120 protein-coding genes and 1 tRNA gene (2 of these 121 cut by a window edge) are annotated in these 115,343 nt (G+C 41.0%); 58 read left to right on the plus strand and 63 right to left on the minus strand.

What is annotated here, in order from left to right:
• The 4 genes in view from ACOYVE_RS09170 to purD are tightly spaced (at most 35 nt apart) and all read left to right on the plus strand, a layout consistent with a single transcriptional unit that may run on beyond the window.
• Window positions 1-6 carry the 3' end of an acyl-CoA dehydrogenase family protein gene (locus ACOYVE_RS09170; RefSeq protein WP_014857098.1) on the plus strand. The gene continues 1,164 nt to the left of window position 1, outside the view, so the window shows 6 of its 1,170 coding nt (coding positions 1,165-1,170); its start codon lies off the left edge, out of view; its stop codon occupies window positions 4-6.
• Window positions 7-41: 35 nt separating this feature from the next.
• A complete protein-coding gene (guaB, locus tag ACOYVE_RS09175; RefSeq protein WP_422881637.1) occupies window positions 42-1,520 on the plus strand; it encodes an IMP dehydrogenase in 1,479 nt (492 codons plus the stop codon).
• A gap of 14 nt (window positions 1,521-1,534) precedes the next feature.
• On the plus strand, window positions 1,535-2,818 hold the full coding sequence (locus tag ACOYVE_RS09180) for a glycosyltransferase (RefSeq protein ID WP_014857100.1): 1,284 nt from the start codon (window positions 1,535-1,537) through the stop codon (window positions 2,816-2,818).
• Entirely contained in the window at window positions 2,815-4,101 is a 1,287-nt protein-coding gene (purD, locus tag ACOYVE_RS09185; RefSeq protein WP_014857101.1) for a phosphoribosylamine--glycine ligase, read from the plus strand. The genes ACOYVE_RS09180 and purD overlap by 4 nt, the downstream gene beginning before the upstream one ends.
• Window position 4,102: 1 nt before the next feature.
• Here purD and ACOYVE_RS09190 read toward each other — a convergent pair whose 3' ends face one another.
• Genes ACOYVE_RS09190 through ACOYVE_RS09215 form a run of 6 tightly spaced genes read right to left on the minus strand, consistent with a single transcriptional unit; the run spans window position 4,103 to window position 8,897 of the window.
• Window positions 4,103-4,453: a histidine triad nucleotide-binding protein gene (locus ACOYVE_RS09190; protein ID WP_014857102.1), complete on the minus strand. Its 351-nt coding sequence runs from the start codon at window positions 4,451-4,453 to the stop codon at window positions 4,103-4,105.
• Window positions 4,453-5,808, minus strand: coding sequence for a sigma-54-dependent transcriptional regulator (locus ACOYVE_RS09195; RefSeq protein ID WP_422881639.1), 1,356 nt, complete (start codon window positions 5,806-5,808; stop codon window positions 4,453-4,455). Before ACOYVE_RS09195 ends, ACOYVE_RS09190 begins: the two co-directional genes overlap by 1 nt.
• Before the next feature lie 2 nt (window positions 5,809-5,810).
• The gene (locus ACOYVE_RS09200) at window positions 5,811-6,446 is read right to left on the minus strand and encodes a hypothetical protein (RefSeq protein WP_014857104.1); all 636 of its coding nucleotides are present in this window, start codon (window positions 6,444-6,446) and stop codon (window positions 5,811-5,813) included.
• Window positions 6,443-7,399 (minus strand): methylmalonyl Co-A mutase-associated GTPase MeaB, encoded by a 957-nt coding sequence (meaB, locus tag ACOYVE_RS09205; protein WP_014857105.1) that lies wholly within the window; start codon window positions 7,397-7,399, stop codon window positions 6,443-6,445. The genes ACOYVE_RS09200 and meaB overlap by 4 nt, the downstream gene beginning before the upstream one ends.
• Window positions 7,396-7,980 carry a nicotinate-nucleotide adenylyltransferase gene (nadD, locus tag ACOYVE_RS09210; protein WP_014857106.1) on the minus strand — a complete coding sequence of 195 codons (585 nt, stop codon included), beginning with the start codon at window positions 7,978-7,980 and terminating at the stop codon, window positions 7,396-7,398. Before nadD ends, meaB begins: the two co-directional genes overlap by 4 nt.
• Window positions 7,977-8,897 (minus strand): PrsW family intramembrane metalloprotease, encoded by a 921-nt coding sequence (locus tag ACOYVE_RS09215; protein WP_422881641.1) that lies wholly within the window; start codon window positions 8,895-8,897, stop codon window positions 7,977-7,979. The genes nadD and ACOYVE_RS09215 overlap by 4 nt, the downstream gene beginning before the upstream one ends.
• A gap of 70 nt (window positions 8,898-8,967) precedes the next feature.
• Between ACOYVE_RS09215 and ACOYVE_RS09220 the strand changes: the two genes are divergently transcribed.
• The 13 genes from ACOYVE_RS09220 to ACOYVE_RS09280 all read left to right on the plus strand — a co-directional run bounded on the left by ACOYVE_RS09220 (window position 8,968) and on the right by ACOYVE_RS09280 (window position 20,409).
• Window positions 8,968-9,480 carry a YceD family protein gene (locus tag ACOYVE_RS09220; RefSeq protein WP_014857108.1) on the plus strand — a complete coding sequence of 171 codons (513 nt, stop codon included), beginning with the start codon at window positions 8,968-8,970 and terminating at the stop codon, window positions 9,478-9,480.
• A 14-nt stretch (window positions 9,481-9,494) separates the two neighbouring features.
• Complete coding sequence (rpmF, locus tag ACOYVE_RS09225) at window positions 9,495-9,674, plus strand: 50S ribosomal protein L32 (protein ID WP_014857109.1); 180 nt, start codon at window positions 9,495-9,497, stop codon at window positions 9,672-9,674.
• 17 nt (window positions 9,675-9,691) lie between these two features.
• Window positions 9,692-10,726, plus strand: a complete 1,035-nt coding sequence (gene plsX, locus ACOYVE_RS09230) for a phosphate acyltransferase PlsX (protein ID WP_041356081.1) — start codon at window positions 9,692-9,694, stop codon at window positions 10,724-10,726.
• Window positions 10,710-11,717, plus strand: coding sequence for a beta-ketoacyl-ACP synthase III (locus ACOYVE_RS09235; protein ID WP_041356082.1), 1,008 nt, complete (start codon window positions 10,710-10,712; stop codon window positions 11,715-11,717). Before plsX ends, ACOYVE_RS09235 begins: the two co-directional genes overlap by 17 nt.
• Window positions 11,717-12,631, plus strand: coding sequence for an ACP S-malonyltransferase (fabD, locus tag ACOYVE_RS09240; RefSeq protein ID WP_014857112.1), 915 nt, complete (start codon window positions 11,717-11,719; stop codon window positions 12,629-12,631). The genes ACOYVE_RS09235 and fabD overlap by 1 nt, the downstream gene beginning before the upstream one ends.
• Window positions 12,631-13,248: a DUF3109 family protein gene (locus tag ACOYVE_RS09245; protein WP_014857113.1), complete on the plus strand. Its 618-nt coding sequence runs from the start codon at window positions 12,631-12,633 to the stop codon at window positions 13,246-13,248. Before fabD ends, ACOYVE_RS09245 begins: the two co-directional genes overlap by 1 nt.
• Complete coding sequence (fabG, locus tag ACOYVE_RS09250) at window positions 13,232-13,969, plus strand: 3-oxoacyl-[acyl-carrier-protein] reductase (protein WP_014857114.1); 738 nt, start codon at window positions 13,232-13,234, stop codon at window positions 13,967-13,969. The genes ACOYVE_RS09245 and fabG overlap by 17 nt, the downstream gene beginning before the upstream one ends.
• Before the next feature lie 57 nt (window positions 13,970-14,026).
• Window positions 14,027-14,260 (plus strand): acyl carrier protein, encoded by a 234-nt coding sequence (locus ACOYVE_RS09255; protein ID WP_014857115.1) that lies wholly within the window; start codon window positions 14,027-14,029, stop codon window positions 14,258-14,260.
• 60 nt (window positions 14,261-14,320) lie between these two features.
• Window positions 14,321-15,565, plus strand: coding sequence for a beta-ketoacyl-ACP synthase II (gene fabF / locus ACOYVE_RS09260; protein WP_014857116.1), 1,245 nt, complete (start codon window positions 14,321-14,323; stop codon window positions 15,563-15,565).
• Window positions 15,566-15,567: 2 nt separating this feature from the next.
• Window positions 15,568-16,332 carry a ribonuclease III gene (gene rnc / locus ACOYVE_RS09265; RefSeq protein ID WP_422881644.1) on the plus strand — a complete coding sequence of 255 codons (765 nt, stop codon included), beginning with the start codon at window positions 15,568-15,570 and terminating at the stop codon, window positions 16,330-16,332.
• A gap of 62 nt (window positions 16,333-16,394) precedes the next feature.
• The gene (gene gcvP / locus ACOYVE_RS09270; protein ID WP_422881646.1) at window positions 16,395-19,274 is read left to right on the plus strand and encodes an aminomethyl-transferring glycine dehydrogenase; all 2,880 of its coding nucleotides are present in this window, start codon (window positions 16,395-16,397) and stop codon (window positions 19,272-19,274) included.
• 9 nt (window positions 19,275-19,283) lie between these two features.
• The gene (locus ACOYVE_RS09275) at window positions 19,284-19,688 is read left to right on the plus strand and encodes a CoA-binding protein (RefSeq protein WP_014857119.1); all 405 of its coding nucleotides are present in this window, start codon (window positions 19,284-19,286) and stop codon (window positions 19,686-19,688) included.
• 4 nt (window positions 19,689-19,692) lie between these two features.
• On the plus strand, window positions 19,693-20,409 hold the full coding sequence (locus tag ACOYVE_RS09280; protein ID WP_014857120.1) for an RsmE family RNA methyltransferase: 717 nt from the start codon (window positions 19,693-19,695) through the stop codon (window positions 20,407-20,409).
• Here ACOYVE_RS09280 and ACOYVE_RS09285 read toward each other — a convergent pair.
• The 7 genes from ACOYVE_RS09285 to floA are packed head-to-tail and all read right to left on the minus strand — an operon-like array spanning window position 20,393 to window position 27,005.
• Entirely contained in the window at window positions 20,393-21,208 is an 816-nt protein-coding gene (locus ACOYVE_RS09285; protein WP_014857121.1) for a purine-nucleoside phosphorylase, read from the minus strand. The two genes, ACOYVE_RS09280 and ACOYVE_RS09285, sit on opposite strands and share 17 nt — an antisense overlap.
• Window positions 21,208-22,560 carry a NupC/NupG family nucleoside CNT transporter gene (locus tag ACOYVE_RS09290; RefSeq protein WP_014857122.1) on the minus strand — a complete coding sequence of 451 codons (1,353 nt, stop codon included), beginning with the start codon at window positions 22,558-22,560 and terminating at the stop codon, window positions 21,208-21,210. The genes ACOYVE_RS09285 and ACOYVE_RS09290 overlap by 1 nt, the downstream gene beginning before the upstream one ends.
• A 3-nt stretch (window positions 22,561-22,563) precedes the next feature.
• Window positions 22,564-23,133 carry a thymidine kinase gene (locus tag ACOYVE_RS09295; protein WP_014857123.1) on the minus strand — a complete coding sequence of 190 codons (570 nt, stop codon included), beginning with the start codon at window positions 23,131-23,133 and terminating at the stop codon, window positions 22,564-22,566.
• Between the two features lies 1 nt (window position 23,134).
• Entirely contained in the window at window positions 23,135-23,530 is a 396-nt protein-coding gene (gene cdd, locus ACOYVE_RS09300; protein ID WP_041356637.1) for a cytidine deaminase, read from the minus strand.
• Window positions 23,531-23,587: 57 nt separating this feature from the next.
• Window positions 23,588-25,573, minus strand: coding sequence for an ATP-dependent helicase (locus ACOYVE_RS09305; RefSeq protein ID WP_014857125.1), 1,986 nt, complete (start codon window positions 25,571-25,573; stop codon window positions 23,588-23,590).
• Entirely contained in the window at window positions 25,573-26,001 is a 429-nt protein-coding gene (locus ACOYVE_RS09310) for a hypothetical protein (RefSeq protein WP_014857126.1), read from the minus strand. The genes ACOYVE_RS09305 and ACOYVE_RS09310 overlap by 1 nt, the downstream gene beginning before the upstream one ends.
• Window positions 26,001-27,005, minus strand: a complete 1,005-nt coding sequence (floA, locus tag ACOYVE_RS09315; RefSeq protein WP_014857127.1) for a flotillin-like protein FloA — start codon at window positions 27,003-27,005, stop codon at window positions 26,001-26,003. The genes ACOYVE_RS09310 and floA overlap by 1 nt, the downstream gene beginning before the upstream one ends.
• 197 nt (window positions 27,006-27,202) lie before the next feature.
• Between floA and ACOYVE_RS09320 the strand changes: the two genes are divergently transcribed.
• The 7 genes from ACOYVE_RS09320 to ACOYVE_RS09350 are packed head-to-tail and all read left to right on the plus strand — an operon-like array spanning window position 27,203 to window position 34,999.
• The gene (locus ACOYVE_RS09320; protein WP_422881650.1) at window positions 27,203-29,764 is read left to right on the plus strand and encodes an ATP-dependent Clp protease ATP-binding subunit; all 2,562 of its coding nucleotides are present in this window, start codon (window positions 27,203-27,205) and stop codon (window positions 29,762-29,764) included.
• Window positions 29,757-30,047, plus strand: a complete 291-nt coding sequence (locus ACOYVE_RS09325) for a 4a-hydroxytetrahydrobiopterin dehydratase (RefSeq protein WP_014857129.1) — start codon at window positions 29,757-29,759, stop codon at window positions 30,045-30,047. The genes ACOYVE_RS09320 and ACOYVE_RS09325 overlap by 8 nt, the downstream gene beginning before the upstream one ends.
• Complete coding sequence (pyrE, locus tag ACOYVE_RS09330) at window positions 30,040-30,618, plus strand: orotate phosphoribosyltransferase (protein ID WP_014857130.1); 579 nt, start codon at window positions 30,040-30,042, stop codon at window positions 30,616-30,618. The genes ACOYVE_RS09325 and pyrE overlap by 8 nt, the downstream gene beginning before the upstream one ends.
• A 4-nt stretch (window positions 30,619-30,622) precedes the next feature.
• Window positions 30,623-31,891: a M64 family metallopeptidase gene (locus ACOYVE_RS09335; protein WP_422881652.1), complete on the plus strand. Its 1,269-nt coding sequence runs from the start codon at window positions 30,623-30,625 to the stop codon at window positions 31,889-31,891.
• On the plus strand, window positions 31,891-33,126 hold the full coding sequence (locus ACOYVE_RS09340; RefSeq protein ID WP_014857132.1) for a PP2C family protein-serine/threonine phosphatase: 1,236 nt from the start codon (window positions 31,891-31,893) through the stop codon (window positions 33,124-33,126). The genes ACOYVE_RS09335 and ACOYVE_RS09340 overlap by 1 nt, the downstream gene beginning before the upstream one ends.
• Window positions 33,126-34,439 carry a 4Fe-4S dicluster domain-containing protein gene (locus ACOYVE_RS09345; RefSeq protein WP_422881654.1) on the plus strand — a complete coding sequence of 438 codons (1,314 nt, stop codon included), beginning with the start codon at window positions 33,126-33,128 and terminating at the stop codon, window positions 34,437-34,439. The genes ACOYVE_RS09340 and ACOYVE_RS09345 overlap by 1 nt, the downstream gene beginning before the upstream one ends.
• Before the next feature lie 14 nt (window positions 34,440-34,453).
• The gene (locus ACOYVE_RS09350; protein WP_014857135.1) at window positions 34,454-34,999 is read left to right on the plus strand and encodes a BMC domain-containing protein; all 546 of its coding nucleotides are present in this window, start codon (window positions 34,454-34,456) and stop codon (window positions 34,997-34,999) included.
• Here ACOYVE_RS09350 and ACOYVE_RS09355 read toward each other — a convergent pair whose 3' ends face one another.
• The gene (locus tag ACOYVE_RS09355; RefSeq protein WP_422881656.1) at window positions 35,000-35,350 is read right to left on the minus strand and encodes a cupin domain-containing protein; all 351 of its coding nucleotides are present in this window, start codon (window positions 35,348-35,350) and stop codon (window positions 35,000-35,002) included. It abuts the gene before it with no gap.
• A 69-nt stretch (window positions 35,351-35,419) separates the two neighbouring features.
• On the opposite strand from ACOYVE_RS09355, the gene ACOYVE_RS09360 reads away from it, so the two are divergent.
• On the plus strand, window positions 35,420-36,199 hold the full coding sequence (locus tag ACOYVE_RS09360; RefSeq protein ID WP_014857137.1) for an SDR family NAD(P)-dependent oxidoreductase: 780 nt from the start codon (window positions 35,420-35,422) through the stop codon (window positions 36,197-36,199).
• Here ACOYVE_RS09360 and ACOYVE_RS09365 read toward each other — a convergent pair.
• Entirely contained in the window at window positions 36,196-40,074 is a 3,879-nt protein-coding gene (locus ACOYVE_RS09365) for an AAA family ATPase (RefSeq protein WP_014857138.1), read from the minus strand. The two genes, ACOYVE_RS09360 and ACOYVE_RS09365, sit on opposite strands and share 4 nt — an antisense overlap.
• Window positions 40,075-40,211: 137 nt before the next feature.
• On the opposite strand from ACOYVE_RS09365, the gene ACOYVE_RS09370 reads away from it, so the two are divergent.
• From ACOYVE_RS09370 to ACOYVE_RS09425, 12 genes are all read left to right on the plus strand, one after another.
• Window positions 40,212-40,856: a head GIN domain-containing protein gene (locus ACOYVE_RS09370; protein WP_014857139.1), complete on the plus strand. Its 645-nt coding sequence runs from the start codon at window positions 40,212-40,214 to the stop codon at window positions 40,854-40,856.
• Between the two features lie 359 nt (window positions 40,857-41,215).
• The gene (gene nuoE, locus ACOYVE_RS09375) at window positions 41,216-41,686 is read left to right on the plus strand and encodes an NADH-quinone oxidoreductase subunit NuoE (protein WP_014857140.1); all 471 of its coding nucleotides are present in this window, start codon (window positions 41,216-41,218) and stop codon (window positions 41,684-41,686) included.
• Entirely contained in the window at window positions 41,683-43,668 is a 1,986-nt protein-coding gene (locus tag ACOYVE_RS09380) for an NADH-quinone oxidoreductase subunit NuoF (RefSeq protein ID WP_014857141.1), read from the plus strand. Before nuoE (ACOYVE_RS09375) ends, ACOYVE_RS09380 begins: the two co-directional genes overlap by 4 nt.
• A 12-nt stretch (window positions 43,669-43,680) precedes the next feature.
• The gene (locus tag ACOYVE_RS09385; protein ID WP_041356083.1) at window positions 43,681-45,417 is read left to right on the plus strand and encodes an NADH-dependent [FeFe] hydrogenase, group A6; all 1,737 of its coding nucleotides are present in this window, start codon (window positions 43,681-43,683) and stop codon (window positions 45,415-45,417) included.
• A gap of 4 nt (window positions 45,418-45,421) precedes the next feature.
• On the plus strand, window positions 45,422-47,404 hold the full coding sequence (locus ACOYVE_RS09390; protein WP_422881989.1) for a [Fe-Fe] hydrogenase large subunit C-terminal domain-containing protein: 1,983 nt from the start codon (window positions 45,422-45,424) through the stop codon (window positions 47,402-47,404).
• Between the two features lie 16 nt (window positions 47,405-47,420).
• The gene (locus tag ACOYVE_RS09395; protein WP_014857144.1) at window positions 47,421-47,801 is read left to right on the plus strand and encodes a response regulator; all 381 of its coding nucleotides are present in this window, start codon (window positions 47,421-47,423) and stop codon (window positions 47,799-47,801) included.
• 15 nt (window positions 47,802-47,816) lie between these two features.
• A complete protein-coding gene (locus ACOYVE_RS09400) occupies window positions 47,817-49,295 on the plus strand; it encodes an ATP-binding protein (RefSeq protein WP_422881658.1) in 1,479 nt (492 codons plus the stop codon).
• A gap of 16 nt (window positions 49,296-49,311) precedes the next feature.
• Complete coding sequence (locus ACOYVE_RS09405) at window positions 49,312-49,692, plus strand: response regulator transcription factor (protein WP_014857146.1); 381 nt, start codon at window positions 49,312-49,314, stop codon at window positions 49,690-49,692.
• 1 nt (window position 49,693) lies between these two features.
• On the plus strand, window positions 49,694-50,167 hold the full coding sequence (gene nuoE / locus ACOYVE_RS09410; RefSeq protein ID WP_422881660.1) for an NADH-quinone oxidoreductase subunit NuoE: 474 nt from the start codon (window positions 49,694-49,696) through the stop codon (window positions 50,165-50,167).
• 8 nt (window positions 50,168-50,175) lie between these two features.
• Window positions 50,176-51,375 (plus strand): complex I 51 kDa subunit family protein, encoded by a 1,200-nt coding sequence (locus tag ACOYVE_RS09415; protein WP_422881662.1) that lies wholly within the window; start codon window positions 50,176-50,178, stop codon window positions 51,373-51,375.
• Entirely contained in the window at window positions 51,365-53,281 is a 1,917-nt protein-coding gene (locus ACOYVE_RS09420; RefSeq protein WP_422881664.1) for an NADH-dependent [FeFe] hydrogenase, group A6, read from the plus strand. Before ACOYVE_RS09415 ends, ACOYVE_RS09420 begins: the two co-directional genes overlap by 11 nt.
• A 108-nt stretch (window positions 53,282-53,389) precedes the next feature.
• Window positions 53,390-54,847, plus strand: coding sequence for a sensor histidine kinase (locus tag ACOYVE_RS09425; protein ID WP_014857149.1), 1,458 nt, complete (start codon window positions 53,390-53,392; stop codon window positions 54,845-54,847).
• On the opposite strand, the gene ispE is transcribed toward ACOYVE_RS09425, so the two are convergent.
• Genes ispE through ACOYVE_RS09450 form a run of 5 tightly spaced genes read right to left on the minus strand, consistent with a single transcriptional unit; the run spans window position 54,792 to window position 59,698 of the window.
• The gene (gene ispE, locus ACOYVE_RS09430) at window positions 54,792-55,628 is read right to left on the minus strand and encodes a 4-(cytidine 5'-diphospho)-2-C-methyl-D-erythritol kinase (protein WP_422881666.1); all 837 of its coding nucleotides are present in this window, start codon (window positions 55,626-55,628) and stop codon (window positions 54,792-54,794) included. The genes ACOYVE_RS09425 and ispE overlap by 56 nt on opposite strands.
• Window positions 55,609-56,493: a homocysteine S-methyltransferase family protein gene (locus ACOYVE_RS09435; RefSeq protein WP_014857151.1), complete on the minus strand. Its 885-nt coding sequence runs from the start codon at window positions 56,491-56,493 to the stop codon at window positions 55,609-55,611. Before ACOYVE_RS09435 ends, ispE begins: the two co-directional genes overlap by 20 nt.
• Window positions 56,490-57,611, minus strand: a complete 1,122-nt coding sequence (locus tag ACOYVE_RS09440; protein ID WP_014857152.1) for a glycosyltransferase family 9 protein — start codon at window positions 57,609-57,611, stop codon at window positions 56,490-56,492. The genes ACOYVE_RS09435 and ACOYVE_RS09440 overlap by 4 nt, the downstream gene beginning before the upstream one ends.
• Window positions 57,595-58,668: a glycosyltransferase family 9 protein gene (locus ACOYVE_RS09445; protein WP_014857153.1), complete on the minus strand. Its 1,074-nt coding sequence runs from the start codon at window positions 58,666-58,668 to the stop codon at window positions 57,595-57,597. Before ACOYVE_RS09445 ends, ACOYVE_RS09440 begins: the two co-directional genes overlap by 17 nt.
• Window position 58,669: 1 nt before the next feature.
• Complete coding sequence (locus tag ACOYVE_RS09450; protein ID WP_014857154.1) at window positions 58,670-59,698, minus strand: glycosyltransferase family 9 protein; 1,029 nt, start codon at window positions 59,696-59,698, stop codon at window positions 58,670-58,672.
• Between the two features lie 145 nt (window positions 59,699-59,843).
• On the opposite strand from ACOYVE_RS09450, the gene ACOYVE_RS09455 reads away from it, so the two are divergent.
• Together ACOYVE_RS09455 and ACOYVE_RS09460 are read left to right on the plus strand one after the other, a co-directional pair.
• Window positions 59,844-60,968, plus strand: a complete 1,125-nt coding sequence (locus tag ACOYVE_RS09455; RefSeq protein ID WP_014857155.1) for an endo-1,4-beta-xylanase — start codon at window positions 59,844-59,846, stop codon at window positions 60,966-60,968.
• A 10-nt stretch (window positions 60,969-60,978) separates the two neighbouring features.
• On the plus strand, window positions 60,979-63,141 hold the full coding sequence (locus ACOYVE_RS09460) for an alpha-glucuronidase family glycosyl hydrolase (RefSeq protein ID WP_014857156.1): 2,163 nt from the start codon (window positions 60,979-60,981) through the stop codon (window positions 63,139-63,141).
• On the opposite strand, the gene ACOYVE_RS09465 is transcribed toward ACOYVE_RS09460, so the two are convergent.
• Window positions 63,138-64,715 carry an NFACT RNA binding domain-containing protein gene (locus ACOYVE_RS09465; RefSeq protein WP_422881669.1) on the minus strand — a complete coding sequence of 526 codons (1,578 nt, stop codon included), beginning with the start codon at window positions 64,713-64,715 and terminating at the stop codon, window positions 63,138-63,140. The genes ACOYVE_RS09460 and ACOYVE_RS09465 overlap by 4 nt on opposite strands.
• 4 nt (window positions 64,716-64,719) lie before the next feature.
• Window positions 64,720-65,970, minus strand: coding sequence for a putative sugar nucleotidyl transferase (locus ACOYVE_RS09470; protein ID WP_422881670.1), 1,251 nt, complete (start codon window positions 65,968-65,970; stop codon window positions 64,720-64,722).
• Between the two features lie 123 nt (window positions 65,971-66,093).
• On the opposite strand from ACOYVE_RS09470, the gene ACOYVE_RS09475 reads away from it, so the two are divergent.
• From ACOYVE_RS09475 to ACOYVE_RS09515, 9 genes are all read left to right on the plus strand, one after another.
• On the plus strand, window positions 66,094-66,807 hold the full coding sequence (locus tag ACOYVE_RS09475) for a PASTA domain-containing protein (RefSeq protein ID WP_014857160.1): 714 nt from the start codon (window positions 66,094-66,096) through the stop codon (window positions 66,805-66,807).
• 9 nt (window positions 66,808-66,816) lie between these two features.
• Entirely contained in the window at window positions 66,817-67,485 is a 669-nt protein-coding gene (gene rpe, locus ACOYVE_RS09480) for a ribulose-phosphate 3-epimerase (RefSeq protein ID WP_014857161.1), read from the plus strand.
• A 12-nt stretch (window positions 67,486-67,497) separates the two neighbouring features.
• Entirely contained in the window at window positions 67,498-68,685 is a 1,188-nt protein-coding gene (gene folP, locus ACOYVE_RS09485; protein WP_422881672.1) for a dihydropteroate synthase, read from the plus strand.
• Window positions 68,678-69,496: a diadenylate cyclase CdaA gene (cdaA, locus tag ACOYVE_RS09490; RefSeq protein WP_014857163.1), complete on the plus strand. Its 819-nt coding sequence runs from the start codon at window positions 68,678-68,680 to the stop codon at window positions 69,494-69,496. Before folP ends, cdaA begins: the two co-directional genes overlap by 8 nt.
• A 70-nt stretch (window positions 69,497-69,566) precedes the next feature.
• Entirely contained in the window at window positions 69,567-70,244 is a 678-nt protein-coding gene (locus ACOYVE_RS09495) for a metal-dependent hydrolase (protein WP_014857164.1), read from the plus strand.
• A 1-nt stretch (window position 70,245) separates the two neighbouring features.
• Window positions 70,246-71,034, plus strand: a complete 789-nt coding sequence (locus tag ACOYVE_RS09500) for a ParA family protein (protein WP_422881674.1) — start codon at window positions 70,246-70,248, stop codon at window positions 71,032-71,034.
• Between the two features lie 6 nt (window positions 71,035-71,040).
• Window positions 71,041-71,982 carry a ParB/RepB/Spo0J family partition protein gene (locus ACOYVE_RS09505; RefSeq protein WP_422881676.1) on the plus strand — a complete coding sequence of 314 codons (942 nt, stop codon included), beginning with the start codon at window positions 71,041-71,043 and terminating at the stop codon, window positions 71,980-71,982.
• On the plus strand, window positions 71,954-72,460 hold the full coding sequence (locus ACOYVE_RS09510) for a DUF5683 domain-containing protein (RefSeq protein ID WP_422881678.1): 507 nt from the start codon (window positions 71,954-71,956) through the stop codon (window positions 72,458-72,460). The genes ACOYVE_RS09505 and ACOYVE_RS09510 overlap by 29 nt, the downstream gene beginning before the upstream one ends.
• Before the next feature lies 1 nt (window position 72,461).
• Window positions 72,462-73,175, plus strand: a complete 714-nt coding sequence (locus tag ACOYVE_RS09515) for a YIP1 family protein (RefSeq protein WP_422881679.1) — start codon at window positions 72,462-72,464, stop codon at window positions 73,173-73,175.
• On the opposite strand, the gene ACOYVE_RS09520 is transcribed toward ACOYVE_RS09515, so the two are convergent.
• Window positions 73,123-74,061 carry a Ppx/GppA phosphatase family protein gene (locus ACOYVE_RS09520; RefSeq protein WP_014857168.1) on the minus strand — a complete coding sequence of 313 codons (939 nt, stop codon included), beginning with the start codon at window positions 74,059-74,061 and terminating at the stop codon, window positions 73,123-73,125. The two genes, ACOYVE_RS09515 and ACOYVE_RS09520, sit on opposite strands and share 53 nt — an antisense overlap.
• Before the next feature lie 54 nt (window positions 74,062-74,115).
• On the opposite strand from ACOYVE_RS09520, the gene ACOYVE_RS09525 reads away from it, so the two are divergent.
• The 5 genes from ACOYVE_RS09525 to ACOYVE_RS09545 all read left to right on the plus strand — a co-directional run bounded on the left by ACOYVE_RS09525 (window position 74,116) and on the right by ACOYVE_RS09545 (window position 75,817).
• Window positions 74,116-74,613 carry a hypothetical protein gene (locus tag ACOYVE_RS09525; protein WP_014857169.1) on the plus strand — a complete coding sequence of 166 codons (498 nt, stop codon included), beginning with the start codon at window positions 74,116-74,118 and terminating at the stop codon, window positions 74,611-74,613.
• Window positions 74,610-74,882, plus strand: a complete 273-nt coding sequence (locus ACOYVE_RS09530) for a hypothetical protein (protein ID WP_014857170.1) — start codon at window positions 74,610-74,612, stop codon at window positions 74,880-74,882. The genes ACOYVE_RS09525 and ACOYVE_RS09530 overlap by 4 nt, the downstream gene beginning before the upstream one ends.
• Window positions 74,879-75,304 (plus strand): type II 3-dehydroquinate dehydratase, encoded by a 426-nt coding sequence (locus ACOYVE_RS09535; protein ID WP_014857171.1) that lies wholly within the window; start codon window positions 74,879-74,881, stop codon window positions 75,302-75,304. The genes ACOYVE_RS09530 and ACOYVE_RS09535 overlap by 4 nt, the downstream gene beginning before the upstream one ends.
• Before the next feature lie 64 nt (window positions 75,305-75,368).
• Window positions 75,369-75,743: a MerR family transcriptional regulator gene (locus ACOYVE_RS09540; RefSeq protein WP_014857172.1), complete on the plus strand. Its 375-nt coding sequence runs from the start codon at window positions 75,369-75,371 to the stop codon at window positions 75,741-75,743.
• Window positions 75,744-75,817 (plus strand) — tRNA-Pro (locus tag ACOYVE_RS09545). It abuts the gene before it with no gap.
• 38 nt (window positions 75,818-75,855) lie between these two features.
• Here ACOYVE_RS09545 and ACOYVE_RS09550 read toward each other — a convergent pair.
• Window positions 75,856-76,287 carry a phosphohydrolase gene (locus ACOYVE_RS09550; protein ID WP_014857173.1) on the minus strand — a complete coding sequence of 144 codons (432 nt, stop codon included), beginning with the start codon at window positions 76,285-76,287 and terminating at the stop codon, window positions 75,856-75,858.
• A 3-nt stretch (window positions 76,288-76,290) separates the two neighbouring features.
• Window positions 76,291-77,193 carry a hypothetical protein gene (locus ACOYVE_RS09555; RefSeq protein WP_422881682.1) on the minus strand — a complete coding sequence of 301 codons (903 nt, stop codon included), beginning with the start codon at window positions 77,191-77,193 and terminating at the stop codon, window positions 76,291-76,293.
• 259 nt (window positions 77,194-77,452) lie between these two features.
• Between ACOYVE_RS09555 and purF the strand changes: the two genes are divergently transcribed.
• Genes purF through ACOYVE_RS09575 form a run of 4 tightly spaced genes read left to right on the plus strand, consistent with a single transcriptional unit; the run spans window position 77,453 to window position 81,391 of the window.
• Window positions 77,453-78,958: an amidophosphoribosyltransferase gene (purF, locus tag ACOYVE_RS09560; RefSeq protein WP_014857175.1), complete on the plus strand. Its 1,506-nt coding sequence runs from the start codon at window positions 77,453-77,455 to the stop codon at window positions 78,956-78,958.
• Window positions 78,959-78,978: 20 nt separating this feature from the next.
• The gene (locus ACOYVE_RS09565) at window positions 78,979-79,560 is read left to right on the plus strand and encodes a CDP-alcohol phosphatidyltransferase family protein (protein ID WP_422881684.1); all 582 of its coding nucleotides are present in this window, start codon (window positions 78,979-78,981) and stop codon (window positions 79,558-79,560) included.
• Complete coding sequence (gene ftsY, locus ACOYVE_RS09570; protein ID WP_014857177.1) at window positions 79,547-80,476, plus strand: signal recognition particle-docking protein FtsY; 930 nt, start codon at window positions 79,547-79,549, stop codon at window positions 80,474-80,476. Before ACOYVE_RS09565 ends, ftsY begins: the two co-directional genes overlap by 14 nt.
• Window positions 80,477-81,391: a diacylglycerol/lipid kinase family protein gene (locus ACOYVE_RS09575; protein WP_014857178.1), complete on the plus strand. Its 915-nt coding sequence runs from the start codon at window positions 80,477-80,479 to the stop codon at window positions 81,389-81,391. It begins immediately after the preceding gene.
• Between the two features lie 235 nt (window positions 81,392-81,626).
• Here ACOYVE_RS09575 and ACOYVE_RS09580 read toward each other — a convergent pair whose 3' ends face one another.
• From ACOYVE_RS09580 to ACOYVE_RS09765, 38 genes are all read right to left on the minus strand, one after another.
• On the minus strand, window positions 81,627-82,478 hold the full coding sequence (locus ACOYVE_RS09580) for a 3-hydroxyacyl-CoA dehydrogenase family protein (protein ID WP_014857196.1): 852 nt from the start codon (window positions 82,476-82,478) through the stop codon (window positions 81,627-81,629).
• Window positions 82,479-82,494: 16 nt separating this feature from the next.
• Complete coding sequence (locus ACOYVE_RS09585) at window positions 82,495-83,319, minus strand: PSP1 domain-containing protein (protein ID WP_014857197.1); 825 nt, start codon at window positions 83,317-83,319, stop codon at window positions 82,495-82,497.
• Window positions 83,316-84,446, minus strand: a complete 1,131-nt coding sequence (locus tag ACOYVE_RS09590) for an ATP-binding protein (protein WP_081489523.1) — start codon at window positions 84,444-84,446, stop codon at window positions 83,316-83,318. The genes ACOYVE_RS09585 and ACOYVE_RS09590 overlap by 4 nt, the downstream gene beginning before the upstream one ends.
• Entirely contained in the window at window positions 84,427-84,657 is a 231-nt protein-coding gene (locus tag ACOYVE_RS09595; protein WP_014857199.1) for a DUF2795 domain-containing protein, read from the minus strand. The genes ACOYVE_RS09590 and ACOYVE_RS09595 overlap by 20 nt, the downstream gene beginning before the upstream one ends.
• Before the next feature lie 13 nt (window positions 84,658-84,670).
• Window positions 84,671-85,585 (minus strand): M23 family metallopeptidase, encoded by a 915-nt coding sequence (locus tag ACOYVE_RS09600; RefSeq protein ID WP_422881687.1) that lies wholly within the window; start codon window positions 85,583-85,585, stop codon window positions 84,671-84,673.
• A 59-nt stretch (window positions 85,586-85,644) separates the two neighbouring features.
• Complete coding sequence (gene hprK / locus ACOYVE_RS09605) at window positions 85,645-86,655, minus strand: HPr(Ser) kinase/phosphatase (protein ID WP_014857201.1); 1,011 nt, start codon at window positions 86,653-86,655, stop codon at window positions 85,645-85,647.
• 2 nt (window positions 86,656-86,657) lie between these two features.
• Window positions 86,658-86,957, minus strand: coding sequence for a ribosome hibernation-promoting factor, HPF/YfiA family (hpf, locus tag ACOYVE_RS09610; RefSeq protein ID WP_014857202.1), 300 nt, complete (start codon window positions 86,955-86,957; stop codon window positions 86,658-86,660).
• Entirely contained in the window at window positions 86,954-87,862 is a 909-nt protein-coding gene (locus tag ACOYVE_RS09615) for a tyrosine-type recombinase/integrase (RefSeq protein WP_014857203.1), read from the minus strand. The genes hpf and ACOYVE_RS09615 overlap by 4 nt, the downstream gene beginning before the upstream one ends.
• A gap of 11 nt (window positions 87,863-87,873) precedes the next feature.
• Window positions 87,874-90,084 carry a type I DNA topoisomerase gene (gene topA, locus ACOYVE_RS09620; protein ID WP_422881689.1) on the minus strand — a complete coding sequence of 737 codons (2,211 nt, stop codon included), beginning with the start codon at window positions 90,082-90,084 and terminating at the stop codon, window positions 87,874-87,876.
• An 11-nt stretch (window positions 90,085-90,095) separates the two neighbouring features.
• A complete protein-coding gene (locus ACOYVE_RS09625; protein ID WP_422881690.1) occupies window positions 90,096-90,575 on the minus strand; it encodes a DUF494 family protein in 480 nt (159 codons plus the stop codon).
• Window positions 90,568-91,005, minus strand: a complete 438-nt coding sequence (gene ybeY, locus ACOYVE_RS09630) for an rRNA maturation RNase YbeY (RefSeq protein WP_422881692.1) — start codon at window positions 91,003-91,005, stop codon at window positions 90,568-90,570. The genes ACOYVE_RS09625 and ybeY overlap by 8 nt, the downstream gene beginning before the upstream one ends.
• A 2-nt stretch (window positions 91,006-91,007) precedes the next feature.
• A complete protein-coding gene (locus tag ACOYVE_RS09635) occupies window positions 91,008-91,547 on the minus strand; it encodes a gamma carbonic anhydrase family protein (protein WP_422881694.1) in 540 nt (179 codons plus the stop codon).
• Window positions 91,537-93,132, minus strand: coding sequence for a S41 family peptidase (locus ACOYVE_RS09640; RefSeq protein WP_422881696.1), 1,596 nt, complete (start codon window positions 93,130-93,132; stop codon window positions 91,537-91,539). The genes ACOYVE_RS09635 and ACOYVE_RS09640 overlap by 11 nt, the downstream gene beginning before the upstream one ends.
• A gap of 2 nt (window positions 93,133-93,134) precedes the next feature.
• Window positions 93,135-94,604, minus strand: a complete 1,470-nt coding sequence (lysS, locus tag ACOYVE_RS09645) for a lysine--tRNA ligase (protein WP_081489545.1) — start codon at window positions 94,602-94,604, stop codon at window positions 93,135-93,137.
• Window positions 94,605-94,655: 51 nt separating this feature from the next.
• Entirely contained in the window at window positions 94,656-96,125 is a 1,470-nt protein-coding gene (gene dacB / locus ACOYVE_RS09650; protein WP_422881697.1) for a D-alanyl-D-alanine carboxypeptidase/D-alanyl-D-alanine endopeptidase, read from the minus strand.
• Window positions 96,115-96,828: a pseudouridine synthase gene (locus ACOYVE_RS09655; RefSeq protein ID WP_226990956.1), complete on the minus strand. Its 714-nt coding sequence runs from the start codon at window positions 96,826-96,828 to the stop codon at window positions 96,115-96,117. Before ACOYVE_RS09655 ends, dacB begins: the two co-directional genes overlap by 11 nt.
• A complete protein-coding gene (gene scpB, locus ACOYVE_RS09660) occupies window positions 96,809-97,465 on the minus strand; it encodes an SMC-Scp complex subunit ScpB (protein ID WP_014857212.1) in 657 nt (218 codons plus the stop codon). The genes ACOYVE_RS09655 and scpB overlap by 20 nt, the downstream gene beginning before the upstream one ends.
• Window positions 97,458-98,177, minus strand: a complete 720-nt coding sequence (locus tag ACOYVE_RS09665) for a segregation and condensation protein A (RefSeq protein ID WP_014857213.1) — start codon at window positions 98,175-98,177, stop codon at window positions 97,458-97,460. The genes scpB and ACOYVE_RS09665 overlap by 8 nt, the downstream gene beginning before the upstream one ends.
• Complete coding sequence (trpS, locus tag ACOYVE_RS09670; RefSeq protein WP_422881699.1) at window positions 98,177-99,157, minus strand: tryptophan--tRNA ligase; 981 nt, start codon at window positions 99,155-99,157, stop codon at window positions 98,177-98,179. Before trpS ends, ACOYVE_RS09665 begins: the two co-directional genes overlap by 1 nt.
• A 65-nt stretch (window positions 99,158-99,222) precedes the next feature.
• Window positions 99,223-99,495 carry an HNH endonuclease gene (locus ACOYVE_RS09675; protein ID WP_014857215.1) on the minus strand — a complete coding sequence of 91 codons (273 nt, stop codon included), beginning with the start codon at window positions 99,493-99,495 and terminating at the stop codon, window positions 99,223-99,225.
• Between the two features lie 349 nt (window positions 99,496-99,844).
• On the minus strand, window positions 99,845-100,933 hold the full coding sequence (gene mnmA / locus ACOYVE_RS09680) for a tRNA 2-thiouridine(34) synthase MnmA (protein ID WP_422881701.1): 1,089 nt from the start codon (window positions 100,931-100,933) through the stop codon (window positions 99,845-99,847).
• Window positions 100,934-100,995: 62 nt separating this feature from the next.
• Window positions 100,996-101,373, minus strand: a complete 378-nt coding sequence (gene acpS, locus ACOYVE_RS09685) for a holo-ACP synthase (RefSeq protein WP_014857217.1) — start codon at window positions 101,371-101,373, stop codon at window positions 100,996-100,998.
• A gap of 15 nt (window positions 101,374-101,388) precedes the next feature.
• Window positions 101,389-102,303, minus strand: coding sequence for an MlaD family protein (locus ACOYVE_RS09690; RefSeq protein WP_422881704.1), 915 nt, complete (start codon window positions 102,301-102,303; stop codon window positions 101,389-101,391).
• The gene (locus tag ACOYVE_RS09695; RefSeq protein ID WP_014857219.1) at window positions 102,275-102,646 is read right to left on the minus strand and encodes a hypothetical protein; all 372 of its coding nucleotides are present in this window, start codon (window positions 102,644-102,646) and stop codon (window positions 102,275-102,277) included. Before ACOYVE_RS09695 ends, ACOYVE_RS09690 begins: the two co-directional genes overlap by 29 nt.
• The gene (locus ACOYVE_RS09700; protein WP_422881706.1) at window positions 102,643-103,929 is read right to left on the minus strand and encodes a hemolysin family protein; all 1,287 of its coding nucleotides are present in this window, start codon (window positions 103,927-103,929) and stop codon (window positions 102,643-102,645) included. The genes ACOYVE_RS09695 and ACOYVE_RS09700 overlap by 4 nt, the downstream gene beginning before the upstream one ends.
• A gap of 35 nt (window positions 103,930-103,964) precedes the next feature.
• Complete coding sequence (locus tag ACOYVE_RS09705; protein WP_014857221.1) at window positions 103,965-104,381, minus strand: single-stranded DNA-binding protein; 417 nt, start codon at window positions 104,379-104,381, stop codon at window positions 103,965-103,967.
• 77 nt (window positions 104,382-104,458) lie between these two features.
• Window positions 104,459-104,899 carry an SPOR domain-containing protein gene (locus ACOYVE_RS09710; RefSeq protein ID WP_422881708.1) on the minus strand — a complete coding sequence of 147 codons (441 nt, stop codon included), beginning with the start codon at window positions 104,897-104,899 and terminating at the stop codon, window positions 104,459-104,461.
• Between the two features lie 41 nt (window positions 104,900-104,940).
• Window positions 104,941-106,197, minus strand: coding sequence for an OmpP1/FadL family transporter (locus ACOYVE_RS09715; protein ID WP_422881709.1), 1,257 nt, complete (start codon window positions 106,195-106,197; stop codon window positions 104,941-104,943).
• 64 nt (window positions 106,198-106,261) lie between these two features.
• Window positions 106,262-106,765: an acetyl-CoA carboxylase biotin carboxyl carrier protein subunit gene (locus ACOYVE_RS09720; protein WP_014857224.1), complete on the minus strand. Its 504-nt coding sequence runs from the start codon at window positions 106,763-106,765 to the stop codon at window positions 106,262-106,264.
• Window positions 106,758-108,212, minus strand: coding sequence for an acetyl-CoA carboxylase biotin carboxylase subunit (locus ACOYVE_RS09725; RefSeq protein ID WP_422881710.1), 1,455 nt, complete (start codon window positions 108,210-108,212; stop codon window positions 106,758-106,760). Before ACOYVE_RS09725 ends, ACOYVE_RS09720 begins: the two co-directional genes overlap by 8 nt.
• 59 nt (window positions 108,213-108,271) lie before the next feature.
• The gene (locus tag ACOYVE_RS09730; protein WP_422881711.1) at window positions 108,272-110,620 is read right to left on the minus strand and encodes an endonuclease MutS2; all 2,349 of its coding nucleotides are present in this window, start codon (window positions 110,618-110,620) and stop codon (window positions 108,272-108,274) included.
• Between the two features lies 1 nt (window position 110,621).
• Window positions 110,622-111,149, minus strand: a complete 528-nt coding sequence (locus ACOYVE_RS09735) for a CvpA family protein (RefSeq protein WP_422881713.1) — start codon at window positions 111,147-111,149, stop codon at window positions 110,622-110,624.
• A gap of 15 nt (window positions 111,150-111,164) precedes the next feature.
• Window positions 111,165-111,614, minus strand: a complete 450-nt coding sequence (locus ACOYVE_RS09740; protein WP_014857228.1) for a GatB/YqeY domain-containing protein — start codon at window positions 111,612-111,614, stop codon at window positions 111,165-111,167.
• Window positions 111,615-111,693: 79 nt separating this feature from the next.
• The gene (locus ACOYVE_RS09745) at window positions 111,694-112,107 is read right to left on the minus strand and encodes an ExbD/TolR family protein (RefSeq protein ID WP_014857229.1); all 414 of its coding nucleotides are present in this window, start codon (window positions 112,105-112,107) and stop codon (window positions 111,694-111,696) included.
• Between the two features lie 13 nt (window positions 112,108-112,120).
• A complete protein-coding gene (locus ACOYVE_RS09750; protein WP_014857230.1) occupies window positions 112,121-112,666 on the minus strand; it encodes an ExbD/TolR family protein in 546 nt (181 codons plus the stop codon).
• 18 nt (window positions 112,667-112,684) lie between these two features.
• Complete coding sequence (locus tag ACOYVE_RS09755) at window positions 112,685-113,377, minus strand: MotA/TolQ/ExbB proton channel family protein (RefSeq protein ID WP_014857231.1); 693 nt, start codon at window positions 113,375-113,377, stop codon at window positions 112,685-112,687.
• A gap of 133 nt (window positions 113,378-113,510) precedes the next feature.
• Complete coding sequence (locus ACOYVE_RS09760) at window positions 113,511-114,200, minus strand: SDR family NAD(P)-dependent oxidoreductase (RefSeq protein WP_014857232.1); 690 nt, start codon at window positions 114,198-114,200, stop codon at window positions 113,511-113,513.
• Complete coding sequence (locus tag ACOYVE_RS09765) at window positions 114,200-115,225, minus strand: endonuclease/exonuclease/phosphatase family protein (protein WP_014857233.1); 1,026 nt, start codon at window positions 115,223-115,225, stop codon at window positions 114,200-114,202. Before ACOYVE_RS09765 ends, ACOYVE_RS09760 begins: the two co-directional genes overlap by 1 nt.
• Window positions 115,226-115,280: 55 nt before the next feature.
• On the opposite strand from ACOYVE_RS09765, the gene polA reads away from it, so the two are divergent.
• A protein-coding gene (gene polA / locus ACOYVE_RS09770) for a DNA polymerase I (protein WP_422881716.1) crosses the window boundary here: on the plus strand, window positions 115,281-115,343 show its 5' portion. Its footprint extends 2,721 nt past the window's final position; the window shows 63 of its 2,784 coding nt (coding positions 1-63); its start codon is at window positions 115,281-115,283; the stop codon falls past the right edge of the window.

The following is a 115,343-nucleotide window of genomic DNA, read 5'->3' on the forward strand; positions in this document are numbered from 1 at the left end:
ACTTAAATTTGTGAATTAAAAAAAGAGAAATTGGGGTTTTCATGAAGAACAGTAAAATTGAATTCGAAGGTTTGACGTTCGACGATTTATTGCTAATACCCGCTAAGTCTTCGGTATTGCCGAGAGAAACCGATATAACGACTTACCTCACACGTGAAATACAGTTGAATATACCATTTATTTCGGCTGCAATGGATACGGTTACAGAATCGGAAATGGCAATTGCAATGGCAGCTCAGGGAGGCATCGGCATTATTCATAAAAATATGTCGATCGAAAGACAGGCTGAAGAAGTTGACAAAGTTAAACGTTCGGAAAGCGGGATGATTGTCAATCCGATAACACTTACTCCTGACCATACGATTTATCAGGCTGAAGAAATTATGTCGAAGTACAGAATATCCGGCATTCCGATTGTTGACGACAAAGGAAGATTGATCGGAATTCTTACAAACCGCGATTTGAGATTCGAACCGAATCGCAGTTTGCTCGTAAGTCAATTAATGACAAAAGAAAATTTAATTACCGCGCCGATAGGCACTACGCTCGAAGAAGCCGAAAAGATTTTACATCGTCATCGAATTGAAAAATTGCCCGTAGTCGATAAGAAGGGAATATTGAAAGGATTGATTACTTACAAAGATATTATGAAAAAGAAAAAATTCCCGAATGCGTGCAAAGACGATCTGGGCAGGTTAAGAGTGGGAGCCGCTGTCGGAGTTACAAAAGATACTATCGAGCGCGTAGAAGCGCTTGTCAAAGCCCATGCCGACGTGATTGTCGTTGATACGGCTCACGGTCACTCTGCCGGAGTATTGAAAACAGTTAAGGAAATCAGAAAGAAATTTAAAGATATACAATTGATAGCCGGCAATATCGTTACAAAAGAAGCTGCGCTCGAACTGGTTGAATGCGGAGTGGACGCGGTTAAAGTCGGAATCGGCGCCGGTTCAATTTGTACTACCAGAGTCGTTGCCGGTGTCGGAGTGCCTCAGATAAGTTCAATACTCGAAGTTGCAAGCGCTCTTTCGAAAAAGAAAGTGCCTATAATTGCCGACGGCGGTATTAAACAAACCGGCGATGTGCCGAAAGCCATTGCTGCGGGAGCCGATACGGTTATGATGGGCGGCATGCTGGCTGGATGCGATGAAGCTCCCGGCGAAAAAGTCCTCTTTGAAGGCAGAAGTTTCAAGGTATACAGAGGAATGGGTTCTCTCGGAGCTATGAAACAGGGCAGCGGCGATCGCTATTTCCAGGATATGGAAGAAGATATCAAAAAATTGGTGCCCGAAGGCATAGAAGGCAGAGTCCCTTACAAAGGCTCGTTGGCAGATACAATTTATCAGTTTGTAGGCGGCTTGCGCGCCGCTATGGGATACTGCGGAGTAAAAAACATCCACGAATTAAAAAATAAAACCAAATTCGTTAAAATCTCTTCAGCAGGACTGCGAGAAAGCCATCCACATGATGTGGTAATTACTGAAGAAGCTCCCAATTATCAAATTTCTAAAAAATATTAAACCTGTTATCCGATATGTTTAAAGTTCTGGTTCTGGCATACTATTATCCGCCGATGGGTTTGAGCGGGGTACAAAGAGTACAAAAATTTACTAAGTATTTGCCCCATTTTAACTGGGAACCCACAATTATTACAACCGGTAAAGTGGCGTATTACGCTCACGACTTAAGTCTGCTCGACGAAGTCAAAGACCTTCGAATAATAAGAACCGAATCGCTTGATCTTAATTCTATTATCGGGAAAAAATACGGCACAGTAAATGTTCCGAAAGAATTCATTAGAAAAATCTTTTCGAATTTTTCCAAAACATTTTTCATACCGGACAATAAGAAATCGTGGGCTGTGCGCGCTTACCAAAAAGCGCGCGAGTTGCTGCAAAACGAACATTTCGACGTCATCTTTGTAAGCATTCCCCCTTATTCGTCGTTCGTATATGCCGCTAAACTAAAAAAAGAATTCAATATACCGTTGATTGTAGATTACAGAGACCTGTGGCTCGACAATCATTTTGCTTATTATCCTACGCCGTATCACAGAAGTCAACATAAAAAACTTGAATACGGCAGTCTTCACGCTGCGGACAGGGTGGTTGCTGTTAACAGAAGAATAAAAGAATATCTGATTCAGACCTATCCTTTCCTTACCTTCGAAGAAGTCGTAATTATTCCTCACGGTTACGACCAGGAAGATTTTAACGTTGAAGTGGAAGAAGACCTGTTGAGTAAAGAAAAACTGCGCTTTACATATTCCGGACTTTTCTACGAATCGATTACGCCGGTCTATTTTCTGAAAGCGTTTAAAAAGCTGACAGTCGAACGGCCAGATATAGCGTCGAATATCGAACTGGAATTTATCGGACTTCTCCGCGACGAATATAAAAAATTGATTGTGGATTTAGGACTCAACGAGTCGGTTAAAATCCACGGGTACATCGAACATAAAGATACGGTAAAAAGACTTAAAGCGACGAACATACTTTGGATGACGATCGGAAATACAAAAAACGCCGAGACAATATCCACAAGTAAACTTTTCGAATATTTCGGCGCGCGCAAACCGATTCTCGGCTGCGTTCCCGATGGCGCGGCAAAAACTGCATTGATTGAATACGGAGCTTCTTATATTACTTCTCCGGACAATATCGATGAAATTAAAAATGCATTTGTGCAAATTTATTCCGATTACTCGGAGAACAAACTGCCTGTTCCGACTGAAGAATTTGTCGCCAAACACGACAGAAAATTATTAACCGAACAATTAACCAAGCTGTTTCAATTTAGTTTGAGGGAACCGATATGAAAGTTGCAGTAATCGGGGCGGGGGGAAGAGAACATGCTCTTGCTCTAAAAATCTCCCGGAGCCCTTTATTAGAAGAACTTTTTATTATCCCCGGCAATCCGGGCACGAAAAAGTTAGGTTCGAACATTCAATTAAATCCCGATAATAACGACGAAATCGTAGAGTTTTGCCTGGCTCAAAAAATTGAGCTGGCAGTAGTCGGTCCTGAGAAACCGCTAACAAACGGTTTGGCAGACGCCCTCAGAAGTAAAGGAATTAAAGTGTTCGGTCCGGATAAAAATGCCGCCAGGATTGAAGGCGAAAAATCTTTTGCAAAAAAATTAATGCAAGATTTCAATATTCCTACCGCTGATTTTAAAGTATTCGCAAAAGATCAATATCGGGATGCTTTGGAGTATCTGGAAAATTCAACCTTCCCCGCCGTAATCAAAGCGGACGGTATTGCCGCAGGCAAAGGAGTTGTTATAGCAGATAATTTCGAAGAAGCAAAAGCGGCAGTCGACGATTGCTTTCTTAATTCTGCGTTTGGCTCCGCTGGCGATAAAGTTGTAATTGAAGAATTTATGACGGGACAGGAAGCCTCGGTTTTTGCAATAACCGACGGGAAGGATTACGTAGTGCTACCGGCAGCGCAGGATCACAAGAGAATTGGCGAAGGCGACACCGGCAAAAACACGGGCGGCATGGGAGCTTACGCTCCGACTCCCTTTGTAGATGACGACATGATGAAAAAAATCGAGGATGAGATAATAAAGCCTACGATTGATGCAATGCGAGAAACGGGCAATGAATATATAGGTTGTCTTTATTGCGGTTTGATGTTAACTCCTGACGGACCTAAAGTAGTTGAATACAATTGCCGTTTCGGCGATCCGGAGACCCAAGCCGTGCTCCCGCTTTTGCAAGGTGATTTTCTTAAATTGCTTTACACAGCTGCTTCGGGCGCTATCGACAAATCTGCGGTTTCGTACACCGGTGGCTCTTCGGTTTGTGTGGTAGCCGCATCAAAAGGTTATCCCGGACCTTATGAAAAAGGGAAGGAAATAAGAGGACTTGACATTGAAGACCCGCAAATTATAGTTTATCATGCAGGCACCATAGAAAAGGAAGGACGAATCTATACAAACGGAGGTAGAGTGTTAAATATTACGTCCGTTATTAACGAAAACAGCTTAATCAAAGCTAAGCAAAAAGCATACGAAGGATTAACTAAAATATTTTTTGACGGTATTTATTATCGAAAAGATATTGCTGATAAAGCTTTGAAAAACCGGGTTGACTGAATCAACCCGGAGGCCAGTTAAGCTTTCTTCCTCCCAAAAGGTGCATGTGCAAATGGTATACTTCCTGTCCCGCATCCCGACCGGAATTGATTACCAGCCGGTATCCGCTTTCTGAAACTCCCAAATCTTTTGCGATTTTATTGGCGGCTTCGAACATATCTGCCAATAATTGACCGTGCTCCGCGGGATTGATGTCTTTTGCGGTTTCGATATCGGTAATTTTGGGAATTATCAGAACGTGGACAGGAGCCTGAGGATTAATGTCCCGGAATGCCAATACCGTGTCGCCTTCGTAGACGATATCGGCGGGTATCTCTTTACGGATAATTTTCGAGAAAATTGTTTCTCCCATTACTGCTCCTTTTCTATACCGTATTTTTTTATTTTATTGTAAAGATGGCTTCTCTGAATGCCAAGCAATTCTGCGGTTTTGCTAATATTCCAATCGTTGGCTTTTAATTGTTTTTCGATAAATATTTTTTCCGATTTTTCCTTGAATTCCTGAAATGAATTTACTGACGAGAAAAGTTCGTCTGTCTTTATCTGTGTATCGGGCAGATGCGGCAGCAAATCGTTTTTCTTAATTTTATCGTGCGGTATCATAATTACGGCTCTTTCCACAAAGTTTCTCAACTCTCTCACATTGCCTTTCCACGGTAAATTTTTCAAATATTCAACTGCGTCTGCATCCCATTCTTTTGGATTGAATTTATTCTTTCGGCAGAAGAAATCGGAAAAATGTCGAATCAGCAAAGGTATATCTTCCTTTCTTTCCCGCAAAGGAGGAATATGTATCGGTATGACGTTCAAACGGTGGTATAAATCTTCCCTGAAATTTCCTTTTTCAATCTCTTCGATCAAATTTTTATTGGTAGCCGAAATGATTCTCACGTCGACTTCAATTTTGCCGCTGCCGCCTACTTTTTCAATTTTGCCTTCTTCGATTGCACGAAGAACCTTTGCCTGCGCCTGCAGGCTCATATCGCCGACTTCGTCGAGGAACAGATTGCTGCCGTGGGCAAGTTCGAACTTACCGATACGGTCTTTGATAGCGCCGGTAAAAGCTCCTTTTTCATGCCCGAACAATTCCGATTCGATTAATTCCTGTGGAATCGCAGCGCAATTGACTTCGATCAATTCTTTGTCGGATCGGTTGCTCTTTTTATGAATTTCCTGGGCAATTAATTCCTTGCCGGTGCCGTTTTCGCCCGTTATAAGAATTCGAGCATCCGTTTTAGCGACTCGTTCCACAGTTTCGAGAATCGATTCAATGGCTCTGCTGTTGCCGATGATTTTATTTTCGTATTCTACAACGGCTTTCAGTTTCTTATTTTCTCTGCGTAATTTATACTGAAGGAAAGCGTTTCGGACGGATATTAACAATTTATCGCGGTCTATCGGTTTTTCAATGAAATCGAAGGCGCCAAGTTTTGTCGCTTTTACCGCATTGCCGAGATTAGCATGCGCCGAAATAATAATTATCTCGGGTACGTTTTCTTTATCGCCGATTCTATTCAGAATATCAAAACCGCTTAATCCGGGCATTTGTATGTCGAGCAATAATACGCTGTAGTTTCCGTATTCGACCTTTTTTAATCCTGTTTCGGGTTCCGTAGTGTAATCTACTTCATAGTCTTCGTATTCGAGAATCATTTTAATCGATTCGCAAATTTCCTTTTCGTCGTCGATAATAAGCACGCTTTTCATATTTAGAACCTCATAAAAAGGAAATGATAAAAATTCAGGAAATCCGAAGGCATTAAACTTTTATTGCTTCTTAGATTATAACCGTAGAGTTTTCCGAGTCCGTTTACAAGAATATCTTTAAAACTGTAATCGCCTTCGACAAAGAGTTCCTGCTCTATGTTTTCCACAAAAATACCGATAAAATCGGATAAATTGAAACGCCCGAAATTATACGCTATAAAAGCGTTGCCGAAAAAATGCGAAAGTTTGTCTTTATCTCCAAATTCCGATTCCGGCGAGTCGTAAAACAGCTCCGACGGAAGACTTGCCGTGCGCTCATTAAATATCGAATCCGAAGGAGAGGGCAGGGGAATGATTAATCGCGAACCAAAAAGAAATCGCACATTGATTTTGTTGAACGGCAAACACGCTAACGTAAGCGCCAGCATAGTCTCGGAAACATCCCCGTCGTAAAAGTTCAGAACTCTACTGTAAAGCGAATCCACAAGTTGAACATCGTTTAATTTATGTCCGCAGCTCTTAAGCGAAATAATTGTTTCCGAAGCGTAGCCGATTCCTTCGTAGATTGACTGAGCTTTTAAAGCATGGCAGAAAAAAAATACGGATATGATTGAAAGCCCGGAAAAAATTTTTTTCATTTCCCGAGCAATTTCTGTTTATATTTATTTAACAACAATTCCGATGCTTCCACGTAAGAGAGTTTCCCTTCAAGAGTCAATTCCGCCAGTTCGTGAATAAGGCTCGTTTCGATAATTCCGGAAATTTCTTCGTTAATCAGATAATTAAGATTTTCGAGTATGCGTTCTTTCAGTTTGTTCATTCTGTTCGATTCGAGCAGGTTCGACTCAATAAGCGATTTACGATGTTTTTCGATTTCCACAGCCAATTCTTCAATTCCCTTATTTTCGGACGCTACTGTTTTAATAACTTCCGGCACAACTTCTTTTCTGTTATAGAGATGAAGAATAGTTGTTAGGGCAGTATAAGTTGCGTCCACGCCTTGCCTGTCGCTTTTGTTGATAACAAATATATCTGCAATTTCCATCAAACCGGCTTTCATCGCTTGAATCGAATCGCCCGATTCAGGAACCAGAACGACCACAGTTGTATCTGCAGCTTTTGCGATATCGAGTTCCGACTGTCCTACGCCGACAGTTTCGAAAATAATAATGTCATATTGCGCGGCATCGAGCAGATCGGCGGCTTCTACGGCTTTTTTGCTCAATCCTCCCAGACTTCCTCGCGTAGCCATGCTTCTGATAAAAACTCCCGGATCAGAACCGATATCCGACATTCTGATTCTGTCGCCCAAAAGCGCGCCCCCTGAAAACGGACTCGTCGGGTCGACTGCAATAATTCCGACCGTTTTGTTGAGACGCCTGTAGTAGCGCGTCAGTTGATTAGTCAATGTCGATTTTCCGGCTCCGGGCGGCCCGGTAATTCCGATTCGATACGCATTTCCCGTGAATTTATGCAGCGATTTCAATAATTGATTTGCCGAACCGTTTGAAGATTCGATAAGCGTTATTGCGCGGGAAACCGTTTTTTTATCCTGCTCTCTAACTTTTTTTATAAAGTTTTCGTCTGTCATGACTCTCTGTATAAATTGATTTTTCGGATGTATTCTTCCACTTTCGGAGGCACCATAAAAGATACCGGCAGATTGTTCTTAATTCTCTCTCTCAATTCCGACGATGAAATTTCGATTGTCGGCGTATCTAAAATAATTGCATTTTCGAAATACTTGTTTTTCGTACCGGTTTCTTTATCGATTACCCTCTTCATTACCACAAGTTTTGCAAGTTCTACAATCTTGTCCGGATTGTGCCATTTATCGAACACAACCAGATTGTCGTATCCGATAATCAGTTCAATATTGGCGTAAGTTTTTCTAAGTTCTACTATCGTGTCGTAAGTGTATGATATGTTTCCTTTTCTGATTTCATAATCGGTCAAATCGAAATAGGGAATATCTTCAATTGCGAGTCTGAGCATGTTAAGACGGTGAATCGGATTGGAAGAATTTTTATCCGTCTTATGAGGAGAAATATGGCACGGGACAAATATTATCTTATCCAATTTTCTTTTTTCGAGTACGTACTGTGTAGTAATCAAATGACCGATGTGAATCGGGTCGAATGTACCTCCGAATATTCCCACTTTTAGACTCATATTTTCCCGATTATATTTTTAATTATCGACCTTTTCCGCTCGATTTCGGATGCGTAGAAATCTTTTAGATTGCCTCTGCTAATTTTATACTGATGCTTATTAAAAGCCAAACCGATCGCCGTCTTGATGTATAATTTTCTTATGCTTTCGTCAATCCAGCCCCTTTTGAATCTTTTGTTGGAGACAAGTATTAATTTATGTTCATTGGGAATATCTTCTTCAAAAAGTTCCTTTTGAAGAATCAGTTGTTCTTTTGCCAGCGAATACCTGAAAAACATCACAAAAAATATTGTCAAAGCAATTATAAAAATCAAACCGAAATAAAAAGTTTCCATAAAACTGACGGAAAAATTCCATGCGCCGTGAAAAAGAACCGCTGTAAAATAACCTCCGAATATCAGATAAATCTTTGAAACGCCTTCGGAAAATTTTGCCATTCCTAACATTGCGCCCACAACCGACGTCGATATCATGTGCATTATAATTGTAAACGAAGAGCGTATAACGACCAGAACGACCCAGTATTTAACGAGACCCTCGTAAGTAATAAAGTAAATAAAATTTTCGGTCATCCCGAACCCGAGTCCTATGGCTCCGCCGTAGACGAGCCCGTCAGTAATATTATCGAATTTCATCGATCTGAAAGAAAAGAGCAAAAAAAGACCTTTGGCAAATTCTTCCGCTACCGGCGCTGAAACCACGGCTTCTAATAAGTCCGGAAATATACTGTTGCCGAAAGCAGTCGTTATAAAATAACTGCCGGCAGCTCCCACAATTACCGCTCCCACTGCCCCCCATATAAAATGGAAAAAAATAAATGAAACGGGCTCCGGTTCGTTTTTATCCGTCTTCCAGATAAAGTAAAGATAGAGCGAAGCCGGCAAGAGTGAAGCTATTAATGAAATAATTATCAGCATTTGAACGGTCTCAAATATTTAACTATTCTTGATTATAAGGATATCACATACTATATTTTGAGGTAATTTTTTGCTCTTTGTTAAAATGATTATAAAATATACAAATTTTTCAGACGGTATCCATCAGATTAAATTCGACGAACCGGTTAAAAATATCGGTTTGGACGAGAGTTTCTACGGCAATGTAGTAGTCAATTGCAGGATGGATAAATCGGCGCATCAGATAATAATCGATTTCGATGTGGACGCAAGCGCCAGATTGACGTGCGACAGATGCAATTCAGAATACGAAACGAGTTTGCACAATCATTTTCAGTTGAGTTATCTCTTTTCAAAAGAGAACTCGCGCCTGGAAGAATATAATGTTTTTTATTTGTCGCCGGACGAAGACAAAATCGACATAACGAAAGACGTGTTCGATTACGTCGAATTGGCGATACCTCTGAAAAAATTATGCAAAGAAGAATGCAAAGGTCTCTGTCCTCATTGCGGTCAGAATCTGAACGAAGGCAGTTGCAATTGCGATATAAAAGTTGATAATGATATTTGGGAACCACTGAAAAAATTGAAATTCAATAACTAAACAAAGGTCGAACGATGCCTAATCCGAAACGTAAAATGTCAAAAAGCAGGAGAGATAAGCGCAGAACTCATTACAAAGCTTCGGCTCCTTCCTTAAGTCGCTGCTCTCAATGCGGTGAATTGAAATTAAGTCACCGCGCTTGTCCTAATTGCGGATACTATGCTGGCAAGTCAGTATTTGTACCGGAATCATAAAAATAATCATTGTTTAAATGAATTCTAATATTTCCGACATCAAATGTAGAATTGCAATTGATGCTATGGGGGGAGATTATGCCCCCCTTAATAATATCCTGGGCGCTCTCGATGCAATTAAAGAAGACAATTCGATCGATATCACTTTGATTGGCAACCGCGAGGAAATTCTAAAGACTCTCGCAAAAGAAAAAATCGAGCTTGACGAAAATCTTATTCATCACGCCTCTCAAACAATCGAAATGGACGACTCGCCGGTTTCTGCCATCAAATCGAAACCGGACTCTTCGATTGTTGTGGGCGCAAAATTAATTAAAGAAAAGAAAATAGACGCTTTTGTAAGCCCCGGGAATACAGGAGCTGTAATGGCTGCTTCGACGCTTATTATGGGCAGAATTAAAGGAGTTAGCCGGCCGACAATCGGAGCTACATTCCCGACATCCGAAGGAAAATTTTGTCTTGTATTCGACGCCGGGGCAAGCGTCGACAGCAAACCGCAGCACCTTTTCGAATACGCGGTTTTGGGAACTATCTTTGCCAAAGAAATTTACGGAATAAAAAATCCTTCCGTAGGACTGCTCAGTGTCGGCGAAGAAGAAACTAAGGGCAACGAACTTGTTTTCTCGACTTATCAGCTTCTTAAAAATTCTAATCTCAATTTCATCGGTAATGTAGAAGGAAGAGATATCCTTAACGGCAAAGCAGATATTGTAGTTTGCGACGGCTTTGTCGGAAACATATTGCTTAAATTCGGCGAAAGCGTACTTACATTCCTGAGAACAAAAATAAAAGATTATGCGAACGAGGGGCTCCTTAATAAAATTAAGGCGCTAGTTACTAAAGGCGTACTGAAAAAGTCGCTTGCGGATATGGACTATCAGAAGTACGGAGGCGTACCCCTCCTCGGAGTGAACGGTATCAGTATAATAGGACACGGCTCAAGTACCCCTTTGGCAATCAAAAACATGATTTTAAGAGCCAGAGAGATGCATCAAAAAAATCTTATTCAAAAATTCGAGGAAGCAATTAAAGAATATGGCAACTCCATATAAACCAATTAATGCTGCAATCACGGCTGTAGGGATGTACGTCCCGGATAAAGTCTTTGACAATAAATATTTCGAATCGATTGTTGAAACTTCCGACGAGTGGATTATAACGCGGACGGGCATAAAAGAAAGAAGAATTTTGGAAAACGGAGCAACGAGCGACTTGGCAGTAGGCGCTATTCAGGACTTGATTAAAAACTCGGATTTGAAACCCGAAGAAATTGATGTAATAATTATTGCTACCGTTACGCCCGATATGTTTTTTCCGTCGACGGCTTGTTTGGTTCAGGATAAAATAGGCGCAAAAAACGCCTGGGGATTCGATCTTTCGGCTGCATGTTCAGGATTTTTATTTGCTTTGCAAACCGGCGCCGCATTGATAGAATCCGGCAGATACAAAAAAGTGCTGGTCGTCGGAGCCGATAAAATGAGCTCTATTACGGATTATACGGACCGCAATACCTGCATCCTTTTCGGCGACGCAGCTTCGGCGGTTTTGCTCGAACCGACCGAAGATTTATCGTATGGCATTAAAGATTCTATCCTGCATTGCGACGGTTCCGGGAAAGACAGTCTTTACATGAAAGCCGGCGGAAGTCTTATGCCCGCATCTCACGAAACCGTCGACAAAAAACTCCATTATATTTATCAGGACGGTAAAGCTGTATTCAAAGTAGCCGTAAAAGGAATGGCGGACGTCTCTTATGAAATAATGGAAAAAAACAATCTAAAACCCGAAGACGTCGCTTACCTTGTTCCTCATCAGGCTAATTTACGCATCATTTCCGCTACTGCCGAACGGATGGGAATTTCACAGGATAAAGTAATGATTAATATTGATAAATACGGAAATACAACAGCCGCCACAATACCTCTTTGTTTGACTGAATATTATCGCGACGGTAAATTGAAGAAGGGCGATAATCTTATCCTTTCGGCTTTCGGCGCCGGATTTACATGGGGAGCTATTTACTTAACCTGGAGTATGGATTGATGGGTAAAAAAGCCTTTATATTTCCGGGACAGGGTTCTCAGTACGTCGGGATGGCAAAAGATTTATTTGAGAACTCCGTCGAAGCCAAAGAAATGATTTTAACCGCCGAAGAAGCCACGGGTTTGCCGTTAAGAAATCTGATGTTTAACGGACCCGAGGAATCATTAAAACAAACGGATGTTACGCAACCGGCAATCTATCTTCATAGCGTTGTTCTAAGCAGTTTGATAAGAACGCTGGAACCCGATTTTGTGGCGGGACATTCTCTCGGGGAATATTCTGCTTTGACTGCGGCAGGAGCCGTTCAATTTTACGAGGCGGTCAAACTCGTTCATGCGCGCGGTAAAGCAATGCTGAAAGCCGGCATTGAAAAGCCGGGCACAATGGCTGCGGTAGTCGGATTGAAGCCTGAAAAATTAATAGAAATTTGCAATCTTGCCAGCAGTGATGGCATTGTACAATGCGCCAATTTTAATTCGCCCGGACAGATTGTAATCTCCGGTTCGGTAACCGGCGTCAGAAAAGCTATGGAAATTGCCAAACAAGAAGGCGCTAAGTTAGTGAAAGAACTGGTGGTAAGCGGAGCGTTTCATTCGCCTTTAATGGAAAATGCAAGAGACGAATTGAAAGAAACGCTCGATTCGACGCCGTTTTACGACGCTAAAAAACCGGTCTACACAAACGTTACGGCTAAACCCGTACAAAACAAGGATGAAATAAAAGAGCTGTTGTTGGCTCAGCTTACAAGCCCCGTGCGCTGGGAAGAATCGATAAAGAATATGATTGATGACGGCGCCGATGAATTTTATGAAATCGGTCCAGGCAAAGTTTTGCAGGGATTGGTTAAGAGAATTAATCCGGATGTCCGTATATTCGGTATCGAAAAATATTCAGATTTGGATAGGTATCTCTGATGGCCGAAGAAAAAAAGTTCGAAAAGAAAATTAAGGGTCTTTATGTCGATCCGCTTATCTTTACCCACAAATTTGTAAAAGGGTGCGACGCCTGTATCTGTACCGGAGAGTGTTGTTATTACGGAGTATATACTGATAAGTACGAAGCCGACAAAATCCTGGCTATGAAAGATAAAGTCATTGCAGCTATGGACGATTCCCAGATTAAAGATCCGGATAAATGGTTCGAACCTCCGGAAGAAGATGAAGACTTCGAATCCGGCATAGCGGTTGGCACTCAGGTCTATAACGGAAAATGCGTCTTCCTCGATAAAATCGGGTACTGTACGTTACAAAAAATGGCAATGCAGGAAGGAATATACAAGTGGGAATATAAACCTTTCTACTGCATAATTTTCCCTTTGGTGGTCTACGAAGGCGCGCTTACTATCGACGACGACCACTTAAATCGTCTGCATTATTGCAATAAACCCGAGAATCAGCCATCTACGGTTTTCGAAACCTGCAAAGATGAAATTATCCATATTCTCGGCGAAGACGGCTATAAAGAACTAGCGGAATACAGAGAGGAATATTTCAAAAAATTGAATGAGGGGAAAATTGAAGTTAAAGGATAAAAGGGCAATAGTTACCGGAGGCACACGGGGCATCGGCAGAGCTATTGTTAAAGAATTGGTAAACGAAGGTTGCTCGGTGGTATTTACATATCACAGTTCGGAAGAAGCGGCTCGTCAACTCGAAACCGAGCTCGGCAATCAAAATGTATTCGGTATTAAAGCCGACGCCGCTTCGTTTGAAGACGCGGAAAAGACGGTTAAATTTGCAATCGAAAAATTGGGAGGCGTCGATATACTCGTCAACAACGCCGGGATAACGAAAGACAATTTGCTCTTGCGGATGTCGCCTGATGATTTCAACTCGGTTGTAGATACAAATTTGAAAAGCGTTTTCAACTATACGAAAGCCGCTCTAAAGAGCATGATTTCTCAACGATACGGTAAAATTGTAAACATCAGTTCCGTCGTGGGATTGACCGGAAATGCGGGACAGGCAAATTATGCCGCTTCGAAAGCGGGCATAATCGGTTTTTCAAAATCAAACGCAAAAGAACTCGCTTCCAGAAATATTAATGTGAACGTAGTGGCTCCGGGATTTATCGAAACCGATATGACAAATAAATTGACCGACCAGCAAAAAGAAGCTATATTAGCGAATGTTCCTATAAAAAGATTGGGTAAACCCGAAGACGTTGCTAAAGCCGTGGCGTTTTTATGCAGCAGCGATTCGGATTATATAACCGGACAGGTTATAACCGTCGACGGCGGTATGGTAATGTAATATAAAATGTTTCTAATTAATAATTAATTATTCAATAACATTTAAGGAGTAAAATAAATGGACATTGAAGCAAAAGTAAAAGAAATAATCATGGACAAGCTCGGCGTTGAAGAATCTCAAATTACACCCGAGGCATCCTTCACAAACGACCTTGGCGCTGATTCATTGGATATCGTAGAATTGGTTATGGGTTTCGAATCGGCTTTCGATATTTCGATTCCAGACGAAGACGCCGAAAAAATTGCTACAGTCGGCGATGCAATCAAGTATCTCAAAGAAAAAGTAAGTTAATAATAGAGAGGCTGTTCGACCGAACAGCCTCGTTTTTCTTTTATTAAAAACGGGAATATTATGCAGAAAAGAAGAGTCGTTATAACCGGAATGGGGGCGGTAACGCCGATTGGAAATAATATTAAAGATTTCTGGGAAGGTTTAATTTCCGGAAAAAACGGAGCGGGCAAAATTACTAAATTCGACGTATCCGAATTTACGACTCAATTTGCCTGCGAACTGAAAAATTTCGATCCTGCCGATTATATCGATAAAAAAGAACTCCGCAGAATGGATTCATATACTCATTATGCGCTCGCTTCGGCAGCCATGGCTTTGGAAGATTCCGCAATAGACCTCTCCAAGATTAACAAAGAAATGGCGGGCGTGGTGTTCGGAAGCGGCATCGGAGGCATTTGGACTTTTGAAGAACAACATTCTGCATTTGTCAATGGGGGACCCAAAAGAGTAAGTCCGTTCTTTGTTCCCATGATGATTCCCGATATTGCAGCCGGTCACATTTCAATCAAATACGGGTTGAAAGGACCGAACTATGCGACTGTATCCGCATGCGCAACTTCTTCTCATGCAATAGCAGATGCATTTATTCTTATTCAAAGAGGCTCTGCCGATCTGATATTTACAGGCGGATCAGAAGCGCCGATTACTCCGATGTCGATTGCGGGATTTAATTCGGCGCGAGCTCTCTCTACGTGGAACGACCGTTATATGGAGGCTTCCAGACCGTTCGACAAAGACCGCAACGGTTTTGTAATGGGAGAAGGAGGCGGCGTTATTGTACTCGAAGAGCTCGAACACGCGTTGGCAAGAGGCGCCAAAATTTATGCGGAAATTGTCGGCGTCGGATTAACCGGCGACGCTTATCACATTACGGCTCCCGCTCCTAATGGCGAAGGAGCTGCCCGCGCCATGAAAGAAGCCCTTCGCGACGCAGATGTAAAACCCGAAGAAGTCGATTATATCAACGCTCACGGCACTTCGACAGAATTGAACGATATCAACGAGACAAAAGCTATTAAATCGGTCTTTGGCGATCATGCTTACAAATTGAACGTCAGCTCCACTAAATCGATGACGGGGCATTTGCTCGGCGCCGCAGGAGCCGTTGAAGCAATCGCCACAATATTAGCAATAAAAAACAGCTCTATTCCGCCGACAATTAACCTTGAAGAACCCGATCCCGAGTGCGATTTGAATTATACGCCGAAGAAGCCCGTAAACAGAGAAATTAAATATGCGATCAGCAACACTTTCGGATTCGGAGGTCATAACGCCAGTCTGTTGTTTAAAAAGTTCGAAGGATAATCTTGTTTGGAAGGTTTATCAAAAATATTTTTTCCCGCAAGGAACGAAAATATATTAAAGATTATCTGTTCGACATCGAACTGCTTGAAAGCATTTTGGGCTTCAAAGTAAAAAACGCAGAATACTACATTAAAGCTCTAACCCACAGATCGTATCTCGAGCTTTTTCCGGAACTCGAAAAATCCAACGAACGACTCGAATTCCTCGGCGACGCTGTCCTCAATATGGTTGTGGCCGAATATTTGTTTCGTACATATTCCACTCAGGAAGAAGGCTTTCTTACCAAGGTACGCTCCACAATTGTAAACAGAGCCAATTTGTTCGCATGCGCGGAATACCTCGGAATTGTCAGGCTTTTACTCTATAACCAAAAATATATCGACCAGACCGCGGAAGGAATGAAAACAATTTTATCCGACGCTATCGAAGCTCTGATAGGCGCCATTTATCTGGACAGGGGATTAAAATACGCGAAACAGTTTATTTTAAGAGCCGTAATTTTACCGTCTAAAGAACACGGGAATATATTGAAAGACCAAAATTATAAAGGACAATTGCTCGAACTTACCCATTCGAAGAAAATCAGCTCGCCCAGATACGTCGTTGTTAGCGAAACAGGACCGCAGCACGACAAGGAATTTGTTGTGGATGTTTTTGTGAATAACGAAAAACTCGGCAGCGGTAAAGGGAAGAACAAAAAAACCGCAGAACAAAACGCCGCGAAGGACGCCCTCTCGAAAATTAATGACGCCCCCTCTTCATCTTAATACTTTTAACTATATTAGCTATGCTAAATAATTTATAATTTCCATTAAAGAGAGTAATAAATATGGAGACCCCATTATTTAACGACAAATTTGTCAATCGCCATGTCGGACCCGACGAAAGCGATATTAAACAAATGTGCGACACAATCGCCGTTTCTTCGCTCGATGAACTTGTTGAAAAAGCTCTGCCTGAATCAATACGCAGCGAAAAAAAGCTCGAGCTGGACGAACCGTTGAGCGAATACCACATGATCGAAAGACTCACGGAAATTGCAAACGAAAACAAACTTTTCAAGAATTATATCGGACTCGGTTATTATCCCGTCATTTTGCCGGGAGTAATTCGGAGAAACATTCTGGAAAATCCCGATTGGTACACTCCTTACACTCCGTATCAGGCAGAAATATCGCAGGGAAGGCTGGAAGCCTTGCTCAATTTCCAGACTATGATAATCGACATGACAGGGTTGCCGATTGCAAACGCTTCGTTACTCGACGAAGCGACAGCGGCGGCCGAAGCGATGGCAATGCTATTTAATTTTCAGAAAAACGGAAAGAAAAACGCCAATAAATTTTTCGTATCGAATGACGTTTTTCCTCAAACAATTGAAGTGCTGAAAACGAGAAGCGAACCTATCGGTATTGAACTCGTGATAGATGAGCCCGGGAATGCCCGGTTTGACGAATCGTATTTCGGGCTTATTGTTCAATATCCCGCTTCCTCCGGAAAAATTATCGATTATTCGGAATTATTCAAAAAAGCAGACGAGTTCGGAATTCTCAAAGCTGTGGCTGCTGATTTAATGAGTTTAGCTCTTCTGACTCCTCCGGGAGAATTCGGCGCCGACGTAGCAGTTGGCGCAACGCAGCGCTTCGGCGTGCCGATGGGATTCGGCGGTCCGCATGCGGCTTATTTTGCGACCAAAGAGGAATATAAAAGATTCGTACCGGGCAGAATCATCGGAGTTTCGATCGACCGCCACGGAAACAGAGCCCTGAGAATGGCGCTTCAAACCAGGGAACAGCATATCAAACGAGAGCATGCGACTAGTAATATTTGCACTTCTCAGGCATTGCTCGCTGTAATGGCTTCAATGTACGCAGTCTATCACGGTCCCGAAGGAATTAAAAATATTGCCGAGCGGATTCATTATTTGACATCGTTGTTGAATAGTCATCTTAAAAATATGGGGCTGAATCAACTTAACGATTTTTATTTCGATACGCTGCTAATTAAATTCAAAAATCCTTCGGAAGTAGAGTCCGTTCGTAAACTGGCGCTCGAAAGAAAGATTAATTTCCGCTATACTGATACCGACAAGATAAGCATTTCAATTTCGCAAGCTACTACATTTGAAGATATTGCTGAAATCGTGGAAATCTTCGATAAAGCGCTCGGACTCTCATATTCGACGAAAGTCGACAAAATCGAATTCGATTACTATGCTATCCCTGATAAATTAAAAAGAAGAAGTCCGTATTTGACTCACCCGGTATTTAATAAATATCATTCCGAAACCGAATTGATGAGGTATATCAAGAGTTTAACGGTCAAAGATTTTTCATTGACGACTTCGATGATTTCTCTCGGATCGTGCACAATGAAATTGAACGCCGCCACGGAGATGTTCGGAATTAGCTGGGAAGAGTTTACGGAAATTCATCCTTTCGCGCCTTCCGATCAGGCGGAAGGTTATTTCAGAATAATAAAAGAATTGGGCGACGATTTGATGAAAATAACAGGATTTAAAGGAATTTCTTTCCAGCCGAATTCGGGCGCACAGGGAGAATATACAGGACTGATGGTTATACGCGCTTATCATAAAAGCAGAGGAGAAGGCAACAGAAATATTGTTCTGATACCATCTTCTGCGCATGGTACTAATCCTGCAAGCGCCGTTATGGCGGGCAACAAAGTAGTGGTTGTCAAATGCGATGAAAACGGCAATATCGATTTGAACGATCTCAAATCCAAAGCCGAAGAGCATAAAGATAATTTATCGGCATTAATGGTTACTTATCCGTCCACTCACGGAGTTTTTGAAGAAGATATCGTGGAAATTTGCAAAATCATTCACGACAACGGCGGACAGGTTTATATGGACGGAGCAAATTTAAATGCGCTCGTCGGGTTGGCATACCCGGCGGAAATAGGCGCAGACGTATGTCATATAAATCTCCACAAAACATTTGCAATTCCGCACGGAGGCGGAGGTCCGGGAATGGGTCCGATTGCCGTCGCCGAACACTTAAAACCGTTTTTGCCGGGACACCCGCTTGTGAAAACCGGCGGCGAAAATGCAATATCGGCGGTTTCCGCCGCTCCTTTCGGAAGTCCGCTCATTTTAATTATTTCTTATGCTTACATTAAAATGATGGGCGGCGAAGGCTTGACTCACGCTACAAAAGCGGCAATTCTGAATGCGAATTATCTCAAAGAAAAACTGAAAAGTTATTTCCCGGTTCTCTATTCCGGCAAAAGAGGATTTGTAGCGCACGAGCTGATATTCGATACGAGAAAGTTCAAACAGACGGCAAAAATTGACGTGGACGATATTGCCAAACGATTAATGGATTACGGATTCCATGCTCCGACCGTATCATTCCCCGTTCCGGGAACATTGATGGTCGAACCGACGGAAAGCGAATCGAAATACGAGCTTGACAGATTTTGCGACGCCATGATTTCAATCTATAATGAAATTAAAGAAATCGAAGAAGGCAAATTCGACGCCGAAGACAATGTATTGAAAAACGCGCCGCATACTCCGTTTGAATTGTCTGCTGACGAATGGAACCATTCGTATACGCGTACAAAAGCGGCTTTCCCGGTGGACTATCTTAAAATCTACAAACCGTGGGTTTCGGTAGGCAGAATAAACAACGCTTACGGCGACAGAAATCTCATTTGCAGTTGTCCGCCCGTATCTCAATACGAATAACGGAAGTATATGTATAACAACAACGAATGTGAATTGCTGAAAAATTCAAAGCGGATTGCGGTGGTAGGCTTATCACGCAATCCGTTTAAAACAAGCAGAATGATTGCCGATTATTTGATCCGCAACGGCTACGAAATAGCGGGCGTCAATCCGAATTTGAACGACGACTTCGATATACCGGTCTTTAAATCTCTGACCGATATCCCTTTCGATATCGATATTGTTAATATTTTCAGAAGGTCTGAAGATATTCCGGAACTGATTCCCGACATACTTGAAATTAAACCTCGCGGAGTCTGGCTGCAGCTTGGAATACGCAACGACGACGCTGTCGCTCCGTTAATCAAAAACGGTATTACGGTTATACAGGACGAATGCATTAAGATTGTTCACTCGATGTGCTTCGGAGGATAGATAATTGAGCGATTCTTTTCTTTCAGAAATAGAGCTTTATTATTCGGATGCGATTGAAGGAACAAAAACGATTGTCTTGAGTCGGGAAGAATCGCATCATTTGACCAAAGTTATGCGTCACAATACCGGAGACGAAATTTACGTCACCGACGGCAAAGGGAATATCTACCGGACAGTCATATTCGATATTTCAAAAAGAGAAGTCAAAACGGAAATCAAACAAATCTATTCTTATCCGGACAAATTTAAAAATATAACCTTTTGTTTGCCGCGGCTCAAAAATGCAGAACGGTTCGAAGCGGCTCTGGAAAAATCGATCGAGCTGGGTATAACGAATTTCATCGTTTTCGAATCGAAGAGAACCGTTGCCAGGGGCGAAAAACTTAACAGATGGAATAAAATTGCGCTGGCTGCGATGAAACAATCCCTGAGAAGCTGGAAACCCGTCGTCGGTTATGCTGAGAATTTGCATGAAATTTCTTTTAACGGTGAGATAATAATTTTCGAACAAAAGGGTAATGACACACTGACGGAATATTTGAACAATAATTACGATAGCAATAAAAATTATTTTTTCATATTTGGTCCGGAAGGGGGATTTGAAAGTTCTGAAATTGAAGCTTTCGAAAACGCTAGTCTGCTGAAACTTACAGAAAACAGATTGAGAAGCGAGACAGCCGTCATCGCCGCCGCCGCGCTTCTGGCTACATTAATTCGATAGATTTCTTTACAAGGCGTTCGAATTTATCTTTTACAAGCTCTGCTGTGTCTATTACTTCCTGATGCGACAATTTATTCTGCGAAATGCCCGCCGCCATATTGGTAATACATGAAATCGAAGAAGTTTCCATTCCCATTAAATGCGCGTAATAAGCTTCGTGGACTGTGGACATTCCGACTGCGTCGCAATTCATTCGGGCAGCCATTTCGATTTCCGCAGGAGTTTCGTATGAAGGACCTTTGTTGAACCAATAGACTCCTTCTTTGAGGGGTATCATTTCTTCGGAAGCCGCTCTTTTGATTACGTCGTTCAGATATTCCGAAGGGAAGCTGCGGTTTCTGCTTTCGATATTTCCCGCTCCCATAACTTCGGCCATCTCTTTTTTGATATTAAAAGAAATGAAAGAGGAAGTAAGCATTAAATCTCCGGGTATAAAATATTTATTGACTCCGCCCGCCGCGTTTGTAAGAATGATTTTTTCTACGCCCATTTGAGATGCAATATGAACAGGCAGCAGGCAATCTGAAAGTCTGTAACCTTCATAGAAATGAAGTCTACCCTGAACGAGTAATATTTTTTTATTGTTGTATTCGACGAAATGAAGATAACCTTTATGACCTTCCACAGTCGATTTCGGATAACCGGGAATTTCGTTTGTCGGAATAGTAAATTTATTAACGAAGTTATCCGCAAAGCCGCCCAAGCCGCTGCCGAGTACAATGCAAATCTCAGGTTTAAAGGGAATTATTCCGCCGATATTTTCAATTATATTTTTGTATTTGTCTTTTAAGTTTATCATCAGATTAATATTCCCGCAAGAGTGGCGGTAAGTAGATTCGCCAGAGTTCCTCCAATAACGGCTTTAAGGCCCAGTTCTGCCAGGTCGCTCCTTCTGGAAGGAGCCAAAGGTGAAATTCCTCCGATTTGGATGGCAATTGAACTGAAATTTGCAAAGCCGCATAAAGCGTAAGTTGCCATGAACATGGCTTTTTCATTTGTGAAAATATTCGATTCTATTAGAGCGCTCATATCGAGATACGCTACAAATTCATTTAGCACAACTTTAGTCCCGATCAAACTTCCGAAATGATATGCGCTTTCCCACGGAACGCCGATGCCGTAAGCTAAAAATTGCAGTACTGAACCGAACAGGAATTGCATACTTAATTTTGCGTCGAATTTATCTTGCAGGAAAGAATTGATTCCCGAAAAATCGCCCAGCCAGCCGAGAAAATAATTAATCATTGCTATCAAAGCGATAAAAGCGATTAACATGGCTGCAACGTTCAATGCTAAAGTCATTCCTTCGGACGCGCCTGCCGCGGCTGCTTCGATCACGTTCGAAGCGGATTTTTCGACTTTTACTTTTACTTTGCCCTTCGTTTCGGGCTCTCCGGTTTCCGGGAAAATTATTTTGGAAATCAATAACGCCGCCGGAGCGGCCATAACGCTGGCGCCCAATAAATGAGTGGCAAAAATCAATTGGGCTTCTTCGAGAGGGATATTGTGCGTTTTTGAAAAAGCCACGCCCAATATTTGAATATAAGCCGCCATAACCCCGCCGGCGATGGTAGCCATTCCGCCCACCATTATAGTCAAAAGTTCACTTTTGGTCATTCCTTTCAGATAAGGTTTAATCATAAGAGGCGCTTCTGTTTGACCGACGAAAATATTGGCGGTGCATGAGAGCGATTCGGCTCCGCTTGTTCCCATTACTTTAGCCATTATCCATGCCATCCCTTCGACGATCTTTTGCATTATTCCCAAGTAATAAAGCACCGACATCAAACTGGCGAAGAATATAATGGTCGGTAAAACCTGGAAAGCAAAAAAGACTCCCATGCTTTCTTCGTTTCCGGGACCAAGACCGAGACTACCGAATACGAATTTTGCCCCTTCAGTAGTAAAATTAAGAATAAGAACGAAAAAGCTGCTGATAAATCTGAAAAATTCCTTAGGCCATCCGAGCGGCGAAAAATATGATCCGAGAATATCTCCCTTCAGAATTATAATTGCAAAAGCAATCTGGATTAACAAACCTGAAATTACGAGTCGCCAATTGACCTGCTTTTTATTATTCGACATTAAATACGCAATGCCGATTAATAAAAGTATTCCCAAGATTCCTCTGAATAACGAAATAAATTCCATAAATCAATCCGGTATATAATGACATTTACGGCATCGCGCTTCGTAGCTGTCCGATGCTCCCACTAAAACTCTTTCGTGCGAAACTATTTTTCTTTGAGTCCTGTCGGCAATGTTTCCGCAGACGACGCAAATTGCCAGTGTTTTTGTAATGAATTCTGCTGTCGCCAGCAATTGGGGAATCGGTTCGAACGGTTCGCCTCTATAATCCTGGTCGAGTCCGGCCACAATCACCCGCTTGCCCTCGTCGGCAAGTTTATTGCAGACGTCGACCAATTTTAAATCGAAAAATTGAGCTTCGTCGATGCCGATTACCTGAGCGTCGCCGGCAAGTTCCAAAATGTCTTCCGCCTTGTCTATTAATATCGACGGCAGCGACTGCTCGTTATGTGAAACAATTTCTGTTTCGGAATATCTTGTGTCGATTTTCGGTTTGAAAATTTTAACTTTTTGTTTGGCAATAATCGCTCTTTTTAGTCTGCGAATCAATTCTTCTGTTTTGCCGCTGAACATACATCCCGCAATAACTTCAATCCAGCCGGCGCCCAACGGGTAAAAATGCGTAACAGGTTCCATATTATTCCAGATTTTCCTTATCGAATGAAAAAGGGAGTAATTCTTCGAGAGTCATTTCCTTTATTTCGCCTTTTTTATTGTTCATAATGACCGACAAATCTTTTCCGCATAATTCGGAAAGCACCTGTCGGCAGGCGCCGCAGGGGGGAGTAAAGTCTTCGGAATCGCTTACAATTGCAATCGCATCGAATTCTTTTTCGCCTTCTAGTACTGCTCTGAATGCGGCTGTTCTTTCGGCGCAGATTGTCAATCCGTAAGATGAATTTTCGATATTGGCTCCCAGATAAATTTTACCGCTTTTTGTTATCAACGCGGCGCCAACATGAAAATTTGAATAGGGAGCATAAGCTTTTCTCGCCGCTTCCACTGCTTTGGAGATTAATTGTTCTTTGTCCAATTTTCTTACCATTTTTATTCGAAAGATAATTCAAACTTCTTAACTAAGCTAATAAAATTATCCGTCTTCGAGCAGCCATTGAGTGGCGAGCTCTTCGCTTACTCCGTCGATGAACCTGGAAGGCTTGGCAAAAGTAATTCCCTGGAATCTGTCGAAGATATTCATCGGATAACATACGAACAAGTTTTGTTTTGCGCGCGTCGATGCGACATACATAAGTCGCCGTTCTTCTTCCAAAGATTCGACTTTGTCGAACGATTGCGTTGACGGAAAGAATCCGTCGGCGGCATGAATTATAAAGACCGTATGCCATTCCAGCCCTTTGGCTGAATGGATGGTCGATAATGTAAGAAATTCATTTTCTTTATCCGTGGCTTCGATATCGACAACCGAATCCTGAGGCGGTTCGAGAGCCATGTCCGTCAAAAAGCTTTCCAGGCTTCTGTAGTTCTCTGCAATATTAATAAATATATCGAGATCTTTCTTCCGCTTATTCCAGTCGTCGTATTTTTCTATAAATAAATGATGATAGTATTTCATCGCAATTTCAGCCTTGTCTGCCGGGAGCGTATTCTTAGTATGAATTTCGTGTAACACATTGAAAAGATTATAAATTCTGTCGTTGTAACTATTGCTCAAAGTTTTATCGGGGGAACTTTTAATAGTCAGAATACCTTTTGCCAATTTATCCATTATTGCCCGCGCCTTTTTGGGACCGATGCCTTCATGGAGTAAAAGCACGCGATACCAGCTTACGAAATCGAGCGGATTAGAAGCGATTCTAAGAAAAGCCAGAAGGTCTTTTACATGCGCCGCTTCAATGAATTTCATTCCGCCGAATTTAACGTACGGAATATTGGCTTTGTTCAGCTCTATCTCCAAATCGAAAGAGTGATACGAAGAACGGAATAAAACCGCCATCTCGTCGAGCGGAACATCTTCTTCCCTCAACTCGAGTATCTTTTCCACAATAAAACGCGATTGCATGTTTTCGTTTGCGGCGCAGATTATACCGGGCAACTCACCGCCTGTTTTTCTGCTGTAGAGGTGTTTCGGATATTTTTCGATTGCATGTTCTATTATGTAATTCGAGAAGTCGAGTATTTCCTGCGTGCTGCGATAATTTTCTTCGAGCGTAATAATTTTTACGTCTTTGAACAGTTTGGGAAATTCCATTATATTTTTGAATGTGGCTCCGCGGAACGAATAGATCGATTGAGAATCGTCGCCCACTACCATTATATTTTCGTTTATCTGACCGAGCCCTTTAATTATTTCCGCCTGGAGATGATTGGTGTCCTGATATTCGTCAACCATTACGAATTTTATCGTATTCAGAAACGATTTGGCGGCGGGGCTGAAATCGAGCAAAAAGTTTTTAAGATAAATCAATAAGTCGTCGTAATCGAGCAAATTATTCTGTCTTTTATAAGAATCGTAAACTTTTTTAATGTCGTTGAATTTGTCGGCATATTCGAGAAAGTGGGGATATTCTTCTTCGATCAATTTCTCAATAGTCTTGCCCGTATTAACCGAAAGGCTAAGAATTTTATAAATAGTCTGTTTGTTAGGAAATCTTTTTTTGTCTTTTGTCGGATTGAGTTCGCTTCTTATTAAATTTATTACGTCTTCGCTGTCGCTTTGGTCGAGTATTGTAAATCCGCCGTCCAGGTTAACAGCCTTGGCATATTTCCGAAGAGTAATATTTGCGAAAGAATGGAAAGTGCCTCCGTTAACTTTCGAACAGCGGTTGTCGAGCAGCATAGCGGCTCTGTCGAGCATTTCTTTTGCGGCTTTGCGCGTAAATGTAAGCAATAATATAGACGAAGGATTGTAGCCCAATTCTGTCAGGCGAGCCACGCGGTATACCAGCGTGCGGGTTTTTCCGCTTCCCGCTCCCGCGATGACGAGATAATTTCCTTCGACTGCGGAAACAGCTTCGTATTGCGAAGGATTTAATTCATCTCTGTAATTAATGCTGAACCGGGATTCGTCGACAATTTCCTGTTTATTAATCCTTTTTAATACGTACTTTTTAGCCATTATCTTCGGAATGCTTTCGGTTTATTCAGTATTTCGGATATAAGATAAAGCTCCCTCAAAGTTTGAGGATTTTTCATCTTCATTCGAATTGAATCCGCCTTTGTTCGAACTTTTTTCTTTTGATATGCTTCGTTAACTTTTTTAACCGGAGATTTGAATTCCGTTTCTATTTTGGTCTGCGCCGTTTTTACAGATTCTTTGTAATTGTCGAATTCTTTTTCGGGATTCCACGAAATAGTATTCTCGTTTTGCGTTTGTTGAGGTGTTTTTATGCCGAATAGATCCTCAAGCAAATCGGGGGAAGACTCGGGAGAAGAGTTTTCTTCTCCCTCGTCGGAACTTTCCGATTTTTTTCTGGCGGCAAAAATCGAGCTTACTACCGAATAGATAAGAAAAAGCATTATCAATATTTCAAACAAACTGTCCATTACTCTTGATCTTTGTTTTTATTTTTATCTTTATCTTCTTCGGGTTTTGCAATCGAGGCTCTCATTTCAGTATCGGCCTGAATGTTTTTTATGTTATAATAATCGATAACGCCGAGGTTGCCTTTTCTGAATGCTTCCGCAATGGCTCTCGGTATTTCCGCTTCGGCTTCGACTACTTTGGCGCGCATACGAGCTACTTCCGCAGTCATTTCCTGTTCCAGAGCGACTGCAGCGGCGCGTCTTTCTTCGGCTTTAGCCCGGGCAACTTTCAAATCGGCTTCCGCCTGGTCGGTCTGTAATATGGCTCCGATATTGATGCCCACATCTACGTCCGCAATATCGATTGAAAGAATTTCGAACGCCGTGCCCGCGTCGAGACCTTTTGAGAGAACCACTTTCGAAATGCTGTCCGGATTTTCGAGCACTTCTTTGTGAGAATTGCTGGAACCGATCGTGGAAACTATCCCTTCGCCTACACGAGCAAGAATAGTCGCTTCGCCCGCGCCTCCAACAAGTCTTTCGAGATTGGTTCTGACGGTAATTCTTGCCACAGCTTTCAATTGAATTCCGTCTTTTGCGACCGCCGCGACGAGCGGAGTTTCGATTACTTTAGGATTTACCGACATTTTAACTGCTTCGAGAACATCCCTGCCCGCCAAATCGATAGCAGCAGCCTTTTCGAATCCGAGGTCGAGATTTGCTTTGTTTGCCGAAATCAAGGCATTGACTACTTTAGTAACGTTTCCGCCGGCGAGATAATGAGCCTCCAGAAGAGAAATATCGAGTTCAATTCCGGCTTTCGTTGCCGAGATAAGATTCCTGATGATTACTTGAGGCGAAACTTTTCTCAGGCGCATTCCGATTAAATCCCTGAATATCTTTACTTTTACGCCCGAAAAGTATGCCGTAATATAGAGCCCGATCGGCACGAAATAGAAAAATACCATCAGGAAAAGAACTATCGCAATAATAATAATGATCGATACCCCCGTTAAAGCTTCCATTTTAACTCCATTTTTTTATAAACCCTTTACAAAATATAAATTCATTCCGATTATTACAATTTAGCGGAGCCAAAATCAACACGAAAAAAGATAAATTTGTATTACCTTGCTAACTGAATTTGCAATATTTATATTTAAGAAACCATTTGAGCCGATTTACTGTTTAAGACTGAAAGAAAAAGAGAGGAATTATAATTATGGAAGGAAATTTTTCAGAAAGGGTACAGGAAGTCATTCGATTAAGTCGAGAAGAAGCTCTCAGACTGGGTCATGATTATATAGGTACGGAACACCTTCTTCTGGGTATTATCCGGGAAGGACAGGGAGTTGCCGTCAAGATATTGAGAAATCTTGGCGTCGACCTGGTTAAATTGAAAAAAGCCATTGAAGACACCGTCAGAACGTCGGGCGGAACTCTTACCATCGGCAATATACCGCTTACCAAACAAGCCGAAAAAGTGCTCAAGATTACCCAGATTGAATCGAAGATTTACAAATCCGATGTAATAGGAACCGAACATATACTTCTTTCGCTCCTGAGAGACGAAGACAATATCGCTACTCAGATATTGCACCAGTTCAATGTTAATTACGACAATGTAAGAGCCGAATTGAACAATATTCTTTCGAGCAAAGAAAGCCAGAAAACATCCGCTCCGTTTGCTCAACCTTTTACGGCAAAGAAAGTCGAGAAGACAAAAACGCCCGTGCTTGACAATTTCGGCAGGGACTTAACAAAACTTGCAATAGAAGACAAATTGGACCCTGTCATAGGAAGAGAAAAAGAGATTGAACGCGTTGCCCAGGTTTTGAGCCGAAGGAAAAAGAACAATCCCGTTTTGATAGGGGAACCAGGAGTAGGAAAGACCGCAATAGCGGAAGGTTTGGCGCTCCGTATTGTTCAAAGGAAAGTGCCCCGCATATTGCAGGACAAACGCGTCGTTACGCTAGATCTGGCGGGCTTGGTTGCGGGCACTAAATACCGCGGTCAATTCGAAGAAAGAATGAAAGCATTGATGAACGAGCTCGAGAAAGCAGACGACGTGATATTATTTATCGACGAACTTCATACAATCGTAGGCGCCGGCGGCGCATCCGGTTCTCTCGACGCTTCGAACATGTTCAAACCGGCATTGGCGCGCGGCGATATACAATGCATAGGAGCCACAACTTTAGACGAGTACAGAAAGTATATCGAAACCGACGGCGCGCTCGACAGAAGATTTCAGAAAGTGATGGTCGACCCGCCTTCTCCCGAAGAAACAATCGAAATCCTCGAGAACATTAAATTCAAGTACGAAGAACATCACCACGTACGATATTCGAGGGAAGCCATCGAAGCGGCTGTACGATTGAGCGAACGATACATTACGGACAGACATCTGCCCGATAAAGCTATCGACGTTATCGACGAAGCCGGTTCGAGAGTTCATATGGGTAATTTTACCGTATCGGAAGAAATACTGCGTCTCGAAGAAGAAATTGAAAAAGTGAAATTACAGAAAATACAGGTCGTCAAACAGCAGGACTACGAAGAAGCTGCCCGATTGCGCGATAAAGAACGTCAATTGCAATCGGACCTAGAAATTGCAAAACGCGAATGGGAAGCTAAAACCCAGGATATGGTCTACGACGTTACGGAAGAAGATATTGCCACTGTCGTTTCGATGATGACCGGAATTCCTACTACGAGAGTCGTTCAGGCCGAAAGCGAAAAACTTCTTAAAATGGAAGAAGCTCTCAAACAAAGAATCGTCGGACAGGACGAAGCTGTTACAAAACTTGCCAAAGCAATTCGAAGAACGCGAGCCGGTCTTAAAAGCGCTAACAGACCGATAGGTACCTTTATTTTCCTCGGACCGACCGGAGTCGGTAAGACTGAATTAGCCAAAGAACTTGCCCGTTATTTATTCGATACAGAAGACGCGCTTATACGTATCGATATGAGCGAGTATATGGAGAAATTTTCGGTATCCAGACTGGTCGGAGCTCCTCCGGGATATGTCGGCTACGAAGAAGGCGGTCAATTGACAGAACGCGTCAGAAGAAAACCGTACTCGGTTGTGCTTTTCGACGAAATTGAAAAAGCGCATCCCGACGTATTCAATATCCTCCTGCAGGTTCTCGACGACGGGGTCTTAACAGACAGTCTCGGCAGAAGAGTCGACTTTAAGAATACGATTATTATTATGACGTCGAATGTAGGTACGAAAGACATCAAAGTAACCGGCGGATTCGGTTTCGGCGACGTCACGGAAGCCGACGCATACACTACGTTGAAAAACACAGTCGAAGACGCAATGAAAAAGCTCTTCAATCCTGAATTCCTTAACAGGATCGATGAAACCATCGTCTTCAGAAGTCTCGACAAGGAAGACATCAAACAGATTATCAATATCGAAATGAAAGACCTGGTTAAGAATCTTCAGGAAAATAAGATGACTATCGAATTGCACAAATCTGCCATTGAATTTCTGTCCGATAAAGGTTTTGACCCTAAATACGGCGCAAGGCCTTTGAAACGCGCGATTCAAAAATATATCGAAGATCCGCTGGCTGAGGAATTACTGTTAGGTCAGTTCAAAGAAGGCGATAAAATAATCGTAAAACATAAAAAGAATACTGAAGAGCTTTATTTCGTTCCGGATAAAAAATCGCAGGAAGAAAATGAAGAAGTACAGAACAAATCCGACGACGAAGTAAAAAATACGGATAAAGAAGAAGAAAACAGCGAAGAAAAGAACACTATTAATGAATAAACTCGACGAGAAATCGATATCCGAAAGACTGCCCTCATTAAAAGGGTGGTCTTTCGACAATAATAAATTGATACGCAATTTCAAACTCGATTCTTTCTCGGACGCGGTTGCGTTTGTCGTCAAGATCGCCATCGAATCCGAAAAAATCGATCATCATCCCGACATCAGATTATTCGGATGGAATAATGTGGAAGTAACTCTACAGACTCACAACGTTAACGGTATTACCGAAAATGACTTTAAACTCGCTAATTCAATAAACATTTTATACTCTAATGGATAAACAACAAATTCTCGATATTTTTTTGAAAACAGAAGCCTTACTCGAAGGTCATTTCTTATTGACCTCCGGCAGACACAGCAACCAATATTTTCAATGCGCTCTGGTGCTTCAGTATCCGGAATACAATTCATTGATTTCCGGGATGATTGCAGAACATTTTAAAAACCATGAAATTGATATCGTTATATCGCCCGCAATCGGAGGAATTGTTGTCGGGCAGGAAGTAGCGCGTCAGTTAAACAAGAAATCGATATTCGCCGAACGAGAGGATAAAACCCTAACTCTAAGAAGAGGTTTCAACATCGAAGCTGGTAAAAAATACCTTGTGTGCGAAGACGTGGTAACTACGGGCGGTTCGGTATTCGAAGTAATGGATATAGTAAGAAAAGGCGGCGGTATTGTTGCGGGAGTCGGTTTTATAGTCGACAGGAGCAACAATAAGGTCGATTTCGGCGTGCCGCAGTTCAGTACATTGCAACTGGAGGTTAAATCTTTTCTTCCTGAAGAATGCCCTCTTTGCAAAGAAAATAAGATACCTCTCGTAAAACCCGGTTCCAGAAAAATCAAATAAAAACATGAAAAATATTTTCTTTTTTGTTTTTCTATTCTATGTGTCGCTCTATTCTCAATCGGAATTCAATAAATATTTTCTCGATAAGACTCTCCGTATCGATTTTTATCAAACCGGAGATAAAGATACAGAGATTATTTCATTAAACCGATTGATCGAAGAACCGTATTGGGGCGGTTCGAAAGTGAATTTAATCGATACGTTTTATTACGGTAATTATTTCCTGAAAGTTTATAATATTTCCGACAATAAACTTATTTATTCGAGGGGATTCTCGACACTGTTTCAAGAATGGCAAACTACGGACGAAGCCGATACCGTAGTTAAAACATTCGCCTGCTCGGTAACATTTCCGTATCCCAAATCGAAAGTAAGAATCGAAATCGACAAAAGAGACCGGCAAGGAATATTCATTAATAAATTTTCTTATGTAATCGATACGAGCAATTATTTTATAGTTAAGGAACGACCGAAAAAATACGATACTTTCAAAGTTCATTACAGCGGAGATCATCATAAAAAGCTCGATATAGTTTTTCTGCCTGAAGGTTACACAGTCGATGAAATGGAAAAATTTCGGAGCGATTGCAACCGATTCGCGGAATACCTTTTTGAATTTTCCCCTTTCGATGAACTGAAAGAAAGAATCAATATCTGGGGAATAGAAGCCCCTTCCGGCGAAACGGGCGCCGATATTCCGGCAGAAAATATCTGGAAGAATACGCTTTTAAAATCCAGACTCTACACTTTTGACAGCGAACGTTATTTGATGACCGAAGATTATTATACAGTCAGAGACGTAGCGTCTAATGCTCCTTACGATCAGATTTTTATTATAGTAAATACTGCCAAATACGGCGGGGGAGCAATTTATAATTTTTATAATGTAACCGCTTCGGACAATCGACTATCCAAATTGATTTTCGTTCATGAATTCGGTCACGGGCTGGCGGGACTTGCGGACGAATATGCCGACACGTCTACATACAATGAATTTTATAATCTCGAAACTGAACCGTGGGAACCGAATATAACGACGTTAGTCGATTTCGATTCAAAATGGAAATCATTAATAGATGAAAATACGCCCGTGCCAACGCCGGAAGACTCGACATACGCTGACAAAATCGGAGTATTCGAAGGCGGGGGATACGTTTTGAAAGGCGTTTATAGACCAACGGTTAACAGCTTGATGAGATCGTTCAGTTCTCACGAATTTAACGAAGTGTGTCGAGAAACGATAATTAAAATAATAAATTTCTATTCCGAATAATGGATCAAAAAAAACTTATAAAAACGTTTGACACTATTGCGTCGGGCAATTTCAAAACCGACGCCGAACTGTTGAAGTATGTGCTCGAACAGATAGTGAGTAAAGAACAATTCAACTTAAACGGCGGGAGACTCTGGAAGCTCGATACTTCGGCTGCCGCTTATAAATTGGTCTTTCAGACGGGCAATCTTACCAAGATTCCGGAAAATTACATGTTGTCGATTTCAGAGAATCCGATACTCGAAAAGATTTCGAAGGAACGCACGATCTTAGCGGATGAAACCGACACTACATTGCTGGCGAAAGGAATATTCAGGTATTCGGCGTCGGGAGTGGGCAAGAAAGTAAATGTGAACGGTAAGAAATATTACGAATATCTTCTGGCTGTCAACAGCGACCAGATAGGGGAAGAATTACGAGATACTTTAAATGCGGTAGCCACCGTATTGACTTCAAAATTGCGCGAGAGATACCTGACTGCCATAAGAAAAAATCTGATTAAGGATATCGACAAAGCAAAGGAACTGCAAAAAAGCATACTTCCCGATCATCAATACAATTTTCATTTCTATGAAATATTCGGAGTTACAATCCCCGCCGAAATAGTGGCGGGCGACTTTTACGATTATCTGAAGATCGGCGAAGACGAGGAAAGGCTCGGTATAGTTGTGGGCGATGCCGCTTCGAAAGGACTTGCCGCCGCTGCGGAAGCGATGTATATTTCTGGAGCGGTCAGAATGGCGTCCACTTTTCAGGTAAAAATATCGCCGATGATGTTCAGACTTAATCAGCTTGTCAATAAAATTTTCAGCGACGATAAATTCGTTTCCCTTTTTTATTGCGAATTGTCTATCGACAAAAAAGGACTGTGCCTCTATTCAAATGCGGGACATAATCCGCCGTTGTTTTATAAAAAGAGCGCAAATTCATTTTTCACGTTGGATTCGACTGGACCGCTACTGGGTCCGGCTCCCAATTCCAAATATGAAACCGACAGCATTAATTTCGATAAAAATGATATATTGGTTATCTATACAGACGGAGTTACCGAATCGGCTAACAACAAGTACGAGTTTTACGGCGAGTCGAGACTTTCAGATATTATCAAAAAGAATGCTAATTTAACGTCAAGAGATATTGCTTACGCAATACTCGACGACGTTACTAAATTTTCCACGGGAGAAAGTAAATATCAAGACGATAAAACAATCGTAGTAATTAAAAGGAACGACTGATGGATTTGGTTGAAAAAATTTTTAACGCAGGAATTGTAGGAGCGGGCGGCGGAGGATTCCCGTCGCACATCAAAGCGAAATCGAAAGTCGAGTTTTTATTGGCTAACGGCGCCGAGTGCGAACCGTTAATTCATAAGGATTACGAATTGATGGTTAACTTTCCCGAAAAAATCATTGACGGCATCGAGCATCTTTTGAAACAGACAAACGCAAAAAAAACATTCGTAGGCATTAAAGAAAAAAATAAAAAAGCCATCGACTCGATTGCCGACGCAATTAAAAATCCTTCGATTAACCTTACGCTATTGGGAGATTTTTATCCGTCGGGAGATGAATACGAGCTCGTTTATGCCGCAACAAATAGATTAATCCCTCCGCACGGATTGCCTCTGGATGTCGGTTGCCTTGTCAATAATGTTGAGACTTTGTACAACATTTCAAATGCCACAGAAGAAATTCCCGTCACGAAGAAATTTTTATCCGTAACCGGCGCCGTAAAAAATCCGAAATCTTTTTTCGTCCCCGTAGGAACAAGTTTCAGAGAGCTGATTGAACTTGCAGGTGGAACTGCGTTGCAGGATTACGGTATTTTTGTAAGCGGAATTTTGATGGGACGCTTGACTTTCGATATCGACGAACCTGTTACGAAAACGACAGCTGGTATTATAGTTCTTCCTATCAATCATTATCTGATAGACCGGATGAAACGCCCAATTCATGACATGAACAGAATCGGTAAATCCGCCTGCGATCAATGCAGTTATTGTACGGAATTTTGCCCGAGATATCTTTTAGGCTACGATGTTCAGCCGCACAAAGTTATGCGCTCTCTGGCATTTACAAAAACCGGCGAAAGAGTTTGGAACCAATATGCCGACTTATGCTGTTCGTGCGGGCTCTGTTCACTTTATGCATGTCCCGAAGATCTTTATCCGAGAGAAGCTTGTAATCAAGGCAAAGATTATTTACGAAAAAACGGAATACGATACGAACAGCCGAAAGAAGTAAAAGTTCATCCCATGAAAGAGGGAAGAAGAGCGCCTTTGAAAATGCTTATGAAAAAATTACAATTGACCGATTACGACAAAGCTACGCCTTTTGAAGAAATCGATTATCAGCCGAGAAGCGTCAAGTTGTTGCTTAAACAGCATGCGGGGCAGCCCGCCAAACCGGTCGTAGTATTGAATCAAAGAGTACGCAAAGACGAGCTTGTCGCAGACGTCGAACCCGACAAGGTAGGCGCTAAAATTCACGCTTCGATAGACGGGGTAATAAAAGAAATTACCGATAATTATATTATAATTGAAAATTAATTTCCGGGGCTATTATGAACTCATTGGGATTAGTCGAAATGACGAGCATTGCAGCGGGAATGCAAGCTGCAGACATTATGTTAAAAACTTCGAATGTCGAATTGATTCTTTCGCGAACAATCTGTTCGGGAAAATATATGGTGCTCATCGGAGGCGAAGTAGCAGAAGTCGAAACCGCCGTAGATAACGCCGTCAATCAATTGTCTTTCGGCGTCATCGATACATTTGTAATACCGAACGTTCACAAAGATATTTTCCCTGCGCTGGCGGGACATTCGAGCGTAGAAATGCTGGAAGCTCTCGGAATAATTGAATCGTTTTCGGTAGCCTCTTTGATTGAAGGCGCTGATGCGGCGGTTAAAGCGGCGAGCGTTAAATTAATTGAAATTCGACTTGCAATGGCGCTCGGAGGAAAAGCTTTTTGCACGCTGACCGGCGATGTTGCTGCGGTACAAAGCGCCGTAGACGCGGGAGCAAAAGTAATTGCCGACAGAGGTTTGCTCGTCAATAAAGTGGTGATTCCCAAACCCCGCAAAGAATTGCTTAGCGAAATGATCTGATTATTCGTATTGCTTAGGCACCACACAAATGAAAACAAAATTCGTATTGTCCGAAATATTTTTATACTGGTGGTATTCATTGGGCATCACAAGTGCAAAGTCGCCTTCTTTTAACGGGCGCTCGTTTCCGTCTTTGTCGACGATTATCCCGTATCCTTCAATTACGTAATTAAGTTGCTCGTAATTATGGCTATGATATGGAGTATACCCGTTTGGTTCGAGAGTAAAAACACGCATCGAATATGCGGGCGTACCGTCCTCGGCCGATATCGGAATCTGTTTGTTAGCTTTGTATGCCCCGGAGATATCGACCGCGCGACTTTCTACTTCTTTAATATTAACTATTTTCATAATATCTCCTAAATTTCAAATTAATTATATAATTTAAATATAAAAATATCAAACAAAATTAGCGTTTTTATGAATCTGGCGGATAAATACGGCAAATGGGCAATTGTTACCGGAGCGTCTTCCGGTATTGGAAAAGAATTCGCTCTTTACCTTGCAAATGAAAAGATGAATTTGATATTGATATCGCGCAGAAGCAAAGATGAACTGGCAAAACAATTAATAGAAAAATTCGGTATCGAAGTAATAACGCTCGACATCGATTTGAGCAAACCTGAAAATATGTCTGTTGTTCAAAAGGAAATTGAGAACAGGGATATCGGCATATTAATAAATAACGCCGGATTCGGCAAGGCCGGCGACTTTACGAATCACGATATTCGCACTTATACGGAAATGATTAATCTCAATTGTTTAGCGCCGGTTTACCTGACTGATATTGCGCTCGAAATAATGTTGAATAAGAAAAGAGGAGCCGTAATATTCTTAGGAAGTCTTGTGGCATATCAACCGACGCCGTATATGTCGGTCTACTCGGCAACAAAATCGTTCGATTTGACGTTAGGGCTGGCTCTCTACGGCGAATATAAAAAGAAAGGGATCGACATTCTCGTTGTAAATCCGGGGCCTACAAAGACCGAATTTCATAAAGTTGCGGGTTCCGACGGCGGTTTCTTTCAAAGAGAAGCCGCCGACGTCGTGAAAACGGCGATGAAATCGCTGGGGAAAAAGCCTGCGGTTCTGGATGGAATTATAAATAAAATATTGGTATGCGCCGGCAGATTTATACCGGTTAAATTATCTCTGGCAATTACCGAAAAAATTGCCCGCTCGATTTATGTAAAAAATTAGAATTTTATTTTTTGCACGTCTTCGAGTCTAATGGTCTTAAGATCTTCGTCCGAAGGATTAATTAAAGATGCAATCCTGTTCTCCTGATTACTGATTGCAGTATATAGAATATTTCGGGCGGTCATTGCATTTCTGAAATTAACGTCTCTCTTTTCATATAGCTCGTTGAAAATTTCAAGCAACATTTGAAGAGCTCCTTCGTCGAGCAGATATCCGTGTTTGTCGGCAATGTAATAAGCAACCGCAAGAAGTTGTCGGGGCGTATAATCTTCGAAATAAAGCGCCTGCGAAAAGTACGCCGATAAATCGGGGTTTTTCTCAATTACGGATGTGGCTGCCTCAAAATTATCGGCCAATATTACAACGAACTTGTTTTTATGGCGAGTTATTCCGTTGAGAATCGCGTCGAAAGCTTCTTTCCCGAAATCTTCGGTAAACAGCGTTGAGAAATTATCGATCATTAATATTCCGCCGAGAGAATCTTTAATTAATTCTTCAGCGCGCAATTGAGTCGAATCCTGAAAATTCCTGACAAGGTCGGCTCTTTCCACTTTAACCAGATGACCTTTCGACAATATGCCAAGTTCGCGCAATATATTGCCGAACAATTTTGCCACTGTTGTTTTTCCGGTTCCGTCGTTGCCAATAAAGATTGTATTCAGGTTCTTTTCAATTACATGCAAACCCTTTTCCCGTTTCAACTGAGCAATCTTTGAACCGCTTATTAATTTCAGTATTCCTTCTTTTACGTTTTCCAAACCTACAAGCGAATTCAGTTCGTCCATATATTCTTGAAGTTTGAGGGGATCGCCTTTTACTCTGTATTCTCTTGCATTGTATATTATTCCCGTAACTTCATTTATATCTTCCAGAATTATCGTATTCATTACATCTTCTGTCCGGTCTTTCGGATCGATGTCGGCTATTCTAAGTAAGAGTTTTTTCTTCAGCCTTTCTAGCAGATTCCGAACAATACGGGCGTTGCCGAACTTTCTATCGCGATGTTTATATAAGTCCCTGAAATAACTCAAAAGAGCTTCTTCGGCATCGGGAGCAAGTTTTTTATTATCGCTCGAAAGCGCGCGTTTGATGATTTCCATCATTTCATCGGGCGTATAGTCTTCGAAGACTATCGATTTTGTAAATCTCGATTCGAGTCCGGGATTGCTGTAAACAAATTGTTTCATCTCTTCAGTATAGCCGGCTGCGATTACGATAAATTTTCCTCTGTCGTCTTCCATTCTTTTTAAAAGGATATCGATTGCTTCTCTGCCGAAATCCGAATTGCTTCCGCCGGACTTTGTCAATGCATAAGCTTCGTCGATAAATAGCGTTCCGCCGATAGCTTTGTCGATTACCGCTTTGGTCTTTTCTGCGGTTTGACCGACATAACCCGCAACCAGGCCCTGTCTGTCGGTTTCGACCAAATGACCTTTGCTCAAAATTCCGAGAGCTGAAAATATTTTGCTGAATAAACGCGCAACCGTAGTTTTACCTGTGCCCGGATTTCCCAAAAACAAGTAGTGGTCGGAGAATTTTTCGGTTAAATTTTCGCCCTCTTCGGCAAAGAAACGCGCAAGTTTGACAAGTTCGTTTATTTCTTTCTTGACGCCTGCAAGACCCACCAGATTGTCCAATTCGTCGAGAGCCTCCGACAAAAGCTCTTCGTTGATCGGTGTTTTGTAAGATTTTCCCTTCTCGGGTTTAAATACATTTTGAATATCGCTTACGGTTATGGTGGTTAACTTTTCTTTGCTTCTTTCGGAATCAGGCAGCGATAAGATTCGCTTGCTTAAGTTCAGTTTCGATTCGTCCAATATTTTTTTGATTAGACGCGCATTGCCGAAGGATTTATCCCGGTTTCTGTAGAGGTTAATAAGTTCTTTATTAAGAAATTCTTCGGCTTCCTTGTCCAGTCTGTAATCTTCCGACTTTGCTGACATTTTGAAAATTTCGACAAGTTCGTCCGGAGTATAATCTTCAAAAACAAAAGTATGTGTAAATCTCGATTTAAGTCCCGGATTCGATTCGAGGAAATTATTCATTTCTTCTGGATAGCCAGCGGCAATTACTACAAATTCTCCTTTTTTGTCTTCCATCCTTTTAAGCAGAATATCGACGGCTTCCTGCCCGAAATCCTGAGCGCTACCGCTTTTTTTAATAAGCGTATAAGCTTCGTCGATAAAAAGAACGCCGCCTAACGCATCCTGAATAACTTTTTCTGTTTTTTGAGCTGTTTCTCCTATATATTGGCCTACCAAAGCGGCTCTGTCGACTTCCACTACATGACCGGAGGGAAGTATGCCCATGGCTCTCAGAATGTTCCCGATTAAACGCGCTATTGTAGTTTTACCAGTGCCTGGATTACCAAGAAAAACAGCATTTATTGCAATATTTTCTTCCGATTTTAATCCGTATTTTTTCCGTTCTTTTATGAATTCGAGATATGTAATAAAATCGCGAACGGTTTGCTTAATGTTTTTGAGTCCGATAAACGAATCGAGCTCTTCAAGAAGTTCTTCCAAAGATTTATCATCCGGAGGTTTGACGATATTTTCGCGTTCTTTGGTTTTTATTATTTTTCGTTTTTCTTCATGTTTTTCTTCTTTCTCTTTTATGTAAAAATCGTTTATTCCGAAATATTTTTCTCCGACCTTAAATTCATTTACATAAAGTTCGAGTTTACCCTGACCTTTCTTCCAGAAACCCGGTAAATCCGAGCCGATATTTTGAGTGAATATTACGGAATCCCATTCTTTCGGAACGTTCAGTTTGAAATTGGTTATGCCTGCTTCCATGTCGTCTATGTAAGCGACAATTTTGCAGTTATATTCGCCGTCTTTTATGTTGAATTCTGGATTGTCAAAAATTACTTCTACGCTAATCCAATTGCATCTTTTGTCGATTTGTTTATAGTATTCGCGTACTTTTGTTTTCGATTCCCGTTCCGGGTCGAAAATCTTTATAGAAATTAATTTTATGAAGTCGTTGGGGTAGAGGAGAGAGTTTGTTTTGAAAGCCGAAGTCTTTTCGCTCGTTTTCGACAAATCGGGCAGAGCGATTTTATTTTCGTTTGTAAGCTTGAGCGACGGTTCTTCTTCGTAATCTTCCGTTTCCATGAATTTTATCAGTGCGTTATAAATAAAGTTGAATTTCTTGTTTTTGGCAAACTTGTCTTTTAGTTTATCCGCTTTGCGAAAAGCGGGCAGATACTGAAACAGATAATACATCGATTCAATATTTATCAATTCAGCTTCGTCGCGGTAATATTCCGAATGCTGAAGTAACTTTTCCGAAACGAGCAGTGCGAACCAGTATTCTTTTTTATTAATAGCGTCGGATGCAAGTCCGAGAATTTTCTCGGAATCCTTTTTCCCGATTTTTTTATCGATATCCGAAATAAGTACGGCTTGCTCGAGCAGGGTTTTCAAATAGCTCAACTTTGCGTTGTCATCAGCGCGCAGGAAGGGGGATCTGTTCAAAAGATCAAGCGCTTCCTTGTATTTTTTCAACCCCGCCAACGATCTTATTTTCGTAGACAGCGTCCATTTCAATAAATTAAGTTCATTGTCAATCGACTTATTAATATCGGCGAGAGCTCCTTCATAAATACACATACGAGAAAGGAGATAAGCCCTGTGGAATCGGATACGGGAAGAATCGCTGTCGAGTTCAACGGCTAAATTTGCGTAATCGAGGGCTTTTGTCGGATTGCCGTTTTCGAGATAAGCCCATGCTAGCGATATAATTGCTTCCGGATCGTTCGGACGGAGCGAATATAATTTTTCGGCTGCAGTAAGGGCTAAACGGTATCTGCCATTCCACAAATGTTCGTATATTTCGGATTGAAGATTATTTAAATCTTCGTTCATCATAGGGCAGCACGATAAATTGATTTTTTGTTAAATAAAATATAAAAAGTTAAGAGGATTTACTATAATTTGATAAATTTTTTGTTGCGGGGAACAATTCATGATTAAATGCGTCTTAACTGGCAACAAACGGAGGTATCATGAAAACTAAAGTTACAGTCTTATTTTTGATTGCAATAATTGTTGCGGGATGCGGAGTATGGGGAGTGAGAGGCAGCGGAAATTTAAGAACCGAAACCAGGGAAATAAGAAACTTCAATAAAATTGAAGTGGGCGGCGCTTACGACATTAAAATAAAATGCGGCGAAAAAGAATCGATCGAAATTACCGCCGAAGAAAATCTTTTGCCGCTTATAGAAACGAAAGTTAAGCACAACAGACTAATAATAGACACCCGCAGAAGTATTTCTCCCCGAAAGGAGATAAAGATTGTAGTAACCGTGCCTGAATTAAATTACATCGAATGCTCCGGAGCGAACAATATGCGCGTTTACAATATCGAAACCGAAGACCTCGACGTCGAATTGAGCGGAGCGGGCAATATTGTAATGGATGGAAATGTTAAGACATTGCATGCCGAAATATCGGGAGCGGGCAATATCGACGCTAAATCTCTTAAAGCCGAGAACGTTTATATATCGGTCAGCGGAGCCGCAAGCGCCAGCGTATATGCGTCAAAATATTTAAATGCTTCTGTTTCCGGCGTCGGTTCCATCGATTATTACGGCGACCCCGAAAAAACAAAGACCAATGTTTCCGGTATCGGCTCCATAAGCAGAAAATAATTCTAATAAATGCATAAATCTGCCGGATCTACCCTTAAGTTAGATAAAAGGATATTCTCTGAATTTTTTAATCAGACTTTACTTATCCGAAATTCTCTCCAATCTGGATCAGGAGGACTAAAACCTTTTCGAAGCCCTCATTACCGCCTCGTAACAACTTCTTAAATAGCATAATACGACCCAATATACTTTATAATATTAGAATTCGTTTTTTTACTTTTCTCACTGTTAGGAAAGATTTAAGTAAAAAACGGATATAAGCCTCATTTTTTACGTAATAAATAAGTCATTGCTGTCCTTATTTTTTGGCATATTATCTGTATATAATTAATAACCTAAATAAATAAGAGAAGAATGATATGGATGGCAATATTTTTCAGCAATATCCTAAAAACGACCGTAGTAATTTAATAGCCATGCTTCAGGATATCCAGGAAGTTCACGGTTATTTACCCGAAAAAGAAATACGTAAAGTTGCCGACCATCTCGGAATGTCGTTGAGCGGCGTCTACGGCGTAGCCACGTTTTACAATCAATTCCGTCTGACTCCGCTGGGAAAGAATATTATCAGAGTATGCCGGGGCACGGCATGCCACGTAAAAAATTCCGCCAATATTTTAATGGCTCTCGAAAACGAATTGGGAATTTGCGCAGGTCAAACTACGCGCGATAAATTATTTACTCTCGAAACTGTCGCATGCATTGGAGCCTGCAGTATTGCGCCCGTAATTAATATAAACGACGATTATTACGGACGCGTTACGGTAAAGGAAATTCCCAAAATACTCAATAAATACAAAAAACAAGAACAAGCAGTGAGCGCAGAATGAAAAGTTTTATAGAAAAATGTTGCGACCAGTGCTGGCATTCTCCCAGTACTCCCTGCGAGCTTTTCGTAGCTTGCTCTGTCGAAGGACCTCTTTGTCATAACGACGATAAATGTAAAGAAAAATACAAAAATCTCAACGAAGCGCTTCGTTACGTGTCGACGGATATCCCTGTGATATTTATCGGCATGGGCACTTGCGGTTTGGCATCCGGCGCGGATAAAGTTAAATCCGCAATCGAAGAAGAGCTGGTCAATCAAAATATTAATGCCCTGATCGTACCGACCGGCTGCGTCGGTTATTGCGCAAGGGAACCTATAGTCGACATTAAATTGCCCGGAGAAGACAGGATTTCTTACTGTGAAATTCAACCTAAAGACGTAAAGGATCTGATAAAAACAACGATAATCGACAAAAAAGTTTATAAGAAAAAATTACTCGGTTCCTACGGCGAAACAAAAGACGGAATTCCGAATATCGACGAAATCCCTTTTTTCAAAAGACAGCATAAAGTAGTTCTAAAAAATTGCGGCGTAATTAATCCGAATTCGATAGACGAATATATTGCCGCGGGAGGATTCAAAGCTTTGGATAAAGCGCTCAGAATCCTCACTCCCGAAAAAGTTATCGAAGAGATAAAAGCAAGCGGTTTGAGAGGAAGGGGCGGCGGAGGTTTTCCGACCGGCATTAAATGGGAACTGGCTCATAAAAAGAAATCGGATACAAAATACATAATTTGCAACGCAGACGAGGGAGACCCCGGCGCTTTTATGGATCGTTCCGTGCTGGAAAGCGACCCCTACCGACTAATCGAAGGCATGATTATAGGAGCGTATGCAATCGGCGCTTCGTACGGATATATCTACTGTCGAGCCGAATATCCGCTTGCAATCGAAAGGCTTGAAGACGCTATTCTCAAATGCAGAGAATACGGTCTGCTCGGGAAAAATATTCTCGACAGCGATTTCGACTTCGACCTCAAAATTAAAAAAGGAGCGGGCGCTTTCGTATGCGGCGAAGAAACCGCTCTGATAGCTTCCATCGAAGGGAAAAGAGGAATGCCGCGGCCCAGACCTCCGTATCCCGCCGACAGCGGTCTGTGGGGCAAACCTACCGTCATCAACAATGTGGAAACTTTTGCAAATGTGCCTTCAGTCATAAATATGGGTTCGGCATGGTTCGCTTCCACCGGAACAAAGACAAGCAAAGGAACAAAAGTATTTGCATTGAGCGGAAAAGTTGTAAACAGCGGTTTGGTAGAAGTTCCGATGGGCATTACTCTGCGCGAAGTGGTTTTCGATATCGGCGGAGGTATTCCCGACGATAAAAAGTTCAAAGCCGTTCAAATTGGCGGACCTTCCGGCGGCTGTTTGCCCGACTCTGTCCTCGACACGGAAGTCGATTACGAATCTTTGAAGGAAGTAGGAGCTATGATGGGTTCTGGCGGATTCGTAGTAATGGACGAAGACACATGTATGGTCGACGTCGCAAAATTCTTCCTTACATTCATTCAAAACGAATCGTGCGGCAAATGCGTCCCGTGCCGGGAAGGCACGAAAAGAATGCTCGAAATTATTGAGAGAATTCCCGTCCGGTACGGATCCAACGGAGACAAGACAGAACAACTTCAACGGTTCAAAGGAATCATACATCTTCAGAGACTAGCCAAGGTAATTCAGGATACATCGCTTTGCGGATTAGGACAAAGCGCTCCGAATCCGGTTTTGTCCGGTCTAAGATATTTCAGAGATGAATACGAAGAACATTTATTCGAAAGAAAATGCGGCGCCAAAGTTTGCAAGGAAATTCTAACATACGAAATCGACCCGGACGTTTGTAACGGTTGCGGCGTTTGTTTGCGTAAATGCTCCGCAGAAGCAATAATCGGCGAAAAGAAACAACCGCATCAGATTATTCAGGTAAAATGTACAAAATGCGGGATGTGTTTCGAATCGTGCCGTTTCGACGCTATTAAAGTTAATTAATTTCTAACGGAGATTAATATGATAGAATTAACAATCAACGATATAAAAGTAAAAGCCGAAGAAGGCATGACAATACTCGAAGCTGCCAAATCCGTCGGCATTCACATCCCGACTTTATGCCACATGAAAGATCTGTTTCCTACAGGCGCCTGCAGAATCTGCGTCGTGGAAGTTGACGGGATGAGAAATCTTACTCCAAGCTGTGCATATCCCGTAACCGAAGGAATGAAAGTTCAAACGAATTCACCCAGAGTAAGAGTCGCACGTAAGACTATTGTGGAATTGCTGATAGAAAATCATCCTCAGGATTGTTTGATTTGCGTCAGAAACAAAAATTGCGAGCTCCAGGATTTATCCGAAAGATATAACGTAAGAGAACACCGCTACGTAGGCGAAAAGAAGAATCACGCAATCGACATATCCAGTCCGTCGATGGAAAGAGACCCCGCAAAGTGTATTTTGTGCGGAAGATGCGTCAGGACATGTAACGAAATTCAAAAAATTGGAGCGATTGATTTTACGAACCGCGGTTTTAAGAGTAATGTTACTACTCCTTTCAACAAAGGACTCAATATTAGCGACTGTATTTTGTGCGGACAATGTATTCTGGTTTGTCCGACAGCAGCCTTACGTGAAAGGAGTCACGCCAAAGAAGTTGTCAATGCGCTTAACGACAAAAAGAAATTCACGGTTGTTCAGGTGGCTCCCGCAGTCAGAGCAACTTTGGGCGAGGAATATAATCTCCCGATCGGAACCAATGTTACCGGCAAAATAATAACCGGATTGAGAAGACTCGGTTTCGATAAAGTATTCGACACGAACTTCGGCGCCGATTTGACTATTCTAGAAGAAGCCACGGAACTTATAAATCGCCTCGGCAACGGCGGAGTAACTCCGATGTTCACAAGTTGCTGCCCCGGATGGATTAAATTTGCCGAACAAAATTATCCGCATTTGCTGGAGCATCTATCCACTTGTAAATCGCCTCATGAAATGGAAGGCGCTATTATCAAATCTTATTACGCTAAAAAGATGGGACTGAATCCGGAAGATATTTTCGTAGTTTCGATAATGCCGTGTACGGTCAAGAAATTCGAAGCGAGCCGGCCTGAACTTTCGGAAGATAAAATGCCCGACGTGGATGCCGTTCTGACCACCAGGGAATTAGTCAGACTCTTCAAAGTAGCGGGCATTGATTTTAACGATTTACCTGACGACGAGTTTGATAATCCTTTGGGAGAATCGACCGGAGCTGCGGCAATCTTCGGTACAAGCGGCGGCGTTATGGAGGCTGCACTGAGAACGGCATATTTCAAACTTTCGGGCAAAGAACTCGAGAACGTGGATTTGACGAACGTGCGCGGCTTCGACGGAGTTAAGGAATTTTCGGTCGATATTAACGGCTCTACCGTCAATGTAGCGGTCGTAAACGGCATCGGCAACGTACGCGGAATTCTCGAGCAAATCGAAAGAGGCGAATCCAAATATCATTTCATCGAAGTGATGGCCTGCCCCGGCGGATGCATAAACGGCGGCGGTCAGCCGATTCATCAAAAACCCGAAAAGGTTCAAAAACGCGCGCGAGCTCTCTATGAAATCGACGCTAAAATGAAAAACAGAAAATCGCATGAAAATGAATCCCTCAAGAAACTCTATAATGAATTTCTGGGGGAACCGAACGGTCATCTGTCGCACGAACTGCTGCATACAACTTACGTTAACAGAAAAAATATATTAGAAGAATTATGATTTGATGGGAATTGTATCGACCATAGGACAACGATGCAAAAGATGTTATTCCTGCATCAGGGAATGTCCCGCCCGCGCAATACGGGTATTAAACGGACAGGCGGTTGTTATTGAAGAAAGATGCATCGTATGCGGGCATTGCGTTAAAGTATGCTCTCAAAACGCCAAACAGGTGCTCGACGACATGGGAATAGTTTTGAATGAATTACTCCCTTCGTACGACACGTATGCAATAGTGGCTCCGTCCTTCCCGGCTTCGTTTGCCGGGGTCGAAAAGCAATTCATTACGGCGCTCAAAAAACTCGGATTCAAACACGTAAGCGAAGCGGCTTTCGGAGCAGACCTGATTAGCGATAAATATAAATCTTATATAGAAAATAATTCCGGCAAAACGATTATCAGTTCGCCGTGTCCGGCAATTTACAACTGGATTACTAAGTATTTTATAGAGATATCCGATAACCTTGCCACGGTTGTTTCTCCGATGATAGCGATGGGAAGATTCCTTAAGAAAAATTACGGCGACGATATTAAAGTTGTCTTTATCGGTCCGTGCATCGCAAAGAAAAGCGAATACCTCGACGCCGAAGTTAACGATGCAATCGACGCCGTTCTTACTTTCAAAGAAATCAAACAAATATTCGAACAAAAAGAGATTGACCTTAATTCACTCGAATTTTCGTCCTTCGATCCTCCTCACGCTTATATGGGAAAAGCTTATCCGCTGACGGGCGGACTTTTGAAGACCACCGATACTCACGGCGATATTCTGGAAAAGGAAATAATTGTCGTAGAAGGGAAAGATAAAGTCGAAGAAATTCTCAGCGAAATCGCCGACAAAAAGATTAAATCGAAGTTTGTCGATATTCTGTTTTGTGAAGGCTGTATAAACGGCCCTGCCGTCGATTCCGAGTTGAATTATTATTCACGCCGTGAAAAAGTAATTTCTTTTATAGAAACCGACATCAATTCCTTCGATAAAAAAGTATGGCAAAGCACGTTGTACAACAATCGGGATATTAACCTTTCGAGAAGTTTTACCGTTAGGAATCAACGGAGACCGACTCCGCCCGAAGAAACAATTCGAGCCATACTGGCCAAGTCGAATAAATTTACGAAATCCGACGAGCTCAATTGCGGAGCCTGCGGATATCCGACGTGCAGGGAATACGCGATTGCAATTGCTAAAGGTCTGGCTGAAGAAGATATGTGCCTGCCGTATTTGATCGACAAATTGGAGCAGGCGAATAAAGAAATAAGAGAAACACAGGAACAACTTGCCAACGCCGAAAAACTTGCCTCTATAGGACAATTAGCCGCGGGCGTCGCTCACGAATTGAACAACCCTCTCGGTTCAATTTTAATTTATGCTTCCATGCTGAAGAAAAAAATCGAAAGAATCGGCGGCGAGAAGCAGAGCATTGAAGACTTAAAACTCATTATCGAGGAGACGGAAAGATGCAAGAATATCGTTTCTAATCTTTTGAATTTTGCGCGTCAAGGACGTCTTTGCCTTGAAGAAATCGAAATCAAGTCGATAATCGAATCCGTTTTCAAGCTGATTAAAATACGTCCCGAGTTTGGCAACATTGACTTGAGAATAGAGGATATGACTAACGGCGTTAAAATTCAGGGAGATAGAGATCAGCTAAAACAGGCTTTTATGAATATTATTATTAACGCCTGCGAGGCAATGGAAAATTCAAAGGAAAAAACGCTTACAGTAGTTATAAACGCCACGGAAAATAAAATTAAAATAATTATTCGAGATACGGGATGCGGAATTAAGCCGGAGTATCTAAATAAAATTTTTACGCCTTTCTTTACAACGAAAAAAATGGGAAAAGGAACGGGGCTTGGTCTGGCTATTACCTACGGAATTATAAAAATGCACCGCGGAGATATTACGGTCAAAAGCAAGCCGAACGAAGGCGCGGAATTCGAAATTATTTTGCCAATCAAACAAAATTATATGATATTGAACTAAAAAGGATGGTGTTAAAATGGACGTTAAAAAAATTCTGTTGGTCGATGACGATATCGATTTACTCGAACAGAACAAAGTATTATTGGAATCCAAAGGATATAAAGTAGTAACGGCCGAAAGCGGAGCCGAAGGCTGGGAAGCCTTTCAAAAAGAAAATCCCGACGCTGCAATTATCGACTTAATAATGGAAGAGATGGATTCGGGTTTTATACTGTGTCACCGGATCAAAAAAAGCAATCCAAACGTGCCGGTTTTTATTGTTACTTCGGCGCCTTATACAACGGGTTTTAAATTCAGCGCCTCGACAAACGAGGAGAAAGAATGGCTTAAATGCGACGGGATTTTGAATAAACCGATTGTAATTGAAGAATTGGCTGCAAAACTAAAAAATATGTGATATATAAATTCTTTAATGGATGAAAAATCCAAAATATTAATAGTCGACGACGAAAACGGACTACGATTAGGAACGGAACGCCTTCTTAAAGAAGAAGGCTATCATGTGGAATCCGCATCGAACGGAGAAGAAGGAATACGACTCGGCAAATCCAAAGAATTCGACATTGCTATAATCGATCTTAAAATGCCCGACGTGGACGGATTGACTGTTCTAAAAGAAATTAAATCCGTCCACCCTAATACGGTATGTTTTATAGCCACTGCGTTTGCCAGTTACGACACAGCTATTGAATCCACACGACTTGGCGCATTCGGTTACATACCAAAGCCGTTCACTCCCGAAGAGCTTATTTATCAAATCGAACAGGGGGTCAATCAACGCAAACTAATTCTGGAATCGGAGAGGCTGAAAAAAGAGCGCGAAGAAAATCTGCTCGAGCTGGCAAACGAAAAATCGCGCCTAAATGCGATAATAAAATCAATAAACGACGGCATTCTTGTAATTAATAAAAATGCGGAACTCGTTTATTATAACTATGCAGCTCTCAAGTTTCTCGACCTTACCGAAATTGAAATCGGCAGTAAAATATTAAATATACTGCCGGAAAAAGTAGTTAAGACAATAAATAAACTATTCAATTCGGGAACATTCCATGTTAAAAGTTATTCCCACCAGATAGAACTCAAGCCAAACAATGAACTTATTGTGGAGTTTTCTACAACGCCAATTCCGAATTCGGACGGCAGTATAGCGGGCGTTGTACTGATTATCAGCAATATTACCGAGTACAAAAAAATCGAATTGTTGAAATCACAATTCGTGTCGATGGTTGCTCACGAGTTGAAAGCGCCTCTTGCCGCTGTTCAGGGATACTTGAACATATTAATTGATAAATCGATACAACTACCGCCTGAAAAACAGGAAGAATATATAAAGCGTTCCATAACTCGTCTCAAAGGGTTAACCGACCTTGTCAACGATCTTCTCGATATTTCCAGAATCGAATTGAACACGAAACAACGCGAAATCGAGCGCATCGATATCCGCGAGATAATCGAAAACTCAATTCAGTTTTTCGAACTCGACATTAAGAAAAAGAACATTTCGATAGAAACGCATTTCGATGAAAATCTTCCCGCAATAGACGCCGATTATAACGAAATCTCGCGGGTTGTGACGAACCTGCTGAGCAATGCAATCAAATACAATCGAACAAACGGCAAAATATTCATAGATCTCTACAAATCCCACAATTATCTTGTATTAAAAATCGGCGATACCGGTATCGGATTGAAACCGGAAGAGAAAACAAAACTCTTCAATGAATTTTACAGAGCCAAAAACGAAATGACGCGCGATATAAGCGGCACCGGTTTGGGATTGAGTATCGTCAAAAAAATTGTCGACTCTTATCACGGTAAAATTGAAGTGGAGTCCGAATTCGGTAAAGGGACTACATTTATTATCAATTTACCAATAAACATAAAATAACACACAGGAGTGACATATGGCTCTAATTGCAATCATCGATGATGATCCGGACATCCTCGACAGCAGCTCTATTGTGCTCAAATCGAAAGGGCATAACATCGTAACCGCCAACAATCCGCGCGACGGTTATAAAATCGTCGCAGAACAAAAACCCGATTTAATTATTCTCGACGTTATGATGGATGAGCCGGACGACGGATTCTATCTGGCTCAAAAATTCCGAAAAGAAGGTATTACTACTCCGATATTAATGTATTCTTCCGTCTCGAAAGCCACAGGTATGGAATACGACAAAAGCGAAATGGTGCCCGTAGACGACTTTGTGGAAAAACCGATTTCACCCGAAGAGTTAATTAACAAAGTCAATAATCTGTTGAAAGCAAAGGAGGTGAAATAATATGCTGGTATTAGAAAAAAACGCAATGACCGAGGAAATCGAACAACTGGTCGAAAAATACGGCCGTTCCAGGTCCTCTTTGCTTCCGATACTTCAGGATATTCAAAGGAAGCATAAATATATTCCCGACTTTGCTCAGCAGGAAGTAGCGCGCTTACTCGATATTCATCCGGTCGAAGTCTACAGTGTGATTACTTTCTATTCTTTTCTCAGCACTACTCCCAAAGGGAAATATATCGTAAGGCTTTGCCGGACAATCGCATGCGACATGCAAGGCAAAGAATCGGTAGCAAAAGCAATCGAAAGAGAACTCGGCATTAAATTCGGTCAAACTACAAAGGACAATAAATTTACTCTCGAATATGCAAATTGCGTCGGTATGTGCGATCAAGGCCCGGCTATGATTGTAAATGAAAGAGTATATACGAAATTGACGCCCGAAAAAGCCGTCCAAATTCTAAACGAATTGAAGTGAGGTGCGCTATGGAGAAAAATGAAAGAAAAGGAATCGTACTCTTTTCCGAATATAAAAGGGGAGAGGCAATTAAAAAAGCTCTCGAAAAATCGCGCGAAGATATTCTATTCGAACTGAGAGAATCGAAATTGAAAGGCAGGGGAGGAGCGGGTTTCCCGACGGCAACTAAATGGAATATGGTCGCCGCAGCCAAGTCGGATAAAAAATATATTATCTGTAATGCGGACGAAGGCGAACCCGGAACTTTCAAAGACAGGGTTCTATTGATAGAATATCCCGAACTCGTTTTCGACGGTATGGTAATAGCGGGTTATACAATCGGCGCCTCGGAGGGCATTGTTTACCTGCGCGGGGAATACGAATATATGCTTAAATCTTTGCTCGATTATCTGGAGGCTATGCGAAAAGACAATTTGCTCGGCAAAAATATTCTTGGCAAAGACGGCTTCGATTTCGATATTACAATTCGTCTGGGTTCGGGAGCTTATGTATGCGGCGAAGAAACCGCATTGATAGAATCGCTCGAAGGCAATCGCGGCGAAGCCAGGAACCGTCCGCCTTATCCGGTTAATACCGGTTACATGGGCAAACCGACGGTCGTAAATAATGTCGAAACTCTTGCGTCGGTTCCACACATAGTCCTCAAAGGTGGCGAATGGTTCAAGAAATACGGAACGGACAAATCGACGGGTTCCAAACTCTTTTCGGTTTCCGGCGACTGCGAGCGCCCCGGAGTTTATGAACTTCAATGGGGCACGACCATAAACGAGCTGCTCGAAATTGTGGGCGCAAGGGATGCAAAAGCCGTTCAGGTAGGAGGAGCTTCGGGCATATGCATACCGAAATCGCAATTCGACCGCAGCCTCGCTTATGAAGACGCCGCTACCGGCGGGTCGATTATGATATTCGGCGAAAACAGAAATATGCTGCGCGTATTGAAAAACTTTATGGAGTTTTTCGTCGAAGAATCGTGCGGTCAGTGCACGCCCTGCCGTATCGGAAATACCAAATTGTTGGAAGGTATCGAAATGATAGAAAAAGGCGAATATACCTTTGGGTATATCAATCAATTAAAAGAATTGGGACAAACGATGAAAGTGGCTTCTAAATGCGGTCTCGGTCAGTCGAGTCCGAACGCATTTATTTCCATATTGGAAAACTTCAAAGAAGAAATCTTTAACGGAAACGGAGGTCGAAATGGAAAATAAAGGAGATTTAAGAGCGCCCGTCAGTCAGGTTCCTCACAACGTGCCGATTCCCGAAGACACTTCAGGTATAGGCGGCACGGTTACAGTTGAAATAAACGAAAAGAAAATTTCCGTTCCGTTAGGCACCACGATTCTCGATGCATGCAAAAAAGTCGGCATATCGATTCCCACGCTTTGCCACCACGAAGATTTATGCATAGCAGGCGTTTGCCGTATATGCGTTGTGGAAGTGGAAGGGATGCGCACATTGCAGGCTTCTTGCTCTTTCCCGATAACTTCGCCCTTAAAAATCAAAACATCTTCGCCAATGGTGCGCAAAGCGCGTCGACATATCATTGACTTACTTTTGAGCGAACACTACGGCGAATGCTATTCGTGTATCCGCAACGGCAATTGCGAATTACAGAATTTAGCCAGGGAATACGGAGTCGATACGTATAATTTCGGACATATAGACAAGCCTCGTTACGATATCGACAATTCATCTTACTCGGTCGTAAGGGATATGAGCAAATGTATACTGTGCAAACGATGCGTGCGTACTTGTATCGATTTGCAGGAAGTTGGAGTCCTGGAAGCTATTGACAGAGGCGATAAAACTCATATCGGAACATTCCTCGAAAAGCCTCTGGCAGACGTAATTTGTATCAATTGCGGACAGTGTATTAACAGATGTCCCACCGCGGCGTTGCGCGCAAACGATCCGTCGGACGCAATCTGGCAAGCCATCGACGACCCGACAAAACACGTCGTCATTCAGACGGCGCCTTCTCCGCGTGCGGCAATCGGCGAGGAATTCGGACTTCCCGCCGGCACGTCTATGACAAGGGAATTAAATACTGCTTTACGACGTATCGGTTTCGATAAAGTATTCGATACCAACTTCACCGCAGACCTGACCATCATTGAAGAAGGCACAGAACTTATTCTCAGGCTTTACAATGCATTGGTAAAAAAAGAAAAAACAGCGCTTCCTCAATTTACGTCCTGTTCTCCCGGCTGGGTAAAATTCATCGAACATTATTATCCGGAATATCTCGATAACCTGAGTTCGGCCAAATCGCCTCAGCAAATGTTCGGGGCTTTGATCAAAACGTTTTACGCGCAGCAGGCGGGGATCGACCCGGCAAACATTGTATCGGTGGCTTTGATGCCATGTTCGGCAAAGAAGTTCGAATGCAATCGGCCGGAAATGAATTCAAGCGGATATAAAGACGTCGACTACGGTCTGACGACTCGTGAAATGGCTCGAATGATTAAAGAAGCCGGAATAAACTTGCCCGAAATGCCAAAGAGCGATTTCGATTCGCCATTCGGCGAAGCTTCGGGCGCAGGTCTGATTTTCGGCGCTACCGGCGGCGTAATGGAAGCGGCTTTAAGATCCGTGGTAGAATTCGTTACGGGAAACAAAACCGAAGATATTTTCGAAAGAGCCAACATTATTCCTCTGCGCGGATTCGAAGGCATTAAGTATATGGAAATTCCGATCGGCGACAAAGTGGGAGAAGTGCCGGCATTAATAAAACATTTAATACCGGATTGGAACTGGCTGAAAGGGGCTACATTAAAAGTTGCGGTGGCTCACGGAACTGCAAATGCGAAGAAAATAATGGAAGATATAAAAGCCGGCGGTAAGTTCTCCGAATGTCATTTTATCGAATTCATGGCTTGCCCCGGAGGCTGCCTCGGCGGCGGCGGTCAACCGATTCCGACAACCCCGGAAATCCGCAAGAAAAGAGCCGAAGCAATTTATGCTGAAGACGAATCACTCGAGATCAGAAAATCGCACGAAAATCCGAATGTAATCAGGATTTACAAAGAATTTCTGACCGAAGGACCGTGCGGACATTTATCGCACAAACTTTTGCATACTCATTACGTTAAACGCGGAAGATATATTGCCTGATTTAAGATGCCCGTCCTTAAAAACGGACGGGCTTTTTATTTCTTTTGATTTAATTATTAATTCAATATTTTACAAAAGACTTTGACGTCACCTTTATATTAAAATAAAATGAAAGCTCTTATACCGGAATGGGCTAGAAATTACGGAGAATTCTGGAGAGCTATACGCATCAGGAATCTGTGGTTTATCAGGCTCCGTTATTTTGCCGTAATATCGCTACTGCTGTTTTTGACGGCGGGGGAATTTCTGCTGAATTTTCAGTTCAGTAATCTTCAGAAAATCTCCATATCTATAATTACGCTTTCAATCTTTTCTTACAATATTATCCTCTATAAGCTCCGTAAATACACTACTTGCGACATATCGAGTTTCAATAGCCTCCATCTTTCTTTGATACAGATGATTCTTGACCTTACCGCTCTTATGATACTTGTTTATTATACCGGAATAATCGAATCGCCTTTATATATCTTTTTCATATTTCATATGATTATCGGAAGTCTTATACTTCCGGCATACGTCGTATATATTATTGCTTGCCTAATTTGTCTCGTTTTGTCGGCTTTAACCTTAATGCAAAATTTCGGCATTGTAGAGACCCATCTTATAAGCGGATTATACGACGCCAGAATTCCTCACACAATGGCTTATGATATTCTGAGTTTAATAACTTTCACTGCAATGATTTTTATTAGCGTCTATCTCGCAAATAATATCGTAAGACAGCTCTATAAACGAGAACAGCAATTGCGCGAGACCTTGCAACGTCTCGACGAAGCCGAAAAAGCAAAGCAAAGATATACTATCGGTATCATTCACGAAGTCAAGACTCCGGTAACGGCAATCAAATCAATTATCGATTTAATTCTGAACAATTATCTCGGCGACATAAATCCTGAAATAAGAGAAAAACTAAAAAGAGCGCAAATAAGAACGGGCGAGACTTTACAACTACTCAACAATATTTTGCGGTTATCCCGCTTAAAACTGCTCGATATCCGCTCAACGGAAGAAATCGACATTTTGGAATTGATTACCGGCTTGACAAATAAGATGGAAGAAACAATCAAAGCCAAATCGATCGATTTCAGAATCAAAGATTTAAGAAAAGAAAAGAAAATAATTAAATCGGACATTACTCTATTAGAGCTGGCGTTCTCCAATTTGATTGCAAATTCTGTCAAGTACGTAAATGAAGGAGGCGTCATTGAAATACTGCTCGATGAAAGCGAAAACAAATTACTGATCGAAATATGCGACAACGGGATCGGTATACCTAAGGAAGACCTGCCGAATATTTTCAAACAATTTTACAGAGCTTCAAATGTCAAAAGGAGCGAACACGAGGGAAGCGGGCTGGGACTCGCATTGGTAAAAGAAATTATTGAACGACTCGGGGGAACAATTTCCGCGGAAAGCCCTTCAAGATTGGCAGGCGAAATGCCCGGTACGTGCTTCAAAGTTTCGCTCGATTATAACTTCCAACCGAAGTCTTACGATATTTTTCAGGTCAGTCCGGACAATTACTTAAATGATAAAAGTAATCTGGAGGAATATCTCGAATAACTTTCATGGCGTCGTTTTGATTTTTAAAAATTCCATATACAGTCGATCCGCTGCCCGACATCTGGGCGAACAAACTGCCGCTCTTATGGAATTTTTCTTTCAGCGCTTTAATTTCCGGATATTTATCGAACACATAATTTTCAAAATCATTTACCAATTCGTTCATCTTTTCGTAATTCGGCTTTCCTCCGTTTATAACATTTCGATAATCGAGCTCAAAATTGTACGGTATGATATTTTCGAAAGCTTCTTTTGTCGAGATATGGATGCCGGGATTAACAATTAATATCGGATTCTCAATCTCGAAGTCAATATGCCGTAAAACTTCGCCTCTCGAATAGCCAATGGCGGGTTTTGCTTTTATAAAAAACGGAACATCCGAACCCAGTTTCAAAGCGAGTTCAAGCAGTTCATTATAACTAAGACCGAGTTGAAACATTTCATTCAGAGAAATTAAAACAGCCGCGGCGTCAGAGCTGCCGCCGCCGAGTCCGGCTCCCATCGGTATTTTTTTCTTTAATACAATCTTGGCTCCGATCTTTTTTCTCGAGTAATCGGCGAGCAATTCAGCGGCTCTTACTATTAAATTATCCTCTGAATTCAGCTCTTCTTTATCTGCATAAAATTCGAACTCATTGCGTCGTTCGATAATAATTTCATCATAGAGATCGTAAACGGGATAAAAGAGCGTATGCAGATTGTGATAACCGTCGCTTCTTTTAGAAAGAATTCTCAAACCGATATTTATTTTTGCTGGAGCTTTAATTTCGATATACTTCATCAATATATTCCTTGATTGCTTTTGTGTGAGCCGGAGTTGATCCGCAGCAGGAGCCCGCGTATAACGGCTTCTTCTCGAGCAGAGGTTTGATTAAATCTATATAATGGTCAGGATTAATTGCGCAGGATATCGACTTGTCCGTAAAATCGCCGCCGCCGCAATTCAAATAAAATCCCCACTCTTTAACCGATAAATCCTGTTTGATCTTATTTAGAAAATATTCAGGTTTGATACAATTAAATCCGACGGCAATCGGATTAAACGCAGCAGCAATTCCAACCGCCTCCCAAAGGCTTTCGCCGCTAAGCAAATTCATTTTCCCGTCAAAGAACAGATTTATTACATACGGCAGTTTTTGACTGTTACAAAAACCGCAAATAATTTCAATTTCGTCGAGATGGCTTTGAGTTTCGTTCCAGATTACATCGACGCCGCTTTCCCATAACAGTTCGATATGTTTTTTGTGATTATATTCCAATTCGTTTTTCGACAATGTACGCTCTTTTTGGTAGCAGTCTTCGGCGGGAGCGTTCGATCCCGCTATTATTATATTTCTTTCTTCACGAGCTTCAATTGCCAGGTTTACGCTTTTCTTAACAAATTCTTCAATGGAAAGCGAATGCCCCGACATCTCCACTGCAGCGGGATTAGTCCTGAATGTATTTGTCGTAATTATATCCGCTCCGGCGTCGATATAATCCCTGTGTATTTTTTGTACGATATCGGGGTTCCTCAAATTTGCTAATGAAGACCATAAATATTTGTCGTTTGCCGCTCCGTACTGCTGCAACAAGCTTCCCACTGCGCCGTCGAGAATTAAAATTTTTCTTTCTTGTCGTAATTCGAATAAATCGATGCGTTTCATTTTTTTCCGTCGAAGTATGCCACTGTTTCTTTTACAATCCTTTCGAGGTCAATCATTTGGATACATTCGAGATTATAGGGACATTCTTTTTTCCAGCAGGGAGCGCAAAACAGTCCTTCCGGATAAAGTTTAACGCCTCTGTCGTAGAGGTCGATTTCCGTCCAGCAGCTCAATCCGAACCATGCAATAACATATTTTTTGAGCGCAATAGCCAGATGCATTCCGAACGAATCCCCGGTGATTATAACCTGAGGAATGCTTTCGTAACAGGCTCCGCGACGTAAGCCTTCCGATGTAGGAGTATTGATAATCTTTCCTTTGAAATACTCTGCGATTGTATTATTTCGTTCCGTATCCTCAGGTCCTCCCAGAAGCATAATCTTAAATCTGTTGAAGGACAAAAATTTCTCGATCAATACGATATGTTGTTCAATTGTCATTTTCTTATTCGGGAAGAGGAGCGAACAGCCTGTATTAAAACCGATCACCTCGTCGTCCGGGTCAATGCCTACTTCCTTTTTATAATTATCGATGAACTTTAGTTCTTCGTCGTTAAAATTAAAGACATATTCGTCGCGCTGATAATCGAGGTCGAAAGTTTCGGCCAGATATTCCTGTCCGGTTCTCTGATTGATTTTGAATTTGAGATTGTCGTCCAGACCGAGCGTATAATTATATTCGGCGCCTTTGTTCAGCGGAATTATTTGACCGTTTTTGTTGACGCCGAACCCGAGTTTTTCTTTAGCATTAAGCTGCATGGCCAGCGCTCCGGAACGCATCGACTTATCGACGTTCATGATCACGTCGAATTCCATTTCTTTGAGTATTAAAATACTTTCGAAGTCAAACGGGAATACGCGATCGATATACGGGTTGTTGTCGAGTATCCTGAATGCGTTTTTCAATGTAATCCAATAAATAGTTGAAACAGGATACTTTCTTTTAATTGCCGGCAATTGAGCGGTTGTCATCAAAACGTCGCCCATAGCGTCGAGATTAATTATCAATATTTTTTTGCCGAATTTCCGTTCTTCCTTGCAACCGTCTTCAAGGCAATTATGATAAGGGAAACACGGTTTGTATCCGGTAAAGTTTTTGCAATCAGGTATTTTTTTCATGGTAAATTCTCTCAAAAAAAGGTTTTAATTTGTTTACGACTGTTTCGTAATCGACCGAACTTAAATCAGGATTTTCCGTAATAACGACTTCGTATTCGGATTTATACGGATACCAAATAATATCATCCGTTTTGTACTTAACATAAAGACCGAAAAGGGGAATCTCAAACGCCGAAGCAATATGCACAATCGACGTATCGGGGGTTATCAAAAAATCGAGCGAACCGACCATAGCCGCGAATACGTCGAATTTGTCGTCCTGAAAAATAAGGATTTTGCCTTTAGATATTTCTTCGGCTTTCTTCATATCTTTTTTATCGGTAAGAAGAATAACCTTCGTGTCGAAAGTATTACTCAAAAAATCGATTAGTTTTCCGTACCGTTCAACGCCCCAGAACCTTGCGTCGCTGCCGGCTGAAATGTTAATTCCCGTGAGGAATTTTTTTTTGAGCCCGTGCTTACTAATGAAATTCTCGACAAGAGCAACTGAATTCGCATCCGGTTTATAGACAATATTAACTTCGTCTTTGCCATAATCAATTCCGAGCGAGTCGGCAAAAGCGAGATTACGATCGACGATATGATGTATTTTGGAATCGGGTCTCGGTACGCGCGCGTTAAACAGTTTATTATTTTTTTTATCGAAACCCATTTTGCATTTTGCCGATGAAAAAGCGATTAGCATGCTTACCGTAAACGATACGTCGTCGTGCAGGTCAATCAAAAGGTCGGGATTAATATCCGAAATAGCGCGGATAATTTTTGCAAGATTGTTTTGTTTTTTATCGTAGACTATCAAATTATCCGTCAGTCCGTTTTGACGGAAAATGAAATGATTCGATTTCGAGCAGACAACCGTAATATTACAATCACAATGTTTCTTTAGGAGACGGATAAAAGGCGTGGAAGTAAGCGCGTCGCCGATTCTGTTCAATCTGATTATTACGACATTCGAGTTGCCGTTCAAATTCGGCGCGGTTCTTGTTTTTTCTTTACGCTTAAGAAGCAAAAAAAGATTAAGAAGAAATTTTCTCAGCAAAATTTCAATCTTCTTCAAGTTAAATCCGTATGCTGTTTTTGTTAAGCAGGATGTCAATTTTGGTCAGGAACAGATTCTCCGGAATATCTCTGAAGCATTCCTGATTTTTCGGACATTCGAGCAGATTACACATTATGCAATCCAGATCGTTTAGAATCAGATATTCGTGCCTGTCCCCAAACGGTCCCTGATGCAAAGGATTGGTAGGACCGTGCAGAGAAAGCGCCGGAGTATCGATTGCAGTTGAAATATGCATCGGTCCGCTGTCGTTAGCCACAATAAAAGCGCATCTGCTCATTAGCGCAGCCATCTGTTCTATTGTAGTAGGAGGAGCCAGATACGCATCGTCTCCTACGGTTTCTTTAATCCTTATTGCGTCTTCGTATTCCGAAGGTCCCCATAAAATCAAAAGCGGTATGTCATATTTTTTGTTGAGCGCTTTGGCGAGTTCGGCTAATTTTTCGGGGGGACATCTTTTCGACTGCCACCCTCCGGTAGGGGATATTCCTGCAAATATTTTTCCATTGAGATTATTCCGTTCCAGAAATTCTTCCGCAAATCGTTCGTCTTCTTTTCCGAAATAGAAATGAAGTCTGGGATTGTCGTCTGCAGGTATTCCGACCGATTTAAGAACTTCGAGATGAAGTTCTGCCGCATGGTATTTACCGCGCTCCTGCGGTCCGTATAGATTGTACGCGTATTTCCTTCCTCTATACGGAAATCCGATTCTGTATTTTGCGCCGCTTAAAAATGTGATTTGAGCGGTAGACGGATTCGAATAGAAATCGAATACGATATCGTATTTCCTTTTGCGTATTTCAGCTATTAATCCGAGTTTATTAATAATGCCTGACTTGGGATAAGTTAAAACGGAATTTACCTGCGAAAGCCCTTTCAGCCAGGCAGCGGAAGGCTTATCCGTCAGATAATCGATTTTTGCTTCCGGAAAAAAATTCAATAGGTTATCGAGTACTACAGTAGAAAGGACAACGTCTCCGATACCTCGCAGTTTAATAATAAGTATTTTTTTAATCGATTGATCCGTCAATTTAGATACCGTATTAAATTATTTCAAAAATAGGAAAAAAAGCTCACACGGGAAAACCGTATTCGAATTACCTTTTTTTAAAAATATTTTGAAAAAATTTCTTAATCTTGACGTAACAAATTTACAAAAATAATGTGGGGGACTAATGAAGTTATTGACAGCTTCAATTCTATTTTCTTTATTATTCACAGCATTTCCCGCCGAATTGAATTCCCAGACGCTTAAAGACGCATTCAAAGATTATTTCCTGATCGGATGCGCTATCAGCGATTTCCAGGCGGCAGGGAAAGAGCCGAAAGCTTTGGAAATTGCGGCCGAACAGTTTAATACAATAACGCCGGAAAATATGCTCAAGTGGGAAAGAGTTCATCCCGAGCCCGATAGATTTGATTTTGAACTTCCCGACAGATTGGTGGAGTTCGGTCAAAAAAACGGGATGTTCATTGTCGGACACACGCTCGTCTGGCACAACCAAACTCCGGATTGGGTTTTTAAGGACGACAATGGAAACTACCTCAATAGAGAACAACTGCTTGCAAGATTGAAAGAACATATATATACGGTAGTCGGCAGATACAAAGGAAAAATTAAAGGATGGGACGTTGTAAACGAAGCCGTCGACGAAGACGGTTCTTTGCGCAAAACCAAATGGCTCGAAATTATAGGAGAAGATTATATCGAAAAAGCTTTTGAATTTGCGCGCGAAGCCGACCCCGACGCGGAGCTCTATTATAACGACTTCAATACCTGGCATAAAGCCAAAAGAGAAGGCATAATGAGGTTAATCAAAAATTTGCTCGACAAGGGGATAAAGATTGACGGCATCGGTCTCCAGGGGCATTGGGGATTGGATTATCCGGCATTGGACGAACTCGACGAAAGCCTGAAAGAATATTCTTCGACCGGTTTGAAAATAATGATTACCGAACTCGACATCAACATTCTTCCGACGCCAAACAACTATACTGGAGCCGAAATTACTACAAATTTTGAATTACAAAAAAAATACAATCCCTATCCCGACGGACTTCCGGATTCAATGCAAACGGTATTAGCCGAAAGATATGCGGAATTATTCGGAAAATTCCTCAAATATCGCGATTCGATCTCCCGTGTAACATTCTGGGGAATTCACGACGGGCATTCATGGCTTAACAACTGGCCAATCAGGGGAAGAACTTCCTATCCTCTTTTATTCGACAGGGAACTTAAACCCAAACCGGCTTTTAATGCAGTAATCAAAACCGTTAACGAAATTAAATGCAATTGAGGAATTACAGATGAAATACTTGTTTTCTATTCTCGTCTTTATGGCGGCAATCAACATTACAAATGCGGAAGACGGATACAAACTCTGGCTCAGATACGACAAAATCGATAATCCAGTTTTAATCGAAAAATACAGGCAGTTAATTAAAGGATATTCGTTTAAAGGCAATTCGCCTTCAATTAAAGTTGCGGAAAAAGAATTGAATCTCGCATTGAATAAATTATTGGATTGCGAAATACAAACTCTCGATAATTTGCGCTCAAACGTAATATTAGCGGGAGCGCATAAAAATATTACGTTGAATTTGCCGGAAGAAATAAGCAATAAATTAAAGACCATCGGCGACGAAGGATATATAATTAAAACCTTTGAAACGGAAGGGAAACGAATAACATTAATTACAGCCAACGCCGATATTGGCGTACTCTACGGCACATTTCATTTTATTCGTCTTCTTCAAATGCAAAGCGATATCGACAATCTGAATATTGTCGAATCGCCATTAATAAAACTAAGACTCTTAAATCATTGGGATAATCTGGACAGAACGGTAGAAAGGGGTTATGCCGGATTTTCGATTTGGAACTGGCATCTTCTGCCGGATTACATCGATCCGCGTTATAAAGACTATGCCAGAGCAAACGCTTCGATTGGCGTTAACGGGACGGTACTTACAAATGTGAATGCCAATTCTCTGGTATTAACAAAACAATATTTGAAAAAAGCCGCGGCTCTTGCCGATGTCTTCAGACCTTACGGGATTAAAGTATATTTAACGGCGCGGTTCAGCGCTCCGATTGAAATAGGAAAATTATCGACCGCCGACCCGTTAAATCCCGAGGTTCGCAAATGGTGGAAAGAAAAAGCAAAAGAGATTTACGAATTGATACCCGATTTCGGAGGATTTCTCGTAAAAGCCAATTCCGAAGGGCAGCCCGGTCCGCAGAATTACGGCAGGAGCCATTCCGACGGAGCCAATATGTTAGCGGAAGCCGTTGAACATTACGGCGGCGTTGTTATGTGGCGAGCGTTTGTTTATGACAATAACGTGCCCGAAGATCGCGCCAAGCAGGCTTACAACGAATTCAAACCTTTAGACGGAAAATTCAAGGACAACGTATTGATCCAGGTCAAAAACGGACCGATCGATTTTCAGCCTCGCGAACCTTTTCATCCGCTCTTCGGCGCAATGCCCGAAACTCCTCTTATGATGGAATTTCAAATTACTCAGGAGTATTTGGGGCAGGGAACGCATCTGGTCTATCTGGCTCCTCTTTTCAAGGAATGCATCGAGTCAGATACTTACGCCAAAGGCGCAGGCTCGACCGTTGCAAAAGTTATCGACGGCTCTTTGGACAATCATGCTTTAACCGGAATTGCGGGAGTATCGAATATCGGCAACGATCGGAACTGGACAGGTCATCTCTTCGGACAGTCGAACTGGTACGCTTTCGGAAGACTCGCATGGAATCATAATTTAACTTCGGAACAAATTGCGGAAGAATGGATACGTCTTACATTCGGAAATAAAAACGAGATTGTCGAAATAATTAAAAATATAATGATGCCTTCTCGGGAAAATACGGTTAATTATATGACGCCGCTCGGACTTCATCATATTATGGGATGGGACCACCATTACGGACCGGCTCCGTGGATAAAAGATAAACCTCGCGCAGAATGGACGTCGGTCTATTATCACCGCGCCGACAGCAACGGTATCGGTTTCGACAGAACCGTAAACGGAAGCAACGCTGTAAGTCAATATCATTCGCCGGTTTCGGAAATATTCAATTCCCTCGAAAAATGTCCTGAAAAATATCTGCTCTGGTTCCACCACGTCCCGTGGGATTACAAGATGAAGTCCGGGAAAACATTATGGGAGGAATTGTGCAATCATTATTATGCCGGCGTCGATTCCGTAAGGTCGATGAGTAAAAAATGGAAGCAGCTTGAAGGCAAGATCGACAGCGAACTTTTCGATCACGTAAGCATGTTGATGAAAATTCAGGAAGACGAAGCTGTCTGGTGGCGTAACGCGTGTGTTTTATATTTTCAAACTTTCTCTAAGCTTCCGATACCGGAAGGATTCGAAAAACCGGATAAGACGCTTGAATATTATCAAAGTCTTGAATTCCCGTACGCACCGGGAATCCGTCCCAAATGGCATTAATCTACAACTTCGCATCCGGGAGGTATTTCAGGTTTTACCAGAAGTACCTCTTCTTTTAATAAAGCCACTTTGCCGGGCTCCATCCCTTTTTTCTTTACCACATACTTCTTAAAAGTGTAACTGACGGGCGCCAAGCCTGCTGTTTTGGCTTTGCTGTAGAATGCCGCAATCGAAGCGGCTTTTTTCAATACCGATTTCGGGACAACTTCTTTCGGATTGTCCGTACGTAAAACTACATGCGAACCCGATACCGAGCGGGCGTGGAACCAGTAATCGTTTTGCTTTGCAAAACGGAGCGTGAGTTCGTCGTTGTTTTTGCTATCCTTGCCTACGTATACGTTATATTTACCGTCGATAATAAAATGTCTGAAATTCGGTCGCGATTTATCCTGCATTTCCATCTTCTTTTTAATCCCGAGTTGTTTCTCGATAGTTTGCAATTCTTCCAATGTAAGTTCCTTATTGAGCTTTTCGTCCAATTCTTTAAGAATGTCGTATTTATTCTTCAGTTCGTTGTAGAGCTCGATCGATTTCTCGTATTCTATTTTTTCCGACTTGGCTTTTTCGAAATATCTGTCGATGTTTTTTTGAGGAGATAATTTCGGGTCGAGTTTTATTGTTACGTTGTTGCCTTCCATATCCTTTGCTTCAATTTTATCGAGTCCTTTTTTTAGCGCGGAAATATTCATAAGAAGCAGATTGCCGTAATTGGCATATTCCTTTTCTCTTGAGCCTTTTTCTATTCTGGATTTAAGATTATTAAGTTTGGCGGACATTCTTTCCAATTCGCCGGCGACATGCTTTTTTAAGGTTGCCGTCAACACTTTCTCTTTCGACAACGAATAATAATTCGACAGATAGGCATTCATAGCCTCCTGGTAAGAATCGTATTTTCCGATTATTTCCGCAACTTCGCCCGTATACGGTTGAAATATCAACGACGCGCCCGACTTGTCCTTGGCGACGATTATTTCATTAAACAGAATATCCGTAATCAACGATTTTAATTCCACGCCGTTTTCCAAAAACTCCGTTTTCATTTTCCTGTCGATGAATTTATAACGACTCGTTAATTCTTCATTGTTCATGTTTTGAAGGTTGCTCAAAATATGATCGTAAGAAGAAACAAATACGCACTTATCTATTTCTTCGGTTATATTTTTCAGTTTGTCGTCGTCGGTTTTCTTGAAAGGGAAGAAATTGTTTTCCGGATCTTGAAGAATAATGTTAGTATTTGCTCCTCTGATTAAAAAATAAAAATTAAAGTTGTCGCACGAGAATCTTATAATCCGGTCGTTATCGGCAATTTCCACTTTGTTAATTTTCGAAGGCAAAAACTCATCGAAGAAATTTCTGTAATTTTTTTTTGCCTTCGAATGGTTATTTCGGAGCAGCAGATACGGCATTTGCGGATTTGTTGAAATGATTAGATGTCTGTTGTCGTAATTGTAATCCGGTATGGAAATAAACAGCTTATCTTTTTCCTGAGTATAAATTTCTCTTGCCGGATGATCTATTATCAACTCGCGGAGTTCGATTACGGCTCTTAACAGGTATAAATAGTTTTTGAACATGGCGTCAATATTTACGTTCTATTTCGGAAAGTTCGAAAACCTTTCTCAATAACTTCTCGTCGCTTTCGGTAAATTCGACATTGCGGCGCGCTGTTACAATACGCGCAAGCTCAATCGATTTATCGATGTCGAAGACAGACATCTCGTCGATACAGCCCCACGTAAAAGAAGGTATGAATTTCGGCGGAAATCCGTTCCCGAAAACATTACACATTACGCCGCAAATTGTGCCCGTATTGAATTTGGTTCCGATTGCGCTTTTCGAATGGTCTCCCATTATTAAACCGAGAAAGCGAAGTCCGGTATCTATTTTTTTATTGTTCAGGTTTACGGTAATACCGCCGTAATTATTTTTCAGGTCGCTGTTATTGGTTCCGGCACCCAAGTTAACCCAGCTTCCCAGATACGAATGCCCGAGGAAGCCCCCGTGCTGTTTATTCGAATAAGATTGAATAATCGAGTCTTCCACTTCGCCGCCAACTTTGGAATATTTACCGATCGACGCGCCGTGATAGATAGTACTGTTGGCTTTGATTATTGAATTTCTTCCGATAAATGCCGGTCCTTTAATCATGCTGTTCGACATTATATGAACGTTTTCGTCGATATAAACCGGACCGTCGGATGCGTCAATAAAAACAAACGGCTCTATTTTAACGTCTTTGCCGATGTGAATCGATTTCTTGTGCTGCAGTTCCACTTTCTTGAATTTCGGGTGTACTGCGGTTTTAATCTTCCCGGAATATTTAAGAAGCGTTTTGAAATCGGTTTCTATCTCTTTTCCGTTGTAATTTATAAGTTCCCACGGATATTGAATAAGCTCGGTTTCGATTTCTTTTTCGTTAAACTTGAAATTGTCGAATTGCGGTAGAAAATCCGAATCATAAATTTTTTTAAGATTATCCGCATCGATAATGCCGGCTATGAAATTCTTACCGGAAACCAGAGCTTCGCCCGTCTGCAGTTTACTTATTTCCGACCTGAGCTTTCTGTTCATTAAAACCCGTCCGTTAATCATCAGCGCTTCTCCGGCTTCGGGCAGAAGGTTAATGCGGTAATTCTTCTTTTTTTCTCTGTAATTTTCCTCCAGGTATTTTCGGCAGGTAAGATAAATTTCACTCCCTGCAAATGAATACTCAATTTTTGAGAGTAAACTGAAAATACCCGTCCTAAGCTCGTATACGGGTCTGAGATAAGAAAGTGGTAATAAATCCCGAAAACCAGTATCTTCAAATATTAAAATTATCTTTTTCATAGTTAATCCTTAGTTTAAAGAAAACTTATGAATTTTTGCCTTTATCCTCAAAAAGAGGAAACAAAATCAATCCAAAGTTTATTATTTTTGTTTCTAAAATAGATAAATCATATGAAAAATTGGATGAAAAGTTTTTTGATTAAATCGTTGCTGGTAATACTGGGATTTGTGGTATTGTTTTTTGCGGTCGACAAAATTATAATGCCTTATGTAGTAAGCGCCGACGAATATAAAGTTCCCGACGTTGTGGGACTACATAAAAACGTGGCAGTCGAAATTCTTAAAAAGAGCAATCTGGAACCGATAATTAATCGTTCCAGATACGACGAAAGATATCCGAAAGACCACGTGATTTTTCAAAATCCAAAGCCCAATACTATAGTCAAAGAAGGAAGGAAAATATATCTGACGGTAAGCGGAGGACTTCAAAAAGTGCAAATGCCGTTTTTAATCAACAAGTCGGTGCGCGACGCGCGAATCACTCTGGAAAGAATGGGTCTGCAGATAGATACTCTTATCGAAGTTGAATCCGAACTGCCCGTCGGAACAATTGCCGAGCAGGAATATACCGAAGGGACATTTATACCCGTCGGTACGAAAGTCAAACTGAAAGTGAGTATCGGTCCCCAAATAGGAAAAGTACGCGTGCCGAGACTGATAGGCAAATCCCTGACGGAAGCCGAAGCAATATTAAAACGTAATTCGCTGAGAGTCGGTCTGAAAACATACATCCATTCTTCTAATTATTTACCGAATACGGTGGTCGACCAGCAGCCTTCGGAAAACAGTCTCATCAGTGTGGGAGACAGCGTTAACGTAGTTCTGATTCAAAACTGAGAGAAGATAATGAACGCTAAAAAGAAATTACTGGCGCCGTCGATTTTATCGGCTGATTTTACAAATTTGTCCCAACAAATTCGTTATGTGGAATTGGCCAATGCCGATATAATCCATTGCGATATAATGGACGGTCATTTCGTCCCGAATTTTACGTTCGGACCTATGGTGGTCGAGGCGGTTAATCGTATAACGAATTTACCTCTCGACGTCCATTTAATGATTAAAAATCCGGATAATTTGATAGATAAATTCATAGATGCCGGCGCCGATTTTATTACTGTCCACCAGGAAGAAGTCGTCCATCTGCACAGAACAATCGAATATATTAAAAGCAAAGGAGCAAAAGCGGGAGTCGCGCTCAATCCATCCACTCCCGTCGACACTCTTCAGGAAGTTCTGGAATATCTCGATATGGTTCTTATAATGTCCGTAAATCCCGGATTCGGAGGACAGAAATTTATTGAAAGGTCAATCGATAAAATCGCCGCTCTCGACCGAATAAGAAACGAGAAAAATTACGACTTCTTAATCGAAGTCGACGGCGGCATATATAACGGCAATATCGAAAGAATTTCAAAAGCCGGATGCAATGTATTTGTGGCCGGTTCGACTATCTTCTGCAGCGACAATATTACTGCCGCTGCGGTCGAATTGAAAAATCTGATTAATAAGTAGCGGAGCTTTCTGTTGATCATTCAACTTATCGACATTTTCTATCCGTATATATTCAAGAGGTACGGAACTAAATATAATATTTACCGCGACCTCTATGAAAAAGATCTGCTGGCGATAGAATTTCGCACTGTGGAAAAGAAATTAGCCGGCCGTATAAAAAAAATTATACTGGCTAACAAGGAAATTTGCTATCTCGCGGAAAATTCGAACCCTGCCGGAGAATATTGCGACTTGCTTTCTATCGGCTCGCTTACATTTTTCAAAGAACTTGCCAAAGAAATTATTGCAATCGGAAACGAAGACACCGGATTGCGACTTTCAAGATTGTTGCACAATTTGACGAACTATGATAAATACAAGATAGAGATCGGCAATAAAGAGTTTAATATGTCGCGAGCGTACGTTGTAGGAATCTTAAACGTAACGCCGGATTCTTTTTCGGACGGGGGAAAATTTTATGAAAAGAACAAAGCGATTGAACACGCTCTTGGATTGATTGAAGACGGAGCCGATATTATTGATGTCGGAGGCGAATCTTCCAGACCCGGCGCCGATCCCGTTCCGGCAGACGAAGAAATGAACCGCGTACTGCCGGTAATCGAAGAGATAATAAAATCCGATCCGGAAATATTAATCTCCGTCGATACGACAAAATCCAAAGTTGCCGAAGAAGCGTTGAAAGCCGGAGCCAAAATTATAAACGATATCAGTTCGTTTGCTTTCGACCCTGAAATGCCGGCTATTATAAAAAAGTACGACGCCGCTGCAATACTGATGCACATGAAAGGAACTCCCAAATCGATGCAGAATAATCCCGAATACAAAGACGTGGTTAACGATATTTACGATTATTTCACGGAAACATGCAATAACGCTGAAAAATTCGGCTTAAAGAAACTAATTATCGATCCCGGCATCGGATTCGGGAAAAAAGTGCATCATAATTATGAATTGTTGAACAGACTCGACGAATTCAAAGGAATCGGATATCCGATTTTAATCGGATTATCCAGAAAATCGTTTTTGGGAAAATCGCTCGATTTGCCTGTCGAATTAAGAGATGCTCCCACATTGGCAGCAGAAACGCTTGCCGTTAGCAAAGGAGCGCGATTTATCAGAACGCATAATGTTCGAAACGGTAAGTACGCCGCCCTTGTCAACAATTTTGTAGAAAATCCGGAATTATCGATAAATGATTGAGTTATTTAAAATAGGTTTTATTACCGTAACGTTAGTTGATATAATCGACATAGCTCTGGTGTCGTTTATATTTTATAAACTTTATTCCGCCATCAGGGGAACCATAGCGGCGCAAATTTTCTATGGACTGCTTATTGTATTATTTCTTTCATTTATAGCTCAGGCGGCAAACTTCAAAGCCCTTGGCTGGATACTCAAATTGATTTCGGACATTTGGGTTATAGCATTCATCATATTATTTCAGCCGGAAATACGGCGTATATTAGTAATGCTCGGCAGAAGTCCGCTTCTGAAAATATTCATCAAAACCGACGAAAGCAACGTAGCCGAAATAATAGCCGAAAGCGCTTTTGAGCTGGCGCAGCATCAACACGGCGCTTTAATGGTAATCGTAAGAACCGTCGGTATAAAAAGCGTGGTCGAAACCGGCGAAATAATCAACGCAAAAGTTTCGAAAAATTTAATTCGTTCGATCTTTTTTCCGCGCTCGCCGTTGCACGACGGAGCGGTAGTTATTCATAACGACTTAATCGAAGCGGCAAGGTGTACGCTCCCGCTGTCCAACGTAACGAGTTTGGACGGCAATCCGTTAGGAATGAGGCACCGCGCAGGTCTTGGAATTTCGGAACAAGCCGACGTAATTTGCGTTATTGTATCGGAGGAAACAGCAAGCATTTCGATTGCCGACAACGGCAAGCTGATAAGAGGCATATCGCGGGAAGAATTGCGCAATTACCTTTTGAACAATTTACGAGCCGGGAAAGAACGAAAAATCACATCGCTTTGGAAAATTTTACGCAGAAAAAAATAACCTGTATGATTTTGTCAGAAACACGCAATTCGTTATTATTAGAAGTCAAAATTAATACGGGGAGGGGAAGATGAAATTAAGATATTTTTCTCATTCGGCGTTTCAGATAACTACAAACGGCGGCATTAAGATTCTGATCGACCCTTTTTTAACGGGCAACCCGACGGCTCCCGTTAAAGCCGAAGAGGTGACTGCGGATTATATCATCCTTACTCACGGTCACGGAGACCATCTGGGCGATTCTTTTACCATTGCAAAAAAGTGCGATTCAACATTTATTTGTGTCAACGAATTGGCTAACTATTGCGCTAAGGAAGGATTCAAGGCTCATAATATGCATATTGGCGGAAGCTACAACTTCGATTTCGGAAGAGTAAAATTTACAATTGCCCATCACGGTTCGATGACGCCCGACAATTATTACGCAGGCGAACCGTCGGGGGTTGTCCTTTCTATCGACGGTAAGAATTTGTATCACACGGGCGACACAGGACTTTTTTACGATATGAAGTTAATCGGCGAAATGACTCCCCTCGATTATATGCTCGTCCCGATTGGCGATAATTTTACAATGGGAATTACCGACGCTGTAAAAGCAGTTGAACTTGCAAATCCCAAAGTGGCGATTCCGATGCATTACAATACTTTTCCGGTAATCGAAGCCGACCCGTACGAATTCAAATCGAAGGTGGAGGCGCTCGGTAAAAAATCGATAGTGCTTAATTACGGAGAAGAAATAGAACTTTAACATGGCAAAAAAAATAGTCATAGCAAATCAAAAAGGCGGAGTGGGAAAAACCACCACTGCCATTAACCTCTCCGCCTCGGTAGCTGCCGCCGAATTCAGAACGCTTTTGATCGATATCGACCCGCAGGCAAATTCCACCTCCGGTATCGGTATCGATAAATACGACAAGACAGTTTATAATGTTTTGGTCGGTTTGAATTCGGCCAATGAATCGATTATAAATTCTTATATGCCTTTCCTCGATATATTGCCGTCGAATATTAATCTGGTCGGAGCCGAAGTCGAACTGGTATCCCTGGAAAACAGGGAGCACCTTCTTAAAAACGCGCTTCAGGAAGTAGAAGAAAAATACGACTTTATTTTTATCGATTGTCCTCCGTCGCTCGGTCTGTTGACTTTGAATGCGCTCGTCGCAGCAGACTCCGTATTAATTCCCGTGCAATGCGAGTATTTTGCCCTCGAAGGCTTGGGACAGTTGCTCAATACTATCAACATAGTCAAAAAAAGTTTCAATCCGGAATTATCAATCGAAGGCGTATTGCTTACAATGTTCGACAAGCGCTTACGACTGAGCCAACAGGTTGTCGAAGAAGTCAAAAAATATTTCGGGGAAAAGGTATACGAAACGGTAATAAACAGAAACGTAAAGCTTTCGGAAGCTCCCAGTTATGCAAAACCAGTTATTTTGTACGACGCCACGTCGGTGGGAGCGCAGAATTATATGTCGTTGGCTTATGAATTGCTCGAAAGAAATAATTTAAAACTCAACGCCGTTAAGGAAAAGGAGTAGGAGATTATGAAGTCAGCTTTAGGAAGGGGATTGGATGCGCTGATTAATCCCCAGCTAAAAGAGAAATTGGACGCTCCGGTAGCCGTCTCAGGCAAAGACATACCCAAAGACGACGGCAAATCGTACGATATACTCGCCAAAATTTCCGTCAATCAAATTTATCCTAATCCGTACCAGCCGAGGACTCACTTTGAACCTCAAGCGCTCGAAGAATTGAAATTATCGATACTCCAGAACGGTCTTATTCAGCCCGTTACCGTACGCAGAATCGACAAAGATAAATACGAACTTATTTCAGGCGAAAGAAGACTGAGAGCGTGCAAAGATATCGGATTGAAAGAGATTCCCGCATATATTATTAAAGTAGACACAAAAGAAGCAATGCTTGCGCTCTCTTTGATCGAGAACATTCAAAGAGAGAAATTAAATCCGATTGAAGTCGCCGTCGCATATAAACGTCTGAGAGACGAATGCAATCTGTCGCATGAAGAAATTGCTGAAAGAGTCGGTAAAGACCGCACTACCATTACAAACTTTATCCGGCTCCTTAAATTGCCCGAACCCATTCAACAGAGCTTGATCGAAAATAAGATATCAAACGGTCACGCAAGGGCTTTGATCAATCTGTCTAATCCGAAACTTCAACTTCAAATTCACGACAAAATATTAAAACAGAATCTTTCCGTACGTAAAGTTGAAGAACTGGTAAGAAAATTAAACGACCTGAAAAACAATAAAGACAAAAAGGAAAAATTCGCTTCCTCGATAACAACGGAATCGGCTTCGCAAAGAAATATTGAAGAACGTTTGCAGCGAATACTCGGCACTAAAGTGCATTGCAACGTAAAGAAGAACGGAGCAGGCCAAATTGTAATCGAATTCTATTCAAATGACGAATTGGAAAGATTATTTGAACTCTTTGAAATTATCAACAGCAATTACAATTAGCGTTATAATCCTATTAGTAACTTTTAATAATTCCTCATTCGGACAAACATCCGAACCGGATTCGGATGCAAGAACCGATACCACTCAATTTATAATGCATAAATCGCCGATGGGAGCTGTTTTAAGGAGCGCATTAATACCAGGATGGGGACAAATTTATAACGAATCGTACTGGAAAGCCCCGATAATTTGGGGGGCGCTCGGCGTACTGGGCTATTTCTGGGTCGATAACAACGACCAGTACAAACATTTCAGGGACCTGTACGTCCAAAGTATCGACGAAAATAATCCAAATGGAAATTTGCGATATTATGACCAGCGGGAATTTTACAGAGACCAGCGAGATTTGACCGCGGTTTTTATCGGTCTTTCTTATCTGATCAACATTCTCGACGCTTACGTGGACGCGCACTTATACGATTTCGACGTTTCCGCCGGGACAAACAACATGACTTTATCATTAAGAATAAGTTTTTAATATGAAGAACAGCGTCAGATGCAATAATTGTTCTACAGAAAATCCGTTCTATCTACTTACTTGTGAAAATTGCAAGGCATTCCTTCGAACTAAAGTGCCCAATATCGATTTCTGGCACACTACGTCAAAGTTATTCGAATCTCCGGTAAAAGCGGCGGAACTTTTAATTCATGCCGACCATAAAAACTTTTTATTGACTGTAATAATTCTGGCCGCATTAAAAATTTCATTGACGGCGGGAATTCTTTCAAATGTTTTTTCGGGAGGAGAGGGCAGCCTTCAAAATATATTCGTCGCTTTAAGCTCGTTGCCGATTTCATTTATATTATTAATGTTGGCATGGTCGGTTCTAATGACGCTAATCCTGAAAATTACGGGCGTCAAAAGCCGTTTCAAAGACAATCTCGCTATCTATTCCTACTCGTTTATACCTATTATCTTCACATTAATTATACTTACGCCGGTCGAATACGCCTTGTTCGGTCAATATTGGTTTTCCTTCAATCCTACCCCGTTTGCAATCAAATATATTCCGTCTATTGTTCTTTCGATTATTGAAGGGATATTTATAGTTTGGAGTATGTTTCTGGCTATATGCGCCACTTATGCGCAGTCGCGAAGTCTCTTTTTTTCGATTCTAATCGGCGCTCTGTTTCTAATCGTTACGGTTGGGATTCCCGTATATTTAGCTTATGTATTAAATAATCCAGTATAAGACCGTACCTCAATCCGCGGCTGTTAACGTGCAGTTCCCGGATTTCCGTCAATTCCATAAAAACTTTTAATATACCGGCTCCTGCGGTTATTAAATCCTCGCGCCCTTCGACTACCTGTCCGAAATTCACAAGAATTTCTTTACTCGTCATATTCTTAAGTCGATCATATAACCGACTGATATCATTGAAGTTGAGTAGAGTATTGTCAACCACATTTTCATCGTACAATTTAATATTCATTTTAATGCAGGCGAGGGTGGTGGGAGTGCCGGCAATTGCAATTGTATACTCGCCCAATTCGGAGACCGATTTCAATTCGCGGAATTTTTCCGCAGTTTCTTTTTCCATTGCCGACAATTCGGAATCGAGCGGAGGATTATGCTTCAGATATTTTTCAGTCAAGTATACGACCCCTAAAGGGAAACTCTTCCGGTATAAAATTTCCGTCTTATTTCCGGAAATTATTTCCGTGCTTCCGCCTCCGATATCGATCAACGATTTTGATTTTCCGTCTTCGAACGGGTAGGCCGAACCGACGAACGAAAGCCTGGCTTCTTCTTCACCGCTAATAATATTCAACTTCCAGCCGTATCTTTCATTTATCTCTTTGGCAATATGTTTGCCGTTTGAGGCTATTCTGAAAGCATTTGTCGCCGCCGCAAGAACCGTTTTACAATTATATTCCTCAATAATTTTTTGATATTCGTCCAGCGTCTTATATAATCTCTCGATATTTTCATCGGGAAACGGTTCGCCTTTTTTCAGATTTTTCGAGATGCGCGGAGCCCGGTAAAAATTTTTTATTGTCTTGATTTCCGAATCCGTAACTTTCGCTATCAAAAGCAAGACGGTATTGGAGCCCAGGTCGATAGAAGCAATAGTCATTTTTTTTTCATATTTTTTAATCCGAAAAATAGACAAATTTTTCGGATAAATTTGATGAAAGCAAAAATTTTCCCGTTGTTGGCGGCTCTGTTCTATCTTTCGTGGATGTGCGGAATTCTTTCCGACTTACTTATTTCATTTCAGCTATTTGAACCGAAAGGACTTGTCTTAAAAGAAATTTTTGCTCAAACGGATTTAACCGCGGGTTTACTTTTATTTGCTCCCGCAATTACATTGAAATTAATCAGTTATCCGTTGTTGCTTATATCAATTGTGTTCTATTTAATCTTTATTAAGCCGCAACTTAAGAAAGAAGGCTGGCTACTAATCATTTTATTATTGATAATAATAACAGCTCCGTTCAATATTTATTTATTGTTCAAAGACTATCGACTGTTGATGGAAATAATCAATTTGAGGCCCGCGGCTGAAACTATTGCCCTTATTAGAGAACGGTTTATTGTACTCGACGGTTTTCCTTTAATAAATCTGTTCGTCTATCTTGGGATGTTGTTCATCGCAATTATTAAACCTTTACAAAAGACAACATGAAAATCAAAGAAAAAGAATTCGAGAATATTTTACAGGATCTCAAACAGATAGCACTACAGATGGGAGCAAAAGTGCGTTTCGAAAGGGGAGACTTTAAAGGGGGATATTGCATAATGAAAGAAGACAAAATCATTGTCATCAATAAATTATCCCCGCTACAAAAAAAAGTGCTCATACTTTCAAACGCTTTAAAAGAATTGGGAGTTGACGAAGTTTATCTCACACCCAGAATGAGAGAAATAATAGAACAATTGAGCGACAACACATGAAAATACTTGTAATTAACGGACCTAACCTTAATCTCTTAAAGCTTCGCAACCCGGATTTCTACGGCAATAACGATCTGAAGTCAATTGAAGATACGCTACGCCGTAGATTTCCCGATATCGAATTCGTATTTTTTCAGTCGCCGGACGAATCGAATATAGTCAAGAGAATTAACGAACCGGCAGGATTCGACGGAATTCTGATTAATCCGGGCGGGTATTCGCACACTAGCGTTGCCATACGAGACGCTCTTGAAATTTGTCCTTTACCCAAAGTGGAAGTCCATTTATCGAATATTCAGAGCAGGGACAGTTTCAGAAAAGTTTCGTTAACCGCTTCAGTTTGCGACGGTTATATAAGCGGATTTAAGACTCTCAGTTATATTTTAGGCGTTCATGCGCTGATAGATTTAATCGGCAAGTAAATTTAATCTTGCTAATTTAATGTATTTACGTTATTTTACTTCAAGTAAGTAAAAAGGTAAATGCATGAAAGATTTCGGTCTGAAAAAGTTATATTATTCTATAAGCGAAGTCAGTAAAATCACCGGTTTGGAGCAATATATTCTGAGATACTGGGAAACCGAATTCGAGCAGCTTAAACCGAGCAAGAACAGAGCGGGCAACCGAATCTATACTAACAAAGACATCAAATTAATTTTAGAAATTAAAAAATTACTCCGGGAAGAAAAATATACTATCGAAGGCGCAAAAAAGATATTGTCGGGATTGAATAAATCCCCGGAAAAGGATAACTTTGCAGTTCAAAACGATATGACTCCGGAAAAGAACGGTAAGCGCGAACTAAAAGAAGACCTGGAAGAGATTAAAAAGTTTTTGATTGAATTGAAAGAAAAACTCTGACGGAACGTAGCGCAGCCCGGTAGCGCACTTGAATGGGGTTCAAGGGGTCGCGGGTTCGAATCCCGCCGTTCCGACTTAAAAAGCCCTGTAATTAAATTACAGGGCTTTTCATTTATAATGAGAATAATTTTCTGTATGCTCTATGATATTTTTTAATGCGTTCGATATCTGTTTCTTTTAATTCTGATAATCTTTTTATATCAAGATTGTCCGTCAGATCGTTAATTTTTACCTTTGCCGCCAATTTGTTTTTACAAACTCTTTCGATAAACTCGTCATACGATTCGCCTTCTTTTTTTGTCAATGCTGTCAAAGCGTCGACAATGTAAGAGGGGAAACCTTTCGATTTCAAATCGAGCTCCGTCCAATCTGTGTCTTCCAAAAGGTCGTGCAAGACGCCGCAAATCTTCTCATCGAGAGTAGTTCCCATATTCATTACTCTGAAAAGGTGACCGAAATACGGAGCGCCGTTTTTATCGGTCTGGTTTCGATGCGCTTCCTGCGCAATCAGCATAGCTTCGTATAATAATTTTTCTTTTTCCATTTTTTATCCAGAATTATTTATGATAGAATAAAATTGGTACATGTTATAGTCGATATCTTTTTTGAGTTTTATCGAATCGGCAAGTTTGGAAATTTCTTGATCGTGGTTAAGTCCGTTTAAAAAATCGCGCAAATTCTTTGCAGCCGTCTCTTTTTTGATACCCGACCTCAAGAAATTTTTAATTAATGTCACAAATTTTATAAATCTGTCGTCGTATAATTTCATCACTTCATAAATAACTTCTTCGTAGAAAATCAGCCGGAGTATCTTTTCAAACTTATGACGTTCAATTATATCTTCGGCTGCCGATGCAATTAACTTAAGCGCGTTTGTAAGGGCTGTATCCTTGGATAATTTATAATCGAGAAATTTCTTTAGATCGTCCGTTCTAAAATCATAATAGAGGCTACCCGCTATCATGACTCCGTAAGGGGAAAGTTTCCAGGTATGGAAAAAATATTGAGAGTCGGAACGGAGCATTCCGAATTTTCTCAATTCGTTCGAGGCGAATCTCGTATTTGTGATAAATCGCTGCGCTCCGGTTTTGGTTTTTGCATAGTCGCCCGGTCGTAAAAAATCTTTTAATTCTTCCATAAAAGACGAACTTATTTCCAGGGCGCTACGGTCGTTGTTGTAATTTTTGAATAAATACATCAGCAGGGGAATGATGAGATGATATTTCGAAAACGCATTCGAATAGCTGAATTCTTTCTCGTATTTCTTAAGTTGATCGTCTTCAAAATTTTCGTGCTTCGAGTCAATAATCCCGAGCCTGGCTTTTAAATACCACGATTGATATTCGAGCAATCGGAGTAAACGATTAATATTTCTCAAAAGACTTTCGTCCTTTGAATTTTCATAATTGAGTACGAGTTTATTTATTGAGTCAATGATTTCATTATTCACATTTGCTCCGTCGTTATGATGATAATTCAAAGCGCTATCGATATACAAATATATTAATTAATCGGATTATATATTATCAATTTTTAAAACTAATTTTTATTTATCGACAACAAATCAGATATTTTTGGAAAAAATTATATGGTCGTTATTACGTTACGCAAAATGGAGTTTTTGAAATCGCTTACCTTGTTTACCTTTATTATGTGAAATGTATATCTTATATTTTGTATCATAATTTTTTCAAGAAGATAAAAATAAAATGTCAGATAGATATTTCGAGTTAACAGCCTCACACGACAAGCCTCAATGTCATTGCGGCGTTTTCGGTATATACGGCTGTAAAGATGCGGCGCTTAAAACTTATTACGGGCTTCATGCTTTGCAGCACAGGGGCCAGGAAGGCGCGGGGATTGTTACCGCATCGTTGAATCAAAAAGGACAGAAAGTTTTCAGGTATCATAAAAATTTCGGGCTCGTCTCCGAGGTTTTTAACGATCAGAATTTATTTGAAAATATTTTGACAGGCGCCTGCGCTATCGGACATAATCGATATTCGACTACCGGTTCGGCCGATTCCAAAAAAAACATACAACCGTTTGTTGTAAATTACCGTTCAGGAAATCTTGCCGTAGCGCATAACGGCAATCTTACAAATGCAAAAGAACTGCGGAAAAAATTAGTAGCCGACGGAGCCATTTTCCAGACGACGAGCGACACCGAAGTAATCCTTCATCTGATTGCAAGGAGCAAATTTGACGATCAAATAGACCAAATAAGAGACGCGCTGCGACAGATTAAGGGAGCATACTGCTTGGTTATTATGACCGACGATAAATTAATCGCAGCCCGCGATCCGAACGGATTCAGACCGCTTGTCGTAGGCAAAAAAGAAAATGCGTTTATTGTGGCTTCAGAAACCTGCGCGCTCGACATCAATTCGGCGGAATACATTCGAGATGTGGAACCGAATGAAATTTTGGTTATTGACGATGAAACGCTGGAACAAGGCACATTTAAATCTTATTCGATATTCCAGGAAGAGAATTCCAAAAAGCATTGCGTATTCGAATATATCTATTTTTCACGACCGGACAGCAAAATTTTCGGCACGAATGTCGACAAAATAAGACGAAAACTGGGTAAAATTCTGGCAGAAAAACATCCGGTTACAGATCCCGACGGGGAGAAGGTAATAGTAATCAGCGTGCCGGACAGTTCTAATACTGCCGCAATCGGATATCAAAGTCAACTGGCAAAAATGGGTATCCCGTCGAGACTCGAAATCGGACTTATCAGGAGCCATTACATCGGGCGTACATTTATTCTGCCGGGTCAAAAAGCTAGGGAAATCGGAGTGAAAATCAAATTCAATACAGTAAAAGGCGTGCTCGAAAACAGGACAATCGTTCTCGTGGACGATTCAATTGTGCGCGGTACGACTTCGAAGCAATTGGTGCGCTTGCTCCGGGAAGCCAATCCAAAAGCCATTCATCTGAGAATTTCCTCTCCGCCAATTGTAAGTCCTTGCTATTACGGAATGGATTTCCCTTCTCAAACGGAGTTGATAGCTTACAAGTACAACAGCAACATCGAAGAAATACGAAAATACCTCGAAGTCGATACGCTGGAATATATGACCGTCGAGGAAATGCTCGAATCGATGGTCGACCATTCGCCGTCCGAATTTTGTACGGCTTGTTTCTCAGGCGAATACCCGATACCGGTAGAAATCGGTATAAGCAAAGAAGAATATGACATTCAATAATAATAAGATATAACTATTAGATGAGAAACAGCATAAATAATAAATTAAACGTTTTTACTCTTCCTAATTTGCTAAGCTTTATACGCTTGTTGACAGCCGTTCCACTATACATATTTTTATCGGATTTGGAAACAGGAGCAAATCGATATTACGTACTGATTTTTATATTTATCGGTTTCCTAACGGACATGTTGGACGGTTATATAGCCCGTAAGTACGACAAAATAAGCGAATTCGGAAAAATAATCGATCCTCTGGCCGACAAGGTGGCAATTTTGGTAATAATTTTACAGTTATACCGACACGACTATATCGTGCCGCTCTATTTTTGGACGGTTATTTTACGCGACCTTTTGATTTTTACCGGCGGAATTATCGTTTCACAAATTATTAAAAAAGTGCTCCCGTCCAATCTTTTGGGTAAAATCACCGCTTTTTCAATAGGACTTTATCTGCTCCTGGTTATAATCGGACTTGAAATTACGCTGCTTTATAAAATAGTCTTTTATATAAGTCTTTTGCTCTGTTATCTTTCGCTAATCGGATATGCCGTAAGAGCATACGAATCAATAAAATGGTACAAGAGAAATGAAGCTGTTTAAAAATATAAATTTCGGTAAACTGAAAGAAGGCTTATCTAAAACAAGGGATAACCTTGTAAATAAAATATCGGAGACTATCAGCGGAAAGGCAAAAGTCGACGAGGAAACCCTAGAAGAACTCGAAGAAGTACTTATTACGAGCGATATCGGTTCTCAAATTGCCGAAGAAATAATAGAGAAAGCCAGGGCGCTTTTCAAAAAGGAATCCGACAGATCCGTCGATAATTTCAAGAAAATTATTAAAGAGGAACTCGAAGCAGTCTTATCCCAGGCAAAAACAAACGGAGAAATAGATTTATCACAAAAACCCTACGTAATTGTTATAATTGGAGTTAATGGATCCGGCAAGACAACTTCAGTAGGTAAATTGGCTTATAATTTCAAAAGATCCGGTCTGAAAGTAAAAATCGGTTCAGCCGACACATTCAGAGCCGCCGCCAATGACCAACTCGAAATTTGGGCTAATAAAGCGGGCGTGGATATAATCAGCACGAATACAAAAGAACCTTCCGCCGTAGCTTTCGATACTATTAAAGCGGCGCAAAAAGACGGTACGGACATTGTAATAATCGACACGGCAGGCAGACTGCATACTCAGAAAAATTTGATGGACGAACTTAACAAAATTCACCGTGTAATTAATAATCTTTTGCCTTATGCTCCCAATGAAATTTTAATGGTACTCGACGGCACAGCCGGTCAAAACGCCGTTCGTCAGGTGGAAGAATTTGAAAAATATACAAAGCCTACCGGCATTATTATTACAAAACTTGACGGCACGGCAAAAGGCGGAGTAATTTTCAGAATCATATCGGAGAAAAAAATTCCGGTTAAGTATATCGGAGTAGGCGAGGGCATCGAAGATTTACAGGATTTTTCACCTAAGGAATTTATCGAAGCCATGTTCGGAAATTAAATGGACAAAGAACATCAATATTTGTTTGTCATTAATCCCGCCGCCGGGAAAGGCAAAGCCCTCAATTCTCTGGATAAGATTAAGGATTACCTTTACCGTAAAAAGGTAGAACACCACATCGAAATATCCGAATTTCCCGGACACATAATTAATCTGGTCGAGAAATTATCCGATAACTTCACTCATCTGATATCGGTAGGCGGAGACGGAACACTAAATGAAGTAATAAACGGCATTAATCCCGATTCAAATCTTTCTCTCGGCGTGCTCCCGCTGGGCACGGGAAACGATTTTGCCAGAAATTTGAGACTCGATAAAAATATCGACCGGAATTTGAATTTGATTTTCAATTCCACTACGGTACGAAATTTTGACATCGGCTCTGTTAAGATTAAAGAGAACGGTCGAGAAATCAATTTTCGTTTCATCAACAGCCTGGGAATTGGCTTCGACGCTCTTGTGGCAAAATTAAATCAAAGGTCAAAACGGTTAAACGGTATTATTTCTTACATTTATGCGGTTTTGGGTGGTTTAATGAAATACCGCCCCCTTGATGTGGTAGTAAATGCCGATACGGTTAAAATCGAAGGGAAAAAATTACTGATTACCGTCGGCAACGGACTTACTTCCGGAGGCGGTTTTTATTTGACTCCGAATGCCAAGATTGACGATAATCTGCTGGATATTTGCGTCATCGATCATATGTCGAAACTTAAAATTCTCCGTAAATTACCTTTGGCCGTAATGAACAAACTCGAATCTGCAAAAGAGGCAAATTTTTTCAATTCCGAAAAGATAGAAATTAAACTCAACACTCCTTATTATGTACATGCGGATGGAGAGATTATATCAGAGCGGGCATCCGAGATTACCGTAACAATATTAAAAAACAAATTAAAAATAATTTCAAACTGAGATGCTAATAAAGAAACCTAAACATAAGGATTTCGAATATTTACCGCGGTTTTACAAGCCTGAAGAAGACCGCGAGGAACGTTTAAGAAAACGGCTCGGTTTCAACAGAAAAAGAAAATTCAAAAAAAAGGGCAGAAGTCCGTTAATCTGGCTGGTTTTATTGATACTGGTAATTTATCTATATTACAGATTCAGTAATTTATAAATCTTAGTTTACATAATATACATTATGTGCTTATTTGTATTTGTAAAATCCTTCGCCTGATTTGCGTCCTAATTTGCCGGCTGAAACCATCTTTTTTAATAACGGACAAGGTCTATATTTCGAATCGTTATAACCTTCATATAAAACTTCCATTATTGAAAGACATACGTCCAAACCGATAAAATCTGCTAGTTCAAGCGGTCCCATCGGATGATTCATGCCTAATTTCATTATCGAATCGATACTTTCCGCAGCAGCCACTCCTTCATAAAACGCAAAAATAGCTTCGTTAATCATTGGTATAAGTACGCGATTGCTAATAAAACCCGGATAATCATTGACTTCTACCGGAATCTTGCCGAGCTTTTTAGCCAGATCAATTACTTTACCGGTTGTCTCGTCCGAAGTTTCGTATCCTCTTACAACCTCAACTAGTTTCATAACCGGTACCGGATTCATAAAATGCATTCCGATAAAATTAGCGGCGCGCTCTTTAGGGGCCAGCGCAGTTATCGAAATTGAAGACGTATTGGAAGCTATTATTGCTTCTTGTTTCAGAATTTTAGTTAACTGATTGTAAATATTCGTCTTAACTTCATATTTTTCAACCACTGCTTCAACTACAATATCCGTATCCGGACTGATCTTATCCAAAGTATCGATAATTTCAATTCGTTTCAACGCTTCATTTTTACCATTTTCATCGATTATATTTTTTTTAATCTGTCTGTCCATATTTTTCGAAATAATGTCGAGAGCTTTTTCCAGTATGGCTTTGTCAATATCGCATAATTGGACTTTGTATCCGTTTAATGACAGCACATGGGCTATTCCGGAACCCATAGTTCCGGCTCCGACAACGGCGGTAATTTTAAAAGGCATATTTATCTCCAGTAAGTTATTCTACTTCGTAAGAGAGGCAGCATTTGAGCTTGCCGCAAGGACCGCTCAATTTTCCCAGACTAGACATTAAGTTTTGTTCAGTGGCAAGTTGTGTTGTAATTTTTCTAAAATTATTCAAAAACGAGGAGCAGCAGAATTCCCTGCCGCATGTTCCGATTCCCCCGATTTCTCTGGCTTCGTCCCTAACTCCGATTTGACGCAGTTCAATGCGGGTTTTAAATTCAGCGGCAAGCGTTTTTGCCAGTTCTCTGAAATCGACTCTTCCGTCTGCGGTATAGAAAAAATAAAGTTTTTTTCTGTCGAACTGGTAATGAATTTTTACGAGCTTCATTTCGAGCTTGTGATGCGCAACGGCATTTTTGAAAAATCCGATAGCCCTTTCCTCGTCCTTCAAATTGCGATTCAATTTCTGGGCGTCTTCGGAATTCATTTTACGGATTATTACCGGCAATTCCTCGCCGAAGAGTCCCATCGAGCTCCTTTTTATACGAACTATTTCTCCGATCGATTTGACCTGAGCAATCTCGAGCTCGTCGTTTTGTTTAACAATAACAAAATCATACGGAAACAGTTCCAGTCCGTTTTCAACCACACAATACTCGCAATTGAGCAGTCCGTCGCATTCTATTTCCACAATATTGCGTTTGTCGAGCGGAGCTCTGGAATAAAATTCCGGCTTACAATTAAAACAACCGTGGTGCGAACAGGCGTGAAATTTGTCTATAACTATTGATTGGTATGATCGAGTCTTTCCGTTGGATGGAATAAATTTATCCGTAGACTTAATTTCCGTATTGTCAGAACGATTTATATAAATCAATTTAAATTCCTCATCGACAATGAAGCCAATTCAAATATAAGGCTAAGAGTTATCACATTCAAGTTCAAATTTCCGGACAATCCTTTTTCGTATTCGGTCAAATTTTCAAAGACTTTTTCGACCTGGGCGTCGGGAAATTTTTCATTAAATTTAATCAGGGTATCCCTAAATTCCTCGAAATAATAATCGTCGTACGAAAAACGATTGCGAATCAGATCGTTCAGCCAGACTTTTATAAGCGCAATCGCCAGCGCCAGTTCTTCGCCTTTTTTGGAGCCGGCTAATTTATTTATATGTTCGGATGCGGTATGAAACTTACGCGCAATTGAATAACGCAATATCGATATAACGGTTTCAAGCAGAAATTCGATATCGTATTCAATCAGTTTGAGCGCTTTCTGCACCGATCCGCCTGAAAAATGAGCGGCTCTGCGAGCGCTATCGTCTTCTATACCGAATTTACTTTTTAATATATCGACTACGCTTTTTTCACTCAAAGGTTGAAATTTTATTTGCCAGCATCTGGACTGAATAGTCGGCAACAGTAGATCGATCTTACTCGTTACGAGAATAAAAACAAGTCCTTCGGGTGGTTCTTCAAGGCTTTTCAAGAGCGCATTTTGAGCTTGATCGTTCATTAAATGGGCATCCAGAATAAAAACAAATCGATACGGAATATCGTGATAATCCACGCATATAAATTTTTTGATGTCGCGGATACTATTAATTTTTATAGTATTTGCGCCGTCTATATTTAATTTATGATAAGGATTCTCGATCAGTTTTTCTATTTCCTTCTGCAGGTTTTCAACTTGATTTTGTGTGAGTTTAGCGGTAGGAGAATCGTCGGGTGTTTCCCCCTTTCCTCTCGGAAGAGGCGTTATCAACTTTATATAGGGTTCTCTCAGTTTTTGAATTTTTTCGATGTGATGGATATCGGGAGAATACTCTTTGTAAATTGCTTCGGCAAAATTAAGAACCGTATTGAATTTACCGACGCCTTCGGAGCCATAAAAAATCAAGGCGTGTGGTACACGCCTTGACTTAATAAATCTGTTCAATATTTCAACGGCTCTGGTTTGTCCGCAGACATTCTCCCACATGTTATCAGGATTTGTATTCTTCATCGTCGTTGTAAAAGAAGTCTTCGTCTGTCGGGTAATCAGGCCATATATCTTCAATCGATTCGTATGGCTCCTCGGTATCTTCGAGTTCCTGCAGATTCTCAATCACTTCCAAAGGAGCGCCAATACGTTCGGCATAGTCAATCAGTTCTTCTTTCGTAGCGGGCCACGGAGCATCGTCGAGATACGATGCCAATTCGATGGTCCAAATCATATAACTGTCTCCTCTATTTTTTTACAAATTCAAATAAATCAACATCTTCATAAATAAAATTCAAAGGATTCAAAGGAATATCATTATGCCTTACTTCATAATGTAAATGGGGACCGGTTGACAATCCGGAATTCCCCGAAAGAGCAATAAGATCGCCTCTTTTTACTTTTTGTCCTTTTCTCACTTTTGTCTGCTTTAAGTGGGCATAAACTGTCTTGTATCCGAAGCCATGGTCGATTTCGAGCGTAAGTCCGTAGCTGCCTCTTCTGCCAGCAAAAGTAACTATACCGTCTCCGGGCGCATAAACTTTTGTGCCGACATCAGTAATAATATCGACGCCGTTATGCATTCTTCGAACTTTTAATATCGGATGCAATCTTAATCCGAAATCGTCTGCAATTGTTCCCTCGCACGGTTTAATTGCAGGCATCGAGGCAAACAATACTTCGTTTTCCTTTAATTTTCTTACGATTTCATTGTAATTCTTACGCTCGGAAACGACATCGTTTTCAACTTTATTGATCAAATTATCGATATTTTTAACGAAATTTGAAATTGTAACGGGATTATTGGTCGTCAAAGGCGTAAATACGGCCCCTCCCGTTCCGAATTGACTGCTGTCGACGTCCAGGTTAGCCGTAAGCCTCAAGGAATAACTTAAATCCTTTAGCTCTTTTACCCTCTTATCGAGTTCCACATATTTCTCCGTCATCGTTTCGAGTCTCGACCGTAACAATGCGTTGTCTTTTTTCAACTTTCTTATTTCAGAATCGGGGTTTATATACTCGTTAACGACCAGGTAAGTTCCAAAAATAAAGAAAGAAATGACGACCGAAACGAAGGTCACAAGAAACAGGAACTTTTTGTAGAAGTTTTCGACTTCTACAAATTTGAGCTTAGATTTTGAAAAGTAGTAAAATTTTTTCATAACATTTAATTTGTGTGGCGAAAATAATAAAACCTCAGTCGGGTGTCAAGAAGAAAAGACTATTCGAAATCGTGTTCGAAATAGTCGACCGTCCGGTCGTAATCTTCGCCTTTTTTACGAATTTGATCCTCTATTCTTTTTTGTAAAATTTTTGCCGCGTCGTATCCGTAATGTTTCAGCAAATAATTGATGGCGATAATTTCCGAAATTACGGTAATATTTTTTCCTGGAATAATCGGAAGTTTGATGTACGGTATCTCAACTTCGAGGATTTTAATAAACGTATCTTCGAGTCCCGTCCGCGTGTAATTGACTTTATCGTTCCAGATTTCGAGCTCGACTACCACTTCGAGTCGTTTCTGATATCGTATTGCTCGCACGCCAAACATACTTCGGATATCGATAATGCCGATGCCTCTTAATTCCATAAAATGTTTAACCAGGTCGGTTCCGGAAGCCATCAGAATTCCTTCGCCCTTTTTGGTCAGAATTACGACGTCGTCAGCGACCAATCTGTGTCCCCTTTCGACAAGGTCGAGCGCTACTTCGCTTTTGCCTATGCCCGATTTGCCGGTAAATAAGATACCGACGCCGTAGACGTCTACCAGCGAACCGTGCACCGTAATTCGCGGCGCAAATTGATCGTCGAGAAAATCTCCGAGTAAATAAATCAATTTAGTGGTTGTATAATCCGAACCGAAAATCGGTATGTTAAATTTATTTGCAAGTTCTATCATCTCCGGCGAAGGCAGATTGCTGTTCGTAATAATGATGCAAGGAATTTCGAATTTAAAAATACGATTCAAAGAATCAATCCGTTCTTCTTTAGACAAACTGTGAAGATAACTCATTTCCGTATTGCCGAACACCTGGATCCTGCTGTAAGCAAACAAATCGAGAAATCCGGCAAGCGGCAAACCCGGACGATGAAGGTTTTGATCTTTGATTTTTCTGTCGAAACCGACCCGGTCGTTTAGCAATCTTAACTTGAATTTTTCTTTTGTCTTATTGAAAAAGAAATCGACTGTAATAAACTCTTTTCTTGAGATATTTCTATCGTCAAGCTTCATTATTATTTCCTTGCAATCCTTTGTGTTTTGACTTTTTTGAGCTGTCTGATCAATTTTTCGACGGCGGCGGAAACCGATTTTTCGAAGTCGTCGCTCGAATGCGAAACCGATAATGTTTTTCCCGGTATTTGAGCAATTATTTCGGCGGTTTTTATGCTGTCCTCAAGTTTTGTGTAGCTCAATATGACGTCGACGTCCAGAATATCGTCGTAAAATTTTTCAGCCGACTTGATTTCCTCTTTGATGAAATTCTTCAAGGAATCTTTTGCTCTGAATTTACGGGATGTAATTTTGATATTCATAACGACTCCTTTTTTGATTTTGGATGAGCTTGTTTGTAAATTTTTTTGATTCTTTCGATACTGACGTGCGTATAGATCTGCGTAGTGGAAAGATTCTCGTGGCCCAGGAATTCTTTAACTGCCAGAAGATCGGCGTCGTTGTCGAGCATATGAGTCGCCGAACTGTGTCTCAATATATGCGGGCTCTTACGTTTTAATTCGTAGCCGCTTAAAAGCTTTTTTACAAGTCGATAAACATAAAATCTGTCCACCGGTTTGCCTTTCAGTTTAATCAAAAAGTCGTCGTGGCTTTTTGATTCCAGAAATGCAATATATTCCTTCAAAATTTTATGCGTTTTGGAACCGACCGGCGCATACCTTGTCTTCGAACCTTTGCCCCATACTTTTATAACTCTGTTATCGAGGTCGATATCCTTCAATTTTAGAGCAGTAAGTTCGGAAACGCGAAGGGCGCACCCGTACAAAAGCTCAACAATAATTTTATTGGCGCGTTTAATTTCGTCGTCTTCTTCCGACGAATCGATCTTTGCAAGAATCTCCTCGTAATAAGAAGCGCTTATAGTTTCGGGCAGTTTTCTTTTGACTTTCGGATTCGGAATTTTTTTTATCGGATTCGTTTTTATAAAATTATTCTTGAAAGCAAATTGAAATAGTTTTCGCAATGAAGACAATTTACGGGCGACGGACGTTTTGCTAAGTCCGGCTTCGTTCAGGTTTACGAGGTAATTGCGCAGATGGCGTTCGGAAATTTGATCGATAGAGGAAATTCCGATTTCCTCGCAAAATCCGGCAAATTGATTCAGATCTATCGAGTAAGCGTCGATGGTATTTTGAGAAACCCGATTGACACCCGACATTTCAGACAACAGCCTGCCGATTATATTTTTTATATTTCCGTTGGGCATAAATTTTTGTGTTAGTCGTTGTCGACTTCTTCCGCTTTCGGAAGTTTCCACGTAGCGTATTCACAGTCGGGATATCTGCTGCAACTGTAAAAAATTCTTCCGCGTTTAGTCCTTTTGGGAGTCAATTCGCCTTCGCCGCATTCCGGGCATTTAATGCCGGTTGTAATCTGTTCGGTATAATCGCAATCGGGATAGTTTTCGCATCCGATAAATCTGCCGTATCTGCTTTCACGATAAATCGTTTGCCCTTCGCATTTAGGGCATTTATTGCCGGTATATTCGGGTTCGTTTTTTGTATTGCTGATCTCTTTGAGAGATTTGATGTTTTTACATTCGGGATAATTAGTGCATGCGAGAAATTTTCCGTATCTGCCAATCTTCAGCTCCATGTCGGAGCCGCATTTGTCGCATTTAATTTTTTCGAGCGTCGATTCGACCTTTGCGAGAGTTTCTGAAAACGGCTGATAGAAATCTTTGAGCACCTGGACGTAATCATTTTCGCCTTCTGCTATCGAGTCGAGTTCGTCTTCCATTTTTGCCGTAAAGCCCACATCAAATATATTCGGAAAATTCTTCACTAAAATTTCATTTACTTTTTTCCCCAGCTCAGTCGGAACCAATTTACGGTCGACGCTTTCGACGTATTTTCTGTCGAGAATAGTGCTTACTATCAGAGCGTAAGTGCTCGGACGTCCGATACCTTTGCTTTCCAATTCTTTGATCAAACTGCTTTCGGTATAACGAGCGGGCGGCTTAGTAAAATGCTGATTCGGGTTAATTTCTTTCAACGCCAAAATTTGATTTTTCTTGAGTCCCGCCGGAATTTTAGCATTTTTCATATCGTCGTCATTATTGTTTTCATCATTTCCGTTTGAATCGTCGTACACTTTAAGAAAGCCGTCGAACAACAGAGCAGAACCAGTGGCTTTAAAAACAAACTTGCCTCCCCTGACGGAAACGGTAGTATTTTCGAGTAATGCCGGTTCCATTTGCGAGGCGATAAAACGGTTCCAGATCAACTCGTAGAGTTTGAACTGTGCGGCGTCCAGGTAAGGTTTTACGTATTCGGGGGTATGCTTCAGAGACGTGGGACGAATAGCTTCGTGAGCGTCCTGAACGTTCTTCTTTTTTGACTGGTAAATTCTGGGCGCCTCGGGCAGATACTTATCGCCGTACTGGTTTTTGATATGCAGACGGGCGTCCTCTAAAATTTCGTCGCTCAGACGCGTAGAGTCTGTTCTCATATATGTAATCAAACCCGTCAATCCTTCGTCTCCGATGGCAACGCCTTCGTAAAGTTGCTGAGCCAGCATCATAGTGCGGCGTGGCCGGAAGCCGAGCCGTCTGGAGGCTTCTACCTGCAGTGTGCTTGTGATAAATGGAGGAGCGGGATTTCTTTTCGTCTGGCGTTTGTTAATTTCGGAAATCTCAAAATCTTCGACGTTCTTGATTTCCGATAATATTTTATTAGCTATCTCTTCGGAGTTAATGGCAAAATTTTCTTTAAGAAATTCTTCCCAGTCTTTATCCGTCATTTCGGGTTTGGGTTGAATTTTCAACTGATTGCCTTCGATTTCAAAGAGTTTAGCCGAAAATTCTTCGCCGCTGTCTGTTTTGAAAATGGCTACAATCGACCAATACTCGGTCGGAATAAACCTTTCAATTTCCTCTTCCCGTTCGCAAATCAAACGAAGAGCAACCGATTGAACTCTGCCGGCGGAAAGCGAACTGCCGTATTGATCGATAACGGCTTTCCAGAGAAACGGGCTTACCTGATAGCCGATAATCCGATCCATTACACGACGGGCTCTTTGCGAACTAACCAATTTATCGTCAATCCGCAGAGGATTTTCGAGCGCTTTGTTAACGGCATTTTTTGTTATTTCATTAAACAATACGCGTCGCACTTTTGCTCTGTCCTTTTCATTAAGAATATCGAGCACATCCTGCGCAATGGCTTCGCCTTCACGATCGGGGTCGGTGGCAATATAGATATTTTTCGACTTCGACGCCAGATTCTTGATTCTTTTAATAATATCGCTCTTACCGCGTATTGTTACCATTTTAGTTTTGAACTGATCATCCACATCGATGCCCAATTTACTCTTGGGCAAATTTTTTATATGACCTACCGTGGCTTCTACAATATATTTTCTGCCTACGTATTTATTTATTGTCTTGGCTTTAGACGGGGACTCAACAAGAATTAGATCTTTGCTCATAATTTTTCACCTTAATTGACGGAATCGGAAGTGTAAAGCAGAATTCGGCTGCCGGGCGGAATGTCGGATTCGAAATCGACCAGAGACAGCAGTACAATCCAGTTCAATTCGTTTCGACTTACCTTATTTTCCGGAAACATCGAAATCTGTTCGAGTATATCCTCGAGCGTCGTAGGATTGATTAACCCCACATTGATTAAATGCATCAGATAATTATAATTTTCCACGCCCAGTACGTCCTTTTCTTCTTCGGTCAGAAAACGGAAGCTCTTTCTGGATTTATGTATACCTGCTTTTTCTTCCAGCATTTGGAAGCTGTTTTGAAGAATGATTTTGTCATAAATCAGACTAAAGGCTATACTGAGAGTCTGTTTGTCATACTTTTTCTTTTGAGAAAAATATTTATTCAATTCTTCGAGCGATTTCCCTTTACCCAGACCGTCCAGAATTTTTGAAATTATTTCAATTACTTTGGGTTTCATGTTATCCATTGAACAAATTTCCTAAAAGTTTTGCCTTTTTAACATAAAAATCTTCTTTAAGTTTCATATCTCTCCGCAGTTTCTCTGTAACGTCGTCAAATCCAATTAAATGCAAAATTCCGTGCACAACCAGTCTTTTTAATTCATCATCGAAATTAACTTCGTATTTTTTAGCATTTTCTTCGGCAACATTATAACAAATAAAAATTTCTCCGTCAATAATAGTATTATTTTCCGAATAATTTAATGAAATAACGTCTGTAGCATAGTTATGGTTCAAATATTTTTTATTTAATTCGATGATTGACGGTATATCGACGATATTTATTTCAAGATTGATTATTTTGAGTTTATTTTCGTCTTTAAGCAATTTAACAATTTTATGGATTACTTTTTTCGAAATTTTAAACGACGAATAAACATGTACATATCTGATCAATTTTACACCCGATCGTTATTTTTTAGTGATTCTGCGGAAATCCGGGCATATTCGGCGTAGTTGAGAGCTGATTGGCGAATCGTCTCGATTTCTTCGTCAGTCAGATCTCTTATAATTTTAGCGGGCACGCCCGCGACAAGTTTACCCGAAGGAACGACAAAGCCTTGTGTTACCAGGGAGCCTGCTGCCACCATCGAATCGGGCTCTAGAGTTGCTCCGTCGAGCAGAATTGCGCCCATGCCTACAAAAGAATTTTTCTTGAGTATTGCTCCGTGCAGAACCGCTGCGTGCCCCACTGTAACGTTGTTTTCGATTATCAGTGGAAATTTCCTGTTTGTAACGTGCAGCACGGAGCCGTCCTGGATATTCGTATTTTTACCGATCTTAACGTAATTGACGTCCCCTCTTATCACAACGTTGTACCAAACGGAGGAGCCTTCCAGAATTTCGACATCGCCGATAATTTTTGCTCCCGGAGCAATAAAAACATCCGGCGCTATCGAAGGATATTTATCTTTGTAAGGAAAGAGTTTAGTTTCCATAAAATCCCGGTAATTTTTCCGCTTCTTCAAAATACGGTAAAGCGTTTTGAAATTGTCTGTCGATACTCAAAAGCACGGAATACCATCCTTTTTCTTTATAGAGATCGCGCGCTACAAACGCTTTTAAGATGGTCGCAACAAATTTCCGGTCGCTTTGAAATTCGGTTGAAGAAAATTTAATATTATTATTTTTAGCAAACCGCTGAAACTCATTTATTTCGTTCGAATTAAATTCGAAATTTTTCAAAAATTCATTCATATCCCCGGAATAAGTCTTTCTAAGCTTTTCTCCGTTTTCGTCGAGGAATTTTCTCGCAAAACGATAATAAATATTATTTTTTCGTAATTCAACCAGAAAGTCGGAGCTCTTTTCGGCATCGATAATAATATCGGGAGTTATTCCCCCGCCTCCGAAAACTTTACGTCCGTGTTTTGTATGATAAATAACAGCCGAGCTGTCCTCGTAGCTATGGTTGATGTTGACGGAATCGGTTTCTTCACGGTCGTGAATTTCGCGATAATATTCGTCTTTGTTTTTATAGTTTCTTTGAATTTCCCTACCGGAAGGAGTATAGTATTTGGAGACAGTAATACGCAGCGCCGAATTATCGGGCAAAACGAATTGCCTCTGAACCAGTCCTTTACCGAAGGTCGTTTCGCCTATAATTAATCCTCGATCCCAATCCTGAACGGCGCCTGCCACTATTTCGCTGGCAGAGGCGGATCCGCGGTTAACCAGAATTATAAGCGGTAATTTTTCGAACGGATAATCACGACGAGCCCGGAATTCCTCGTCGAATTCGGAATATCTTCCTTTGGTATAAACAATCATCTTTGTGCTGTCAATAAATAAGTCGGCAATATTGAAAGCCTGCGTTAACAGTCCGCCCGGATTATTTCTCAAATCGAGGACAAGTTTTTCCATTCCTTCTTCGCTGAGCCGATTGAGAGCTTCTATTACTTCACGAGCGGACGTTTCCGAAAAACGAGTTAAATTAATATATCCGATATTCCCTTCGTATAATAAAGAAACGTCGACCGAATTCAAATTAATCCTGTCTCTGACAATCGTAAAATCGATATTGGAATTAATCGACGGTCTGAATATAGTAACATTAACAGATGTTCCTTTTTTACCTCTCAATAATTTAATTACATCGTCATTCGTAAGACCCGTTGCGTCGTTTCCTTCCACTTTAATAATCCGGTCGCCCGATAGAATTCCGACCGATTCGCTCGGGCCTCCGGTAATCGGAGAGACTACTACAATTGTATCTTTAAGAATTTGAAATTCGATGCCGATACCTTCGAAATTGCCTCTCATCTCTTCTTCTTCGAATGAGAATTCTTCCGGATTTATATAAACCGAATGAGGATCGAGATCCTTAAGCATGCCTTCGATAGCGTTATCGACCAATTTTTTTTCATCGAGAGAATCGACATAGAAAAAATTCGTATATCTATAAGCCTTTTCGAATTTATCAAGTTGAGCGTCTTTTAACGGGAACAACAAGCCGTCGAGTTTAACGCCCAGAAAAAATCCGAGAAGGATCGAAATGACTACAGCGGGTATTACTTTCTTCATTATTATTTTTCCGGTTTCATTTGCGGAAATAAAATAACGTCTCGGATCGACGGTTGATTTGTCAGCAGCATAACCAGCCGGTCAATGCCGACGCCCAATCCTGCGGTCGGAGGCATACCGTATTCGAGCGCTCTTATAAAGTCTTCATCGATCTGATGAGCTTCCTCGTCGCCTTCCTCGCGCATTTTAGCTTGCTCTTCGAAACGTTTTCTCTGATCAATCGGGTCGTTCAATTCGCTGAATGCATTGCAAATTTCCCTGCCGAGCACGAAACCTTCGAATCGTTCCACCAGTCCTTCTTTCGACCTGTGTTTTTTGGCAAGCGGCGAAAGTTCGAGCGGATAGTCGATAACAAACGTAGGCTGAATCAACGACGCTTGAATCGTAATTTCGAACAATTCGTCAATCAGTTTTCCTTTCGATTCGCCACCTTTCGGTTCTACGCCCCGCTCTTTAAGCGCTTTTACCAACTCGTCGTAAGAAGCTTTCAATACGTCGATGCCCGTGACTTCGAGCAATTTATCCACCATCGAAACTCTTTTCCAGGGAGGATTGAAATTTATTTCCTTACCTTCGATTACAAATTGAGTTGTACCAAACACTTTATTGCATAATTCCACAACCATTTTTTCAACAAAGTCCATCATCCACTCGTAGTCTTTATAAGCCACATAAAGTTCGAGCATAGTAAATTCGGGATTGTGCGTTTTATCCATTCCTTCGTTTCTGAAATCTTTCGATATTTCATAAACTCCGTCGAAGCCTCCGACAATTAGCCGCTTCAAGTAGAGTTCGTCGGCTATTCTCAAATATAAATCGATATCGAGGGCATTGTGATGAGTAATAAAAGGACGGGCAGCGGCGCCTCCGTACAACGGCTGCAGTATCGGGGTTTCTACTTCGATCAAGCCGTTTTCGTCGAGGTATTTTCTAATTTGCGTTATTATTTGAGCTCGCTTGATAAAGACGTCTTTAACTTCGGGATTTACAATCAGGTCGACGTATCTTTGTCTGTATCTTAATTCTTTATCCGCGAATTGGTCGTAAACGATTTTATTGCCGTTCTCGTCGATAACCTCCTTGGCAATAGGAATGGGTCTTAACGATTTTGAAAGCAGTTGATACGATTTTGCATGGACGGAAATTTCTCCGGTTTTGGTTTTGAATACAAATCCTGCCACTCCAATTATATCGCCGATATCGAGCAACTTAAAGACGTCGTACATTTCGCCCAGTTCGTCTTTCTTCAGATAAATCTGGATTCTTCCTCTGCTATCCTGAATATGTGCAAAAGTAGCTTTTCCCATTCGTCTCAAAGCCATTATACGCCCTGCAACTTTAACGTCTTTGCCTTCGTACTTTTCATAATTTTGCTTTATATCGCTCGAATAGCTGTCGACATCATAACTGTAGGCATAAGGTAGAATACCTCTTTTAATCAATTCGTCGAGTTCTTCCCTTCTTCTTTTCATCAATGAATTATATTCCGCTTCGAAATTATAGTTTTCCACTTTTCCTCCGTATTAATTTCTTACAAAATTGACTAATTTATTGCAGGCATTGTCAATTATATAGTTTACTAGGTTGGACGATGATAAATAATTATTTATAATAACTGAAAACGCGAGAGTTTCGCCGGAAACAGTTTTAACATAGCCTGCAAGAGCCGACACGGCGGGACTGTATCCGGGCTTTGCTCTTAGATTATTCTTTGCATAAGTTTTTTTCATCCTATTGGCAAGCGTACCGTCGAATCCGGCTATCGGCAAAGAATTATAAAAATAGTCCGACATTTCCGACTTGTAAAGATAAGTCAGCAGATTAACTGTCTGGCGCGGCGTTACGAGATTATATCTCGACAGACCCGAACCGTCCACAAGATACAGATTGTCAACGTTGACGCCGATTTCATTAAAAAGTTTTCTGCAGGCTTCCAGACCGTTTTCAGCCGAACCGTATCCGTAAACTTCGAGTCCGATAGTTTTCAGAATTTGTTCGGAATAAAAATTATTGCTGTTTTTGTTGGTTTCGTTAATTATTCTGTACAAAGGGACCGAACGATGAACCAGCAAAGGAGTCATATCGTCTTTTACAATAAACTTGTCCGTCTCGTCGTAATCGAGAATTTTTCCTTCAGTAAGAATGCCGCTTGCGTTCAAAGTTTCATTAAATACCGTCATGAAGTAATCGGCGGCTCCGGAAACGGAAATATTCTTTACAACCGGTTCGGATTTATAATTAATAGCTCCCGAAATGTATATTACGTTCGAACCTCTCTCGCGCGTTACTTCAATTTGAGTTTCGTCGACGGTAGTAACCGCTTTATTTACAATGGTAACATAATTTGTTTTCGGAGCGATAGTATATTTTGCCGGGAATTTTAACTCAGCCGGGCTGATTGTAATTTCAATTGAATTATCGTTAAAGCTGAGAGCGCCGGACGGAGCTGCGAACCAAAAACTTTCGTTATCCCACGCCCATCCATTTCCCAAAGGAATGTCGTCGAATGCATGATCGTCGTAATAAAGATTTCCTTCTATTTTTCTGACGCCTTTATTAATAAGCTGATTAGCCCACTCTTCGAAAATAACGGTAGGGTCGCCGTTATAAAATCGATTGGAAATCGACGGGTCGCCGGATCCCGCGACAATCAAATCCCCCTTCAAAACTCCGTTATTAATTTCACCGTCGGTATAAATCGTGGTTTCGTATCGATATTCGGGACCTAAAATAAAAAGCGCCGCCGCGGTCGTAAAAAGTTTGACCAGAGACGCCGGCACGAACAATTTATCGGGATTTTTTTTGTAAATAGTTTCTCCGGTTTTCAACGATCTTATAAAAACTCCCACGAATGCATTATTCAATGCGGAATCGTTAAACGAATCGTCGAGTTGCTCTCTCAACTCGTTGATTGAATATTGCTCTTTCAGCGTGTCGTTTTGAGCGGATACAACGCACGAGAGAAGCAATATCAGAATAAATTTATTTATCATAGAGTTTATAAACTTTTTCGATTTCTTTATCTGTAATTTCTCTGTAATAACCGTAAGGAAGTTTTTCGAGTGTAAAAATTCCGAAACTGACCCTTTCGAGAGATTTAACAAAATAGCCGAGTTGTCCGAACATACGTTTCACAAAATGATTTCTGCCCTCGACAGTAGTAACTTCTACCATTTTTTTGTTATTGGAATTAACGTATTTTATTTCTTCGAATTTGCTTTTCCTGCCGTCGAGATAAATTCCCTTCGACAATTTGTCGGCGTGTTCCTGAATAAGAGGTTTATCGAGGGTAGCGCGATAAACGCGCGGAATTTTTTTGCTCGGATGCGTCATTAAATTCGAAAAGTTCCCGTCGTTTGTCAGTATGAGCACTCCGGTAGTATTATAATCGAGTCGCCCTACCGGAAATATTTTATGTTTGGTTTTGATCAGGTCGGTTACTTTTTTCCTGTTCTTTTCGTCGCTTGTGGTAGTAATGTATCCTTTCGGTTTATTCAGGAGGTAATAGACTTTTTTTTCGGGTTTAAGTTTTTCTCCGTCCAGATATACTACGTCAACAGCCGGATCGACATAAAAGCTGAAATCCGTAACTATATTGCCGTTAACGGAGACTCTTCCCGTTTTAATATACTCTTCCGAATTTCTTCTTGAAGAGATTCCGCATTCCGAAAGGAATTTATTCAATCGTATCTTCATCGTCCGCGCCTTCGTTGTTAGTTTCTTTTTCAAGTTCCTCTTCGACTTCGTTCATCATAATTCTTCGTTTTTGCTCCTGAAAATCCTCGTCTTTCATAATCTCCTCGATTTCGCGAGGCTTAGGCAAATCGGAAATATTATTCAATCCGAAGTATTTTAAAAATTCGTCGGTTGTGCCGTAAAGAAGCGGTCTCCCGACCGTCTCGGCTCTGCCTTTAATCGTAATCAGATTTTTTTCTAAAAGAGTATTCAAAGTATAGTCGGAATTGACGCCGCGAATGGCTTCGAGTTCCGGTTTTGTAATCGGTTGTTTGTATGCGATAATAGCCAGAGTTTCGAGCGCAGCCTGACTGAGTCGTCGTTTGCTCTTTTCGGTTGAAAGAAATCCAACATATTTAGCATGATCTGGTTTGGTCGCATAAATAAATCCGTTTGCGATTCTGAGTATTTTAAATGCGTGTCCGTTCTGGTCGTATTTTTCATTCAACATATTAACTGCTTCGTCGATTTCCTGAACGGTGATTTCGATATCCGCTCCGTCAATTTCCTTGATTGCATTGACAATTTCTTTTGCTGGCAACGGCTCGTCCGAAGCAAAGATCAGAGCTTCGATAACGGAATAATAGATATTATCCATCAGATAGTCCGTAGATTATAAAATCATTAAAATTAGGAGATTCCTCGATGCCGATTTTACCCGATTTAACCATCTCCAGGACGGCGATAAACGTAACGACAATTTTAATTTTATTAGCCATCTCTTTCATCAATTCTTTGAATTCGATTCTCTTTTTCGATTTAACCTTTTCGCTGATATAATCCATCTGTTCTTCAATAGTAACATTCCATTTTTTTATTTGATGAACCGGCTCTTCTTTTTTCGATTCGATTACTTTTTTGAAAGCTTTAATAAGATCGTAAAGAGAAATATTCTTCAAAAGGATATCGAGGTTCGCCGTTTTTTCTTTTTCGTCGTATTCGAAATTGCTGCGGAAATTATAACTTCGCATATTCGATTCCATATAGCTGAACTCCTCGGTCATCTCTTTGTATCTTTTATACTCGAGCAATGCTTTGACGAGGTCGGCTCTCGGATCGATTTCCTCTCCTTTTTCGTCGACTTCTTTCGGGAGGAGCATTTTGACTTTAATTTGCATCAGGGTCGCCGCCATCAGAATAAAATCTCCGGCAATCTCGAGGTCGAGTTGCTGGAGCATTTTAAGATAATCCATAAAGTCTTTGGTAATTTTCGATATCGGAATATCGTAAATATTGAGCTCGTCCCTTTTTATAAAAAAGAGCAGAAGGTCAAGCGGGCCTTCGAATTGTGTAAGTTTTATTTTATACATTATCCGAATTTCATACTTGTATGAACTTCGTCCATTGTCTGCCGCGCAACGACTTTCGCTTTTTCCTCTCCTTCGCGCAGTATGTCTTTAACCAAGTCAATATTCCGCTCGTAATGTTTTCGTTTTTCAATTATCGGCTCGAGGAATTCATTGATCTTAGCAGCGCATCTCGACTTGCATTCAACGCACCCGAGAGCGCCGCTGCGGCAATCTGCATCGATGTTTTCAATTTCGCCGGAATTAAATTTTTTGTGATACGTAAACACCAGACAAACTTCAGGTCGTCCGGGATCGTTTTTCCTGACTTTCATAGTATCCGTAACCGCCTTTTTTAATTTCGCCGTAACGGCATCCGGCTCGTCGGAGAGCAGGATTGTATTGCCCATCGATTTCGACATTTTAGCATTGCCGTCCAAACCGGGCAAACGCGCAAAACTTGTAAGAAGCGGTTCCGGTTCGGGAAAGACTTCGCCGTACTGATTGTTGAATCGCCTTGCAATTTCGCGCGTAATTTCGATATGCGGAACCTGGTCTTCTCCAACTGGCACCGCTTCCCCTTTGTACAATAAAATGTCCGCCGCCTGCAAAACCGGGTAACCCAAATGACCGTATATTACATTTTCAATATTCAAATCGCGAACCTGCTCTTTTAAAGTCGGATTTCTTTCCAAACGCGCCTTTGTAATAAGCATCGAAAATATCAGAAATAATTCCGCATGTTCTTTAATCTGCGACTGACGAAAAAACGGACTCTTCTCAGGGTCGAGTCCGGCCGCCAGCCAATCTATAACCATTTCGATTGTATTGTCGTAAATATGTTCGGTCGATAAATCGGTAGTCAATACGTGATAGTCGGCAATCAGGTGATAACTGTCGTATTGATTTTGGAGATTAATCCAGTTTTCGAGCGCGCCTACGTAGTGTCCGAGATGCAGTTTACCCGTAGGACGCATACCGCTTAGAATTCTCTTTTTAGCCATAATTCCGATAGAATAAATTATTGAATACAGATTACAAAAATATAGAAAAAAAAGGAAATTTACTCTCAATCGAAGAGGAAAGGTTTCCAGGTTGTGTCAATTCTGCCGGCTGCGGATTTGATAAAAAGTATATGATTCGGAGTAAAAGGTTTTATTCTAAGTTTCATACCCGCTTCGTCGGGAGTTCTATCGCCTTTTTTATTATTGCACGGCAAACAAGCCGCCACCAGGTTTTCCCAAGTATCGGCGCCGCCTCTCGATTTGGGAATAATATGGTCAACCGTTAAAGGCAGATCTCCCCTGCCGCAATATGCGCATCGATGACCGTCGCGTTTCAAAATATTTTTCCGCGTCAGTATAATTTTCTTGTAGGGTATTCTTATATAGTCCTTCAGTTTAATAACGCTGGGCCAGGGATAAGCCTTACTAACGGTTCTTATTTGCCTGCCGCTGTTATTTGCAACGAGTTCCGCTTTGCCGAGAAGCAGTAGTACAATTGCCTTTTTGACGTTACAAATGGTAAGGGGTTCATAACTTTGATTCAGTAAAAGAACCCTTGCGTTGAGCGCCCCGTTTGAACCGAACTTACGTTCGAAGATGACCTCCTTAGCACTAAATTAACCAATCGGTTATATTTTGGCGTATAATATGCAAAATTTCGTTTAATAATGAAAGATATTTATCCGGTCACTTTTCTATAATACCTCCGGCAAGCAGATACCCCTTTTCGTCATAAAGGACGAGAGATTGCCCCGGCGTAACGGCGTTTTTGGGTTCGGAAAATTCTATTTCAATCGAGTCGGGCGCCGATTTTATTACAACCGCTTCCTTGGCCGAATCCGAATACCTTATTTTACCAAAGACTTTTTCGCCTTCCTTTAATATAGCTTGGCTTACATAATTAACGTCCGACGCCTTTACTCTTCTTTCGAGCAATTCTTCTTTGTCGCCTATTTCAATTGTGTTCGTATTGCTGTCGATATTTTTTACATATACAGGTTTACCGAACGAGACACCTAGACCGCGTCTTTGCCCGATTGTATAAAAAGGAAAGCCTTTGTGCTTGCCTACAATTTCCCCATGATAGACCAAATTGCCTTCCCGAATATTATTAATAACCTCAGGAATTCTTTCGCGCAGAAATCGTTCGTAATTATTGTCGGCGACGAAACAAATTTCCTGGCTATCCGGTTTGCCCGCGGTTTTTAATCCGAATTCGGCGGCAATGGCTCTCACTTCTTCTTTGGTATATTTACCGAGCGGAAATAACGTACGGGAGAGACTTTCCTGTGTAAGTCCCCAGAGAGCGTAAGTTTGGTCTTTCTTCGTGTCTTTCGAATATTTGAGAGTATATCTGTCGTTAATTTTTTCCACAACCGCATAATGTCCGGTTGCAACATAACGCGCATCGAGCGAGTCTGCTTTTTTCAGCAACTCTTCCCATTTAATTTTACGATTGCATACGACGCACGGATTAGGGGTTCTACCTGCCAGATATTCTTTCACAAAATCGTCTATAACCGTTTCTTCAAAAGCTTTTGTAAAATCGACGGTATAATGAGGAATGCCTATTAACTCCGCCACATTTTTTGCGTCGAAAATTGCATCGAGTGAGCAGCATCCCGATTCGTGTTTCGGGGCTCCGCCCACTTCCATAAATCCCCATGTCTTCATTGTAATGCCGATCACATCGTAGCCTTCCTTCTTCAATATAGCAGCTGCAACGGAGGAATCGACTCCGCCGCTCATGGCAACGATAACTCGATTTTCGTTCATCTTTATCCTTTCTTAAAAAAATCTACAATTGAAACGATAAATATAGGAAATAAGTTCTAATTTCAGGCGGTTGTGGAAAGGATTGCCACGCATGTAACGTAATGGTCGGAATGGCTCATCGAAATTAAAAGTTTTTTGTCGTTTCCTAGATATTCTTTGATTTCGATACTTCTCAAATTAACAACAGGCCTCCCGTTCGACAGATTGCTGATTTCAATGTCCTTCCAACCGGGGCTAACATTTACCGACGAGAGCGCTTTTGTTATGGCTTCCTTGGCGGCAAAGCGCGCCGCCAGATGTTGATATTTATTCTTTTTTGACAGACAATATTCTAATTCGGAGATTGTAAATATTTTCTCCAAAAAACGATCGCCGTAATTGTCCACGCTTTGCTTTATCCTGTCGATTTCTATTATGTCAATTCCGAGTCCGAGGACCATTTCTTTTCCTCTCTTTTAGAAAATATTTGCATCGACTTTAATGCCTTCGCCCTGAATCTGTTTTTCGAGTATTTCAACAAGTTTATTCAATTTTGTCATTGTGTCTTTTAGATCATTCATAAATTTATCGTCATACAATAATCTGCCGAGATTATTTTCGCTGCGCTTCGTTTCGTCTAAGAGAGCATTAAGTTCGCTCAAAAGTTTCTTCGATTCGTACAATGTCGAATTAGCGCTATTAATAAAAACTTTTACCGAATCCCTGTTTTCCGAAACCAGCGCATTGACATTATCGGTAATTTCAATCGAATTGGAAATCAATCTTGAAAAATTGGAATCGTTACGAGCAACAAAAGAATTTAGATTAACCGCAGCATGATTCAAGTTACTTACCAGACCTTTCATCTTGTCGGTAAAACTGTCGTCGAGCACAGTATTATTCAATTTTGCAAGAGTAACGTTTACTTCTTTGACCAGACTAATCAAATCCGATTGCAAATTTCCGAGCAGCGCCATAGTAGTAGAAATATCGCCGAGAAACAAACCTTCGTAAATTTGATTCGGATCCAGAGGTTTGTCCGAATTTCCGGGATAAATTTCAACTTTTTTGCCGCCCATTAAATCGAGCATCATTATTTGAAAAGTGGCGTCCCGTCTTAGCGAGGTTTCTTTATCAATCTTAAGTACGGCAACTACGTAATCGTTCTCGGTTCTGATATCGTCGACGTAACCAGCGCGAACTCCGTTTACGGTTACGGGGTCGCCGATCTCGAGTCCGGCTACATTATCGAATTTTATTTTCAGTTCGGTTTTGTCGGAATTAAATGTAATATTTTTAGCCCACCCGAGAATCCACAAAAAGACAATCAGCGCTAGGAATACGGTAATTCCGACTTTTATTTCAGTTTTTCTCTCGTCTCTCATCTTCATCAATCATTTTTTTCAGAATATTAAATTCAAGTGAATCAATTACTCCGTCCTCTATGAACATTTTTGTTCGTTCGGCTATTTTTTCAAAGTTTTTCATCGACTCTTCGAAATCTTTCTTTTTCAGATTTTCGATTCTGTTAAAAAAGAAAACTCGTAAAGAGTCGTCATAGTTATTGCGCTGTAAATTATCGAAATCTTTCTTTAAGTCGTTAACTCCGATTTCAAATATTTTTTCTTTAGCGTAATTTTTAATGACCGAGCCGTATTGTCTGTAGATAAAAATCAAACTGCCTATTGCCACTGTAATGGTAATAACCAGGGTCAGAAAACATCCCTTTCTCATTTTTGCTCCGGCAGTTTTTCGACGAGGACTTTATTGATTCTTTTATTATGAATTTCTTTGACCGTAAATTTAACCCCCTTATCGACAAAAGAGAATCCTTCTTCGGGAATAGAGCCGGCGTGGTTCAGAATAAATCCCGCGAGAGTGTCGTAATCGTCGTCTTCATTTGAAAATTCGGTTTCTAATAACTCACTCAATTCATCGATAGGCAATCTGCCGCTTAGCAAGTATGAATTTTCCGAAACCTTGACTATCGGATTTTCTTCTTTATCGAATTCGTCACGAATATCGCCCACAATTTCTTCAAGAATATCTTCCAGAGAAATCAGACCCGCCGTACCGCCGTATTCGTCGACAACTATTCCGAGATGAAGTTTCTTTTCCTGAAAATCGTGGAGCAATTCGTTTATATATTTTGTTTGTGGCACAAAGAAAACTTCCCGCGCTATTTTACGGAGCGACAGGGATTTTCTCATTTCCGGATTTTTCAGATACGGCAGCAAGTCCTTCGCATAAATAATACCGATAATATTATCGAGCGAGTTTTCGTATAAAGGGATTCGGCTATAGCCCGATTCATTAATGACTTTCATGAGTTCATCGAAAGTAATATCTACCGGAACAGCGACAATATCGACGCGCGGAGTCATAATTTCCCTGGCAGTTACGCTTCTGAACGATACAATTCCTTCGATTAATTCGTGCTCGTCTTCTTCGATTGTTCCCTTTTCCACCCCGAGGGTAGTCAGTTCGGTAATTTCGGAACTCAGAAGAGGGTTCTTAAATTTTTCGGTCTTCATTCTGGAAGTCGCCGCCCGCAACAAGTCGCTTAGAATTTTTGCAATGGGGAAAAACAGCACGCTAATCCAATAAAGAGGCAATGCCACAACTTTTGCAAAGTTGATGCTGTTTTTATTTGCAACCAATTTCGGGATAATTTCGCCGAACAGAAGTATAATAATAGTCAGAATCAAAATCTGAATCGTTACTGCCAGTTCTTCCGAAACTCCGTAAACTTTTGCAAGGTCGAGCGCAATCAGAACCGAAATTATGGATGCGGCGGTATTAACAACGGTATTACCGAGCAATATTGTCACCAATATACGACGCGGATTGTCCAACAGGAGTTGGAGATAGCTCCCAATAACTTTGCTATCTTTCCGGAAATCTTTAATTTTTTTCTTATCGATCGAAAAGAGCGCTACTTCAGCTCCCGAGAAGAATCCGGAAAGAATAATAGAAATTACAAGAAGAACTATGCGCAGAAATGAATCGCTTTCCAAGTTATCGTCAAATCCCGACTTTATTCAACATACAATTAAAATGGTAAATCCTCGTCCGAATCGGCTCCCATAGTAGGAGCTTCGCCCGGCATATCTCCGCCCCCTGATTCCGGCGGCGCTTCTCTGCCGTCCAATGGAATAAGCTGTTCGGCAACTACTTCAGTGAAATATCTCTTAATGCCGTTTTTGTCCTCGTAATCCCGTTTAGATATTCTTCCCTCGATATAAAACTTCTTCCCTTTTTTTAAGGCGTCCTTATAGAAATCGGATAAATTGTAAGCCACAACATTATGCCATGTAGTCTCGTTGACCCAATTGCCGTCCCGTCCCTTGTAACTTCTCGTAGTAGCCAATGAAAATGTAGTTACAGACACATTATTCGTAGTAAAACGCGTTTCAGCATCGCCGCCCAAATTTCCAATCAGCATAATCTTGTTTAAAGAAAAAGCCACTTGCCCACCTTTCTTTTTGTTAAAAATTGTAGTATAAATTTATGATTATTAACTGAAAATTGCCAAACAGAAAGAAATTAATCTTCAACCGTAAAAATGAAGGCGTTTTTGAACTCGGGTATTTTTTTCAGTTTGTCCCTTACCATTTCAGCCTTTTCGATAGAATCAAACGGGAAAAGCTGCACCGTATACATTTTAACTTCGTCCTTATAAATAATATTCAGTTCATACTCGGTCTTGTTCGAATTCGATTCTACGAATTTTTCAGCGTTGTTCCGGCTGGAAAAAGCTGCGAGTTGAACGATAAAATGAACCGTTTTTTTCTTAATTTCGTCTGCCGGGAGCTCTTCAACTTGTTTCTGATTCTCCAAAGTGTCCGGCGCCGCGTCCGCATCGATCGATTCTACGTCGTCAAAAATATATACTTCTTCAGCCGGTTGATTTTTTTCGGTTTCTTTCAATGAAGAACAGCCGGTTGAAAAGAGAAAACCTGCCAGAAGGATTAATATTATTTTCATATTGAAAAAAGCGCTCCGAATTAAATCGGAGCGCCGACTTATTATAATGAATAAGCAAAATTAACGCCAAGCAAATGCGCGCTGTTGGAGTAAGTTCCGTTAAAATTGAATTTCGAATTGGTAACTTCTCTTTCCATGAAAATTAAATAAAGATACGAAACGTCAACCGAGAATTTATCCGATAATTTGAGTCCGTACCCGATATTCAATCCGATACGGTCGGCGTCCGGTAATGTCGGTTCTACATATTCGTCCTTAACGGGACTGTTGTCGTAGAACAATCCTCCTCTCAGTTTGGAACCGTTTTGCATACAATACTCGAATCCGCCTCGCACAATAAATGAGTTTTCATATTTACGGTCGGCGGACTGCACGTTTTGAACCCCATTAGCCGGATTAAGGTCGAGGTCGTAATTTTCGAAAGTAACCTCGAGTTTATCGTAACTCGACCAACCTACATATTGAAAATCCGCCGTAAGCGTTAAATTGTCGTTGGCTGCGAATGCCGCGCCTACGGTAATATTCTGTGGAGTAGTTAAAGGAGCTTTAATATTTCCGTTGGGAAGCGGCAAAGTTAAGCCCAACAACGGGTGTACAAATCCCGCAGGAGCGCTTGTGGCGCTACCTTCAAAATCGAAACTAACCTCGCTGCGATAACTGAGTCCGAGGGAAAAATCCTCCGTCGGTTTGTAGAGTAATCCGGCTGTAAAACCGAAAGCTGTGCCGTCTCCGTTCATATCGATTTCGAAGTCGCCTCCTACAGGAATAGGCGCTTTGCGAATTATTGTTACGTCTGCCCATGCAAAAGTGCCGCCTACGCTGACCGACAGTTGATCCGACAATTGATATGCAATTACCGGAGTGAAATAGAACGCCCTAAGTTCAGTTTCGACTGCCAGGTACTTACCGACCCAATTCGGGTCCCACTTTGTCCCCAATCCGTAAGGATTATTCACACCAAGTCCGATATGCAATTTATCGGTTAATTGCTGGGTAATATAAAAATTGATAGGAGTGAAAAGCTGTTTCTCCATATCAACTTCGGCGGCAGGTTGAGTCGGGGTTTTGTATGTTGCCAACGGAACAATTAATGTAGTGCCCAGATAGAAATTTGTTCCTCTGAGCTGTGTAATTCCGGCGGGATTGAAATAAACAGCCGACGGATCGTTAGCCAATCCCGTAAAAGCACCGCCCATAGCCATTGCTCTGGCGCCATGCTCGTTTAATTGAAATCCGCTTCCGTTAATTACGCCAGCCGTTATAAAAATGAAAAGAAATAATTGTAACGATTTTCTCACACAACCTCCCTGTTTAGTTATGTAATTATTAAAATAAGTAATTGTTTTATAAAAGCAAAAAGAATTATTCCATTACGATTAATATCTCATTTTTCTCCACGCTCGTTCCGGATTTAATTCTGACTTCTTTAATTTTACCGTCTCTGGGCGATTGTATTTCGTTTTCCATTTTCATGGCTTCGAGCACCAGCAGACTTTGCCCTTTTTTCACCACGCTCCCTTGTTGAACATGCAATTTAACAATCAAGCCGGGCATCGGAGCTTTAATTTCGGAATGTTTTTCTTTAATCTGTCTTGACTCGCGACCGCTTTGAATTATATGTTGAAGAGCTGTATACAGCCTCAATCTATAAAGATTACCGCCAATATTATATGTAAAAGCGCTCCCTTCGGATTTTCCTGATACAATGTTATAAACTTTGCGTCCTGTACGAAGAAGGAATTCATTTTCATTTTTACCGTAAAATTCATCGATTGTATATTCAGAGTTATTAATAATTATTTTTTTTCCGCCTTTATAAATAACAGAGTATTTTTTATTGTTTAATTCGATTACAAAGTCAATCATATTTCAGCTCTGTCCATTTGTTATTGTGATTATTCAGATTGCCGTTGGTTTTGAAATTGCCTGCGTAGTTCATCACCGCCGTAATAACCGCCGCAATTTCCTGTTCGGGATTTTCTTCCGAAGCAAAAGCAACATTTTTAAGCGTATCGATATTGAAAGAAGCGTTTCTGAATATTTCGCTTTTCAATATCCGTTTAAGAAGCGGGATATTGGTTTCGACGTCTGTTATTAAATAATTCTCCAGAGCGTTCAGCATACGAGATAACGCTTCTTCACGATTTCTGCCATAACTTATTACTTTGGAGAGTAAAGGATCGTAGTATAATGATACTTCCGACCCGATATCGATTCCATAGTCAACTCTTATACCTGGAAGATTGGGAATTTTGTGATTTGTAATTTTTCCCGTAGAAGGCGAAAAATCGGAGTCTTCCGAATTAATTCTGCATTCAATCGAATGTCCTTTTATAGTTACATCATCCTGTTCAAAGGAAATCCTTTCGCCAGCCGCAATTTTAATTTGCTCTTTTACGATATCTATCCCTGTAATCGATTCGGTAACGGGGTGTTCAACCTGCAAACGAGTATTCATCTCCATAAAGTAAAAATTCCGGTTTTCATCCATAAGGAACTCCACGGTTCCGGCATTAAAATAATTGCAAGCTTTAGCCGCTTCAACCGCGGCGTTTGTTATCTCTTGTCGTAATTCCGGGTCGACCGAAGGCGAAGGAGCTTCTTCGATTATTTTCTGAAATCGTCTTTGAAGCGAACATTCCCTTTCGAAGAGGTGCGCATAATTGCCGTGATAATCCCCCAGAATTTGCACTTCGATATGTTTGGGATTGACAATCAATTTTTCGATATAAATTTCGTCGCTGCCGAAGGCTTTCATAGCTTCGCTTCGGGTTAAATTAAACGCGCCTTCGAGTTCTTCTTCATTCGACACCATGCGAATTCCCTTTCCTCCGCCTCCGCCAGAAGCTTTTAACATTATCGGGTAGCCTATTTCAGCGGCGATTCTCGATGCGTCTTTCAGATTATTCAGAGGCTCGGTCGAACCCGGCACAACCGGGACGTTATGTTCCAGCATCAACTTGCGAGCATTAAGTTTGTTGCCCATCATTTCGACCGATTTGGCGGAAGGTCCAATAAATTTAATTTTGTTTTTTTCGACGGCACGAATAAAGTTTTCGTTTTCCGATAAATACCCGTACCCCGGATGAATTGCATCGGCTCCGGTAGTCTTTGCGATTTCGAGAATTAAATTCTGATTGAGGTATGCTTTCGGTTCGCCTATCGATATGGATTCGTCGGCGGCTGATACGTGTGGAGAGAATTTGTCTATATCCGAATAAACGGCTACTGTTTTTATGCCAAGTTCTTTACATGCTCTTATAATTCTAAGAGCGATTTCTCCCCTGTTGGAAATAAGTATTTTATCAAACATATATTAAGAGCGGTTATCCGATAAATAAGATAACAATATTTTTTCACAGAACAAACCGCTTATTCGAATTCAACAACGGTAATACCGTCGCCTCCGCTTTCTATATCTGCAAAATAATAGTTTTTAACGCCTTTATACTTTTTAAGAATCGAATGCGCCAATTGTTTTAGCGCTCCAGTTCCCTTGCCGTGGAGTATTTCCACTCTCTCCAATCCGTACATGAGAGAATCATCGAGGAAACGGATAATCTCAAATTCCGCTTCGTCGGAACGCATTCCTCTTATATCGAGCCTGTATTTAACGTGGTCGTAATCGGTAATCACTTTTTTCTTTTCGTATTCTCTGAAATCGGATTTTTTAGCGGGCACAAGCGAACTGTATTTTGCTTTTATTTTCAACGAACCGATCGTTATGAGGGCTTTGTCTTTGTCCTCGTCGATTTCATCCAACACTCCTACCGAGGTTGTTCCTTTTATCGAAACGTAATCTCCGACGCTCAATTTGTAACTGGAACTCTCTTCAGTCCTCGATTTTTCAAGGTAACTTAGCGTCTTCTTTTTGACTGTTTCTATTTCACTCTTTTCTTTCTTTATTACTTCTTTGTCCGCCCTCGATTGCCTGATGTTTTTAATGGCGTTTTCAATTTTTCTGTTGACGTCGGAGAGCAGTATATTGGCTTTTTGATGAGCTTCTTCGAGTATCTCCTTTTTCTGTTTTTCCAGTTTGTTTATTTTATCCTGATACAGATTCGCCAGACTTTTGAGACGCAGATTTTCCAGTTCGAGATTATGGATTTGATTTCTCAAGTCGTGCGATTTTTTTTCAATGTCGATTAAAAATTCTTCGATTTTAGTTTTGTCGCTGTCGATATAGCGCTTTGAAAGATCAATAAATTTTTCGTCGAAACCTATGCGGGTTGCAATTTCGAATGCATAGCTCGAACCGGGCATTCCCTGATTAAACCGATAGGTCGGTTTCAATTCCTCGCTGTCGAATTCCATAGAGCAATTTTGGAACTTATCGAGTTGATTTGCAATCAGCTTAAGCGAGCCGTGATGCGTCGTAGCGACTACAAGAGCGCCTTTATCCCGCAATGAAATAAGAATGCCGGTGGCAATGGCCGCTCCTTCGACGGGATCCGTACCGGTTCCTACTTCATCGAGCAAAACAAGCGTCGACTCGTTTGCGTTTTCGAGTATCGATTTGATATTCGTAAGATGCGAACTGAAGGTGCTTAAATCGTCTTCGATCGATTGATAATCCCCAATATCCACAAGTACTTTTTCGAAAATGTGAAGATTGGAATCGGGGTGACACGGGATCGGGATTCCGGACTGCGCCATTAAAACAAGCAAACCGATCGTTTTCAAAGCAACTGTTTTACCGCCCGCATTGGGTCCGGTCAATACGAGAATTTTCTGGTCGGTAATTTTCAGATTCAGCGGGACTGTAGCTTCGAATCCGAGTTTCTTGAGAAGAATCGGATGCCTTGCATCGATCAACTCGATCGGTTTACCGTTGTCAAATGTCGGAATCGAACCGATAATTTCAAGAGCATACTTAGCTCTCGCAAACAGAGTATCGAGCGCGGTAATAATATTATAAGCGTCCAGTAATTCCTGACTTTTTGCCGCTATCTGTCTGGTGATTACCAGTAGTATTTTTTCAATTTCCCTTTTTTCGGCAAATTTCAGGGAAAGGATATCGTTATTCAATTCGAGGATCTCTGCCGGTTCAATATAAACCGTCTGGCCTGTAGACGATTCTGAATGGATAAATCCTTTAACGTGTCTTTTATGCTCCGCTTTAACGGGCAGAACGATTCTGCCGTCGCGCTGTGTAAAATATTCCTCCTGAACGAGGTATTCTTCGCTCAGTTTTTTTAGCAAGCGGTTTACTGTTTTTTGAAGCGACAATTCTTTTTCACGTATATCGCTCCGGATCGATTTCAATGCAGGGCTGGCATCGTCCTTAACATCCCAATTTTCGTCGAATATTTTTTCGATGTTTTTTTCGAATACCTTATCGACCGTCAGAGCGTTCCGCAATTCATCCAGAGGCGTATCCGTTTGATCTTCCGGTTTCAAATAGCCGACCATCTTCCTCGACATCTGCGCGAGCCGGTAGATTTCCCTTATTTCTTTCGACGAAAGCACGACTCCTTCGATTCTCGAGCGATAAATCGCGTCCGTTAAATCGGGCAAATATTCGAGAGGTGGAATATCTTTTTTTATAAGCAGATTACGCGCGTAATCAATTTTATTCCCTTCTGTAACTATGTGACTACGGTCGGTAGAAGGTCTCAGGTCTCTTATCTTCTTTTTGCCCGATTCTGTTTGGCAATAAGTCGAAATATACTCTGTGATTTTACGGAATTCGAGTTTATCCAGTGTGTCGTTTTTAACCATATCAATTACTGTTCAAAGTATCTGTTTTTTCGATAAAATCTTTAATTATATAGGTTGCATCGGAACCTTTTTCCACTATAAAATTGATTAATCCAGGAATGATATTATAAACGCTCTCATACATAAGAGATTCCGTTCGCTCTTGCTTATCCGGATAACCAAGCAAATCCAGGATAATGAAAAGCCCGCTCAGGAAAATTATTATTTGAAGAGCGCCGATTAAACCGCCTATAATTTGATTGATCAATTTATTTACTTTATCCGACGGATGGACGATTCTTTTTAAAATTGAGAAGGTTATAATTGTCGACAGAAAAATAATAACTGCAGCGATGATTTTTGCAAAATAATCGTCGTCGTTCAATATTGGAGTCAGAATAACCGCCAGTTTATCGGAAAAATTAACCGTCAGTATCACTGCCAGGACAAGCCCAGTTATGCCTATAATTTTTCTTATAAGACCGTCTTTAAATCCGAGGATAAAACCAATTAAAGCGACCGCGATTATAAAATAGTCTAAGTAGTTCAATTATAACCTTATTAATTACTGTTGCAGAAATTTTTCGACCATTTCTTTAATCAATTTGCCTTCGGCTCTTCCTTTTAGCGTTTTTGCGGCTGCCGGCATTAATTTGGGAAAATCCTCTTTTGAAGACGCGCCGATTTCTCCGGCAATTTTTTTTATTTCTTCAAATACTTCTTCGGTCGACAACTGTTTGGGAAGATAACTTTCGATAATTTTCAGTTCGGCTTCTTCTTTTTCGGCAAGTTCGTTTCTGCCAGCGGCTTTATACTGTTCGACGGCTTCCCTCCTTTTTTTTGCCGCGCTTGTGAGCAGTTTGATTTCTTCATCTTCGTTCAATGTTTTTCCGCTGCCGCTTTTTTCGAATTCGAGAATCAGCGCACGGATCGAGCGAATTGTTTCGAGGCGTACTTTGTCGCCCGATTTCATAGCCTCTTTAAGGTCCTCATTGATTTTATCTTTGAGACTCATCGTTTTACCTCTCATAAATTCAAAAAAAAAGGCAGGTCATTTAGGAAACAACCTGCCTTTATAATTATAATTATAGCGACTAAATTTTCAGCAATGTCGAGTAATTTATTCTCAGACAGGAAGCTTTTCTCAATTCCTGTTGAATATCTGTAACGATACCCATATCGGAATTCTTGTCGATACGCAAAGAGACAATTATGTTTGGCATAGCCAGACGTTTCGTGTACATAATGTTTTGAATTTCTTCTAATTTTGTAATGCTGTCGTTCAGCTGAATTCTGCCGTCGTTGCCTACCCATATATACGAAACAAGTCTCTTATTTTCGATCTTTTCGATAGCTTTTGCTTCCGGCAGTCTGAAACTGACCAGAACGTCGACTTCTCTCAAAGTAGTGGTAACCATAAAGAATAAGAGAAGCATAAAGACGATATCGGGCAGCGAGGCTGTCGGAATCGATTGCTTTGTAGTCGCTCTTTTTTTCTGAAATTTCATCTCTTTTCCTCAATTATTTTTTTACGGTTTCCGGTTCGGCGATACTTATAATAATCGGAATTTTCTCTTTAATCTCTTTCATCTCCTCGCTACGTTCGTCCAGATCGACTATTTTTTTACCGAATCTCGAGCGCGCATATTCCTCGCGTACCTGAAAGTAAGCATCTTTTATCTGATCCAACGCTTGAATATAAAGATTATAGTTTGTTTTTCTGTCCGTCTTAACAGAGACAACAAGTTTTTTATTCGAAGGCAAATTGATTTTTTCTTCTATTCGCGGCTTAAGCGTCTTGGCAATTTGAGGAATTGCAATAATCTGGTTATTAAGAAGAACGTCGCCGTTTTCGTTAATTAGCACGGCAGCCAGTCGGTCTTTCGAAATTGGTACGAATTCCTGTTGTTCCGGGGGAATATATTCAGGCAAAACGAGACCAATACCCGTATCGACGTCGATGACTGTCGAAACTAAGAAAAAGAGCAAGAGAAGAAACGAGATATCTGCCATCGAACTTGTTGGAATTTCTGCTTCCGAAAGTTTTCGTTTTTTTATCTTGACCATTTTAGAATACTCGTTTTATTAGCTTTTTTTAGTTTTCAATTCGTATAATGCATCGATCAATTCAATTGAACTTTCTTCCATATCAGCCACTAGGCGGTCGATACGCGAAATAAAGTAATTATAAAGAACCTGGAGAATCATAGCTACAACAAGACCGAAAAGTGTGGTCAAAAGAGCTACCGAGATACCGCCGGCAACGATACTCGGCGAAATCTGAGCGGCTTCTTTAATAGCGTCGAATGCTTCGATCATACCCTGTACCGTACCTGTAAAACCAAGCATAGGCGCTATTGTAATAAATGTGGAAATCCAAATCATACCTTTTTCAAGGAATCCCATTTCAATTGCGCCGTAAGCCATAATGGCTTTTTCAGCAGCATCCAAACCTTCATCTGCTCTTAAAAGTCCTGCATGAAATACGGAGGCAATAGAACCTCTTGTGTTTTCACACAACTTTATAGCTTCGGGCACGCCGCCCTTTTGAAGTGCTTCTTTGACTTGAACAATAAATTTTCTGGTGCTGATTGTAGCACGAGATAATGTCCAGAATCTTTCAATAGCAAAGCCCAAACCGATAACCAAACATGCAAGAATGGGCCACATGAAAGCGCCGCCTTCTATGAATTTTTGTTGTAAATACCCAATAAGGCTTGGTTCTTCTACCTGAGCTAAAATTGCAGTAATAAAGCCTGTAATCTCTGCGAGTTGCATATGGAAAAACCTCCGATTATGTTTTTATTATTTTAATTAATTCAAAAAAACTTATTATTCTCAAAAAATAAGTAACCAACATTAATTAAATAGGTCAAAAAAGTCAATAAATAATTTTTTGCGCTCCGCTAAATTAAGGATTTTTTAATGTTTCTGAAAAGAAAATTATGTTTCCGGTGAAAATTTTTCTGCTTTGGAAAATATTTTCCACCACAACGCATAATTCTCTGAGGGGAATCAATTTATTTTTATCGTCAATCCATTGCCTGTTCGATTCGGTGTCGAGGATATAAGGCGCAATGGCATTGGCGCTCAGATTAATAGACTTCCCTTCTTCCGCCAATGTTTTTACGAAGTAATTTAGCGCGGATTTAGAAGCGCCGTATGCCGCTATTCCGGGTTCGTTTGAAGCCGCTGTGTATGCGCTCGTAAAACAAATCGAACCGCCCCTGGATAAGGCTGCCAGTTTCATAAATTCCTTTCCGACCAGAAATGAAGAGTTGAGATTTATGTCGAACATTTTTTTCCATTCTTCATATGGCGTTTCTTCAATCCTTTTCCCGCCCCAATAGGCTCCGATTGTATCGAACAAATAATAATAAGAGTCTTTGCTCACCCGAATTTTGTCAAATGCTTCTATTATATTTTGCTCTTCTGTTAAATCCTCCACGATTATATTCTCACAGGATTTTTCGGTTGCAGGGAGATTAAGTTTTTTCCGGGAGAAGAAATAATAGTAATCGTATTGGCAATTCAGGAAATAATCGACTGCTTCCCGCCCCAGTTTACCCGAAGCTCCGAATAATAAAAATACTTTTTCCATTATTCGCTCTGTTTCAAATAAAATTTCGCAGCCACCGGGAAATGATCGCTGAATCCGCCGAAATATCTGTTGCCCACGAACGTTCTCAAAGGAGCTCCTTTATAATCGCCTTCCTTTTGAATCATATACTCCGGACGAACAATTTCAAAACTGTTTTTCACATAATCGAGTCCCCTGCCGTCAACGAGCGCACCGGAAACAATTATCTGGTCGATCATATTCCAGTCTTTACGGAAATTATAAGTGCCTTCTCCCTTCTCGAATCTTTCATAAGATAAATTCAACAAATCGCCCGGTTCTTCGATTTCCTTAGAGGCTCTGAGAACGTTAACGATGGATTGATTGTCGGGTTCGTCGTTAAAATCTCCGAGCGCAATGATATTTGCATTCGCGTTCAAATTCGCCAGACTGTCGATAACAGTTCTAAGCCTTGCCGCAGCCGCCAGACGGTTGGGTTCCGATTTTTCCCTGCCGCCGCTCCTCGACGGCCAGTGATTGCCCAATAGGTAGAGAACGTCGCCGCTTTTTCTGTGCTTCAGTTCAAGCAGCATTATATAGCGGGTTTTATCGCCGTCGGGAAGATTCACGGAAAACGTATCGACATTTACAACGGAAAAAATGTTTCTATCGTAAATAACTGTAACGTCAATACCTCTTTCGTCCGGAGACTCCCTGTAAGCTACGACATAATCCCTGTAAGTAAGCCTGTAGATAAGCCGTTTTGCCATCCAGATATTTTCCACTTCCTGTAAGCAGAGTATATCCGGACCGCAGCCGTCGTTCATATAATTAATCACTCTTTCGAGATTGTCGAGTTTTTGTTCGAGTTTTTCATAAGTCCACTTTTTAGAACCTTCCGGAGTAAATTCATCGTCGTTTTTAAGAGGATTGTCTTCCGTATCGAACAAATTTTCCACGTTCCAACTTGCCACATAAATAGTATCTCCTCCGGTTTCCGAACTCCCGAAAATTGTCGGGGCGGGCAGCATAAGCAGAAAGAGAAATATAATTGATTTGTATTTCATAATATCTTCGTTAATTTATATTTTCGGTACTGAATATAACATTTTAGGAAAACAAATGGGCAGAAAAAAATTTGTAATAATCGACGCAATGTCGCTGGCTTATAAAGGTTACTATGCT

This window comes from Melioribacter sp., assembly GCF_049325435.1.
GTDB classification, from domain to species: Bacteria; Bacteroidota; Ignavibacteria; order Ignavibacteriales; family Melioribacteraceae; genus Melioribacter; species Melioribacter roseus.

Excerpts from the sequence above, each read along its gene's own strand:
- ACOYVE_RS09395 (WP_014857144.1), top strand. The coding sequence starts at position 47,421 with ATGGACGTTAAAAAAATTCTGTTGGTCGATGACGATATCGATTTACTC.
- ACOYVE_RS09345 (WP_422881654.1), top strand. The coding sequence starts at position 33,126 with ATGGATTTGGTTGAAAAAATTTTTAACGCAGGAATTGTAGGAGCGGGC.
- ACOYVE_RS09215 (WP_422881641.1), bottom strand. The coding sequence starts at position 8,897 with ATGCTGATAATTATTTCATTAATAGCTTCACTCTTGCCGGCTTCGCTC.
- ACOYVE_RS09755 (WP_014857231.1), bottom strand. The coding sequence starts at position 113,377 with ATGCAACTCGCAGAGATTACAGGCTTTATTACTGCAATTTTAGCTCAG.
- ACOYVE_RS09540 (WP_014857172.1), top strand. The coding sequence starts at position 75,369 with ATGAAAGATTTCGGTCTGAAAAAGTTATATTATTCTATAAGCGAAGTC.
- guaB (WP_422881637.1), top strand. The coding sequence starts at position 42 with ATGAAGAACAGTAAAATTGAATTCGAAGGTTTGACGTTCGACGATTTA.
- ACOYVE_RS09390 (WP_422881989.1), top strand. The coding sequence starts at position 45,422 with ATGGGAATTGTATCGACCATAGGACAACGATGCAAAAGATGTTATTCC.
- ACOYVE_RS09615 (WP_014857203.1), bottom strand. The coding sequence starts at position 87,862 with ATGCCCAACGGAAATATAAAAAATATAATCGGCAGGCTGTTGTCTGAA.
- ACOYVE_RS09600 (WP_422881687.1), bottom strand. The coding sequence starts at position 85,585 with ATGAAAAAATTTTACTACTTTTCAAAATCTAAGCTCAAATTTGTAGAA.
- ACOYVE_RS09365 (WP_014857138.1), bottom strand. The coding sequence starts at position 40,074 with ATGATGAACGAAGATTTAAATAATCTTCAATCCGAAATATACGAACAT.
- topA (WP_422881689.1), bottom strand. The coding sequence starts at position 90,084 with ATGAGCAAAGATCTAATTCTTGTTGAGTCCCCGTCTAAAGCCAAGACA.
- ACOYVE_RS09635 (WP_422881694.1), bottom strand. The coding sequence starts at position 91,547 with ATGGAAACTAAACTCTTTCCTTACAAAGATAAATATCCTTCGATAGCG.
- ACOYVE_RS09295 (WP_014857123.1), bottom strand. The coding sequence starts at position 23,133 with ATGGAACCTGTTACGCATTTTTACCCGTTGGGCGCCGGCTGGATTGAA.
- ACOYVE_RS09305 (WP_014857125.1), bottom strand. The coding sequence starts at position 25,573 with ATGGCTAAAAAGTACGTATTAAAAAGGATTAATAAACAGGAAATTGTC.
- ACOYVE_RS09550 (WP_014857173.1), bottom strand. The coding sequence starts at position 76,287 with ATGGAAAAAGAAAAATTATTATACGAAGCTATGCTGATTGCGCAGGAA.
- ACOYVE_RS09380 (WP_014857141.1), top strand. The coding sequence starts at position 41,683 with ATGAAAAGTTTTATAGAAAAATGTTGCGACCAGTGCTGGCATTCTCCC.
- gcvP (WP_422881646.1), top strand. The coding sequence starts at position 16,395 with ATGGAGACCCCATTATTTAACGACAAATTTGTCAATCGCCATGTCGGA.
- ispE (WP_422881666.1), bottom strand. The coding sequence starts at position 55,628 with ATGAAGTATATCGAAATTAAAGCTCCAGCAAAAATAAATATCGGTTTG.
- ACOYVE_RS09530 (WP_014857170.1), top strand. The coding sequence starts at position 74,610 with ATGAAAATCAAAGAAAAAGAATTCGAGAATATTTTACAGGATCTCAAA.
- ACOYVE_RS09285 (WP_014857121.1), bottom strand. The coding sequence starts at position 21,208 with ATGATAAACTTAAAAGACAAATACAAAAATATAATTGAAAATATCGGC.
- ACOYVE_RS09640 (WP_422881696.1), bottom strand. The coding sequence starts at position 93,132 with ATGAAGAAAGTAATACCCGCTGTAGTCATTTCGATCCTTCTCGGATTT.
- ACOYVE_RS09725 (WP_422881710.1), bottom strand. The coding sequence starts at position 108,212 with ATGTTTGATAAAATACTTATTTCCAACAGGGGAGAAATCGCTCTTAGA.
- ACOYVE_RS09200 (WP_014857104.1), bottom strand. The coding sequence starts at position 6,446 with ATGAAAAAAATTTTTTCCGGGCTTTCAATCATATCCGTATTTTTTTTC.
- ACOYVE_RS09760 (WP_014857232.1), bottom strand. The coding sequence starts at position 114,200 with ATGGAAAAAGTATTTTTATTATTCGGAGCTTCGGGTAAACTGGGGCGG.
- ACOYVE_RS09525 (WP_014857169.1), top strand. The coding sequence starts at position 74,116 with ATGAAAGCAAAAATTTTCCCGTTGTTGGCGGCTCTGTTCTATCTTTCG.
- ACOYVE_RS09655 (WP_226990956.1), bottom strand. The coding sequence starts at position 96,828 with ATGAAGATACGATTGAATAAATTCCTTTCGGAATGCGGAATCTCTTCA.
- acpS (WP_014857217.1), bottom strand. The coding sequence starts at position 101,373 with ATGGTCCTCGGACTCGGAATTGACATAATAGAAATCGACAGGATAAAG.
- scpB (WP_014857212.1), bottom strand. The coding sequence starts at position 97,465 with ATGGATAATATCTATTATTCCGTTATCGAAGCTCTGATCTTTGCTTCG.
- rpmF (WP_014857109.1), top strand. The coding sequence starts at position 9,495 with ATGCCTAATCCGAAACGTAAAATGTCAAAAAGCAGGAGAGATAAGCGC.
- ACOYVE_RS09460 (WP_014857156.1), top strand. The coding sequence starts at position 60,979 with ATGAAATACTTGTTTTCTATTCTCGTCTTTATGGCGGCAATCAACATT.
- ACOYVE_RS09455 (WP_014857155.1), top strand. The coding sequence starts at position 59,844 with ATGAAGTTATTGACAGCTTCAATTCTATTTTCTTTATTATTCACAGCA.
- fabF (WP_014857116.1), top strand. The coding sequence starts at position 14,321 with ATGCAGAAAAGAAGAGTCGTTATAACCGGAATGGGGGCGGTAACGCCG.
- ACOYVE_RS09255 (WP_014857115.1), top strand. The coding sequence starts at position 14,027 with ATGGACATTGAAGCAAAAGTAAAAGAAATAATCATGGACAAGCTCGGC.
- purF (WP_014857175.1), top strand. The coding sequence starts at position 77,453 with ATGTCAGATAGATATTTCGAGTTAACAGCCTCACACGACAAGCCTCAA.
- hpf (WP_014857202.1), bottom strand. The coding sequence starts at position 86,957 with ATGAATATCAAAATTACATCCCGTAAATTCAGAGCAAAAGATTCCTTG.
- ACOYVE_RS09405 (WP_014857146.1), top strand. The coding sequence starts at position 49,312 with ATGGCTCTAATTGCAATCATCGATGATGATCCGGACATCCTCGACAGC.
- ACOYVE_RS09745 (WP_014857229.1), bottom strand. The coding sequence starts at position 112,107 with ATGAAATTTCAGAAAAAAAGAGCGACTACAAAGCAATCGATTCCGACA.
- ACOYVE_RS09495 (WP_014857164.1), top strand. The coding sequence starts at position 69,567 with ATGAAATTAAGATATTTTTCTCATTCGGCGTTTCAGATAACTACAAAC.
- lysS (WP_081489545.1), bottom strand. The coding sequence starts at position 94,604 with ATGAAAAGAAGAAGGGAAGAACTCGACGAATTGATTAAAAGAGGTATT.
- plsX (WP_041356081.1), top strand. The coding sequence starts at position 9,692 with ATGAATTCTAATATTTCCGACATCAAATGTAGAATTGCAATTGATGCT.
- ACOYVE_RS09535 (WP_014857171.1), top strand. The coding sequence starts at position 74,879 with ATGAAAATACTTGTAATTAACGGACCTAACCTTAATCTCTTAAAGCTT.
- ACOYVE_RS09415 (WP_422881662.1), top strand. The coding sequence starts at position 50,176 with ATGGAGAAAAATGAAAGAAAAGGAATCGTACTCTTTTCCGAATATAAA.
- ACOYVE_RS09505 (WP_422881676.1), top strand. The coding sequence starts at position 71,041 with ATGAAGTCAGCTTTAGGAAGGGGATTGGATGCGCTGATTAATCCCCAG.
- cdaA (WP_014857163.1), top strand. The coding sequence starts at position 68,678 with ATGATTGAGTTATTTAAAATAGGTTTTATTACCGTAACGTTAGTTGAT.
- ACOYVE_RS09180 (WP_014857100.1), top strand. The coding sequence starts at position 1,535 with ATGTTTAAAGTTCTGGTTCTGGCATACTATTATCCGCCGATGGGTTTG.
- ACOYVE_RS09420 (WP_422881664.1), top strand. The coding sequence starts at position 51,365 with ATGGAAAATAAAGGAGATTTAAGAGCGCCCGTCAGTCAGGTTCCTCAC.
- nadD (WP_014857106.1), bottom strand. The coding sequence starts at position 7,980 with ATGAGTCTAAAAGTGGGAATATTCGGAGGTACATTCGACCCGATTCAC.
- ACOYVE_RS09440 (WP_014857152.1), bottom strand. The coding sequence starts at position 57,611 with ATGAAAAAAATACCTGATTGCAAAAACTTTACCGGATACAAACCGTGT.
- ACOYVE_RS09400 (WP_422881658.1), top strand. The coding sequence starts at position 47,817 with ATGGATGAAAAATCCAAAATATTAATAGTCGACGACGAAAACGGACTA.
- ACOYVE_RS09335 (WP_422881652.1), top strand. The coding sequence starts at position 30,623 with ATGAAAAATATTTTCTTTTTTGTTTTTCTATTCTATGTGTCGCTCTAT.
- mnmA (WP_422881701.1), bottom strand. The coding sequence starts at position 100,933 with ATGAACGAAAATCGAGTTATCGTTGCCATGAGCGGCGGAGTCGATTCC.
- ACOYVE_RS09465 (WP_422881669.1), bottom strand. The coding sequence starts at position 64,715 with ATGTTCAAAAACTATTTATACCTGTTAAGAGCCGTAATCGAACTCCGC.
- ACOYVE_RS09765 (WP_014857233.1), bottom strand. The coding sequence starts at position 115,225 with ATGAAATACAAATCAATTATATTTCTCTTTCTGCTTATGCTGCCCGCC.
- ACOYVE_RS09195 (WP_422881639.1), bottom strand. The coding sequence starts at position 5,808 with ATGAAAAGCGTGCTTATTATCGACGACGAAAAGGAAATTTGCGAATCG.
- ACOYVE_RS09310 (WP_014857126.1), bottom strand. The coding sequence starts at position 26,001 with ATGGACAGTTTGTTTGAAATATTGATAATGCTTTTTCTTATCTATTCG.
- ACOYVE_RS09590 (WP_081489523.1), bottom strand. The coding sequence starts at position 84,446 with ATGAAGAATACAAATCCTGATAACATGTGGGAGAATGTCTGCGGACAA.
- purD (WP_014857101.1), top strand. The coding sequence starts at position 2,815 with ATGAAAGTTGCAGTAATCGGGGCGGGGGGAAGAGAACATGCTCTTGCT.
- meaB (WP_014857105.1), bottom strand. The coding sequence starts at position 7,399 with ATGACAGACGAAAACTTTATAAAAAAAGTTAGAGAGCAGGATAAAAAA.
- ftsY (WP_014857177.1), top strand. The coding sequence starts at position 79,547 with ATGAAGCTGTTTAAAAATATAAATTTCGGTAAACTGAAAGAAGGCTTA.
- nuoE (WP_422881660.1), top strand. The coding sequence starts at position 49,694 with ATGCTGGTATTAGAAAAAAACGCAATGACCGAGGAAATCGAACAACTG.
- ACOYVE_RS09580 (WP_014857196.1), bottom strand. The coding sequence starts at position 82,478 with ATGCCTTTTAAAATTACCGCCGTTGTCGGAGCCGGAACTATGGGTTCC.
- pyrE (WP_014857130.1), top strand. The coding sequence starts at position 30,040 with ATGGATAAACAACAAATTCTCGATATTTTTTTGAAAACAGAAGCCTTA.
- ACOYVE_RS09720 (WP_014857224.1), bottom strand. The coding sequence starts at position 106,765 with ATGATTGACTTTGTAATCGAATTAAACAATAAAAAATACTCTGTTATT.
- ACOYVE_RS09435 (WP_014857151.1), bottom strand. The coding sequence starts at position 56,493 with ATGAAACGCATCGATTTATTCGAATTACGACAAGAAAGAAAAATTTTA.
- ACOYVE_RS09695 (WP_014857219.1), bottom strand. The coding sequence starts at position 102,646 with ATGAGAAAGGGATGTTTTCTGACCCTGGTTATTACCATTACAGTGGCA.
- fabD (WP_014857112.1), top strand. The coding sequence starts at position 11,717 with ATGGGTAAAAAAGCCTTTATATTTCCGGGACAGGGTTCTCAGTACGTC.
- ACOYVE_RS09565 (WP_422881684.1), top strand. The coding sequence starts at position 78,979 with ATGAGAAACAGCATAAATAATAAATTAAACGTTTTTACTCTTCCTAAT.
- ACOYVE_RS09750 (WP_014857230.1), bottom strand. The coding sequence starts at position 112,666 with ATGGTCAAGATAAAAAAACGAAAACTTTCGGAAGCAGAAATTCCAACA.
- ACOYVE_RS09320 (WP_422881650.1), top strand. The coding sequence starts at position 27,203 with ATGGAAGGAAATTTTTCAGAAAGGGTACAGGAAGTCATTCGATTAAGT.
- ACOYVE_RS09370 (WP_014857139.1), top strand. The coding sequence starts at position 40,212 with ATGAAAACTAAAGTTACAGTCTTATTTTTGATTGCAATAATTGTTGCG.
- ACOYVE_RS09710 (WP_422881708.1), bottom strand. The coding sequence starts at position 104,899 with ATGAAAATAATATTAATCCTTCTGGCAGGTTTTCTCTTTTCAACCGGC.
- ACOYVE_RS09350 (WP_014857135.1), top strand. The coding sequence starts at position 34,454 with ATGAACTCATTGGGATTAGTCGAAATGACGAGCATTGCAGCGGGAATG.
- ACOYVE_RS09470 (WP_422881670.1), bottom strand. The coding sequence starts at position 65,970 with ATGAAAAAGATAATTTTAATATTTGAAGATACTGGTTTTCGGGATTTA.
- ACOYVE_RS09575 (WP_014857178.1), top strand. The coding sequence starts at position 80,477 with ATGGACAAAGAACATCAATATTTGTTTGTCATTAATCCCGCCGCCGGG.
- ACOYVE_RS09425 (WP_014857149.1), top strand. The coding sequence starts at position 53,390 with ATGAAAGCTCTTATACCGGAATGGGCTAGAAATTACGGAGAATTCTGG.
- trpS (WP_422881699.1), bottom strand. The coding sequence starts at position 99,157 with ATGGCTAAAAAGAGAATTCTAAGCGGTATGCGTCCTACGGGTAAACTG.
- nuoE (WP_014857140.1), top strand. The coding sequence starts at position 41,216 with ATGGATGGCAATATTTTTCAGCAATATCCTAAAAACGACCGTAGTAAT.
- ACOYVE_RS09595 (WP_014857199.1), bottom strand. The coding sequence starts at position 84,657 with ATGATTTGGACCATCGAATTGGCATCGTATCTCGACGATGCTCCGTGG.
- ACOYVE_RS09730 (WP_422881711.1), bottom strand. The coding sequence starts at position 110,620 with ATGGTTAAAAACGACACACTGGATAAACTCGAATTCCGTAAAATCACA.
- hprK (WP_014857201.1), bottom strand. The coding sequence starts at position 86,655 with ATGAAGCTTGACGATAGAAATATCTCAAGAAAAGAGTTTATTACAGTC.
- ACOYVE_RS09360 (WP_014857137.1), top strand. The coding sequence starts at position 35,420 with ATGAATCTGGCGGATAAATACGGCAAATGGGCAATTGTTACCGGAGCG.
- ACOYVE_RS09515 (WP_422881679.1), top strand. The coding sequence starts at position 72,462 with ATGAAGAACAGCGTCAGATGCAATAATTGTTCTACAGAAAATCCGTTC.
- ACOYVE_RS09690 (WP_422881704.1), bottom strand. The coding sequence starts at position 102,303 with ATGAAGATGAGAGACGAGAGAAAAACTGAAATAAAAGTCGGAATTACC.
- ACOYVE_RS09475 (WP_014857160.1), top strand. The coding sequence starts at position 66,094 with ATGAAAAGTTTTTTGATTAAATCGTTGCTGGTAATACTGGGATTTGTG.
- ACOYVE_RS09625 (WP_422881690.1), bottom strand. The coding sequence starts at position 90,575 with ATGGATAACATGAAACCCAAAGTAATTGAAATAATTTCAAAAATTCTG.
- ACOYVE_RS09245 (WP_014857113.1), top strand. The coding sequence starts at position 12,631 with ATGGCCGAAGAAAAAAAGTTCGAAAAGAAAATTAAGGGTCTTTATGTC.
- ACOYVE_RS09520 (WP_014857168.1), bottom strand. The coding sequence starts at position 74,061 with ATGACTATTGCTTCTATCGACCTGGGCTCCAATACCGTCTTGCTTTTG.
- ACOYVE_RS09290 (WP_014857122.1), bottom strand. The coding sequence starts at position 22,560 with ATGGAATTTATTTCGTTATTCAGAGGAATCTTGGGAATACTTTTATTA.
- ACOYVE_RS09355 (WP_422881656.1), bottom strand. The coding sequence starts at position 35,350 with ATGAAAATAGTTAATATTAAAGAAGTAGAAAGTCGCGCGGTCGATATC.
- ACOYVE_RS09665 (WP_014857213.1), bottom strand. The coding sequence starts at position 98,177 with ATGTATAAAATAAAACTTACACAATTCGAAGGCCCGCTTGACCTTCTG.
- floA (WP_014857127.1), bottom strand. The coding sequence starts at position 27,005 with ATGGAAGCTTTAACGGGGGTATCGATCATTATTATTATTGCGATAGTT.
- ACOYVE_RS09275 (WP_014857119.1), top strand. The coding sequence starts at position 19,284 with ATGTATAACAACAACGAATGTGAATTGCTGAAAAATTCAAAGCGGATT.
- ACOYVE_RS09500 (WP_422881674.1), top strand. The coding sequence starts at position 70,246 with ATGGCAAAAAAAATAGTCATAGCAAATCAAAAAGGCGGAGTGGGAAAA.
- ACOYVE_RS09325 (WP_014857129.1), top strand. The coding sequence starts at position 29,757 with ATGAATAAACTCGACGAGAAATCGATATCCGAAAGACTGCCCTCATTA.
- ACOYVE_RS09235 (WP_041356082.1), top strand. The coding sequence starts at position 10,710 with ATGGCAACTCCATATAAACCAATTAATGCTGCAATCACGGCTGTAGGG.
- dacB (WP_422881697.1), bottom strand. The coding sequence starts at position 96,125 with ATGATAAATAAATTTATTCTGATATTGCTTCTCTCGTGCGTTGTATCC.
- rpe (WP_014857161.1), top strand. The coding sequence starts at position 66,817 with ATGAACGCTAAAAAGAAATTACTGGCGCCGTCGATTTTATCGGCTGAT.
- ACOYVE_RS09740 (WP_014857228.1), bottom strand. The coding sequence starts at position 111,614 with ATGAGTCTCAAAGATAAAATCAATGAGGACCTTAAAGAGGCTATGAAA.
- ACOYVE_RS09340 (WP_014857132.1), top strand. The coding sequence starts at position 31,891 with ATGGATCAAAAAAAACTTATAAAAACGTTTGACACTATTGCGTCGGGC.
- ACOYVE_RS09190 (WP_014857102.1), bottom strand. The coding sequence starts at position 4,453 with ATGGGAGAAACAATTTTCTCGAAAATTATCCGTAAAGAGATACCCGCC.